This window comes from Bradyrhizobium sp. 2TAF24 (assembly GCF_052115025.1).
GTDB lineage: Bacteria > Pseudomonadota > Alphaproteobacteria > Rhizobiales > Xanthobacteraceae > Bradyrhizobium_A.
In genome coordinates this window covers 623,594-712,272 of the sequence record NZ_JBFRFW010000001.1, presented here as the reverse complement: position 1 = coordinate 712,272, position 88,679 = coordinate 623,594, and the positions used below count along the sequence as shown (strand labels likewise).

General features: G+C 66.8%; 89 protein-coding genes and 2 pseudogenes (1 of these 91 cut by a window edge). 53 read left to right on the top strand and 38 right to left on the bottom strand.

Annotated features, from left to right (window positions below; translation table 11 throughout):
- Nucleotides 1–149, top strand: a pseudogene (locus AB4Z37_RS03230) (autotransporter outer membrane beta-barrel domain-containing protein); the annotation flags it as partial.
- 171 nt (nucleotides 150–320) lie between these two features.
- On the opposite strand, the gene AB4Z37_RS03225 reads toward AB4Z37_RS03230, so the two are convergent.
- On the bottom strand, nucleotides 321–812 hold the full coding sequence (locus AB4Z37_RS03225) for a hypothetical protein (protein WP_441515218.1): 492 nt from the start codon (nucleotides 810–812) through the stop codon (nucleotides 321–323).
- A gap of 455 nt (nucleotides 813–1,267) precedes the next feature.
- Between AB4Z37_RS03225 and AB4Z37_RS03220 the strand changes: the two genes are divergently transcribed.
- A complete protein-coding gene (locus tag AB4Z37_RS03220) occupies nucleotides 1,268–2,236 on the top strand; it encodes a LysR family transcriptional regulator (protein WP_441515217.1) in 969 nt (322 codons plus the stop codon).
- 136 nt (nucleotides 2,237–2,372) lie between these two features.
- Nucleotides 2,373–3,101 carry an SDR family oxidoreductase gene (locus AB4Z37_RS03215; protein ID WP_441515216.1) on the top strand — a complete coding sequence of 243 codons (729 nt, stop codon included), beginning with the start codon at nucleotides 2,373–2,375 and terminating at the stop codon, nucleotides 3,099–3,101.
- On the opposite strand, the gene AB4Z37_RS03210 is transcribed toward AB4Z37_RS03215, so the two are convergent.
- The gene (locus AB4Z37_RS03210) at nucleotides 3,052–3,987 is read right to left on the bottom strand and encodes a LysR family transcriptional regulator (RefSeq protein WP_441515215.1); all 936 of its coding nucleotides are present in this window, start codon (nucleotides 3,985–3,987) and stop codon (nucleotides 3,052–3,054) included. The two genes, AB4Z37_RS03215 and AB4Z37_RS03210, sit on opposite strands and share 50 nt — an antisense overlap.
- 269 nt (nucleotides 3,988–4,256) lie before the next feature.
- Between AB4Z37_RS03210 and AB4Z37_RS03205 the strand changes: the two genes are divergently transcribed.
- From AB4Z37_RS03205 to AB4Z37_RS03195, 3 genes are all read left to right on the top strand, one after another.
- Nucleotides 4,257–4,967: an SDR family NAD(P)-dependent oxidoreductase gene (locus AB4Z37_RS03205; RefSeq protein WP_441515214.1), complete on the top strand. Its 711-nt coding sequence runs from the start codon at nucleotides 4,257–4,259 to the stop codon at nucleotides 4,965–4,967.
- A 30-nt stretch (nucleotides 4,968–4,997) separates the two neighbouring features.
- A complete protein-coding gene (locus AB4Z37_RS03200; RefSeq protein ID WP_441515213.1) occupies nucleotides 4,998–5,234 on the top strand; it encodes a tautomerase family protein in 237 nt (78 codons plus the stop codon).
- Between the two features lie 115 nt (nucleotides 5,235–5,349).
- A complete protein-coding gene (locus AB4Z37_RS03195; protein ID WP_441515212.1) occupies nucleotides 5,350–6,570 on the top strand; it encodes a YbfB/YjiJ family MFS transporter in 1,221 nt (406 codons plus the stop codon).
- Between the two features lie 58 nt (nucleotides 6,571–6,628).
- Here the strand turns inward: AB4Z37_RS03195 and AB4Z37_RS03190 are convergent, their stop codons facing one another.
- Nucleotides 6,629–7,357 (bottom strand): hypothetical protein, encoded by a 729-nt coding sequence (locus AB4Z37_RS03190; protein ID WP_441515211.1) that lies wholly within the window; start codon nucleotides 7,355–7,357, stop codon nucleotides 6,629–6,631.
- Between the two features lie 70 nt (nucleotides 7,358–7,427).
- Nucleotides 7,428–7,931: a MarR family winged helix-turn-helix transcriptional regulator gene (locus AB4Z37_RS03185; protein ID WP_441515210.1), complete on the bottom strand. Its 504-nt coding sequence runs from the start codon at nucleotides 7,929–7,931 to the stop codon at nucleotides 7,428–7,430.
- 121 nt (nucleotides 7,932–8,052) lie between these two features.
- Between AB4Z37_RS03185 and AB4Z37_RS03180 the strand changes: the two genes are divergently transcribed.
- Nucleotides 8,053–8,763, top strand: a complete 711-nt coding sequence (locus tag AB4Z37_RS03180; RefSeq protein ID WP_441515209.1) for a hydrolase — start codon at nucleotides 8,053–8,055, stop codon at nucleotides 8,761–8,763.
- 82 nt (nucleotides 8,764–8,845) lie between these two features.
- Here the strand turns inward: AB4Z37_RS03180 and AB4Z37_RS03175 are convergent, their stop codons facing one another.
- Nucleotides 8,846–9,580: a transporter gene (locus AB4Z37_RS03175; RefSeq protein ID WP_441515208.1), complete on the bottom strand. Its 735-nt coding sequence runs from the start codon at nucleotides 9,578–9,580 to the stop codon at nucleotides 8,846–8,848.
- 46 nt (nucleotides 9,581–9,626) lie between these two features.
- Complete coding sequence (locus AB4Z37_RS03170; protein WP_441515207.1) at nucleotides 9,627–10,115, bottom strand: lysozyme inhibitor LprI family protein; 489 nt, start codon at nucleotides 10,113–10,115, stop codon at nucleotides 9,627–9,629.
- Nucleotides 10,116–10,329: 214 nt separating this feature from the next.
- Between AB4Z37_RS03170 and blh the strand changes: the two are divergent.
- The 5 genes and pseudogenes from blh to AB4Z37_RS03145 all read left to right on the top strand — a co-directional run bounded on the left by blh (nucleotide 10,330) and on the right by AB4Z37_RS03145 (nucleotide 13,720).
- A pseudogene (gene blh / locus AB4Z37_RS03165) lies at nucleotides 10,330–11,684 on the top strand (bifunctional sulfur transferase/dioxygenase Blh).
- 11 nt (nucleotides 11,685–11,695) lie between these two features.
- A complete protein-coding gene (gene bigR / locus AB4Z37_RS03160) occupies nucleotides 11,696–12,073 on the top strand; it encodes a sulfite-sensing transcriptional repressor BigR (protein WP_249123069.1) in 378 nt (125 codons plus the stop codon).
- Nucleotides 12,070–12,480 carry a YeeE/YedE family protein gene (locus tag AB4Z37_RS03155; RefSeq protein ID WP_441515206.1) on the top strand — a complete coding sequence of 137 codons (411 nt, stop codon included), beginning with the start codon at nucleotides 12,070–12,072 and terminating at the stop codon, nucleotides 12,478–12,480. Before bigR ends, AB4Z37_RS03155 begins: the two co-directional genes overlap by 4 nt.
- Entirely contained in the window at nucleotides 12,477–12,938 is a 462-nt protein-coding gene (locus AB4Z37_RS03150; RefSeq protein ID WP_441515205.1) for a DUF6691 family protein, read from the top strand. Before AB4Z37_RS03155 ends, AB4Z37_RS03150 begins: the two co-directional genes overlap by 4 nt.
- The gene (locus AB4Z37_RS03145) at nucleotides 12,935–13,720 is read left to right on the top strand and encodes a sulfite exporter TauE/SafE family protein (protein ID WP_441515204.1); all 786 of its coding nucleotides are present in this window, start codon (nucleotides 12,935–12,937) and stop codon (nucleotides 13,718–13,720) included. The genes AB4Z37_RS03150 and AB4Z37_RS03145 overlap by 4 nt, the downstream gene beginning before the upstream one ends.
- Nucleotides 13,721–13,741: 21 nt before the next feature.
- Here the strand turns inward: AB4Z37_RS03145 and AB4Z37_RS03140 are convergent, their stop codons facing one another.
- The 3 genes from AB4Z37_RS03140 to mbfA form a co-directional block, all read right to left on the bottom strand.
- Nucleotides 13,742–14,311, bottom strand: coding sequence for a helix-turn-helix domain-containing protein (locus tag AB4Z37_RS03140; RefSeq protein ID WP_441515203.1), 570 nt, complete (start codon nucleotides 14,309–14,311; stop codon nucleotides 13,742–13,744).
- Nucleotides 14,312–14,316: 5 nt separating this feature from the next.
- The gene (locus AB4Z37_RS03135; RefSeq protein ID WP_441515202.1) at nucleotides 14,317–15,174 is read right to left on the bottom strand and encodes a S1C family serine protease; all 858 of its coding nucleotides are present in this window, start codon (nucleotides 15,172–15,174) and stop codon (nucleotides 14,317–14,319) included.
- A 105-nt stretch (nucleotides 15,175–15,279) separates the two neighbouring features.
- Nucleotides 15,280–16,251: an iron exporter MbfA gene (gene mbfA, locus AB4Z37_RS03130; protein ID WP_441515201.1), complete on the bottom strand. Its 972-nt coding sequence runs from the start codon at nucleotides 16,249–16,251 to the stop codon at nucleotides 15,280–15,282.
- Between the two features lie 152 nt (nucleotides 16,252–16,403).
- Here mbfA and AB4Z37_RS03125 point away from each other — a divergent pair, with 152 nt between their 5' ends.
- The 5 genes from AB4Z37_RS03125 (at nucleotide 16,404) to AB4Z37_RS03105 (ending at nucleotide 23,585) form a co-directional block, all read left to right on the top strand.
- Nucleotides 16,404–17,330 (top strand): LysR family transcriptional regulator, encoded by a 927-nt coding sequence (locus AB4Z37_RS03125; protein ID WP_441515200.1) that lies wholly within the window; start codon nucleotides 16,404–16,406, stop codon nucleotides 17,328–17,330.
- 69 nt (nucleotides 17,331–17,399) lie between these two features.
- A complete protein-coding gene (locus tag AB4Z37_RS03120) occupies nucleotides 17,400–18,686 on the top strand; it encodes an adenylate/guanylate cyclase domain-containing protein (protein WP_441515199.1) in 1,287 nt (428 codons plus the stop codon).
- Between the two features lie 239 nt (nucleotides 18,687–18,925).
- Nucleotides 18,926–20,707 (top strand): FAD-dependent oxidoreductase, encoded by a 1,782-nt coding sequence (locus tag AB4Z37_RS03115; RefSeq protein WP_441515198.1) that lies wholly within the window; start codon nucleotides 18,926–18,928, stop codon nucleotides 20,705–20,707.
- The gene (locus AB4Z37_RS03110; RefSeq protein WP_441515197.1) at nucleotides 20,698–22,533 is read left to right on the top strand and encodes a 2-oxoacid:acceptor oxidoreductase subunit alpha; all 1,836 of its coding nucleotides are present in this window, start codon (nucleotides 20,698–20,700) and stop codon (nucleotides 22,531–22,533) included. Before AB4Z37_RS03115 ends, AB4Z37_RS03110 begins: the two co-directional genes overlap by 10 nt.
- Entirely contained in the window at nucleotides 22,530–23,585 is a 1,056-nt protein-coding gene (locus tag AB4Z37_RS03105; RefSeq protein ID WP_441515196.1) for a 2-oxoacid:ferredoxin oxidoreductase subunit beta, read from the top strand. Before AB4Z37_RS03110 ends, AB4Z37_RS03105 begins: the two co-directional genes overlap by 4 nt.
- 80 nt (nucleotides 23,586–23,665) lie before the next feature.
- On the opposite strand, the gene AB4Z37_RS03100 is transcribed toward AB4Z37_RS03105, so the two are convergent.
- Nucleotides 23,666–24,133: a DUF2147 domain-containing protein gene (locus AB4Z37_RS03100; protein ID WP_441515195.1), complete on the bottom strand. Its 468-nt coding sequence runs from the start codon at nucleotides 24,131–24,133 to the stop codon at nucleotides 23,666–23,668.
- A gap of 424 nt (nucleotides 24,134–24,557) precedes the next feature.
- Here AB4Z37_RS03100 and AB4Z37_RS03095 point away from each other — a divergent pair, with 424 nt between their 5' ends.
- A complete protein-coding gene (locus tag AB4Z37_RS03095) occupies nucleotides 24,558–25,697 on the top strand; it encodes a DUF3095 domain-containing protein (RefSeq protein WP_441515194.1) in 1,140 nt (379 codons plus the stop codon).
- A 75-nt stretch (nucleotides 25,698–25,772) separates the two neighbouring features.
- Here the strand turns inward: AB4Z37_RS03095 and AB4Z37_RS03090 are convergent, their stop codons facing one another.
- From AB4Z37_RS03090 to AB4Z37_RS03080, 3 genes are all read right to left on the bottom strand, one after another.
- Complete coding sequence (locus tag AB4Z37_RS03090) at nucleotides 25,773–27,191, bottom strand: MATE family efflux transporter (protein ID WP_441515193.1); 1,419 nt, start codon at nucleotides 27,189–27,191, stop codon at nucleotides 25,773–25,775.
- A 177-nt stretch (nucleotides 27,192–27,368) separates the two neighbouring features.
- Nucleotides 27,369–27,896 (bottom strand): GNAT family N-acetyltransferase, encoded by a 528-nt coding sequence (locus AB4Z37_RS03085; RefSeq protein ID WP_441515192.1) that lies wholly within the window; start codon nucleotides 27,894–27,896, stop codon nucleotides 27,369–27,371.
- 184 nt (nucleotides 27,897–28,080) lie between these two features.
- Nucleotides 28,081–28,983 (bottom strand): LysR family transcriptional regulator, encoded by a 903-nt coding sequence (locus tag AB4Z37_RS03080; RefSeq protein WP_441515191.1) that lies wholly within the window; start codon nucleotides 28,981–28,983, stop codon nucleotides 28,081–28,083.
- 292 nt (nucleotides 28,984–29,275) lie between these two features.
- On the opposite strand from AB4Z37_RS03080, the gene AB4Z37_RS03075 reads away from it, so the two are divergent.
- From AB4Z37_RS03075 to AB4Z37_RS03025, 11 genes are all read left to right on the top strand, one after another.
- Nucleotides 29,276–30,073, top strand: a complete 798-nt coding sequence (locus tag AB4Z37_RS03075; protein ID WP_441515254.1) for an alpha/beta fold hydrolase — start codon at nucleotides 29,276–29,278, stop codon at nucleotides 30,071–30,073.
- A 298-nt stretch (nucleotides 30,074–30,371) separates the two neighbouring features.
- Nucleotides 30,372–30,971: a superoxide dismutase gene (locus AB4Z37_RS03070; RefSeq protein ID WP_441515190.1), complete on the top strand. Its 600-nt coding sequence runs from the start codon at nucleotides 30,372–30,374 to the stop codon at nucleotides 30,969–30,971.
- A gap of 245 nt (nucleotides 30,972–31,216) precedes the next feature.
- Entirely contained in the window at nucleotides 31,217–31,420 is a 204-nt protein-coding gene (locus tag AB4Z37_RS03065; protein ID WP_441515189.1) for a hypothetical protein, read from the top strand.
- A gap of 2 nt (nucleotides 31,421–31,422) precedes the next feature.
- Nucleotides 31,423–32,175, top strand: coding sequence for a zinc ABC transporter ATP-binding protein AztA (gene aztA, locus AB4Z37_RS03060; RefSeq protein WP_441515188.1), 753 nt, complete (start codon nucleotides 31,423–31,425; stop codon nucleotides 32,173–32,175).
- Nucleotides 32,175–33,047, top strand: coding sequence for a metal ABC transporter permease (locus AB4Z37_RS03055; RefSeq protein ID WP_441515187.1), 873 nt, complete (start codon nucleotides 32,175–32,177; stop codon nucleotides 33,045–33,047). The genes aztA and AB4Z37_RS03055 overlap by 1 nt, the downstream gene beginning before the upstream one ends.
- Before the next feature lie 2 nt (nucleotides 33,048–33,049).
- On the top strand, nucleotides 33,050–33,970 hold the full coding sequence (locus AB4Z37_RS03050; protein WP_441515186.1) for a metal ABC transporter substrate-binding protein: 921 nt from the start codon (nucleotides 33,050–33,052) through the stop codon (nucleotides 33,968–33,970).
- 101 nt (nucleotides 33,971–34,071) lie between these two features.
- The gene (locus AB4Z37_RS03045; protein WP_441515185.1) at nucleotides 34,072–35,145 is read left to right on the top strand and encodes a CobW family GTP-binding protein; all 1,074 of its coding nucleotides are present in this window, start codon (nucleotides 34,072–34,074) and stop codon (nucleotides 35,143–35,145) included.
- Complete coding sequence (locus AB4Z37_RS03040) at nucleotides 35,145–36,164, top strand: WD40 repeat domain-containing protein (RefSeq protein WP_441515253.1); 1,020 nt, start codon at nucleotides 35,145–35,147, stop codon at nucleotides 36,162–36,164. The genes AB4Z37_RS03045 and AB4Z37_RS03040 overlap by 1 nt, the downstream gene beginning before the upstream one ends.
- An 83-nt stretch (nucleotides 36,165–36,247) precedes the next feature.
- Nucleotides 36,248–36,964, top strand: a complete 717-nt coding sequence (locus AB4Z37_RS03035) for an MgtC/SapB family protein (protein ID WP_441515184.1) — start codon at nucleotides 36,248–36,250, stop codon at nucleotides 36,962–36,964.
- A gap of 56 nt (nucleotides 36,965–37,020) precedes the next feature.
- Nucleotides 37,021–37,248: a hypothetical protein gene (locus AB4Z37_RS03030; RefSeq protein ID WP_441515183.1), complete on the top strand. Its 228-nt coding sequence runs from the start codon at nucleotides 37,021–37,023 to the stop codon at nucleotides 37,246–37,248.
- Nucleotides 37,249–37,399: 151 nt separating this feature from the next.
- Complete coding sequence (locus AB4Z37_RS03025; RefSeq protein ID WP_441515182.1) at nucleotides 37,400–38,140, top strand: acetoacetate decarboxylase; 741 nt, start codon at nucleotides 37,400–37,402, stop codon at nucleotides 38,138–38,140.
- A gap of 110 nt (nucleotides 38,141–38,250) precedes the next feature.
- On the opposite strand, the gene AB4Z37_RS03020 is transcribed toward AB4Z37_RS03025, so the two are convergent.
- The 6 genes from AB4Z37_RS03020 to AB4Z37_RS02995 all read right to left on the bottom strand — a co-directional run bounded on the left by AB4Z37_RS03020 (nucleotide 38,251) and on the right by AB4Z37_RS02995 (nucleotide 44,521).
- On the bottom strand, nucleotides 38,251–39,678 hold the full coding sequence (locus AB4Z37_RS03020) for a homospermidine synthase (protein WP_441515181.1): 1,428 nt from the start codon (nucleotides 39,676–39,678) through the stop codon (nucleotides 38,251–38,253).
- A gap of 177 nt (nucleotides 39,679–39,855) precedes the next feature.
- Complete coding sequence (locus AB4Z37_RS03015; protein ID WP_441515180.1) at nucleotides 39,856–40,809, bottom strand: cation diffusion facilitator family transporter; 954 nt, start codon at nucleotides 40,807–40,809, stop codon at nucleotides 39,856–39,858.
- Nucleotides 40,810–40,995: 186 nt separating this feature from the next.
- Entirely contained in the window at nucleotides 40,996–41,400 is a 405-nt protein-coding gene (gene rnk / locus AB4Z37_RS03010) for a nucleoside diphosphate kinase regulator (RefSeq protein ID WP_441515179.1), read from the bottom strand.
- 348 nt (nucleotides 41,401–41,748) lie between these two features.
- Nucleotides 41,749–42,345: a GNAT family N-acetyltransferase gene (locus tag AB4Z37_RS03005; RefSeq protein ID WP_441515178.1), complete on the bottom strand. Its 597-nt coding sequence runs from the start codon at nucleotides 42,343–42,345 to the stop codon at nucleotides 41,749–41,751.
- A gap of 114 nt (nucleotides 42,346–42,459) precedes the next feature.
- Nucleotides 42,460–43,602, bottom strand: a complete 1,143-nt coding sequence (locus AB4Z37_RS03000) for a type III PLP-dependent enzyme (RefSeq protein ID WP_441515177.1) — start codon at nucleotides 43,600–43,602, stop codon at nucleotides 42,460–42,462.
- Nucleotides 43,603–44,260: 658 nt separating this feature from the next.
- Complete coding sequence (locus AB4Z37_RS02995; RefSeq protein ID WP_441515176.1) at nucleotides 44,261–44,521, bottom strand: hypothetical protein; 261 nt, start codon at nucleotides 44,519–44,521, stop codon at nucleotides 44,261–44,263.
- 129 nt (nucleotides 44,522–44,650) lie between these two features.
- Between AB4Z37_RS02995 and AB4Z37_RS02990 the strand changes: the two genes are divergently transcribed.
- From AB4Z37_RS02990 to AB4Z37_RS02960, 7 genes are all read left to right on the top strand, one after another.
- Nucleotides 44,651–46,723 (top strand): M3 family metallopeptidase, encoded by a 2,073-nt coding sequence (locus AB4Z37_RS02990; RefSeq protein WP_441515175.1) that lies wholly within the window; start codon nucleotides 44,651–44,653, stop codon nucleotides 46,721–46,723.
- A gap of 229 nt (nucleotides 46,724–46,952) precedes the next feature.
- A complete protein-coding gene (locus AB4Z37_RS02985; RefSeq protein WP_441515174.1) occupies nucleotides 46,953–48,548 on the top strand; it encodes a gamma-glutamyltransferase family protein in 1,596 nt (531 codons plus the stop codon).
- A gap of 104 nt (nucleotides 48,549–48,652) precedes the next feature.
- Complete coding sequence (locus tag AB4Z37_RS02980) at nucleotides 48,653–49,315, top strand: DUF1007 family protein (protein WP_441515173.1); 663 nt, start codon at nucleotides 48,653–48,655, stop codon at nucleotides 49,313–49,315.
- Nucleotides 49,312–50,475, top strand: a complete 1,164-nt coding sequence (locus AB4Z37_RS02975) for a nickel/cobalt transporter (protein WP_441515172.1) — start codon at nucleotides 49,312–49,314, stop codon at nucleotides 50,473–50,475. Before AB4Z37_RS02980 ends, AB4Z37_RS02975 begins: the two co-directional genes overlap by 4 nt.
- A gap of 82 nt (nucleotides 50,476–50,557) precedes the next feature.
- A complete protein-coding gene (gene hemH, locus AB4Z37_RS02970; protein ID WP_441515171.1) occupies nucleotides 50,558–51,592 on the top strand; it encodes a ferrochelatase in 1,035 nt (344 codons plus the stop codon).
- A gap of 239 nt (nucleotides 51,593–51,831) precedes the next feature.
- Nucleotides 51,832–52,824: an SPFH domain-containing protein gene (locus AB4Z37_RS02965; RefSeq protein WP_441515170.1), complete on the top strand. Its 993-nt coding sequence runs from the start codon at nucleotides 51,832–51,834 to the stop codon at nucleotides 52,822–52,824.
- Nucleotides 52,825–52,840: 16 nt separating this feature from the next.
- The gene (locus AB4Z37_RS02960) at nucleotides 52,841–53,284 is read left to right on the top strand and encodes an NfeD family protein (RefSeq protein WP_441515169.1); all 444 of its coding nucleotides are present in this window, start codon (nucleotides 52,841–52,843) and stop codon (nucleotides 53,282–53,284) included.
- Between the two features lie 15 nt (nucleotides 53,285–53,299).
- Here AB4Z37_RS02960 and AB4Z37_RS02955 read toward each other — a convergent pair whose 3' ends face one another.
- Nucleotides 53,300–53,629 (bottom strand): winged helix-turn-helix transcriptional regulator, encoded by a 330-nt coding sequence (locus AB4Z37_RS02955; protein WP_441515168.1) that lies wholly within the window; start codon nucleotides 53,627–53,629, stop codon nucleotides 53,300–53,302.
- A 72-nt stretch (nucleotides 53,630–53,701) separates the two neighbouring features.
- Here AB4Z37_RS02955 and AB4Z37_RS02950 point away from each other — a divergent pair, with 72 nt between their 5' ends.
- A complete protein-coding gene (locus tag AB4Z37_RS02950) occupies nucleotides 53,702–54,250 on the top strand; it encodes a carboxymuconolactone decarboxylase family protein (RefSeq protein ID WP_441515167.1) in 549 nt (182 codons plus the stop codon).
- Nucleotides 54,251–54,263: 13 nt separating this feature from the next.
- Here AB4Z37_RS02950 and AB4Z37_RS02945 read toward each other — a convergent pair whose 3' ends face one another.
- Entirely contained in the window at nucleotides 54,264–54,791 is a 528-nt protein-coding gene (locus AB4Z37_RS02945; protein WP_441515252.1) for a DUF6101 family protein, read from the bottom strand.
- A gap of 268 nt (nucleotides 54,792–55,059) precedes the next feature.
- Here AB4Z37_RS02945 and AB4Z37_RS02940 point away from each other — a divergent pair, with 268 nt between their 5' ends.
- The 6 genes from AB4Z37_RS02940 to lpxK are packed head-to-tail and all read left to right on the top strand — an operon-like array spanning nucleotide 55,060 to nucleotide 60,574.
- The gene (locus tag AB4Z37_RS02940; RefSeq protein ID WP_441515166.1) at nucleotides 55,060–56,457 is read left to right on the top strand and encodes a TldD/PmbA family protein; all 1,398 of its coding nucleotides are present in this window, start codon (nucleotides 55,060–55,062) and stop codon (nucleotides 56,455–56,457) included.
- Nucleotides 56,444–57,256 (top strand): 3'(2'),5'-bisphosphate nucleotidase CysQ, encoded by an 813-nt coding sequence (locus AB4Z37_RS02935; RefSeq protein WP_441515165.1) that lies wholly within the window; start codon nucleotides 56,444–56,446, stop codon nucleotides 57,254–57,256. Before AB4Z37_RS02940 ends, AB4Z37_RS02935 begins: the two co-directional genes overlap by 14 nt.
- A 56-nt stretch (nucleotides 57,257–57,312) precedes the next feature.
- Complete coding sequence (locus tag AB4Z37_RS02930; protein ID WP_441515164.1) at nucleotides 57,313–57,552, top strand: DUF4170 domain-containing protein; 240 nt, start codon at nucleotides 57,313–57,315, stop codon at nucleotides 57,550–57,552.
- A gap of 23 nt (nucleotides 57,553–57,575) precedes the next feature.
- Nucleotides 57,576–58,286, top strand: coding sequence for a lysophospholipid acyltransferase family protein (locus AB4Z37_RS02925; protein WP_441515163.1), 711 nt, complete (start codon nucleotides 57,576–57,578; stop codon nucleotides 58,284–58,286).
- Nucleotides 58,243–59,580 carry a 3-deoxy-D-manno-octulosonic acid transferase gene (locus AB4Z37_RS02920; RefSeq protein WP_441515162.1) on the top strand — a complete coding sequence of 446 codons (1,338 nt, stop codon included), beginning with the start codon at nucleotides 58,243–58,245 and terminating at the stop codon, nucleotides 59,578–59,580. Before AB4Z37_RS02925 ends, AB4Z37_RS02920 begins: the two co-directional genes overlap by 44 nt.
- The gene (gene lpxK, locus AB4Z37_RS02915; RefSeq protein ID WP_441515161.1) at nucleotides 59,573–60,574 is read left to right on the top strand and encodes a tetraacyldisaccharide 4'-kinase; all 1,002 of its coding nucleotides are present in this window, start codon (nucleotides 59,573–59,575) and stop codon (nucleotides 60,572–60,574) included. The genes AB4Z37_RS02920 and lpxK overlap by 8 nt, the downstream gene beginning before the upstream one ends.
- Here the strand turns inward: lpxK and AB4Z37_RS02910 are convergent.
- The 3 genes from AB4Z37_RS02910 to xseA all read right to left on the bottom strand — a co-directional run bounded on the left by AB4Z37_RS02910 (nucleotide 60,561) and on the right by xseA (nucleotide 63,325).
- The gene (locus AB4Z37_RS02910) at nucleotides 60,561–61,304 is read right to left on the bottom strand and encodes an SDR family NAD(P)-dependent oxidoreductase (RefSeq protein ID WP_441515160.1); all 744 of its coding nucleotides are present in this window, start codon (nucleotides 61,302–61,304) and stop codon (nucleotides 60,561–60,563) included. The two genes, lpxK and AB4Z37_RS02910, sit on opposite strands and share 14 nt — an antisense overlap.
- A gap of 45 nt (nucleotides 61,305–61,349) precedes the next feature.
- Nucleotides 61,350–61,574, bottom strand: a complete 225-nt coding sequence (locus AB4Z37_RS02905; protein WP_441515159.1) for a DUF2093 domain-containing protein — start codon at nucleotides 61,572–61,574, stop codon at nucleotides 61,350–61,352.
- A 122-nt stretch (nucleotides 61,575–61,696) separates the two neighbouring features.
- The gene (gene xseA, locus AB4Z37_RS02900; protein ID WP_441515158.1) at nucleotides 61,697–63,325 is read right to left on the bottom strand and encodes an exodeoxyribonuclease VII large subunit; all 1,629 of its coding nucleotides are present in this window, start codon (nucleotides 63,323–63,325) and stop codon (nucleotides 61,697–61,699) included.
- A gap of 139 nt (nucleotides 63,326–63,464) precedes the next feature.
- Between xseA and AB4Z37_RS02895 the strand changes: the two genes are divergently transcribed.
- The 6 genes from AB4Z37_RS02895 to AB4Z37_RS02870 all read left to right on the top strand — a co-directional run bounded on the left by AB4Z37_RS02895 (nucleotide 63,465) and on the right by AB4Z37_RS02870 (nucleotide 68,214).
- Complete coding sequence (locus AB4Z37_RS02895) at nucleotides 63,465–64,454, top strand: alpha/beta hydrolase (protein ID WP_441515157.1); 990 nt, start codon at nucleotides 63,465–63,467, stop codon at nucleotides 64,452–64,454.
- Between the two features lie 97 nt (nucleotides 64,455–64,551).
- The gene (locus tag AB4Z37_RS02890) at nucleotides 64,552–65,106 is read left to right on the top strand and encodes a hypothetical protein (RefSeq protein ID WP_441515156.1); all 555 of its coding nucleotides are present in this window, start codon (nucleotides 64,552–64,554) and stop codon (nucleotides 65,104–65,106) included.
- 4 nt (nucleotides 65,107–65,110) lie between these two features.
- Complete coding sequence (locus tag AB4Z37_RS02885) at nucleotides 65,111–65,413, top strand: winged helix-turn-helix domain-containing protein (protein WP_441515155.1); 303 nt, start codon at nucleotides 65,111–65,113, stop codon at nucleotides 65,411–65,413.
- 57 nt (nucleotides 65,414–65,470) lie between these two features.
- Nucleotides 65,471–66,745 (top strand): phosphoribosylamine--glycine ligase, encoded by a 1,275-nt coding sequence (gene purD, locus AB4Z37_RS02880; RefSeq protein ID WP_441515154.1) that lies wholly within the window; start codon nucleotides 65,471–65,473, stop codon nucleotides 66,743–66,745.
- Between the two features lie 113 nt (nucleotides 66,746–66,858).
- Nucleotides 66,859–67,761 (top strand): alpha/beta fold hydrolase, encoded by a 903-nt coding sequence (locus tag AB4Z37_RS02875; RefSeq protein WP_441515153.1) that lies wholly within the window; start codon nucleotides 66,859–66,861, stop codon nucleotides 67,759–67,761.
- A gap of 3 nt (nucleotides 67,762–67,764) precedes the next feature.
- Nucleotides 67,765–68,214, top strand: coding sequence for a GNAT family N-acetyltransferase (locus AB4Z37_RS02870; RefSeq protein WP_441515152.1), 450 nt, complete (start codon nucleotides 67,765–67,767; stop codon nucleotides 68,212–68,214).
- A gap of 16 nt (nucleotides 68,215–68,230) precedes the next feature.
- On the opposite strand, the gene AB4Z37_RS02865 is transcribed toward AB4Z37_RS02870, so the two are convergent.
- On the bottom strand, nucleotides 68,231–68,677 hold the full coding sequence (locus tag AB4Z37_RS02865) for a nucleoside deaminase (RefSeq protein WP_441515151.1): 447 nt from the start codon (nucleotides 68,675–68,677) through the stop codon (nucleotides 68,231–68,233).
- 150 nt (nucleotides 68,678–68,827) lie between these two features.
- On the opposite strand from AB4Z37_RS02865, the gene AB4Z37_RS02860 reads away from it, so the two are divergent.
- Both AB4Z37_RS02860 and rsmD read left to right on the top strand, forming a co-directional pair.
- On the top strand, nucleotides 68,828–70,924 hold the full coding sequence (locus tag AB4Z37_RS02860) for a pseudouridine synthase (RefSeq protein WP_441515150.1): 2,097 nt from the start codon (nucleotides 68,828–68,830) through the stop codon (nucleotides 70,922–70,924).
- A 3-nt stretch (nucleotides 70,925–70,927) separates the two neighbouring features.
- Nucleotides 70,928–71,485, top strand: coding sequence for a 16S rRNA (guanine(966)-N(2))-methyltransferase RsmD (gene rsmD, locus AB4Z37_RS02855; protein ID WP_441515149.1), 558 nt, complete (start codon nucleotides 70,928–70,930; stop codon nucleotides 71,483–71,485).
- 19 nt (nucleotides 71,486–71,504) lie between these two features.
- Here the strand turns inward: rsmD and mutL are convergent, their stop codons facing one another.
- Nucleotides 71,505–73,331: a DNA mismatch repair endonuclease MutL gene (mutL, locus tag AB4Z37_RS02850; protein ID WP_441515148.1), complete on the bottom strand. Its 1,827-nt coding sequence runs from the start codon at nucleotides 73,329–73,331 to the stop codon at nucleotides 71,505–71,507.
- Between the two features lie 78 nt (nucleotides 73,332–73,409).
- Nucleotides 73,410–74,315, bottom strand: coding sequence for a 4-hydroxy-tetrahydrodipicolinate synthase (gene dapA, locus AB4Z37_RS02845; RefSeq protein ID WP_441515147.1), 906 nt, complete (start codon nucleotides 74,313–74,315; stop codon nucleotides 73,410–73,412).
- Nucleotides 74,316–74,412: 97 nt separating this feature from the next.
- Here dapA and AB4Z37_RS02840 point away from each other — a divergent pair, with 97 nt between their 5' ends.
- Nucleotides 74,413–75,273 carry a LysR family transcriptional regulator gene (locus tag AB4Z37_RS02840; RefSeq protein ID WP_441515146.1) on the top strand — a complete coding sequence of 287 codons (861 nt, stop codon included), beginning with the start codon at nucleotides 74,413–74,415 and terminating at the stop codon, nucleotides 75,271–75,273.
- A 21-nt stretch (nucleotides 75,274–75,294) separates the two neighbouring features.
- On the opposite strand, the gene AB4Z37_RS02835 is transcribed toward AB4Z37_RS02840, so the two are convergent.
- The 8 genes from AB4Z37_RS02835 to AB4Z37_RS02800 form a co-directional block, all read right to left on the bottom strand.
- The gene (locus AB4Z37_RS02835) at nucleotides 75,295–76,059 is read right to left on the bottom strand and encodes an SDR family oxidoreductase (protein WP_441515145.1); all 765 of its coding nucleotides are present in this window, start codon (nucleotides 76,057–76,059) and stop codon (nucleotides 75,295–75,297) included.
- A gap of 101 nt (nucleotides 76,060–76,160) precedes the next feature.
- Complete coding sequence (gene arfB / locus AB4Z37_RS02830; RefSeq protein ID WP_441515144.1) at nucleotides 76,161–76,577, bottom strand: alternative ribosome rescue aminoacyl-tRNA hydrolase ArfB; 417 nt, start codon at nucleotides 76,575–76,577, stop codon at nucleotides 76,161–76,163.
- A 76-nt stretch (nucleotides 76,578–76,653) separates the two neighbouring features.
- Entirely contained in the window at nucleotides 76,654–78,030 is a 1,377-nt protein-coding gene (locus AB4Z37_RS02825; protein ID WP_441515251.1) for a M16 family metallopeptidase, read from the bottom strand.
- A 2-nt stretch (nucleotides 78,031–78,032) separates the two neighbouring features.
- Nucleotides 78,033–79,325 (bottom strand): M16 family metallopeptidase, encoded by a 1,293-nt coding sequence (locus AB4Z37_RS02820; protein ID WP_441515250.1) that lies wholly within the window; start codon nucleotides 79,323–79,325, stop codon nucleotides 78,033–78,035.
- A gap of 269 nt (nucleotides 79,326–79,594) precedes the next feature.
- On the bottom strand, nucleotides 79,595–80,332 hold the full coding sequence (locus AB4Z37_RS02815; RefSeq protein ID WP_441515143.1) for a hypothetical protein: 738 nt from the start codon (nucleotides 80,330–80,332) through the stop codon (nucleotides 79,595–79,597).
- A 138-nt stretch (nucleotides 80,333–80,470) separates the two neighbouring features.
- The gene (gene lspA / locus AB4Z37_RS02810; RefSeq protein ID WP_441515142.1) at nucleotides 80,471–80,998 is read right to left on the bottom strand and encodes a signal peptidase II; all 528 of its coding nucleotides are present in this window, start codon (nucleotides 80,996–80,998) and stop codon (nucleotides 80,471–80,473) included.
- Nucleotides 80,999–81,007: 9 nt separating this feature from the next.
- Nucleotides 81,008–84,055 (bottom strand): isoleucine--tRNA ligase, encoded by a 3,048-nt coding sequence (ileS, locus tag AB4Z37_RS02805; protein ID WP_441515141.1) that lies wholly within the window; start codon nucleotides 84,053–84,055, stop codon nucleotides 81,008–81,010.
- A 197-nt stretch (nucleotides 84,056–84,252) separates the two neighbouring features.
- Nucleotides 84,253–85,227: a bifunctional riboflavin kinase/FAD synthetase gene (locus AB4Z37_RS02800; RefSeq protein ID WP_441515140.1), complete on the bottom strand. Its 975-nt coding sequence runs from the start codon at nucleotides 85,225–85,227 to the stop codon at nucleotides 84,253–84,255.
- Nucleotides 85,228–85,481: 254 nt separating this feature from the next.
- On the opposite strand from AB4Z37_RS02800, the gene AB4Z37_RS02795 reads away from it, so the two are divergent.
- On the top strand, nucleotides 85,482–85,874 hold the full coding sequence (locus AB4Z37_RS02795; protein WP_441515139.1) for a response regulator: 393 nt from the start codon (nucleotides 85,482–85,484) through the stop codon (nucleotides 85,872–85,874).
- 69 nt (nucleotides 85,875–85,943) lie between these two features.
- Here the strand turns inward: AB4Z37_RS02795 and AB4Z37_RS02790 are convergent, their stop codons facing one another.
- The 3 genes from AB4Z37_RS02790 to AB4Z37_RS02780 form a co-directional block, all read right to left on the bottom strand.
- On the bottom strand, nucleotides 85,944–86,798 hold the full coding sequence (locus AB4Z37_RS02790) for a TIGR01459 family HAD-type hydrolase (RefSeq protein WP_441515138.1): 855 nt from the start codon (nucleotides 86,796–86,798) through the stop codon (nucleotides 85,944–85,946).
- Nucleotides 86,799–86,936: 138 nt separating this feature from the next.
- Entirely contained in the window at nucleotides 86,937–88,364 is a 1,428-nt protein-coding gene (locus tag AB4Z37_RS02785) for an EAL domain-containing protein (RefSeq protein ID WP_441515137.1), read from the bottom strand.
- Nucleotides 88,365–88,530: 166 nt separating this feature from the next.
- Nucleotides 88,531–88,679: the end of an aspartate aminotransferase family protein gene (locus tag AB4Z37_RS02780; protein ID WP_441515136.1), read on the bottom strand. It continues 1,201 nt past the right edge of the window; 149 of the gene's 1,350 nt are visible here — the last part of the coding sequence; the start codon falls outside the window, past its right edge — the gene reads right to left on this strand; it ends in the stop codon at nucleotides 88,531–88,533.

Here is an 88,679-nt window from a genome sequence, read left to right as displayed (position 1 = left end):
CGGCGCAGGCCGCCGATGCCGCACTGACGACCGCGTCGGCTGAAATGAAGTGGCGCAACGGCTGGTCGGCTGCCGCGACCTTCGAGGGCGAGTTCTCCAATGTCTCGCGCTCATATGGTGGCCGGGGCGTCGTTCGCTACAGCTGGTAAGCGCGGGCGACAGCCCGCGGGACTGTTCCGTACGCGTCTGAGATTCAAAAAAGCCGCCCGACCCGGGCGGCTTTCTTTTTTTGGGCGATAGCCGCCAAGCATGCATGATCACGAGGCCCGCAGGGCCGGCCTGTCCGGTGTCCGGACGGGCAGGAGCCGTGATGCTCGCCGCTACTGCTTCTTCCGCGTCGCATCGACATTGAGGCCGAGCAGCTTCCAGACACGGTTGTTCTGGACGAAGCGCAGCCGGTACTTCACTTCCATGTCGTCGGTCTTGAACACGCCGGCGAGCACGAGGGCACCTTCGTTGTCGAGCGTGGCCTTCTCGAACGAATCGTAGTCGGCAGTGACCACTTCCTCGAAGAACAGCTCGTTCTTGCGGAACGGCTCGAACGCGGCCTGCAGCTTCTCGACGGCGAGCTGCGACTGGAATTCCTTCGATGCCTTGGCGAACAGGACCGAGTAGTCGTTGGTCATGTTGGCGTCGTTGAAGGTCATGAGGGTGGTGCGGATCAGCACGTCCTGGTCGTCGTCGCCGGGAAGCTCGGCGGCGGCATGAAGCGGCGCGACGGAGACCGCAGCGAAGGCGAACAACGCGATCACAGCCGCGAGGATGCGGCCGGAGCGGAACAAGGTCGCAAGGTGGTTGGAAAGCGTCGTCATGAAAGCCCCTGTCGATAGAGAATCTGCAAATCTCAGCCTGGTTATTCCCGCGCCGAACCTAACCGCAATGCGGGGGGATTGACCAGCGGCTCGCTTGCGTCCGGTTCGATCCCTACACCCCCATGAAGCCGGCGTGCCTGGCGGCGCACGCTGCGCCCGCGCCAGCAATTCATAGAAACAAATCCGGCCTGCAGGGGGGCTCCGCCGTCTCTGCCTCTCGAGGCCCGCGCCGAGGTCGGCGTGGTCCGGGATGTCGTCGGGCGGCGGTGAAAGGCTCGCCCGGCCTCGCCTTGCCGCCCCGTCGGCGGGTTTCTAGAGCGTTTTCGAGCGAAGTGGGCACGGTTCGCGTGAAGAAAACGCGTCAAAACAAATAACTAGAGCGCGTTCGTGATTCCATCAAAAGCGAACGCGCTCTAGTGTCCCGCGCAGATGCCGTTGATTGGCCTGGAGCTGCCATGGATCGCTTTGACGCGATGAAAGTGTTCGTGTCTGCCGTCGACGAGGGCAGCCTGGCCGGTGCTGCACGGCGGCTGCGCCGGTCGCCGGCGGCGGTCAGCCGGGCGATCGCGTTCCTGGAGGCGCATGTCGGCGCGGAGCTGCTGCATCGCACGACACGGTCGCTGAAGCTCAGCGAGGCGGGCGAACGCTATGCCGCGGCCTGCCGCCGTGTCCTGACCGAGCTCGAGGAGGCGGACCTGCTCGCCGGCGGTGAGAAGGCCGCGCCGCGCGGCACGCTGACGCTGACGGCGCCGGTGATCACCGGCGAGGACGTGCTGCGGCCGGTGCTCGACGCCTTCATAGACGAATACCCGACGGTGTCCGTCCGCTTGCTGCTGCTCGACCGGCCGGTGAACCTGATCGACGAGGGCATCGACGTCGCCCTGCGCATCGCCCACCTGCCAGATTCCAGCTTTGTCGCCACGAAGCTCGGGGAGGTTCGCCGCGTCGTCGCTGCGGCGCCAGGCTATCTCGCGCAGCACCCCGTGATCGGCGAGCCGGCCGACCTTGCCAAGCAGCGCATCATCGCCATGACCCATTTCGGCATCGATTCCTGGAGTTTTCCGCCGCGCAAGGGCTCGTCGGTCCCGCGCACGGTGCAGTTCGCGCCGCGGCTCGTTGTCAACACGGTGCGGGCGGCGGTGGCGTCCGCAGCGGAGGGCCATGGTGTCACGCGGCTGTTCTCCTATCATATCGCCGAGGAGATCCGGGACGGGCGGCTGCAGATCCTGCTCGCCGCCGACGAGCACCCGCCGCTGCCCGTCCATCTGCTGGCGCCGCAGGGGCGCTTCGGGGTGCCCAAAGTGCGGGCTTTCGTCGATTTCGCCGTGCCGCGCCTGAAACGCTATTTTGAGCGGCTGTCGCGCGAGGCCAGCCACAACGCCGGCGCCATGCGTGCGCGGCGTACACGTCGCAGCGCCCGATAGGGGGGCGATCGCCGTCACGCTCTGGCTTCCGGCCATCGGATCGACCGATCGCACCATCGGTTTTGTCCGTTTCCGAATGTCGCGCAAGTCTGGGAAACCTGCCCGCAGCGTTGGACATCAAGGAAAGATGGTGGATATGACGGTCGCAGATGCCAGAGTTCTCATCGCGGGTGGCAGTTCGGGTATGGGGCTTGCCCTGGCGCAGCGCTGTCTCGCCGATGGCGCGCATGTCGTCATCGTCGGGCGAAATCAGGAGAGGCTGAACCGCGCCGGCAAGCACCTCGGCGTTAGCTCTCGTCTGGAAGCCATCGTGGCGGACGTTACCCGCGAGAGTGACGTCGCCGGCCTGTTCGCGCGGGTCGGGGAGCTCGATCACATCGTGTGCACTGCCGCCGATATCCGCGGTGCCTACGAACTGCTGCCCGCGCTGGATCTCGACGCTGCGCGGCGAGCCGTGGAAAGCAAGGTCTTCGGTCCGCTGCTGCTCGCCAAACATGGGGTAGGGCGGCTCGCGCCGTCCGGCTCGATCACGCTGACGTCCGGCATTGCCGCCTATCGCCCCCTGCCGCGCGGAACGGTCGTCGCGGCCGTCAATGCCGCCCTCGAGGGGCTCGTTCGAGCTCTTGCGGTCGAGTTGGCGCCGCAGCGGGTCAACGCGGTCTCGCCGGGATGGGTCGACACGCCGATCTGGGCCTTCGTGGCGGGTGACAGGAAGGACGAGATGTTCGACACCATGGCGAGGCGCCTGCCGGTCGGCCGGGTCGGGCGCGCCGCCGATATCGCCGAGGCCATCACCTTTCTCATGAACAGCACGTTCACGACGGGGACGGTGCTGCATGTCGAGGGTGGTCACCGTCTGATCTGACGATCGTCACCCATTGGTCCGCAGCCGCCAGAAACAGCTTCAACGCAGGCGGTTGAACACGGCGGCGGCGCCAGATCAGGATGAGCCGCGCCGCAGTCGCGATGCTCGGCCAAGCGCGTTCGACCACCTCGCCGCGATCGAGCAGGTCGCTGACGGCGAGGCGGGGGACAAGCGCACTGCCGGCGCCGGCAGCGACGAGCCGGCCGATCGCGGCGATGCTGCCGACCTCAGAGGCAATGACCGGCGCAACGCCGGCCTCGGACAATGCCTTGTCGAACAGGTGGCGGTAGACGCATCCACGTTCCGTGGCAATGAAACGAGATGGTGCACTTGCGGCGATGTCCGCCGCAGCCGCCTTTTCAGTCCCGTTGGCAGGTCCGATCAGAACGAGCGGTTCGGAAGAGATGACGCGCTTGGCCAGCCGTTCGTCGATCGGGCCCTTGTCGAAGCAGAACGCGGCATCGATGGCGCCGTCGGCAACGCCTTGTTGCAGCTCGCCACTCCCCGCGATTTTCAGGTGTACGGCGATCTCCGGCTGTTGCTGCTGGAAGGAGCTGAGCCATTGCGGCAGCCTCGCGGCGCCAATCGTTTCCAGCGCACCGAGCGTCAGGGTCCCGCCGTCCAGGGCCGATGCGGAGGCTACCGCAGCCCGGGCCTCGTCTGAGAGAGCGAGGATGTCTTCGGCATAGACCTTGAGCGCGTCGCCCGCTGGCGTGAGGTCGAGGCCTTGCCGAGTCCGCACGAAAAGCTGCGCGCCGAGGTCTGCCTCCAGGGCCTGGATCTGGTCGCTGACGCTGGACTGGGCGAGGTGAAGCTCGTCAGCGGCTCGCGTGACATTGCGGGTGCGGACGACGGCGAGGAAAGTCTTGAGAAATCTGGGGTGCATCGATGTCATTGTGAGTGGCGGTTGCCGCATGCTACTTCGGTACGGGCCGCCTGGGTATGACTGATCGCCCGCCGGCCTCCTTCTATTCCGACGTGGGCGCGCGGTCGCCGTTCGCGCGAGGCCAGCGGCAATGCCGGCGCCATTCGTTCGCCGCGCGGAAGAGTGACTGCCGCATGACGGGCATTCGCGCGCCCCGAGGAAGACCCTAGCCTCTCTTCATCGTCAACGCGAGGCGGCAAGGCCGCTTCGGCAACCGATGGAGAGCTATCATGGGTGCAGAGCAGAAGGTCGTCGTCATCACCGGCGCATCGCAGGGCATCGGCGCGGGGCTGGTCGAAGGCTTCCGTAACCGCAACTACCGCGTCGTCGCCAACTCCCGCGCGATCAAGCCGTCGTCGGACGCGGGCGTGCTGGCCGTCGCTGGCGACGCCGGCGATCCGGCCACCGCCGAACGCATCGTGTCGCAGGCGCTGGATCGGTTCGGCCGCATCGATACGCTCATCAACAACGCCGGCGTCTTCATCGCCAAGCCGTTCACTGACTACACCGACGAGGACTATGCGGCGGTTCTCGCGGTCAATCTCAACGGCTTCTTCCATCTCACCCAGCGCGTGGTCCGGGAGATGGTGAAGCAGGGCTCCGGCCATATCGTGCAGATCACCACGAGCCTCGTCGATCACGCCAGCAGCAGCGTTCCGTCGGTGCTGGCCTCGCTGACCAAGGGCGGGCTGAACGCGGCGACGAAGTCGCTGGCGATCGAGTATGCGGGCAAGGGCATCCGCGTGAACGCGGTGGCGCCGGGCGTGATCAAGACGCCGATGCACGCGCCGGCAACGCACGATTTCCTGGCCAAGCTGCACCCGGTCGGTCGCATGGGCGATATCAAGGACATCGTCGACGCCGTGCTGTTCCTGGAGAGCTCGGGCTTCGTCACCGGCGAGATCCTGCATGTCGACGGCGGCCAGAGCGCCGGCCACTGATCTGCACAGCTTGCACAGGAGATCATCACCATGCCGATCGTCACCATTCAGGTCACGCGCGAGGGCACTGCCCCGGGGACGACATCCGTGACCGCGGCCGAAAAGGCCGCACTCATCAAGGGCACGAGCGAACTGCTGCGCGACGTGCTCGGCAAGCCGCTCGAAGCGACCTTCGTCGTCATCGAGGAGGTCGATGTCGAGAACTGGGGCTGGGGCGGATTGCCCGTCCTCGATTATCGCAAGGCGCGCGCGGCGCGCTCGTCCTGAGCGAGGTGACCGGATGGCGGCGCATCTCCGCCGCCATCCGTCATCGCTGGCAGCGATGGCTGCTATCGCAACTCTTCGTTTTTCAGCCCGTCATCACAGGCTTAAAGCTATGTCCATGTCGCGCACGAATGCCGGTCATCATCACAACGCCATGGCGGCTCGCCAGCACGATGCTGGTGGCCCGGTCTGGCTGTCCGCCACCGCGGGCCTGTGCGCCTCGCTGGTCGGCCTCGGCCTTGCGCGCTTCGCCTATACGCCGCTGATTCCGGCGCTGATTGCAGCGAAGTGGTTCACGCCGTCGCAGGCGGTGTATCTCGGCGCGGTCAATCTCGCCGGCTATCTCGCCGGCACGCTGGTCGCGCGCAGCCTTGGCGAGCGGCTGGGGGCGGTGGGCACCCTGCGCGGGGTCATGGTGCTGGCATCGCTCTGCTGCTTCGCTTGCGCCGTGCCGTTGTCATTCCTGTGGTTCTTTGCCTTCCGCTTCCTGGCCGGCCTGACCGGGGGCGTGATCATGGTGCTCGCCGCCTCGACGATCCTGCCGCACACCGCGGCGAACAAGCGTGGTGTCGTCGGCGGCGTGATCTTCGCCGGCGTCGGCCTCGGCGTCGCCGCATCCGGCACGCTCGTGCCGCTGCTGCTCCAGCAGGGACTGATGCAGGCGTGGATCGGCCTCGGTGCGTTGTCGGCGATGTTGACGCTGGCGAGCTGGAAGGCATGGCCGAGCGATGTGGCGGTGAAGGCCGAGGCGCCGGCCGCGCGCACCGCGCGCTCGCCCCTCGTCGTGCTGTTGTGCGGGCAATACGGCCTCAACGCGCTCGCGCTGGTGCCGCACATGGTGTTTCGCGTCGACTTCGTGGCGCGTGGACTGGGGCAGGGCATCACGGCCGGTGCACATTATTGGGTGCTCTATGGTCTTGGCGCCGTGGTCGGGCCGCTCCTCGCCGGGCATCTCGCTGACCGTTCGGGCTTCGCACCGGCGTTGCGCGTGGCGCTGCTGATGCAGGCGATCGCGGTTGTGCTCCCCGTGATCAGCACGGCACCAGCGGCGATGATCGTATCGAGCCTCATCGTCGGCGGCTTCACGCCGGGCATCGTCCCGCTCGTGATCGGGCGCATTCACGAACTCGTGCCGCACAGCGCGGCCGGCCAGCGTGCGGCATGGGCCCAGGCGACCACGACCTTCGCAGTGTTTCAGGCCGCAGGCGCCTATGGCCTGTCGTTCGTCTTCGAGCGCACCGGCGGCGACTATGCGCTGCTGTTCATGATCGGCGCAGCAGCGGTCGCCGCCGCACTGGTCATCGATCTGCTCGGCGCGGTGGTGGTTGGGCGGAACTGAGCGAGGCGCCCCTTGCGTTCGATCGGAGCACTCGCCTGTCGCGAGTCCGGGCGCCGGCTCAGCGGGTGACGAACGTCCACAGCGTATCGCGAATCGCATTGGCGTCGATCAGCCGGGCCGCCGCATCGTCGCGTCCTTCGATCCAACTGAAACTGGCGCGGGGGCGGTAAACCAGCTCGACGATCTCGCCGCGGTGATTGTACAGCTCGATGAAGCCATCTTGGACGCCGGCGAGGTTCGCGATCTCGCGCAGCACCTGGTCGAAGGTGGCGAAGACGGTGCGCTCGCCGGTGCCGCCGCCGGTTCTCGGGTTGTCGAAGCGCAGCGATATTCTCGGGCAGGGTGGCCGGTTCCAGCGCGAGGTCGGCACCAGCCGTCCGCGCAAGGCGTGAAAGTCTTCAGGCGTCTCGTCGCCGGAAAATTCACAGCCAAAGATCGGGATGCAGAGCGTTGTCCGCATCCGCTCGGCGTCAAGACGCCCTTTCAGCTCGGCATGATAGTGCGGCGGGACTTCGAGCAGATGGGTGAAGCCGTAGCGGTTCGGCTGCAGGTCGCGCTTGCTCGGGCGCACGACGCCTGTACATCCCGCCTGATGCAGCACCTGTGCGGCAAAGGCGTCGTCGACCAGATCCTCCGAGACGAGCAGCGGCGCGCAGCCATCCGCGCCGCACAGTCTGACATAGGTGTGGATCGTGCGCCCCGGCAGCTCGTCGCCGCAGCGAACGAGATCCGTGCCGATCGTTTCGACGGGGTAGAACTGGTTCCGCAGTTTTTCGAGCGTGAGCATGATCCGTCCCAGCGTTGCGATCAGGCCGTACGGTGACGATGGGCGGAAAGCACGGCGGCGTCACCCGTCGTCAGTCGCAAGATGGGAAGGCCGGCAGCGTTGCGATCAGCTTGCCCAGCAGGTTGGCCAGCGTTTCCTGTTCCTTGCGCGACAGCCCGGCGAGCAGGCGGCGCTCGTTCTCGACATGGCGGGTGATGATGTCGTCGATCAGCGTGAAGCCTTTCCTGGTCAGAGCGACGATCGTCCCGCGCCGGTCGGCGGGGTCGTCCTTGCGCTGCACCAGCCCGGCCTTTTCCAGGCGGTCGATCCGTCCGGTCATGGCGCCGGATGTCACCATCGTCGCATCGTAGAGCGCGGTCGGAGTCAGCGCGTGGGGCGGTTCGGCACGGCGCAGCGTGGCCAGCACGTCGAATTCGCCGGCTGGCAGGCCGCTTGCCTGCAGGAATGGACGCAGATGGTCATGGGCCACGGCATGAGCGGCCTCGGCGAGCCTGCCGAAGACCATCATCGGCAGGCCATCGAGGTCGGGACGTTGCGCCTTCCACTCATCGATCGCGCGGGCGGCTCGGTCCATTGGAATCTCACATTCGGTTGATCGCAGCATTCGTCTCATTGAAAAGAATCTTAGATATAAGATATGTCGCCGGCATGAGCGGAGCGGATGGGCGCTCCCGCCCACATTCGGAGAAACCATGATGTTGTCCAGCCTTCGCCGGCAGGCTCGCGCAGCCGTGTTCGGATTTGCGCTGACCTGCGGCCTTGCCGGCGCCGCCCAGGCGCAGTCGGTCAAGCCCGTCTACGACCAGCTCACCCCCGACAACAGCGTCCTGCTGCTCGTCGATTTTCAACCCCAGTACGTCTTCTCCACCCGTTCGCAGCCCATCGACGCCATAGTGAACAATGCGCAGGCGCTTGCAAAGGCGGCGCGTGTCTTCAAGGTCCCGACGATCGTCAGCACCATCGTCGCCAAGGGCTTCGCCGGACCGCTGCTTGCCGATCTTCAGGCGGTCAATCCCGACCAGCAGCCAATCGACCGCACGGTCATCAACGCGTGGGCGGATGCGCGGGTGCGCGACGCGGTGCGCGCGACCGGGCGCAAGAAGCTGATTATCGCGGGGCTGTGGACCGACAACTGCGTCATGCTGCCGGCGCTTGCCGCCCTCAAGGACGGCTATGACGTCTATGTGGTCGCTGATGCCAGCGGCGACTATGACGAACTGTCGCATCAGCAGGCCATGGCTCGTCTCGTCCAGGCCGGGGCCGTGCCCATGACGTGGCTGCCGGTCATGCTGGAATGGCAGGCCGACTGGGCGAACAGCGCGACCGCCGGCCCGGTCAACCAGATCATGCGTGAGCATGCCAAGGCGATTGCGGCAGGATCCCAGTATCTGCGAGCGATGAAATAGACGGGGCGTGGCAAGATCGAACATGCGCGGTATGCCGGCGTGTTCGATCCCGCGATCACCGCGGCGCCGGCGTGCGGCCGAACTACCGCCGCACGGTCAGGCCGAGGCCCGCCAGCAGATGGCTCGAGTGGCTGTTGAGGCCGGCGCCGGCGCGCGCGTCGAGTGCGATGTCGGGTGTGAGAAAGTAGACCACGCCCCCGACCGCGTAGTGCTGGGGGCTGGTGGACGCGAGGCCGCCGCGCGGATAGTAGGCGTCCCACTCCGCGAACACTTCCAGCGATTTCGACAGCTGGAAGACGCCGGTCAGGCCTGTCGCGATCAGATGCTGGTAGCCGCCGAGCTCGTCACGCACCTGATTGTTGGCGACCAGCAGCTCGATGCCGAACCTGTCCTTGAGCACTTCCCAGCCGAAGTCGGCATTGAGGCCGGGGAGCACCCGCCCGGCGGTGGTGGCGCTGGCGCCGGTCGGGACCGTCATCTGCGGAATCAGCGCGGTCGCGGGCAACAGGCCGTCCTGGGCGGTCAGGGCGACCTTGGCGCCGAGGTAAAGGTCCTGCGCGCCGATCGCGGTGCGCGTCACGCCGTTGACCGTCCGTCGCTCGCTCAGCACATTTTGTCCGACGCGCATCTCGAACCAATCGGCGAACATGCCGACGCGCAGCAGGGACTCAGGCATGGAGTGCGACTGGAGCTGGCTGCCGTTCCGCGTGAAGGTGTATCCGCCCTCCAGCACCGCGCGGCCCAGCCCGGCGGTTGTGCTGGCCTCGGGGAAATGCGGCCGGTCCGGATCGACGTGATCGTCCCTGGAGTCGTCCACGGCCGATGCGTCGGCAGGGAAAGGGCCCAGCAGTGTCTTGCGCACCTCAGGGCTTTGCGGTGCCTGCAGCGGCTGCTGCGCTCGGGCGCCGCCCGCCACGACAAGCGTCAGAACGCAGACGAGCGCAATGATCCCTTGCACGATTGTTCTCCCGGCGCCCAAGGTCGGCCATCGGGACCAGCGCGTCAAGCGCGAGCGGTCGGTCAATAGACGCTCGCGCCGTGCACTGCGTGTCGCTGCCGCAGCTTTCGCGGTCCTTCAGCCATGCGGTCTGATCGGTCGTCAGCTTGGTCTTGTCCGCCGGCGCGGCCTTGCGCGCCTTCGCCTTGAAGGCCGATGCGGCAACCACGTCGAGATTGGCGAGGCCCGCGTTTTGGCAGATGGTCTTTTCATCGACCTTCTTCGCAGCGTCACAGGCGAAACTCTGGGCATGACTATCGGTCCCCTGCGCCATGCTCAGCCACAGCATTGCGGGGATCAGCAGGCTCCAGCGGCCGAGCGACGGCCGGCCGCCTTGTCGAATTGAAGCGTTCATTCCCTGCCGATCTCCTTTTTCCAGCCTCGCTGGCGGATGCCACCCTAAGGCGAAGATGAGGGAACTCAATCCTTCCCGTTGAGGGCCGGCAAGACGGCAGCGTGGACAAGGCCAGGAGTCCAAGCGGTCGACGGAAGTCAGAATCGGCCCTTGTCATTTATCAATATACATTATATTTAATCGTATAATAAAATCTCAGACGGAGACCAGGTTCATGCGGACGGTGCGCATCACGGAGAAGCTTTCGGTCGCGGCCCAGCCGCCATTGACCACGTTCGCGGCGTTGCCGCAGGCCGGATTTGCGGCCGTCATCAACAATCGTCCCGACGGCGAGGACGCCGAGCAGCCGGGAACAGCGGCGGAAGCGGCAGCTGCGCAGGCTGCGGGTCTTGGCTACACGCACATTCCCGTGACCGGCCCGACGATCACCGAGGCCGATGTGCGCCGCTTCCAGGAGGCGGTTGCCGCCTGCGACGGCGCGGTGCTGGCGCACTGCAAGGGCGGCACGCGGGCCCTGACGCTGCATGTGATCGGCGAGGTGCTGGACGGCCGCATGGCGATCGACGAGGTGCGCGGTTTCGGCGAAGCACATGGGTTCGATCTTGCCGGCGCGGAAGCGTGGCTGCGCCGTCGGCAACAATCGGAGGCGTCATCATGACCATGACCGCATCCACGGCCCGGCCCGTCACGACCGCGCAACGCCCCGACGTGCAGGGCTTCTTCGACCCGCGCACCTGGAGCATCCAGTATGTGGTGTCGGATCCGGCGACGGGCGCCTGCGCCATTATCGATCCGGTGCTCGACTTCGACGAGAAGTCCGGCGCTGTTGCGACCACCAATGCCGATGCGCTGCTGGCCCATGTCGCCGCGCGCGGCCTGAAGGTCGAGTGGATTCTCGACACCCATCCGCATGCCGACCACTTTTCCGCGGCTCAGTACCTGAAGGGCAAGACCGGCGCGCCGACGGCCATCGGCGAGCAGGTGGTCGCTGTCCAGAAGCTGTGGAAGGCCATCTACAACCTGCCGCAGCTTGCGACCGACGGCTCGCAGTGGGACCGCCTGTTCGCCCATGGCGACCGCTTCACGGTGGGAACGATCGAGGGCCGGGTGCTGTTCTCGCCCGGACATACGCTCGCCTCGATCTCCTATCTGATCGGGGATGCGGTGTTCGTGCACGACACGCTGTTCATGCCCGACAGCGGCACCGCCCGCGCCGATTTCCCCGGCGGCAGTGCGGAGGCGCTGTGGGCCTCGATCCAGGAGATTCTGGCGTTGCCGGATGCGACGCGCGTATTCACTGGGCACGACTACCAGCCCGGCGGCCGGCCGCCGCGCTGGGAAAGCACGGTCGGCGAGCAGAAGCGCGCGAACCCGCATGTCGTGGGCCAGGACGCGGCGAGCTTTGTGGCGTTGCGCCGTCTGCGCGACGCCACGCTGCCGATGCCAAAGCTCATTCTGCACGCCCTTCAGGTCAATATCCGTGGCGGCCGCCTGCCCGAGCCGGAAGGCAATGGCCGCCGCTACCTCAAGTTTCCGCTGGACGCGCTTGCGGGCGCGGCATGGGGATGAGCATGACGATAATGGACAAGATCGACAGAGCCGGCGCCGGAATGACGGCTGCCGGCGCGGAGATGGCAAGCCGTGCGGACGAGGTCGCCGATCTCCTGCGCACGCTCGCCAACCGCAACCGCCTGATGATCGTGTGCACGCTGGTCGGTGGGGAATATGCGGTGGGCCAGCTCGAGGACGAGCTCGACATCCATCAGCCGACGCTGTCGCAGCAGCTCACCGTGCTGCGCGCCGCCGGCATCGTCGAGACGCGTCGCGAGGCGAAGCAGATCTTTTATCGGCTCACCGACGAGAAGGCGGCGCGGCTGATCGAGGCGCTGCATGACATCTTCTGCGCCGATGCCGGGCAGCCGGCGAAACGGTCGCGCTCCACGGGGGTGAAATCATGACGGCCTATGGCGCTTCGCTCGCCGGCGGGCTGCTGATCGGCCTGTCCGCCGCGCTGCTGCTGGTGCTCAACGGCCGTGTCGCGGGGATCAGCGGCATCGTCGGCCGCCTCTCGCAGGGCATCCAGGTGCCCGTCAATGCCGCGTTCGTCGCCGGCCTGTTGTGCGGGCCGGTGGTCTATCGCGCCGTGTTCGGTCAATGGCCGGAGGCGACGATCACCACCTCACCGGCGCTGTTGATCGCTGGCGGGCTGCTCGTCGGCTTCGGCTCCCGCATGGGCTCGGGCTGCACCAGCGGCCATGGCGTGGTCGGTCTCGCGCGGCTGTCACCCCGCTCGATGGTCGCGGTGGCGACGTTCCTTGGCGCCGCCATCGTCACCGTCGGCATCATGAGGGCGATCGGATCATGACACGTTATCTCTCGCAGACAGTGGCCGGGCTGGCGTCGGGCGTGGTGTTCGGCTTCGGCCTGGCGTTGTCCGGCATGCTGGATCCCGCGCGCGTGCGCGGCTTTCTCGACATTGCGGGCGCATGGAATCCAGCGCTCGCCTTCGTGCTCGGCGGCGCCGTGATCATCGCGATGCTCGGCGTCGCGCTGGCGCGGCGGATGCGCCGGCCGCTGCTCGATACCGCCTTTCATCTCCCGCCGACAACGGCGAAGCCTGACCGCAAACTCGTCGTCGGCTCGGCGCTGTTCGGGGTCGGCTGGGGGCTCGTCGGACTTTGCCCCGGACCCGCGGTCGCCTCTCTCGTGACCGGCCGCACCTCCGTGCTGATCTTCGTCGCGGCGATGCTCGCAGGCATGGTGCTGCACGACCGCCTGACGGCCGCCATCGAAACGGCCTCGCTGGCCCGGGAGGATGCATGATTGCCCAAGCCATGACGGCCGTCGGCTCCGGCGGCCTGGTCGGCTTCACGCTCGGCCTGATCGGCGGCGGAGGTTCGATCCTGGCGACGCCGCTGCTGCTCTATGCGGTGGGCGTCGCGCAGCCGCACATCGCGATTGGCACCGGGGCCCTCGCGGTGTCGGTCAATGCCTATGCAGGGCTCGTCGGCCATGCCCGCAAGGGCCATGTGTGGTGGCGCTGCGCGCTCGTGTTCGCGATGATCGGCGCACTCGGGGCGCTCGCGGGCGCGGCGCTCGGCAAGGCGATGGACGGCCAGCGCCTGTTGTTCCTGTTCGGGCTCGTGATGCTCGCCGTCGGCGGGGTGATGCTGCGGCCGCGCGCCGTCGCGGGCGCCGCGCCGGCACAGGCCGATCGCCGGATGTGCCTACTGACCGCGCTGATCGCGGCGGGCGCCGGCGCGGCATCCGGCTTCTTCGGCATTGGCGGCGGCTTCCTGATCGTGCCCGGCCTCATCCTCGCCACCGGCATGCCCACCATCAACGCGGTGGGATCGTCGCTGCTCGCGGTCGGCACGTTCGGACTTGCGACCAGCCTCAGCTATGCCTCGTCGGGGCTGATCGATTGGCCGGTCGCAGCCGAGTTCATCGGCGGCGGCATCGGGGGCGGTGTCTTCGGCACGGTCATGGCGTCCCGCCTGGCGGCGCACCACAGCGGTCTCAACCGCATTTTCGCGGCGCTGATCTTCGTGGTGGCGGCAGTCATCCTGGTGCGCAGCGGCCTTGCGATCGCGCATCAGGGATGAGTGGTCGGGGCCGCGGCGGCTCTACATCAGCAGCAGGCCGCGCCTGATGCCGATCGCGACGGCGTCGGTGCGATTGCGCGCGCCGAGCTTGGCGAGCAGCGTGCCGACATGAAACTTGGTGGTGGCGATCGAGATGTCGAGATCGCGCGCGATCATCTTGTTGGACGCGCCGGCGGCGAGCCGCTCCAGCACCTGCCGCTCCCGAGCGGTCAGAAGCTCCCCTGGCGCGGTGTCGTGGTGGTCTGGCGCGAGGGTGCGTCGTCCGGTCGGGGCCGTGATCCGGTAGCCATGGGCCGTCAGGCGGATCGCGGCCTGCAGCACGGCAGCGTCCGCATCGCGCGCGACATGGTTGGCTGCGACACCGGCCATGGCGCTGTCACAGAGAACGAGGAAAGGCCCGGCCAGGTCGTCGGACCTATCGGTGAGGACGACGTCCGCCTCGTCGGGATCACCGATCTCGATGTCGGCCAGTTGCCGCAGCAGCAATCGCACGCGCCGTTCCAGCTGGCGATCGGCAATGGCGAGGCCGATCAGCACCACGGCCTCTTCCGCCGCCGGTTCCGTGCTGTTGGGGTCGCCCGCGGTCCACATGCCAGCTATTTAAGTGGCCGCTGTCCGACCACAATGTCGATGGTGGCGGGCTGGTGGGCGCGCAGCAGGCCGAGCTTGACGGTGGTGCCGACGCTGTCCGGCCCCAGGCGCCGGAAGATGTCGCGCACGCCGCTGATGGCCTCGCCGTTCCAGCTGATGATGCTGTCGCCGACAACAAGGCCGGCGGTCGCGGCGGGACCGCCGTCGTCGAGCCTGACAATGATCGCGCCCACGCCGCGGTGGCCATCACTGAGCGGATGCAATTGAACCCCGATATAGCCGCGCGCGATCGATCCAGCCGAGACCAGCCGGTCGACGATCCGCTCGACGGTCTCGGTGGGAATGACGATCGCAGTGCGCCGCGGCCCGAATGCGGCGAGGCCGATCAGCTTCCCGGCGGCATCCACGATCGCGCCACCATGAGCGCGCCGGGCGAGCCGCAGGTCGAGGCGAATCCTGCGGTCGATCGTACCGCCGAGCGAGCTGCGCCACGCGTCGCCGGTTTCCGCGACAACGCCTGCGGCCACGCACTCGGACGTCGCGCCGCGCCCGATCGCCAGCGCGAAGTCGCCGGGTGCGACCGCCGGGGCCGGCTCCACAGGCGGGGGATCGACGTCGGCTCTGTACAAGGCGACATCGGTCGTCGGATCGCGGCCGGCGAATTCGGCGCCGACCTGCCGGCCATCCCCAGCAAAGAGCTTGATCTGATCGCCGGCCGCCTCGTCGGCGCTGACCACGAGGCCCTTGCGCCAGGCGATGGCGCTCGCGCGGGAACCGTCCTCGTTGTCGAGCGCGAGCACGCGGTCGGCCCATGCCGTCACGAGGTGTCGCACGCCGTTCGTCGTGTTGCCGTTCATCGCCATCTCCCGCCGTTGTCTGCTGGCGAGAGAATGGTGCGCCTTGCGCAGGCACATTCCCACTGGCCCGATGGCCAGGTGAGTAACGGCCTGATGGTCAGGTGACGGCGGTCAGGCGCCGCCGATCAGGATGCCGACGGCAAGCACGATGGCGCCACCGAGCACGATCTGGAACACCGCCTGCAGGAACGGCGTGTCCATGTAGCGGGCGCGGATATAGGCGATCACCCACAGTTCGACGAACACCACGAGGCCGGCGATCGCGGTCGCGATCCAGAATGCATTGGCCCAGCTGTCGGGCACGAGGTAAGGCACGGTGTGGCCGAGGCCGCCGAGCGTGGTCATCAGGCCGCAGATGCCGCCGCGCAGCCAGGGCGAGCCGCGGCCGGTCATCGAGCCGTCGTCGGACAACGCCTCGGCAAAGCCCATGCTGATGCCGGCGCCGATCGAGGCGGCAAGGCCGACCAGGAAAGTCTGCCAGTTGTGATGGGTGGCGAAGGCGGCGGCGAACAGCGGCGCCAGCGTCGACACCGAGCCGTCCATCAGGCCGGCGAGACCCGGCTGGACGTATTGCAGCACGAACATGCGGTGGCTGGTGCGGTCCTCCTCGGCCCGCACGTCCGGGCTGAGGATGGTGTCGGTGAGCTTGACCGCGCGGTTCTCGTGGCCGCGCTCCATCTCGGCGAGATCGCCGAGCAGCTTGCGTACGTGCACGTCCTGGGCCTGCGCTGCGGCCTTGTCATAGAAACGCGCCGCTTCGAACTCCATCGTCTCCGCTTCCTTGCGGACGGCGTCGAGCGGCAGATTCTTGGTCAGCCAGATCGGGCGGCGGCGCAGAAAGCCCTTGACGTCCTCGCGCCGGATCGGCGGCAGGTTGGTGCCGAAGCGCTGTTCGTACATTTCCAGCAGCAAGTGCCGGTGGTGCTTTTCCTCCTCGGCCATCTCCTCGAAGATCTTGGCCGATTCCGGATAGCGCTCGGTCAGGTCCTCCGCGAAGGTCATATAGATGCGGCTGTCTTCCTCCTCGGAGGCAATCGCGACAGCCAGGATCTCGCGCTCGGTCAGGTCAGCGAAATTCTTCATGAGATTGAACTTTTTAGGAGTTTAGAATTATTCTAAAATAGCGGAGTTGTCTCGCAAGGTCAACGCGCACCGCGGCCGGTGATCTCGCCCCTTTTCGCCCGTCGCCGTTCGTAATATGGCTCAGCTCTTATCCATATCGCCAGGATATGACGATGGAGCTTCGGCATCTTCGCTATTTCATCGCGGTCGCGGAGGAAGGGCACATCACCCGAGCCGCCGAGCGACTCGGAATGCAGCAGCCACCGCTTAGCCAGCAGATCCGGGCGCTCGAGCGCGAGCTCGACGTGCAGCTGCTGCGCCGCAAGCCGCGCGGCGTCGAGCTCACCGACGCCGGGCGGGCCCTGCTTGCGGATGCGCAGGCGATCCTCGCCCATGTCGATCACGCCTTCGCCACCACCCGCCGCACCGCGCGGGGCGAGGAGGGGCGAATCTCGGTCGGCTTCACCAGTTCCGCGCCCTTCCACCCGTTCGTGCCGCGGGTCATCCGTGCCTTTCGTGACAGCTATCCGCTGGTGGCGCTGACGCTGGAGGAGAGCGGCACCAACGAACTGATCGACAACCTGCGCCACGAGCGGGTCGATGCGGTGTTCATCCGCACCCCCGTGGCGGATCCGGAGGGCCTGGTCATCACCTCGTTGCTGGAGGAAGCGATGCTGGTGGCTCTGCCTGATGGCCATCCGCTCGCGCACGGCGATGGTGCGTTGACGCTCGCCGCGCTGGCCGGGGAAACTTTTGTGGTGTATCGGCGGCCGAACGGAGCGGGATTCTATGACGCGATTCTTTCGGCATGCCATGCCGCCGGTTTCAGCCCGCGTGTCGGTCAGGAAGCACCGCGCATCGTTGCGACGCTGAATCTCGTGGCCGCGGGCCTCGGCATCTCCGTGGTGCCGGCGTCGCTCCAGCGCATGCATCTCGACGGCGTGGTGTATCGTCGTCTCAAGGGAACTGCCCAGCCGACCGCCCCGTTGCGGCTGGCGACGCGCCGCGGCGACAGCTCCGCCGCCGTCCGCCGTTTCGTCGAGCTCGTTGGGCAGACAGCGAAGAGTTTCGAGGTTGGTGGGGAGGAGGTTGGTCCCTGACGGTGCTAACATGGCCGTGCAACGCGACGAACGTGGCGCGGCGAACCTGAACGAAGCAAGAGAGTGGCAATGGACCGAGCGGCCCGGACCGACATCATGAACTGGCTGACCAGCGCGGGGCTGACCGGTCTCGCCGAGACCGAGCTGCTGCGCGGCTTCTGTGAGCGCTGCCGCGCCGCCGGCTTCGACCTGTCGCGCGCCCTGGTCTTCATCGACACCTTGCATCCGATCTTCGAGGGGCGCGGCTTCCGCTGGACCGACATCGAGATCAACGAGAGCGATACCTTCGAATACGGCTCGTCCAGCAGCGGCGAAGGCGCGGCCAACTGGCAACGCTCGCCGTTCTTCGCGATGCTCGAGCGCGGGCACGGGGAGATGCGCATCGATCTGGAGCGGCCCCGGTCCTCCGATTTTTCAATGGTGGGTGATCTCGCCGGCAAGGGGCACAAGGATTGCGTGCTGTTCATCCATCGCTTCGGCGACACCGAAATCATCGGTGACATGGACTGCGTCTATTCCTACTGGCTGATGCGCGATTCCTGCGGCTTCGATGCGGCCGAGCGGCTGGAGGCGCTGCGCGAGCTGGTGCCGCTGCTCGGGCTTGCGGTGAAGGCCTGCGCGCTGACGCGCGTCGCGCGCACCCTTGGCCATGTCTACCTCGGGCGCGATGCCGCCGAACGCGTGCTGCACGGCCGCATCTCGCGCGGCGTCGCCGACCGGATCAATGCCGTGCTGTGGTATTCCGACCTGCGCGGCTTCACCGCGATCAGCGAGGCGATGCCGCCGGCCGAACTGATTCCGTTCCTCAACGATTACGCCGACGCGGCCATCGGGGCGATCCATGACGCCGGCGGCGACGTGCTGAAGCTGATCGGCGATGGCGTGCTGGCGATCTTCAATCCCGACGACATGGTGCTGGCGCGCCAGGAGGCGTTGCGCGCCGAGCACGAGTTTCGCAAGGCGATCCGCGACATCAACCAGCGCCGCTCGGGCGCCAACAGGCTGATCACCACCGCTTATGTCAGCCTGCATGTCGGCGAAGTATTCTATGGCAATATCGGCAGCGACGAGCGCCTCGACTTCACGGTGGTCGGCCCGGCGGTCAACGAGGTCAGCCGCATCGCGGCGATGTGCAATTCGGTCGATCGTGAACTGTTGGTGTCGTCGACCTTCCTCGCCGGTCTTGATCCCGCCGGCCGCGATCACTTTGTCTCGACCGGGCGCTTCGCGCTGCGCGGCATCGGTCGCGCGCAGGACCTGTTCACGCTCGATCCCGAGATCAGGACGACGCCGCCGCGTGCCGAGCGGTACGATCGCTATCTGAGCCGGGCGTTCGCCTCCGACACCGGCGTGTGACGCGGCACGGGCCGCACCGCGACAATATTGCGTCGCCGCATATCTGTTCGGCGCTGCCGCATATTTTAAGCTGCGACCAACGGGCGTGGGCAAATCAAACAAAATTGGCTTCCCTCGCTGACAGAGATCATATTGAATACTTCTAATTATCCGGCTGGATAACAAAGAAGAGCGCCGCATGAGCGTTCGCAGGAAACGGTAAGGGCCGCGTGGTCTTTCACCCGCGCGGACGGGGAAGAATGAGAGCAACCGATATTGCGGCACCCGACTACTTTCACAAGGTGGTCGACTGCCAATGGGCCTGTCCCGCGCACACGCCAGTTCCCGAATACATTCGATTGATCGCCGCGGGTCGTTATAGCGACGCGTACATGATCAATTGGCGGTCGAACGTGTTTCCCGGGATTCTCGGACGCACCTGCGATCGTCCCTGCGAGCCGGCCTGCCGCCGCGGTCGCGTTGAGGATGAGCCGGTGGCGATCTGCCGCCTCAAGCGTGTCGCGGCCGATTTCAAGGACGATATCAAGGCACGCCTGCCGCAGCCGCCCGCGGCGAGGAATGGCAAGCGTATTGCGCTGGTTGGCGCGGGGCCTGCGTCGCTCACCGTTGCGCGCGATCTCGCGCCGCTCGGCTATGACTGCACGGTGTTCGATGGTGATACCCGCGCGGGCGGCATGATGCGCTCGCAGATTCCGAAATTCCGGTTGCCGGACAGCGTCATCGACGAAGAGACCGGGTTCGTGCTCGGCCTCGGTGTCGAATTCCGTGGCGGCACGCGGATCGACAGCCTCTCCGCGCTGCTCGCGCAAGGCTATGATGCGGTGGTGGTCGGTTCGGGCGCGCCGCGCGGTCGTGATCTCGACATTCCCGGCCGCAAGGAAGCCGCCGCCAACATCCATATCGGCATCGACTGGCTGTCCAGCGTGTCGTTCGATCACATTCACTCGATCGGCAGGCGCGTCATCGTGCTCGGTGGCGGCAACACGGCGATGGACTGCTGCCGCTCCGCGCGCCGGCTCGGCGGCGTGGACGTCAAGGTGGTGGTGCGCTCCGGTTTCGACGAGATGAAGGCTTCGCCCTGGGAGAAGGAGGACGCCGCGCGGGAAGGCATCCCGATCCATAATTTCCTCGTTCCCAAGGAGTTCAGGCACGCCGATGGCAAGCTGACCGGTGTGGTGTTCGAGAAGGTCAAGGCCGAGTATGACGCCAGGGGGCGGCGCAGGCTGGTTCCGGCCGGTGAGCCGGATGTGCTGTTCGAATGTGACGACGTGCTGGTCGCGGTAGGGCAGGAGAACGCGTTCCCCTGGATCGAGCGCGACATTGGCATCGCGTTCGACGATCACGGCATGCCGGTGGTCGATCCCGTGACCTTCCGCGCCACCCATCAGAAGGTGTTCTTCGCTGGCGATGCAGCGTTCGGTCCGAAGAATATCATCTGGGCTGTCGCTCACGGCCACGAGGTCGCGGTCTCGATCGACAAGATGCTGCATGGCGAGGATCCGGCGCATCGCCCGGCGCCGGCCGTGACCGTGATCAATCAGAAGATGGGCATCCACGAGTGGAGCTACAACAATGAGGTGATGCCCGACGAGCGCTATGCGGTGCCGCATCGCGACAACGCCAGTGCACTCGCCAATATCAAGGTCGAGGTCGAACTCGGCTATGACGTCAAGCTCGCGCTGTCGGAAGCCGGGCGCTGTCTCAACTGTGACGTCCAGACCGTGTTCAGCGCGCCGTTGTGCATCGAATGCGACGCTTGCGTCGACGTCTGTCCGATGGACAGCATCACCTTCACCGACAATGGCGAGGAGGATGATCTGCGGCATCGGCTGCGGGCGCCGGCGCTGAACAGCTCGCAGGACATCTATGTCGCCGACGGCCTCAAGACCGGCCGCATCATGGCCAAGGACGAAGATGTCTGCCTGCATTGCGGGTTGTGCGCCGAGCGGTGCCCCACCGGTGCGTGGGACATGAACAAGTATCTCATTGACGTCACTCACGCAGGTCCAGCATGCCGTTAACTGCCGTCAACGACTTCGTCATCCGCTTCGCCAACGTCAACGGCTCAGGCTCGGCCAGCGCCAACGAGATGTTCGCCCGCGCCATCATGCGCATGGGCATTCCGATCTCGCCGCGCAACGTCTTCCCCTCCAACATCCAGGGTCTGCCGACCTGGTTCGAGATTCGGGTCACGGAAGCCGGCCATCTCGGCGCCCGCGGCGGCACCGACGTCATGGTGGCGATGAATCCGCAGACCTTCAACGCGGACGTGATCTCGATCGAGCCGGATGGCTATCTCGTCTACGATTCGACACGGCCGCTGCCGCCGGGGCAGTTGCGCTCCGACATCACGGTGATCGGCCTGCCGCTGACGCAGATCTGCAATGCCGAGTACAGCGATCCGCGCCAGCGTCAGCTGTTCAAGAACATCATCTGCATCGGCGCGCTGTCCGCGCTGTTCGACATGGACTTCACCGAGTTGGAGAAGCTGGTTGGCGAGCAGTACAAGGGCAAGGACAAGCTGATTGCGCCCAACATTCATGCGCTGTACCTCGGGCGAGACTACGCCACAACCCACTTCAACTGCCCGCTCGGGCTGCGTCTCAAACGCACCGACAAGGTCGGCAACCGCATCCTGATCGAGGGCAATACGGCAGCGGCGCTCGGTGCTGTCTATGGTGGCGCGACGGTCTGCGCCTGGTACCCGATTACGCCGTCTTCCTCGTTGGCCGAAAACTTCAGCCGCTACTGCTCCAAATTCCGGCGCGATCCGGAAACCAAGCAGGCGCGCTATGCCATCGTGCAGGCCGAGGACGAGATCGCGTCGATCGGCATGGTGATCGGCGCGTCGTGGAACGGTGCCCGCGCCTTCACCGCAACCTCCGGCCCCGGCATCTCGCTGATGCAGGAGTTCCTGGGCATGGCGTATTTCGCTGAAATCCCGACGGTGGTGTTCGATGTCCAGCGCGCCGGTCCCTCGACCGGCATGCCGACCCGTACCCAGCAGTGCGACCTGATCAACTGTGCCTATGCCTCCCATGGCGATACCAAGCACGTGCTGCTGCTGCCGGAGGACGCCACCGAGGCCTTCGAGTTCGGCGCCAGCGCCTTCGATTTCGCCGACCGGCTGCAGACGCCGGTGTTCGTGATGCTCGACCTCGATATCGGCATGAACCATCGCCTGTGCCGGCCGCTGACCTGGGACGACAGCCGCAAATACGACCGCGGCAAGGTGCTGTCGGCGACAGAGCTCGACAAGGCCAGGGATTTCGGACGTTACATGGACGTCGATGGCGACGGCATCGGCTATCGCACCTATCCCGGCACCCATCCGACCAAGGGTACCTTCTTCACCCGCGGCACTTCGCATGACGCCCGCGCCCGCTACTCGGAGAACGGGGCGACCTATGTCGAGGGCATGCAGCGGCTGCTGCGCAAGCTCGAGACCGCCAAGGCCATCCTGCCGCGACCGCTGCGCATCAACGCCGAGAAGAGCACGCGCTTCGGCGTGATCTATTACGGCTCCACGGCGCCGGCGATGAGTGAAGCCGCCGAGATCCTCGCCCGTCGCGGCCACGCCCTCGACCTGATGCGAATCCGCGCCTTCCCGTTTCACCAGGACGTCGCGAGCTTTGTCGCCGATCACGACTTCGTATTCGTGGTCGAGCAGAACCGCGACGCCCAGCTGCGCTCGCTGATCGTCAACGAGTTCGGCATCGATCCCGTGCGGCTGGTGCCGGTGCTGCATTTCGACGGCACCTCGATCACGGCCCGCTTCATCGCCGGCGCCATCAGCGATCGGCTCGATACCCTGAACGTCACGCCGTTGCGAAAGGCGCTGTCATGACCTATCTGGCGAAGCCCAGGTTCCACCATCCGTCCCTGCCGAAAAACGACATCGGCTTCACCCGGCGCGACTATGAGGCCTCGACCTCGACGCTGTGCGCGGGCTGTGGCCACGATTCGATTTCGGCTGCGATCATCGAGGCCTGCTTCGAGCTGTCGATCGAGCCGCACCGTGTGGCGAAGATTTCCGGTATCGGCTGCTCGTCGAAAACGCCGGACTATTTTCTCGGCGCCTCCCACGGCTTCAACTCCGCTCACGGCCGCATGCCGTCGGTGCTCACCGGCGCCAACCTCGCCAACCGCGACCTGATCTATCTCGGCGTCTCCGGCGACGGCGATTCCGCCTCGATCGGCTTCGGTCAGTTCGCGCACGCCATGCGGCGCGCGGTCAACATGGTCTATATCGTCGAGAACAACGGCGTGTATGGATTGACCAAGGGGCAGTTCTCGGCAACGGCCGACCGCGGCTCGAAGTCCAAGAAGGGCGCCGTCAACAGCGACAGCTCGATTGATCTCGTGGCGATGGCGCTGCAGCTCGGGGCGACGTTCGTCGCCCGCAGCTTCTCCGGCGACAAGAGCCAGCTGGTGCCGCTGATCAAGGCGGCGATCCAGCACAAAGGCGCAGCTTTCATCGACGTCATTTCGCCGTGCATCGCGTTCAACAATCACGCAGGCTCGACCAAAAGCCTCGACTATGTCCGCGAGCACAATGAAGCGGTGAACGCGCTCGACATCATGGTCGGCCGCGATCCGATTACCGTGGATTATGCTCCCGGTCGCGTCGCCGCGGTGACCCAGCACGACGGCACCGTGCTGTCGTTGCGCAAGCTGAACGACGACTACGATCCGCACGACCGTCTGGCGGCGATGAACTTCCTGCAGCGCCATGCTGCGGAGGGGGTGATCGTCACCGGGCTGCTGTATGTGGAGGCGGAGGCCGACGATCTGCACACCAACCTCGACACGGTGGCGACGCCGCTCAATCAGCTCGATGAACGCGCGCTATGCCCAGGCTCCACCATTCTGGAGCAGATCAACGCCAGCCTGCGCTGAAACGGACAAGGCCGGCGCAGAGGCCGGCCTTGCACAAACGAGACGAAATGCGGTGCGATGATTGCCCGCCGCAGCGCGGATCAGCGCGTGGTTCGCGTCCAGATCTCGGAGCCGCACAGCGCTCCGACGCAGCCGCGCACCTCCAGCCGTCCCTGATCGAGCGCCGTGACCGTGCTGGCGTAGCTCTGGCCGTCATCGGCGTTGTAGATGCGACCGCTCCAGCTGTTGGCGGCGGATTGCTGCATATCGAGAAACAGCTGGAGGCCGATGATTGGCCGGTTGCGCAGCGAGGGATCGGGATTCTTGTTGTCTGCCTGGGGCTGACCGGTGGCGCTGTCGATCGGCTCACGCAGCCAGACCACCTTGCCGCAGAGGCCGCCGCCGCAACGGCTCACCTGCACCTTGGCGTCACCGGCCTGGGTCAGCCAGTAGCCGACAGGGCCACTGTCCGGTGCGGCACGAACCGAGGCAGGGGTGCCGACCAGGAGCACAGCGAGCACGAACAACGAGAAGGCGGAGTTGACAGCAGAGCGGACGTCGATTCGCATAAGGGGAGCCGTTCAATGGAGGAAGCAGGGATCGAGGAGCCCTCGGTGAAGCTCGATGGGGCAGACCGCAGACAAGACTCCGGATCCGAGATGGGACAGATGATGTTCAGGCAACGGAACGCGAGACCGAACCTCGGTCAGATAGCTTGCAAGAGCATGACGTGGAAGGCCTCGATGGCGACAATTGAATGACGTAGCGACAATTGCAGGTTGCGCCCGGCTCGATCGGGAGTGTCAAAAAAACAGACTCGACCGGCAGGTGCTGACATAACAAGAAACATATCGGCCATGGTCTTTTCAAGGCGATAAAACCAGCAATGGTGATGATGCGCACCACTTCCGGCGACCGCGGCCGTCCCTGGCCTCCCACGATGCGCCTCGTCGGCAAAAGATCGATTGCAAACAAGGGGTTCTGGAGCTGGGCATGAAACGAGACGCTTTCTATCCCGGCGTGCCGGTCTTCCACGGCTTTCGTAACCTGATGGACCCGGCGCTCTATGTTCCACTGCCCGATGACTGGATCATCGGCTCTGCCGATATCGTCGATTCGACCCGGGCGATCGCCGAGCAGCGTTACAAGGCCGTCAACATGGCCGGTGCGGCGGTGATCGCGGCGGTGACCAATGCCCTGGGCGAGCAGGAGTTTCCGTTCGTCTTTGGTGGCGATGGCGCCAGCTTCGCGGTCGCTCCGGCACAGGCTGAGGAGGCCTGTGCCGCGCTCGCCGCGACGGCGGCCTGGGTCAAGGCGGACCTCGACCTCGTGATGCGCACGGCCGCCGTCCCCATGCGGGCGGTGCGGGCGCAGGGGCTGGACGTCCGGGTGGCGCGCTATGCGCCATCGCCGGATGTGTCCTATGCGATGTTTTCCGGGGGCGGGCTCGGTTGGGTCGACGCCGCGATGAAACGCGGCGAGTTCGCCATCCCGCCGGTGCCGTCTGGTGCCGTACCGGACCTGACCGGCCTGTCGTGCCGCTTCGCCGAGATTCCAGCCTCGCGCGGCCTGATTCTCTCTGTCCTGGTGTTGCCGGGCCGGCAGGCGACGGCCGCAGCGTTTCGGGGGGTCATCGAGGATGTGGTCGCCCTGATCGATCACAGTCCTGATGCCGGCCGGCCGGTGCCGCAAGGCGGTCCGCCGCTGACCTGGCCGCCGGACGGGCTCGACTACGAGGCGCGGGCCGCGCATCGCGGGCCGTTGCTGCTGCGCCGCGCCTCGCTGCTCGGCTTTTCACTGTTTGCCTTCCTGATCATGCGTTTCGGCATCAGCGTCGGCGGCTTCAAGCCCAGGACCTATGTGGAGCAGGTGGTCGCCAACTCGGATTTCCGCAAATTCGACGACGCCCTGCGCATGGTTGTCGATTGCACGCCCGAGCTTGAGCAGGAGCTCGAGCGTCGCCTCGCCGAGGCCGCAGCGGCGGGGGCGGTACGCTACGGGCTGCATCGGCAGGATGCGGCGATGATGACCTGCTTCACGCTGTCGCCGACGCGCAGCAACCACGTTCATTTCATCGATGGCGCGCGCGGTGGCTACGCCTCCGCGGCCACCGCGCTGAAGGCGGCGGGCTAGGGTCCCGGTTCGCAAGTTCGCTGCATTTGCAGCAACCGCCGCGGCGATGCTGAAGCGAATGTCAGATTCACCACACTAGGTGCGACGGCTCCGGGAGCTGTCTGGGTACCATGACGTCAGCTTGACCGCGACCGCGCACGACAGCCCCAGCAGCACCATCGAGCAGGCTGCGAGGACGAAAAACCCCGTCACGGTGGCGCCGGTCGAGACCAGCCACATGCTGCCGACCGCGATGAAGATCAGGCGTGCCGTCTGCGACAGCACCGGGCCGAGAATCTTCGCTGCTCCTTGCGAGGAGAAATACAGCGAGATGTTGAGGCCGATAAACGCGTACAGCGGAGCGGCGATCGTGAGATAATGGTAGCTCGCCGCGCGCACGCCGGGATCGTCGGTGAAAAGGCTGACCCACAGCCAGGGAAAGGCGGCAATGATCATGCCGGCGACGGCAACTGCCGCGAAGGCGATGGTGCCGCCGGTCCATGCGACCTGCCGCGCCCGCGCGATGCGTCCGGCGCCGATCGCCATGCCGACCATCGGCACGGAGGCAACGCCGACGGCGAACGCGATCGAGGTGAGCATGAACTCAAGCCGCGCGCCAATGCCATAGCCGGCGAGCACCTCGGTGCCGAAGCGGGCGAGCATGTGGGTGAAGATCGTGATCGCCAGCACCGACTGCAGCGGCGAGAAGCAGGCGATCGCGCCGACCTTGAGAATGTCGACGAACATTTCGGCGCGAAAGCGCAACGGCGCATGGCGCAGGTTGAGCCGGCCGCGACCGCTGAGCAGATACCAGAAACTGATGGACAGGCCGGTGGCGAAGGCGATCAGCGTGCCGCAGGCGACGCCGCGCATGCCGAACCGCGGGATCGGGCCGAGACCGAGACCGAGCGCGCCGCCGAGCGTGATCTGGATCGCCGCAGACAACAGGATCAGCGTCGACGGCAGTCGCATGTTGCCGGTGCCGCGCAGGATCGAGGTCATCGTGTTCATCAGCCATGGCACGATGGCGCCGCCGAAGAAGATCTCGATGTAGCCGATCGCCTCTGTCAGGACCCGCCCGCGGCCGCCGAGCAATGCGAGCAGGCGCGGGCCGAAGCTCAGCATGCCGACGGTGAAGGTCAGGCCGAAACAGGCGCCGATCAGGATGGCGTGGAGCGCCAGCACATTGGCGCGTTCCGTATCTCCTGCGCCGAGCGCTCGGGCGATCGCGGAGGCAACGCCGCCGCCCATCGCGCCGCCGGACATCGTCATGGTGAGAATGACGAACGGAAACACCAGCGCCATCGCAGCCAACGGTTCGATGCCGAGCCGGCCGACATATGACGTCTCAGCGATCGCGACGCAGACGCCGACCGACAGCGCGACCACATTGGGCGCAGTCAATCTCAGCAGCGTCGACAGGATCGGGCCGTCGAGCAATGGATCGGAGATGCGGACAGTTGCGAGCGAAGGCGCCTCGATCGCCTGCAGCTCGGCCGCCCCCAGATCCGTCATGACGTCTCCCTGATAGGTCGTTGGCGCCGGCCGCGATCGTACCAGCGCACCGGCATTTGACAGGCTGTCCGGGAGCTTCGCAAGGCGCGGTGGGCCATCAACATGCCTGCGGGCATGCGGCAGGGTATATGAGCCATGCGATCAGGCGTCGCGTAACGGAAGGGCGCGGGCGCGCCGTCACCACGGCAGGCCGCAGAGGTCGATCACGCCCTTACGTGGTTTCTGCACGAGATCGAACACCATCGGCGTCAGTAGGTCGAAGCGGCCATGCCCCGCCGGCTGTTCGGCGAGAATCTCGCCTTCGAACGCGTGCCAGCCGCGTGCCTGGAAGAACGCGACCGTCGTGGGTTCGGAGAACAGCAACGCAAAGCCGAGCGAACCTTCGTGCCTGAGCGTCTGGGTCGCCGCATTGAGCGCGATGTTCGCAAGGCCACGGCGGCGGTGATCAGCGCGGGTGACCACGCCGCCGACGCCGCCGATATGGGCGGCGCGGCCGTTCAGCGTCGCGTTGCGACGATAGAGCCCGACATGACAGACGAGGCCGGCATCGTCCGCTTCTACCAGCACGCGGAAATCCGCGCGTGCGAACGTCACCTGCCCCCAGGGCAGCGCCGCCTTCACCGCGGCAGGCCAGACCGCGGTCAGCAGCGGTTCGGCCACGGGCCATGCGGCGTCGCCGTTCAGAATCTCGATGTCGATGCTCATGAAGCCATTCTTGCGCGTGCCGCAGCTTTCACTGTGAACTGTGTGGAGGTTGTCCATGACAATGCGCCTCTGGCACGTAAAGGTCGAGAGGCCATGGCGTGAGGCGGTGTTGAAGGAAGGGCTGGCGTCATCACACGAGACACGATGGCGTACAGTGCGTGGGTCGTCATGACGCTTGAGGTCTTTACCATTCGTCGCCGGACGTCGCTTCTGCCTGGAGATGATGCCAAAGCGCCTCGGCGACGGGCCCGTGAGGCCGGTCACGCCGGCGTATCACAGCCGCGGCCTCCGTCCGGCCAGGCAAATGGGCGTTGGCGATCGAGATCAGCCTTCCGTCCTCCAGCTCGTCCTTGATGAGCCACGCCGGCAGATGGCCCCAGGCCAGTCCGTGGAGAATCAGTTCTTTCTTCATCAGATGGTCCGGTGCGGAGCACAGATGCGCACCGTCGATGAGGAAATAACCCTCCGAGGACGGACGCCGTGCGGTGTCGCGAATCACGCCCTGGGTGAAGGGGCGCATCTGCTCCGGGGTGATGTCGTGCTGATGCTCGAATGTCAGGAATCCGGGAGCCGCCACCGGTACAAAGACCACCTCGCACAGATCGATCCGCTCGAGGTGCGGGTCGGAAGGATCCGCGTGATGGAAGACGAGGTCCGCATCGCCTTCCATCAGCCGTTCGAGCGGGCCGCTGACCGCCTCGTAGGCCAGGTGCAGGCGTGTGCGGTGGTGTTCGGCAAAGAACCGGCTTAGCAGGCCGAGGAGCCGCGGGCGCGGGCAGAGATCGCCGATGACGATGCGCAGCACCGTCTCCTCGCCGCTCGCCAGCTGGTCGGCATAGGTTCGCAGATGGTCGAACTCGCGGAGCGCCAGTTGTGCGCGTGCGAGGAACATGCGGCCTGCGTCCGTGAGGCCCGCCCGATAGGCGCTGCGGTCGAGCAGGGTCAGGCCCAGGATCTGCTCGAGGCGTGCAACGGCAGCGAAGACGGATGGGTGGGATCGGTTCAAGGCAATGGCTGCGGCCTGGAAGCTGCCCTCGGTCGCGACGGCGGCAAAGCACCGGAGGTCGTGAAGCTTGAGCCCTTGCATTGTTTTAAAATCCTACAATGATTGCTCAATCATAGTAATTTTATCTGACGTTGACGAGGTCTAGTTGTGCCAGACCAAGCGGAGCGGGGGACGGGGCTCCTCGTCGCTGGATGGAATCTCCTCAACGCCTCCCCGAAAGAGACCAAGCATGGCCAGTTTCGTGACGCGCCGCGCCGCCTTGGCGCTCGGTGCCGCCGCCCTTGTGCTGCCGCCCGCGGCGATGGCCGGGGGTGGCGACCGGCCCTCGACCCAAACGATCACGCCGCCCAACCAGATCAAACATGAGGATCAGATGACTGACGTCCGCCATTTCACCACCGGCGATGGTTGCCGCATTGCCTACACGCTGGAGGGCGCAGAGGGCCGGCCAGTGCTCGTGCTGGCGAACTCCATCGCGACGTCGCTGCACATGTGGGATGGGCAGGTGGCAAAACTGTCCGAGACGTTTCGCGTGCTGCGCTATGACTATCGCGGTCATGGCGGATCCAGCGTTCCGGTAGGGGCCTATTCGGTCGACCGGCTGGGGCGTGATGTCATCGAGCTGCTCGATTCCCTTCAGTTCGCTCGCGTTCATTTTTGCGGTCTGTCGCTGGGCGGTTGGGTCGGGCAGTGGCTGGGCATCCACGCGCCTGATCGGATCGAGCGCCTCATCCTCTCCAACACCGCGCCCCATCTTGGACCGGCATCCTATTTCGACGAGCAGATTCGCGCGGTTCTCGCGGCCAAGGACATGTCGGCCGCTGCAGACATGTTCATGCACAACTGGTTTCCCGAAGCGATGCTCACAGGGCCGAACGAGATCGTCGATAGGTTTCGCGCCATGGTCCTGGCAACTCCGCCACAAGGCCTTGCGGGATGTTACGCGGCTGTCCGCGACAGCGATCTGCGTCGCACCATTGCCCTCATCACCGCGCCCACACTGGTGATCGGCGGGAAGGACGACAAGGTGACCCTGGCGAGCCACAGTGAAGCGATCGCAGCAACCATCCCCGGCGCCACGCTGACGCTGCTGCCTGGCGTCCACCTGCTGAACGTCGAACGGCCGGCAGAATTCACGAGCGCGGTGACGCGGTTTCTCACTGCGGCTTAGGCCGGCATGTGGTGCGAGAGGGGTGATCCGCGCAGCGTCCGTGCGGATCCGCCCCCCTCGGACTTTCATGCCCACCGCGATGCAAGGGGAGCATATTCTCCGATCCGGCGCCGAGGGAGGACAGGCCGTGCGTCTTGGACACCTTGGTGGTCGCGGGCACCGTTACCGTGCCCCGCCCGGCGCAGGACTGGCGGGGCGGGTGGCGACCGGTCGTCGCGCCCCCATATTCACTTTCGGCGGAAACTTCTATATCGGTTCCGTGTTGAAAGACTGTCTCCCCTGATCAGCGGACATTCCCATGACCTTCAAACTCCCCGACCTGCCTTACGCCTATGATGCGCTCCAGCCCTACATGTCCAAGGAAACGCTGGAATATCATCACGACAAGCATCACCAGGCCTATGTCACCAACGGCAACAACCTGCTGAAGGGCACCGACCTCGAGAACAAGTCGCTCGAAGAGATCGTGAAGGGATCGTTCGGCAAGAACGCGCCGCTCTTCAACAATGCCGGCCAGCACTACAACCACCTGCACTTCTGGAATTGGCTGAAGCCGAACGGCGGCGGCGACAAGCTGCCGGGCAAGCTGCAGAAGCAGATCGATTCCGATCTCGGTGGCTATGCCAAGTTCAAGGACGACTTCATCGCGGCGGGCGTCGGCCAGTTCGGCTCCGGCTGGGCCTGGCTCTCGGTCAAGAACGGCAAGCTCGAAATCTCCAAGACCGCGAACGGCGAAAGCCCGCTGGTTCACGGCGCGACGCCGATCCTCGGCGTCGACGTGTGGGAGCACTCCTACTACATCGACTACCGCAATCGCCGCCCGGACTACCTCAAGGCGTTCGTCGAGAATCTCGTCAACTGGGAGTATGTCGAGGAGCTGTTCAGCAAGGCGAGCTGAGCCCGACATCATCTGATCTGCGAAAGGCGGCCTGCAGGCCGCCTTTTTGCTTGAGTGGGGTTAGTCAGGCGAGAGCGCGGGCCGGACGGAAAGGCCGGTCCCGTGTGGGCCGCGGAGAGCGGCGGGCTCGGCGCAACCCCGCGGGGCGCGGCGGCGAGTGGCCAGCCCTGCGTCTGGAGGGGGTTGTTCCCTGCGAATGTTACATTATAACATTCGGTACTGAATCCAGACCCGTCGAGTTGCCCGTGGCTGCGCCCCTGACCCATCCCGATGAGAGCTCCCATGACCATTCCCATGACCACTCCCATGGGCATCGCCATGCCTTGCACGCCCATCCCCCTCAGGAGGCCCCATGGTCGCTGTTGCGGATGGGGGTGGTTGCCCGGCTCGGCATCGCCGGCGCTGCCAGTGCGGCGCTGTGGGCCGCCGTGTGGCTGGCAATGAGGTGACCATGGCCCCGCAACTCGAATTTCGTGACCTGACGCTTGGCTATGACCGGCACCCGGCCATCCATCATCTCAACGGCGAGGTGGCGCCCGGTACGCTGCTGGCGGTGGTCGGGCCCAACGGCGCCGGCAAATCCACCCTGTTTCGGGGCATCACCGGGCTGCTGAAGCCGCTGTCCGGGACGGTCGCGCGCGGCGGACTGCGGCCGCGCGAGATCGCCTATCTGCCCCAGATCGCGGAGATCGACCGCAGCTTCCCGATTTCGGTGTTCGATCTGGTCGGTATGGGGCTTTGGCGCGCCCGTGGGCCGTTCGGCGGCTTCGGCCGGAGCGACCGGACCCGCATCAGCGCGGCCCTTGCGGCCGTCGGCCTCAACGGCTTCGAGAACCGGCCGATCGGGACACTGTCCGGCGGCCAGACCCAGCGCATGCTGTTCGCGCGGGTGCTGCTGCAGGACGCTCGCCTGATCGTGCTCGACGAGCCGTTCAACGCTGTCGACGCGCGCACCGCCGCTGACCTGCTCGAGGTCGTCAGGCAGTGGCACCGCGAGCATCGCACCGTGCTGGCCGCGTTGCACGACCTCGAGCTCGTGAAGGCGAGCTTCCCCGAGACGCTGCTGCTGGCGCGCTCCGCGGTGGCCTGGGGCGCGACGGCCCAGGTACTCAGCGCAGACAACCTGCGCCAGGCGCGGCGCATGTGCGAGGCCTTCGACGAGCGGGCCGGCGCCTGCATGGAGACGCCGCCGCAGGCGGCTTGATGCCAATGTATGATCTGCTGATTGCTCCGTTCAGTGAGTTCGAGTTCATGCGCCGTGCGCTGGCTGGTGTCGTGGCGCTGGCGTTCGGCGGCGCGCCGATCGGCGTGTTCCTGATGCTGCGGCGGATGAGCCTTGTCGGTGACGCCATGGCCCATGCCATCCTGCCGGGCGCGGCAGTGGGGTTTCTGCTGTCGGGCCTCAACCTGTTCGCCATGACCTTCGGCGGGCTGATCGCCGGCTTTGCGGTGGCAATCCTCGCCGGCGTCGTGAGCCGCGTGACCGAATTGAAGGAGGACGCGTCGCTCGCGGCGTTCTACCTGGTGTCGCTGGCGCTCGGCGTCACCATCGTCTCGATCCGCGGCACCAATATCGACCTGCTGCACGTGCTATTTGGCAACGTGCTGGCGATGGACGACCAGACGTTGCTGGTGATCGCATTCAACGCCACGGTGACGCTGCTGGTGCTGGCGGTGATCTGGCGGCCGCTGGTGATCGAGTGCGTCGATCCGCTGTTCCTGCGCACCGTCAGCCGCACCGGCGCACCGGCGCATCTGGCTTTCATGGCCCTCGTCGTCGTTAACCTGGTCAACGGCTTCCAGGCGCTCGGCACGCTACTGGCGGTGGGATTGATGGTGCTGCCGGCGGGCATCGCCCGGTTCTGGTCGCGCGACATCACGGGTATGATGGTGATCGCGGTCGGCGCCGCCATGCTGTCGGGCTATGCCGGACTGGTGCTGTCGTTCCACAGCAAGGTGCCGTCCGGTCCGGCCATCATCCTGGTCGCGGCCGTGCTCTATCTGGTGTCGCTGCTGCTCGGGCGTGCCGGCGGCGTGATGCGCCAGCTGTTTCCCGCGCCCCATCTCGAGGCCTGATCATGCGTCGTCGTTCCGTTCTTCTCGCCCTGGCGCTCGCTGCGTTGGCGACACCGCGCGCCGGCGCGGAGGAGGCGCCGCGGCTGAACGTGGTGGCGACCTTCTCGATCCTGGCGGACTTCGCCCGCAATGTCGGCGGCGACCGCGTCAATGTCACCGCCTTGGTTGGGCCGGACAGCGACACCCATGTCTACACGCCGACGCCAGAGGATGCGAAGCGCGTGTCGGAGGCGAAGCTCGTCATCGTCAACGGGCTCGGCCTCGAAGGCTGGCTGCCGCGGCTGGTGAAGTCGTCGGGCGATCGCGCCATTATCGTCACCGTCACCAAGGGCATTATCGCCCGCAAACTGCCGGAGGGCCGCGATCATGGCCACGCCGTCGATCCCCACGCCTGGCAGGCGGTGCCGAACGCCAGGATCTATGTCGCCAACATCCGCGACGCGCTGATCGCGGCTGATCCGCCCTCGGCCGAGATCTATCGCGGCAATGCGCAGGCCTATCTGGCCGAGCTCGACAAGCTCGACCGCGAGGTGCGGGCCGCGGTCGACAACATTCCCGCCAATCGACGCCGGGTGATTTCGACGCATGATGCGTTCGGTTATTTCGCCGATGCCTACGGCATCGCCTTCATCGCGCCGCAGGGTGTCTCCACCGAGGCGGAGGTGAGCGCGCGGGATCTCGCCGCCATCGTCCGGCAGATCAAGGCCGAGGCCATTCCGGCGGTGTTCCTGGAAAACGTCACCGATCCGCGGCTGATGCGCCAGATCGCCAGCGAGACCGGGGCGCGGATCGGCGGTACGCTCTATTCGGATTCCCTCACCGGCGAAAAGGGCGAAGCCCCCACTTACATTGCCATGGTCAGGCACAATATAAAGGCCCTGACCAGCGCACTGTCGGGCCAGGGGCCGCCCCGGGGTCGGTGAAGGAAAATCTTTTCCGAACAATCAGATAGCTGCCGCAGGTTGGGTTTGGCGTGGAGCCCGGCTCCCGCCGCCCGCAGGGCCCACGTCCATCCGGAGTTTCCATGTCCACCGCTTCGCCTTCCGCTTCCGACAAAATCCCCGTCACGGTGCTGACCGGCTATCTCGGGGCCGGCAAGACCACGCTGCTCAATCGCATCCTCTCGGAGAACCACGGCAAGAAGTACGCCGTGATCGTCAACGAGTTCGGCGAGATCGGCATCGACAACGACCTCGTCATCGGCGCCGACGAGGAAGTCTTCGAGATGAACAACGGCTGCGTCTGCTGCACCGTGCGTGGCGATCTCGTGCGCATCATGGAAGGCCTGATGAAGCGCAAGGGCAAGTTCGACGCCATCATCCTGGAGACCACCGGGCTCGCCGATCCGGCGCCGGTGGCGCAGACCTTTTTCGTCGACGAGGACGTGCAGACCAAGGCGCGCCTCGATGCGGTGGTCACGGTGGCCGACGCCAAGTGGCTGAGCGATCGCCTCAAGGATGCGCCGGAAGCGAAGAACCAGATCGCGTTCGCCGATGTCATCGTGCTGAACAAGACCGACCTCGTATCGAAGCCGGAACTCGCCGAGGTCGAGGCGCGCATCCGCGGCATCAACCCCTACGCCAAGCTGCATCGCACCGAGCGCTGCCAGGTGCCGCTCGCCGCCGTGCTGGAGCGCAACGCGTTCGATCTCGACCGCATCCTGGAGATCGAGCCGGATTTCCTCGAGGCCGACGACGGCCACGATCATCACCATCATGATCACGACCATGGTCATGATCACCATCATCACCACGACCATGACCATCATCACGGTCACGGCCTGAAGCACTATCACGACGAGGACATGCAGTCGTTGTCGCTGCGCTCGGCGAAACCCCTCGATCCCAACAAGTTCATGCCCTGGCTGCAGGCCCTGGTCGCCCGCGACGGCGCCCGCATCCTGCGTTCCAAGGGCATCCTGGCGTTCAAGGACGACGACGATCGCTACGTGTTCCAGGGCGTGCACATGATGCTGGAAGGCGATCACCAGCGCGCCTGGAAGGACGGTGAGCCGCGCGAGAGCCGCGTCGTGTTCATCGGCCGCGACCTGCCGGAGCAGGAGATCCGCGACGGCTTCGAAAAGTGCATCGCAGCGTGATGGCCGGGCTCAATCCACCAGAGGCGGCGGAGTCCATCGTCTCGATCACCGATCGCGTGAGCAAGGTCACGCTGGCCCAGCCGGCGACCTCGGTGCACTTCCTCGGCGACACCGCGGTCTTCGTCGGTGCCGAGGAGGCCGTGTCGCTGGTTGATGCGGCGGGAGCGGTGACGGCCGTGGACGTCCATGGCGGCGGCATTCTGTGCGCGGTGTCGGACGGCAAGCGGGTGGTCACCGGCGGTGACGACGGCAAGGTCATGGCGATCGACGCGGCCGGTGCGACCGAGCTGATCGTGACCGAGGCGAAGCGGCGCTGGATCGACAATGTGGCACTGCATCCGGAAGGGGCGGTAGCCTGGTCGGCGGGCAAGACCGCGTTCGTCCGCGCGCCGCGCCATGACGACAAGTCGTTCGAGGTGCCGACGACGGTCGGGGGGCTTGCCTTCGCGCCGAAAGGGCTGCGTCTCGCCATCGCCCACTACAATGGCGTGACACTGTGGTTTCCCAACATGGCGGCGAAGCCCGACGTGCTGGAATGGAAAGGCTCGCATCTCGGCGTCACCTTCAGCGCCGACAACCGCTTCCTGGTCACCACGATGCATGAGCCGGCGCTGCACGGCTGGCGGTTGGCCGACAGCAAGCATATGCGGATGACCGGCTATCCGAGCCGCGTGCGCTCCATGGCCTGGACCGCGGGCGGCAGGTTCCTGGCGACCTCCGGCGCCGACACGGTGATCCTGTGGCCGTTCGCCAGCAAGGACGGGCCGATGGGCAAGGAGCCGGCGATGCTCGCGCCGATGAAGTCCAGGGTTGCCGTCGTGGCCTGCCATCCCCGGCAGGACGTGCTGGCTGCGGGGTATGCCGACGGGACCATCCTGATGGTCCGGCTCGCGGATGGCGCCGAGATCCTGATTCGGCGCAATGACGGCGCCGCCGTCTCGGCTCTGGCCTGGGATGGCAAGGGCGGGCGTCTTGCCTTCGCCAGCGAGAACGGTGACGCCGGGGTGCTGGATCTCTGACGTAGCGGGGACGTCTGGCCGGGGTGGACGGCCCCGGTCGGACGTGTAGTTATGTCGCATGAAATCGCTATAACGAGCGGACCATGCGATTCCTGACGACCTTCCATACCGGAGACTTCCTAGACACCCTCGCCAGCCTGACGGTGGCGTTCGTGCTGGGCACGCTGATCGGCGCGGAGCGCCAGTATCGGTTGCGCACGGCAGGCCTGCGCACCAACGTGCTGGTGGCGGTTGCCGCTGCGGCGTTCGTCGACCTTGCGATGCATCTCGACGGTGCCGACGGCGCGGTCCGGGTGATCGCCTATGTGGTGTCCGGCATCGGCTTTCTCGGTGCCGGCGTCATCATGAAGGAAGGCACCAATGTGCGCGGCCTCAACACTGCGGCGACGCTGTGGAGCTGTGCTGCGGTCGGCTGCTGCGCCGGCGCTGACCTCGCCGCCCAGGCCGCGGCCCTCACTGCCTTCGTGCTCGCCGGTAACACCTTGCTGCGGCCGCTGGTCAACGCCATCAACCGCATCCCGCTCGACGAGCGGTCGTCGGAAGTGGATTATGACTTCAAGGTGACGGTTGATACGCCGGCGCTCGGCGATCTGCGGGAAGTCATGGTCGAGAAACTGGAGACGGCGAACTATCCGGTCGGCGACATCGAGGTGGTGGATCGCGCCAGCGGGGCGTCGGAGATCGTCGCGCGACTGATCCGGACCACGGTCGATCCGAAGGAACTCGATGCGGTCGCCGAGACGATGGAGCGAGAGGCTGGTGTCCGCCATGCCACTTGGGAAGCCAGCACCCGCGACTGACGGGAACATTGTCTTCGCCGCCGCGTTGTCGCTCCGGTCCAGTTCCGGAGGCGGCCATGGGTGCGCGCGGCGATCTTGAGCAACGTCAACAGCATGATCTGCGGCTGCAGATGGCGCTGGCGGCGGTGCTGTTCGTGGCCGGCATTGCTTTGTCCGGCATTTCGCTCTTCCACATCGCATCGCAAGGCCCGCACGTAGCGGAGCTCGCGGCGCCCGCCGGCGCTGCGTTGTCTGCCGCGCCGGTTCCCGCCGACAGGACCACGCCATCGATATCCGTCAAGTGAGCGTGGGGGATCGCGGCGGCCTTCCTCGTCCGCACCGTGGTGACCATCTTTTGACAGCTCCTGCCGATGATCGCGTCTCGCGAGACGTGCCGCGCTGCGTCATAGTGGTCGTCGATCGTGCGCCGGGCGCGCGGCAGCCAACGGAGTGGTCATGAAAATCGAGGATGTGAAACGAACCGCCTATTCGATGCCGTTGACGAATCCGTCATTCCCGCCGGGACCCTATCGCTTCTTCAACCGCGAATATTTCATCATCACCTACCGCACCGATCCGGAGGCGCTGGCCGCGGTGGTGCCCGAGCCGCTGCAGGTCACCGATCCGGTGGTGAAGTACGAATTCATCCGCATGCCGGACTCCACCGGCTTTGGTGACTACACCGAAACCGGCCAGGCCATTCCGGTGCGCTTCAATGGCGAAGAGGGCGTCTACATCCACTCGATGTATCTCGACGACGATGCGCCGATCGCCGGTGGCCGCGAACTGTGGGGCTTTCCCAAGAAGCTGGCCGCCCCGAAGATCGTCACCGAGAGCGACGTGCTGGTCGGCACGCTGCATTATGGCTCGGTGCTGTGTGCGAGCGGCACCATGGGCTACAAGCACCGCCCGGCCGATCCCGCGGCGGTGATGCATGCGCTGCAGGTGCCGAACTTCATCCTCAAGATTATTCCGCATGTCGACGGCTCGCCGCGCATCTGCGAGCTCGTGCGCTATCACCTGCAGGATATCGTGCTGAAGGAGGCCTGGACCGGGCCGGCAGCGCTGGGGCTGTTTCCGCACGCGCTTGCCGACGTGGCGCGGCTCCCGGTGCGCGAGGTGGTCTCCGCGCTGCACTTCAAGGTCGACCTCACGCTTGGGCTCGGCGACGTCGCGTACGACTATCTGGCGAAGTAGCGCGAGAATATTCCGGCGGATGCCGTGCGGCTGCATTCCACGACCGTCTTGTCGTGGCGCAAAAGAGTTCGGGGGCAGCCTGCGCATGCCCCCGAAACAACAACATGGCGTCAGCGCACCAGGACGTTACGGAACTGCCAGGGATCGCTGGTGTCGATATCCTCGGCGAACAGGCCCGGCCGGTCGGCGAGCGGCGTCCAGTCGGTGTAGTAACCGTTCACCGGACCGAGATAGGGCCGCTGGATCTCGAGGCAGCGGCGGAAGTCCATCTCATCGGCCTCGACGATGCCGGCCTCCGGATTCTCCAGCGCCCACACCATGCCGGCGAGCACCGCCGACGATACCTGCATGCCGGTGGCGTTCTGGTACGGTGCGATCTTGCGGGTCTCCTCGACCGACAGCTGCGAGCCGTACCAGTAGGCGTTCTTGCCATGGCCGTAGAGCAGCACGCCGAGCTCGTCGATGCCGTCCTCGATCTCGTTCTCGTCGAGGATGTGCCACGACGGCTGCATCTTGCCGGCGGCGCCGAACATCTCGTGCAGCGACAGCACCGCGTCGTTCGCGGGATGGTAGGCGTAGTGACAGGTCGGGCGGTACACCACCTTGTCGCCGTCACGCACGGTATAGTAGTCGGCGATCGAGATCGCCTCGTTGTGGGTGACGAGGAAGCCGTATTGTGGGCCGGGCGTCGGGCACCAGGTGCGCACGCGGGTGTTGGCGCCGGGCTGCAGCAGGTAGATCGCGGCCTGGCAGCCGAAATTGTGGGTGCGGCCGTTGTCGGGCATCCACTTCTCATGGCTGCCCCAGCCGAGCTCGGCCGGCTGCAGGCCTTCGGAGACGAAGCCTTCGACCGACCAGGTGTTGACGAACACGTTGCGCGGCTTCGGCTTCTTCGAGCGCTGGGTGTCGCGCTCGGCGATGTGGACGCCCTTGACGCCGAGCTTGTGGGCGAGTTCGGCCCAGCCTTCGCGGCTCGCCGGTTCGTTGAACGACAGGCCGGTGTCGGTGGCGAGGTTGAGCAGCGCCTGCTTGACGAACCACGACACCATGCCGGGGTTGGCGCCACAGGTCGACACTGCGGTGGTGCCGCCCGGATTCTTGCGCTTGGCGGCGAGCAGCGTCTCGCGCAATGCATAGTTGGAGCGCGCCTCGGGGCCGGCACTCTTGTCGAAGTAGAAGCCGAGCCACGGCTCAACCACGGTATCGATATAGAGCGCGCCGATCTCGCGGCACATGGTCATGATGTCGACCGAGCAGGTGTCCACCGAAAGGTTGACGCAGAAGCCCTGGCCGCCGCCGGCGGTGAGCAGCGGGATCAGCAGCTCGCGATAGTTGTCCTTGGTGACAGCCTTCTCGATGAAGCGCACGCCGTGCTCGTCGGCGATGTGATGGTCGGTATGCGGGTCGATGATGACGAAGCGCGATTTGTCATAGTCGAAGTGCTTCTCGATCAGCGGCAGGGTGCCCTTGCCGATCGAACCGAAGCCGATCATGACGATTGGGCCTGTGATGCGCGCATGCACGGATGAGGTCGACATCCAAAATCTCCAGCTGGCAGCAGTGATGGCTTGAAACGCGGGTCGCCGTGGCGGCGGATTCAAAGGCGTTCAAACGCAAATGACGGATGAAATCAAGGCTTCTGACGCGCCGGCCAGCGGGATCCTGCCGGCATTGCGCCCAAAGAAGCAGCAGTTTCAGCGGCTGTCACGCCGCCGTCACACCACGTGGTCCGGCTCGAGCGCGCAGCGGGTGGTGGTCGCCAGCTCGATCTGCAGCGTGGCATGGCCGATGCCGAACCGCTCGTTGAGCTGGCCGCAGGCCTCGACCAGGAAGGCATCGCCGGGGTGGCCGGCGGGTGTCACGAGATGGGCCGTGAGCGCGGTTTCGGTCGTGCTCATCGGCCAGATGTGCAGGTCGTGGAGCGAGGCTACGCCCGGCAGGCCGGCGAGATAGTCGCGCACCGCCGCGGGATTGATACGTGCGGGAACCGCAGCGAGCGACATGGCCGTGCTCTCCCGCAGCAGGCCCCAGGTTCCCCACACGATCACGACGACGATCGCGAGGCTGGTCAGCGGATCGATCCACAGCCAGCCCGTGCCCATGATGACAAAGCCCGCGATCACCACGCCGGCCGACACCGCCGCATCCGCCGCCATGTGCAGGTAGGCGCCGCGAATGTTGAGGTCGCCCTTGCGACCGGACGCGAACAGCAGCGCGGTGCCGCCGTTGATGGCGATGCCCATCGCCGCGACGATGATCACGGTCATGCTCGCCACGGGTTCCGGATTCAGCAGGCGCTGCACGGCTTCCAGGATGATGGCACCGCACGCGATCAGCAGCAGTACGGCATTGGTCAGCGCGGCGAGGATCGAGGAGTTGCGCAGGCCATAGGTGAGACGAGGCGTCGGCGGGCGCTTCGACAGCACCGCCGCGATCCACGCCACCACGAGACCGAGCACGTCCGAGAGATTGTGCCCGGCGTCGGCGAGCAGCGCGGTCGAGTTCGCGACATAGCCATAGCCCGCCTCGACTGCGATGAAGAGCGTATTCAGCACGATTCCGATCGCGAAGGCGCGGCCGAAATCCGCCGGCGCATGCGAATGGCCATGCGCGTGGCTGTGGCCTGCATGATCGTGGCCGGCGTGATCGTGGGAGTGGCTGTGGCTCATGGCGAGAGCCTAGCATCGATCGCCGAAGGGGGCGACAGCCGAAGCGATGTCGAACAATATTCGCTATTTTATAACGTAGCGCGCGAGCATATGCCGCCAGCCGACGCCGTATCGGCGTCATCTGGCGAGCGGGGCCCGTCGACAAGGACGGCGTGTCATGAGCGCTGCCGGCGAACGTCGTGTACGTCATGACGGCGGCACGACAGTGATCACCGTGAGCGAGCGCCAGCCGCCGGCGGGTGTCTGAAAGGCGATGGTCTGTCCGGGCGACAGGCCGATCAGCGCAGCACCGATCGGCGTCAGGATCGAGATGCGTCCGGCATCGACGTCGGCTTCGTCCGGATACACCAGCGTGACGCTGCGCGTCTGGCCCGTGACGTCGTCGCGGAATGTGACGCCTGACTGCATGGTCACGACATCGTCGGCCGGATGATCCTGCGGCAGCACGGCGGCGCGGTCGATCTCGCGCGCCAGGAATTCGGCCGTGGCCGGATAGGTCTCGGCCGCGGCGTCGGCGAGCTGGCGCAGCCGCAGGAGATCGCGGGCGTGAATGGAGATGGCGGGCAGTCGGGTCTGCAGCTGTTCGATCATGGTTGTCACCGTCGGGCGGCAGGCGCGCCCGCGTTTGCCTCGGATTGAAATGAAGGAGGAACGACGCGCTGCGAGCTGCGCGACCAGATCAATGCGACCCGGACGGCGGGCATGGCGATGGCCATGCCAGGGAGCTCATGAAACGAAGGGGCGTCTGAACATCATGTCCCGGAACGGCGCGCGCACGCGTCCGCCCGGGTCATCTTCCTGCGATGAGATGACCGGCGCGAAGCATCAGGCGATGGATGCGCGTCTGCAACATGATGGAGCCAAGTTAGGAGGAGGGGGTGGAAAGTCAACGCGCGGGCTGCGGCATGTTGGCCCGCCTGCGGCGCTCCGCCGCAGCGATCAGGCGGCGCGCCGGGCGGTCTTGCCGGCTCCGCGGGGGCGGCTGACGCTCGCGCCGGCGGCCACGATCAGCCCGGCCGCGCCATCGAGCGCCCCAGGCTGAAGCTCGAGGCCGAGCAGGCGATCACGCTCGAACGGTCCGGGCAGCGACAGCTGGGCGGTCTTTTCCTGTGAGAAGCCGAAGCGTGTGTAATAGGGCGCGTCGCCGAGCAGGATCACCGCGCCATGGCCACGGACGGTGGCGGCGAGCAGCGCGTGGCGCATCAGCGCGGCACCGAGGCCGAGATCGCGGCAGGACGGATCGACCGCCAGCGGCCCGAGCATCAGCGCCGGGCAGCCCCCGGCGCTGACGTGCCACAACCGCACGGTGCCGACGAGCTTGCCACCGCGCACCGCCGAGAAGGCGAGACCTTCCGCGGGCAGGCGTCCGTCGCGAAGGCGCTGGCAGGTGCGCGCGGACCGACCAGGGCCGAAGCACGCATCCAGCAACGCCTCGCGCGCAGCGACGTCTGAGGTCCGTTCCGCACGGATCGCGAACGGAGCGGCCTCGGAAATCGGGGCAGGGCTGGTCAGGGCAGTCGTTTTCAGAGCGGTCATGGCACGTCAGTCCCCACGCACCCGCGCGATGGCGGCCGCGTGTTGTCATCCAGGCGGAAGGTGACGGGAGGAGGCCGGCCAGCCGGCCTCCGCGGTCTCGGAGCTTCGAAAAGCTCAGATGTGGTAGGTCCGCAGCGGCGGAATGCCGTTGAAGGCCACCGAGGAGTAGGTCGAGGTGTACGCCCCGGTGCCCTCGATCAGCAGCTTGTCGCCGATCTCGAGCGTGACCGGCAGCGGATAGGGCTGCTTCTCGTAGAGCACATCGGCGGAGTCGCAGGTCGGGCCCGCGAGCACGCACGGCGTCATGTCCGCCCCGTCGTGCGGGGTGCGGATGGCGTAGCGGATCGACTCGTCCATCGTCTCGGCGAGACCGCCGAACTTGCCGATGTCGAGGTAGACCCAGCGCACCTCGTCCTCGTCGCTCTTCTTCGAGATCAGCACCACCTCGGTCTCGATGATGCCGGCATTGCCGACCATGCCGCGGCCCGGCTCGATGATCGTTTCCGGGATCTGGTTGCCGAAGTGCTTGCGCAGCGCCCTGAAGATCGAGCGGCCGTACTGCAGCACGGGCGGCACGTCCTTGAGGTACTTGGTCGGGAAACCGCCGCCCATGTTGACCATGGTCAGGGTGATGCCGCGCTCGGCGCAGTCACGGAACACGGTCGAGGCCATCGCCAGCGCCCGGTCCCACGCCTTCACCTTGCGCTGCTGCGAGCCGACATGGAACGAGATGCCGCAGGGCTCGAGGCCGAGGCGCTTGGCGAGGTCGAGGACCTCGACCGCCATCTCGGGATCGCAGCCGAACTTGCGCGACAGCGGCCACTCGGCGCCGGCGCAATCATAGAGGATGCGGCAGAACACCCGCGCGCCCGGGGCGGCGCGGGCGACCTTCTCGACCTCGGCGGAGCAGTCGACCGCGAACAGGCGGATGCCGAGCGCGTAGGCGCGCGCGATGTCGCGCTCCTTCTTGATGGTGTTGCCGAACGAGATGCGGTCCGCGGTCGCGCCGGCGGCCAGCGCCATCTCGATTTCCGCGACGGTCGCGGTGTCGAAGCACGAGCCGAGCGACGCCAGCAGGGACAGCACTTCCGGCGCCGGATTGGCCTTCACCGCATAGAACACGCGACTGTCCGGCAGCGCCTTGGCGAAAGTCTGGTAGTTGTCGCGCACGACATCGAGGTCGACGACGAGGCAGGGCTCGGTGTCGAGGCCGTCACGACGGCGGTTGCGCAGGAATTCCTGAATGCGCTCGGTCATAGCACCCTCCAAACGGCCCAACGGGGACCGTCCAAACGTGAATTCCGGCTGCGAGCTTGGGGCCCTGTCACGCGATGGAGGCGCGACGAAGCCTGACACTCGAACCGAACTGTGCTGCCGTGGATTGGAGGGGAAATCCCATCCGCACACCTGGCAATGAAGGACAAGCCTCTTCGGTATTCGCGCCAGCTGGTGGAAAGCTGGCAGAGACCAAAAAAGCCCGCTCCGTCGTTGCTTTAAGTCGCGTCCCCCGTTGAGCGCGGGGTGCGCCGGTTCGCCTCCGGCTGCCGATCACGGTTGCAAGAAAGAAGGACCCTTGAGTGTCGCGCCTCTGGAGAGAGGTGCTGGGCTTACTCGCTTCCTTGGCGGCTGTCCGGCCTCTTGTCCGGATACCTACCGACCGACACACGACCACAGGCACGTGCGAAATTGGGCAAAACGGGAAATAGGTCTTTTGACTCTGCTCCGCAACATTTTTTTCAGCAACGCGCAGATTTTCTGCACAGCGCGCGAGCGTGTGTTGCCGAGAGAGCGCGCTTGTTGCGTCAGACGTGCGCGCGAGATGAACAGCTGTTCAAGGTCTTTAATGAAAGATGAGCGCGGCGGTATCGCTGTCGTGGCGCTAAGCGCGCGAGGTGTGGCGCGACGTCGCGGCGTCTCAGGCGCGGCGCGTGAACGGCTCGATGCGCTGTGCGTTGCGGACGAACGACGCCATGATGGCGACGCCGAGCAAGAACAGCACGGCCTGGAGGATGTGGGCGCCGGTGTCCTCGAGGCCGAACAGCAGCGACAGCGCCCAGCCGCCGGCGAAAGCCGCGCCGAACACCTCGGCGCCGATCAGGATCGCGGCCGAGATCACGGTGATGACGCTGGGCCAGGCGATCTGGCGGGGCGCGGAGGAGGTGGTGGGCGAGCTCATGCGAAAAGGTCCTGTTAGCGGGCCGCAATCTCCCCGAAAACGGCCCCCCGATCAAGCGTGGAGGGCCCAAAAAAGCCGCCGCGGTGCTATTATCTGGCTGATCGAATTTGGCCGTAAGCAGGTTTTTTCATGTCCGATTCCTCCGATTCCGCCGTCAATCCGCTGCTGCAGGCGTGGCAGACCCCGCTCGAGACCCCGCCGTTCGCGGCGATCCGGCCCGAGCATTTCATGCCGGCCTTCGAGCAGGCCTTCGCCGACCATGCCATGGAGGTCGCCGCCATCGTCAACGACCCGACGGAGCCGGACTTCGACAACACCGTCACCGCCTGGGAGCGCGCCGGGCGGCTGCTCAACCGCGTCTCGGCCGTGTTCTACGACCTCGTTTCGGCGCACTCCAACCCGGAGCTTCTGGCGATCGAGAGCGAGGTGGCGCTGCGGATGGCGCGGCACTGGAATCCGATCATGATGAACGCGGTGCTGTTCGGCCGCGTCGCCAAGCTTCACCATGACCGCCAGTCCCTCGGGCTGACCGAGGAGCAGCAGCGGCTGCTGGAGCGGCTCTACACCCGGATGCACCGGGCCGGCGCCGGCCTCGACGAGGCGGCCAAGGCGCGGATGAGCGAAATCAACGAGCGGCTTGCCGCGCTCAGCACCACCTTCAGCCATCATCTGCTCGGGGATGAGCAGGACTGGACGCTGGAGCTCGGCGCTGACGACCTCGGCGGGCTCAGCCCGGCCTTTGTCGCCGCGGCCCGGGCGGCTGCGGCCGAGCGCGGCCTCGACGGCAAGGCCGTGGTGACGCTGTCGCGCTCCTCGGTCGAGCCGTTCCTGCAGAGCTCGACCCGCCGTGACCTTCGGGAGAAGGTCTACAAGGCTTTCACCGCACGGGGCGACAACGGCAACACCAACGACAACAGCGTGACCATCCGGGAGATCCTGGCGCTGCGCGAGGAGTCCGCCAAAATCCTCGGCTATCCGAACTTTGCGGCCTATCGCCTGGAGGATTCGATGGCGAAGACCCCGGAGGCGGTGCGCAGCCTGCTGGAGCGGGTGTGGGAGCCGGCGAGGGCCAAGGCGCTCGCCGACCGCGACGCCCTGCAGGAGCTGATCCGTGAGGACGGCGGCAACTTCGCGCTCGCTCCCTGGGACTGGCGCTTCTATGCCGAGAAGCTGCGCCAGCGCCGCGCCAATTTCGACGACGCGGCGATCAAGCCCTATCTCGAGCTCGATCAGATGATCGCGGCGGCGTTCGACGTCGCCCACCGCCTGTTCGGGCTGTCTTTCCAGGAGCGCAAGGACATCCCGGTCTGGCATCCCGACGTGCGGGTGTGGGAGGTGACCGATGCCGCCGGTGCCCATAAGGCGCTGTTCTATGGCGACTACTTCGCCCGCGCCTCCAAGCGCTCCGGCGCCTGGATGACGTCGCTGCGTGACCAGCAGAAGCTCGACGGCGCCGTGTCGCCGCTGATCATCAATGTCATGAACTTCGCCAAGGGGGCGGACGGTCACCCGGCGCTGCTGTCGCCGGATGACGCCCGCACCCTGTTCCACGAGTTCGGCCATGGCCTGCACGGCATGCTGTCTGATGTCGTCTACCCCTCGCTGTCAGGCACCAGCGTGTTCACCGACTTCGTCGAACTGCCGTCGCAGCTCTACGAGCATTGGCAGCAGCGCCCCGAGGTGCTGCGCCAGTTCGCCCGCCACTACGAGACCGGCGAGCCGCTGCCCGACGACCTGCTGCAGCGCTTCCTCGCTGCCCGCAAGTTCAACCAGGGTTTCGCCACGGTGGAATTCCTGGCATCGGCGCTGATGGACATGGAATTCCATTCCCATCCGGCCGCGTCGATCACCGACGTCCGGGCATTCGAGCGCCAGGAGCTCGACAAGATCGGCATGCCGGCGGAGATCGCCATGCGCCATCGGCCGCAGCAGTTCGGCCATATCTTCTCGGGCGACCACTATGCCGCGGGCTACTACAGCTACATGTGGTCCGAGGTGATGGACGCCGATGCCTTCGGCGCCTTCGAGGAAGCCGGCGACATCTTCGATCCGGCGGTCGCCAGGCGGCTGCATGACAACATCTACTCGACCGGCGGCTCGCGCGACCCGGAGGAGGCCTACGTCGCCTTCCGCGGCCGGGAGCCGGAGGTCGACGCGCTGCTGCGCGGGCGAGGGTTGCTGGATACGCCTGAGGCGGCCTAAAAAGGCAGCATCAGGCATTCCCCTAGTGCCGCCGATCTGAAGTTCCTGCACCGCTAGCCGCAAGCTTGTCTCAGGAACTTCAGATCGATAAGCGGCACTAGAATTATAGATTTGCAAGTGCCCTCTTGCATCCGAAGTTCGTGTAGGATTGTGCCGCAATATCTCACGAACTTCGGATGCGGGGCACTTGGCTCGGAATGTCGCGCACGACTCATCTGATGGACAGGTCATGACACGACATTCTTCTGGTCACCGCCGCGGCGTCGTCGCGGCTCCTCATTCCGCAACCGTCGAGGCGGGGCGCCATGTGCTCGCCGAGGGCGGCAACGCCCTCGAGGCCATGGTGGCCATGGCCGCCTCGATCGCGGCGGTCTACCCCCACATGAACCATATCGGCGGCGACGGCTTCTGGCTGGTCCGCGAGCCGTCAGGCCGCGTCCGTGCCCTGATGGGCGCCGGCGCAGCGGGCAGCCGGGCGACGCCGGCCTTCTACCGCGAGCACGGCCACGACATGATCCCGCCGCGCGGGCCGCTGGCAGCGCTGACGGTGCCGGCGGCGATCGGCGGCTGGCAGCTCGCGCTGGAGGCGGCCAGGGCGCTCGGCGGCCGGCTGCCGCTCGACGTGCTGCTCGGGCCGGCGATCCGCAGCGCCAAGGACGGCTATGTCGCGACCCGCAGCCAGGTCGAACTGACGCGCGGCAAGCTTGACGAGCTCAAGGATGTGCCCGGCTTCGCCCAAACCTTCCTGGTCGACGGCAAGGTGCCCGAGCTCGGCGCAACCTTGAAGCAAACGGCGATGGCCGCGACGCTGGAGCATCTCGTCCAGGCCGGCCTCGACGACTTCTACCGCGGCGACGTCGGCCGCGAGATCGCCGCCGACCTCGAGCGTATCGGCAGCCCGGTGACCCGCGCCGACCTCGCGGCGGCGAAGCCCTGGGTCGCCGAGGCGCTGTCCACGGCGATCGGTGCCGGCACGCTGTACAACGCCCCGCCGCCGACCCAGGGGCTGGCCTCGCTGATCATTCTCGGACTGTTCGATCGCCTGCGCGTCCAGGAGGCCGAGGGCTTCGACTATATCCACGGCCTCGTCGAGGCGACCAAGCGCGCGTTCCGTGTGCGCGACCGCTTCGTCACCGATCCGCGCCGGCTCACGGCCGAGCTCGACCGTTTCCTGGCGCCGGCTTTTCTCGATGCCGAGGTCGGCAAGATCGACCGTCAAAAGGCCGCGCCGTGGCCGTCAGCCTGGAGCGAGGGCGACACCATCTGGATGGGCGCCGCCGACGCCTCGGGCCTCGTCGTCTCCTACATCCAGTCGATCTTCTGGGAGTTCGGCTCGGGCTGCGTGCTGCCGGCGACCGGCGTGCTGATGCAGAACCGCGGCGCCAGCTTCTCGCTGGACCCGAAGGCGGCCAACCCGCTCAGCCCGGGACGGCTGCCGTTCCATACCCTCAACCCGGCGCTCGCCGTGCTCAAGGACGGCCGGATCATGGCCTACGGCACCATGGGCGGTGACGGCCAGCCCCAGACCCAGGCCATGGTGTTCTCCCGCCATGTCCTGTTCCGCCAGCCGCTGGAGCTGGCGCTCGACCAGCCGCGCTGGCTCTTGGGGCGCACCTGGGGCTCGAGCCACACCAATTTGCGGCTGGAATCCCGCTTCGACGGCAACCTGATCGACCGCCTGCTGTCGGCGCGGCACGATGTCGAGGTGCTGCCCGAGGCCTATTCCGACACCATGGGCCACGCCGGCGCGGTGGTGCTGCATCCCGGTGGCCTCCTCGAGGGTGGCCACGATCCGCGCGCGGACGGCGGGGCAGCGGGCGTGTAGCACGTGATGACCTTGTCTCCGGTCTGCCGGCCTGTCCGCCGTCTCGTTTCAGCCTCACTTCCCGGTAGCATGGAGTGCTGCCGGGGCATCGCCGCGAAGGTTTCATGACGCGTCGCATTATCACGGGTTTTTTCGCTGCCGTTTTCGCTTTCTGCCTGACCTGCGCCGCCGCATGGGCGCACCCCCATGTCTGGGTCACGGCGACCAGCGAATTGGTCTATGCACCCGACGGCTCGCTCACGGCGGTGCGGCATGCCTGGACCTTCGACGACATGTTCTCGACCTATGCGCTGCAGGGCATCGAGACCAAGACCAAGGGGGTCTACACCCGCGAGGAGCTGGCGTCGCTGGCGCAGACCAATGTCGAGTCGCTCAAGGAGTTCGGCTTCTTCACCTTCGCGCGCGCGGGCGACGCCGGCACACGCAACCGCAAGCAGAAGTTCGAGGATCCCACCGATTATTATCTCGAGCACAAGGACGGCGCGCTGACGCTGCATTTCACGCTGCCGCTGAAGACGCCGGTGAAGAGCCGGCAGTTGGTGGTCGACATCTACGATCCGACCTACTTCGTCGACTTCTCGCTGGCGAAGGCCGACCCGATCAAGCTGGTCGGCGCGCCCGACGGCTGCAAGATGAGCATCGAACGGCCGAACGACGGATCGGCGCAGGCCCAGGCGCAGTCGATCGGCGAGCAGAACTTCCTCGACGGCAGCAACGCCAATTTCGGCGCCATGTTCGCCAACAAGGTGACAGTCGATTGTCCATGATCGCTGCAGGGCCGCGCGGGCCGCTCGTTGAAACGCGTCTCGCCGTGGCGCTGCTCGCGGTCGTGGCCGCGGTGCTGTGGGGCGACGGGCTTCTCCATGCCGCGCTGGCGCAGTCGCCGTTCGGCGTCGGCCGTCCCGGCAGCTCCGATCCGCAGGTCGGTGGCTTGGTCGGCTGGCTGCTCGACAAGCAGTCGCAGTTCTACCGCCAGATGTCGGCGACCATCCGTGCGGCGAAAAGTGACGGCAGTGCGGTCTGGACCCTGCTCGGGATTTCGTTCGCCTACGGCATCTTCCATGCCGCCGGCCCCGGCCACGGCAAGGCGGTGATCTCGTCTTACCTCGTCGCCAACGAGGAGACCGCACGGCGCGGTATCGTGCTGGCGTTCGCCGCGGCGCTGCTGCAGGCGCTGGTCGCCATCATCGTGGTCGGCATTGGCGCCTGGCTGCTCAATGCCACTGCCAGGACCATGTGCGGGGCGGAGCGGGTCATCGAGATCGCGAGTTACGCCCTCATCGCCGTCTTCGGGGCGCGGCTGGTCTGGACCAAGGGAGGCGGCTTGCTGCGCGCGCTGCGTGGCGCGCGGCGTCCGTTGACGGCTGCCGTGCCGCTGGTGCCTGCGTTAGCCGGGGCATCCGATGCGGCCGCGGCGTCGTCACACGCCCATGCGCGCGTCCAGGATCAGGGGAATGACCATCCCGGCCACGGTCACCACCGTCATGATCATGGCCATGCCGGTCCGGCGCATGGCGAGCCCGGCCATGTCCACGACGAGCACTGCGGCCATAACCACGGGCCGACGCCCGACCAGCTGGCCGGCCCCGGCGGCTGGCGGCGCGGCCTGAGCGCGATCTTCGCGGTCGGCCTGCGGCCCTGTTCCGGTGCGATCCTGGTGCTGGTGTTTGCGCTGGCGCAGGGCATGCTGTGGGCCGGCGTCGCCGCGACGCTGCTGATGGGGCTGGGCACCGCGATTACGGTGGCTGCCATCGCTATCCTTGCGGTCTCCGCCAAGGGATTGGCGCGGCGCCTCAGCGCCGGTCGTGTCGGCGGCGGCGCGCTGATCCTGCGCGGCGTGGAATTCGGCGCCGCCGCGCTGGTGCTGCTGCTCGGTGTCGGCCTGCTGCTGGGCTATGTCGTGGCCGAGCGGGTGACATGTTTCTGACGCAGCCGCAGCGCGACGATCGGCCGCCTGGACGCGAGACTCTGTTGACAATGCCGGGCGTCCGGGCGAAGCCAACGGCGCCATGACGACGCCCGCATCTCCGCAATCGGTCTCCCCCTCCGCCGCGACGCGCGAGCGTGTCGGCGTGCTGCTGGTCAACCTCGGCACGCCGGACACCGCGGACGCCGCCGGCGTCCGCGTCTACCTCAAGGAATTCCTGTCCGATCCGCGGGTGATCGAGGACCAGGGGCTGCTGTGGAAGCTGATCCTCAACGGCATCATCCTGCGGGTGCGGCCGGGACGGAAGGCGCGCGACTACCAGAAGATCTGGAACACGGCGCGGAACGAGTCGCCGCTCAAGACCATCACGCGGTCGCAGTCGGACAAGCTCGCGGCAGCGATCGCCGATCATGATCATGTCGTGGTCGACTGGGCAATGCGCTACGGTAATCCCTCGATCCGTGCGCGCATCGAGGCGCTGCTGGCGCAGGGCTGCGACCGCCTGCTGGTGGTGCCGCTGTATCCGCAGTATTCGGCCGCGACCACGGCGACGGTCTGCGACGAGGTGTTCCGGGTGCTCGCGGATCTGCGGGCGCAGCCGACGCTGCGCGTGACGCCGCCCTATTTTGTCGACAGCGATTATATCGAGGCGCTCGGCGTCTCGATCGAGCGCCATCTCGCGGCGCTGCCGTTCGTGCCGGAGGTGATCGTCGCCTCCTTCCATGGCATGCCGAAGGAATATGTCGACAAGGGCGATCCCTACCAGGTGCAATGCGTCGCCACCACGGACGCGCTGCGCAAGCGGCTGGGGCTCGACGACACCAGGTTGCTGCTGACCTTCCAGTCCCGCTTCGGCAACGCCGAGTGGCTGCAGCCCTATACCGACAAGACCATGGAGCGCCTCGCCGGCGAAGGCGTGCGGCGCATCGCGGTGGTAACGCCCGGCTTCTCGGCCGACTGCCTGGAGACTCTGGAAGAGATTGCCCAGGAGAATGCCGAGATCTTCAAGCATGCCGGTGGCGAGCAGTTCACCGCCATCCCCTGCCTGAACGACAGTGACGAGGGCATGGACGTGATCCGCCAGCTTGTCCTGCGCGAGCTGCAAGGCTGGATATAACGGCCGGATCTACAACGCTGGTTCTGAACGACAGGGCTGGACCCGAACGGCGGGCGGTTGCGGCGCCGGCGTGCCGGTCCCCCGCGCGCTTTTACCCCCTCGACGGGATACACCGAACCATCCATTCTCTGTGAGCGACTAAGACGTCACAGTTTTCGCGTAAGGAAAGCGCCCATTGATCTGGCGCCCGTCAGCCGCCGCATGTCGCGGGCAGGGCGTGAGCGCCACAGGAGTTGTTCATGTCCGGATTTGATGTTTTTGCGATTGTCGTGGTTCTGCTAGTGATCGTGACGCTGTTTGCCGGCGTCAAGACCGTGCCGCAGGGGTTTGACTGGACCATCGAGCGGTTCGGCAAGTACACCCGCACGCTGCGGCCGGGACTGAACCTTATCATTCCGTATTTCGATCGTGTCGGCCGCAAGATCAACATGATGGAGCAGGTGATCGACATTCCCGAGCAGGAGGTCATCACCAAGGACAACGCCACCGTCACTGTCGACGGGGTCGCATTCTTCCAGGTGTTCGACGCCGCCAAGGCGAGTTACGAGGTTGCCAATCTCACCCAGGCGATCGTCACGCTGACCATGACCAACATCCGCTCGGTGATGGGCTCGATGGACCTCGACCAGGTGCTGTCGCATCGTGACGAGATCAACGAGCGGCTGCTGCGTGTGGTCGACGCCGCGGTGTCACCGTGGGGCCTCAAGGTCAACCGCATCGAGATCAAGGATATCGTGCCGCCGGCGGACCTCGTCGAGGCGATGGGCCGCCAGATGAAGGCCGAGCGCGTCAAGCGCGCCGACATCCTGCAGGCGGAAGGCCAGCGCCAGTCGGAGATCCTGCGCGCCGAGGGCGCCAAGCAGGCGCAGATCCTGCAGGCGGAGGGGCGCCGCGAAGCTGCGTTCCGTGATGCCGAGGCGCGTGAACGGTCCGCGGAAGCCGAAGCCAAGGCGACCCAGATGGTGTCCCAGGCGATCGCCAGCGGCGATGTCGCGTCGCTGAACTACTTCATCGCCGACAAGTACATCAAGGCGTTCGGCGAGATCGCGCAGTCGCCGAACCAGAAGATCGTGATGCTGCCGATCGAGGCCACGGGCATTCTCGCGTCGCTCGGCGGCATCGGCGAAATCGCCAAGGCGGCATTCGGCGAGAGCGCCGCGTCGGCGACGTCGGCAGCGCGCCGGCCGACCGTCCCCAACACCGGGCCGGGCTCGAGCGGCGGGCAGGGGTGAGTCGCGGGAGAAGGCCATGGTCGAGACGTTGAACGCGCTGGGCACGTGGAACTGGCTGATCGCTGGGCTCATCCTGGTCGGAGTGGAGTTGCTGGCGCCCGGCGTCTTCATGCTGTGGCTCGGGCTCGCGGCGCTGTTGGTCGGGGTGCTGTCGTTCGTGGTGCCGTGGTCGTGGCAGGCGCAACTGCTGGCCTTTTCGGTGTTCGCGCTGGCGGCAGTGCCGCTGTGGCGGCGCGTCGGATCGCGGCGCGCGGCGGATACCGATCAGCCGTTTCTCAACCGCCGGGCGGAAGCGCTGGTGGGGCGGGTGTTCACGCTGGAGCGGCCGATCGTCGACGGCAGCGGCACGGTGCGGGTGGACGACACGGTGTGGCGCGTGGCGGGCCACGATGCGCCCGCAGGCAGCCAGGTGCGTGTGGTGGCGGCCGATGGCGGCCGCCTGCGCGTCGAGCCGGCCTGAGGTGAAGGCCGGCGCCTATTTCCGCCGGCCCCAGCGTTCGGCGAAGTCGCTCAGCGGCAGGAATGCCGTCATCAGGTCGCGGCCGCGCGCGGTCAGCTGATAGCCTTCGGTCGGTACGTTCTCGACAAGACCGGCGTCCTTGAGGTCCTTGAGCCGTGCCTGCAGGACCGTCGGCGAGGCGTTGTCGCAGGCCTCGCGCAGCGCGCGCGAGGTCAGCGCGCGGTCGCGCAACTCCCAGACAATCCGCAGTGTCCAGCGCCGGCCGAGCAGGTCGAGCAGCGCCATGATCGGGCGTCCGGAGCGTGATCCGCGCACGGCAGTCGTCGTCTTGCGGGCCGCTTTCATCGTCATCCTTCTTGCAGATCGCTACAAAAAATGTAGCATTGATACGTTTTTAATAGCAGAGGAGCGCGCCCCATGCCGCGCATCGCCCCACTGGAACCGCCTTACGCGCCTGAGCTGCAGGCTCACTTCGACCGCATCATGCCGCCCGGCGTGCCGCCGCTGAGGTTGTTCCGCACGCTGGCCACCAGCGAGCGGGCCTGGACGAAATTTCGGGCGGGCAGCCTGCTCGACCGCGGGCCGCTGCCGCTGCGCGAGCGGGAAATCGTGATCGACCGCACCTGCGCGCTGACACGTTGCGCCTACGAGTGGGGCGTGCATGTGGCGTATTTCGCCGATCGAGCCGGACTGACTGGGGAACAGGTGCGGGCGACAGTGCTGGAACCGGCAACTGCGGCGTGCTGGTCGGAGGCCGAACAGGCACTGATTGCAGCGATTGACGCGCTGCATCACCGCGCGACCTGGAACGAGGAAGAGTTCACCGCCATCAAGCGGCACTATGACGACGCGCAGATCCTGGAGGTGATCCTGCTCTGCGGCTTCTACCGGACGGTGGCGTATCTGGCGAATGGCCTCGCCCTGCCGCTGGAAGCGGGAACGGCCCGCTTTCCCGATGCGGCATGACAAGAGGGAGCGTTCAGTTCCGCGCGATGATTTCGCGTTCATCGCGGTGAACGGCCATGTCCGCCAGATCGTTGCCGCAGCGTCGTCGCAGCACGATCTTTGATCGGCGGGTTTTGATGACATTGTGCCGGCGCCGCCGGGCGGCGGGCGGACGTGCGAGCCGTGCATCCTCGTCGATCAGCGGCAGCGCGAAGATTTCGCTCCACCGCGTCGCGGCTTCCGCGATCTCCGGGGCGTCGGTGGACTGCAGCAGCGGGATGGACAGTGACGGGTCACGATGGGCGAGCACCAGCATCTGCCCGTCGTCGGTCGCGCGGGTCGCGATCCCTAGAAATTCCTGAACATCGACGTTGATCGCCATCCGCATGCCGCGAACGGCTCGCCGCAGCACCACGCGGTCGCGGTTGATCTCGACCTGCCGCACGCCGCCGTCGGCGCGTGTATCGCGCGTATCGAACCGCACAGGCAGGGAAAGAGGGTCGAGCCGCAACATGCAGCTCGACCCGGCGGATGGTCCGCCAGCTCCGAATTGACGCCTCACGACTTTGATCTCCCCGCCGGGATTATTCTCCCGGTCGATGGAGGCACTTTGCCATGCGCCTGTCCCAAAGCGCTTAAGAAGGCTGGTTAATCGATCCTGACCCCTTGACATGCTTGACGAGACCTTGCCAAACGGCCGAAATTTGTTGGTTTTCCAACGAGCGATGTGCTTGAAATCCACATGGAATCGGCACATTTGAGAAGCGTGCACGCGCCCCTGCCGGGGCCCTGTTTTCCTGCCTTTTCACTCTCGGATCTGGGATTGGCCCGTGACCTCTTCAGCTAGCGCATCACCGTCTGCCGCGACCAGGGCCGGTTCTGATCTGCTCGACCAGTCTGCTCTGAGCGATCTCGCCGGGCGTCTCGTCGACGCCGCGAAACGCGCCGGTGCCGACGCGGCCGATGCGGTCGCGGTGCGAGGCATGTCGCAGGGCGTCGAGGTGCGGGACGGCCGCGTCGAGGAGTCGGAGCGTTCGGAAGGCGACGATGTCGGTTTGCGGGTGATCGTCGGCAAGCGGCAGGCCGTGGTCTCGACCAACGATGTCGCCGGCGATGCCGTCACCAGGCTCGCGGAGCGTGCCGTGGCGATGGCACGCGTCGCACCCGACGACGCCTATGTTGGTCTCGCCGATCCGGCGCTGCTCGCGCGCAGCTTCCCGAACCTCGATCTTCTCGACCCCGATATGCCCTCCACGGTGGAGCTCGAGCAGCGCGCGCTCGCGGCCGAGGCCGCTGGTCTCGCCGTCGCGGGCGTCACCAAGTCCGGCGGGGCGTCCGCGTCCTGCGGCATCGGCGGTATGGTGCTCGTCACCAGCTCCGGTTTCCATGGTGCCTATCTGCGCTCCTGCCAGGGCATCTCGATGACGGCGATCGCCGGTGAGGGCACCGGCATGGAGCGCGATTACGATTACTCGTCGGCGATCCACGGTGCGGATCTGCTCGCGCCGGCGGACATCGGCGCCCGTGCCGGCGCGCGTGCGGTGGCGCGGGTCAATCCGCGCAAGGTCGCGACCTGCAAGGTGCCGGTGGTGTATGATCCGCGCGTTTCCAACTCGCTGGTCGGCCATGTCGTTGGCGCTGCCAACGGTGCGTCGATCGCGCGCAAGACCAGCTTTCTCAAGGATAGCCTCGGCAAGCAGCTGTTTGGCAGCGGCATCCGCATTATCGACGATCCGCTGCGCGTGCGCGGCTTGCGCTCGCAACCGTTCGACGCCGAGGGCGTCGCGGTGAAGCCGCTGGCGATCATCGATGGCGGTGTGCTGACCTCCTGGCTGCTGGATTCGGCGACCGCCCGCGAACTCGGTCTTGCCACCACGGGCCACGCCCATCGCGGTGTGTCGTCGTCGCCGTCACCGGGCGCCTATAATCTGCATATGGAGCCGGGCCGGCTCACGCCCGCGGAGTTGATGGCCGATATCAAGGAAGGCTTCTACATCACCGACCTGATCGGTTCCGGCGTCAATGGCGTCACCGGCGACTACAGCCGCGGTGCTGCCGGCTTCTGGATCGAGAACGGCAAGCCGACCTATGCGGTCAGCGAGGTCACCATCGCCGGCCATCTGCTGGAGATGTTCAAATCGCTGACACCGGCCAACGATCTCGAATTCCGCTACGGCGTCAACGCGCCGACCGTCCGCATCGAGGGATTGACGATTGCCGGACGCTGAGATCGTTCATGACGACGCCCTGGCGCGCGACGCCGCGCTGCTGACCGAAAGCGTTCGTGAGGCCGGTGCGCTGGCGCTCAGCTTGTTCCGCACTGATCTGCGCAACTGGATCAAGGGCAAGTCCTCGCCCGTCACCGAAGCCGATATTGCCGCCAACGATCTGCTGGAGCGGCGGCTCCGGGCGGCGACGCCGGACTATGGCTGGCTGTCGGAGGAGAGCGCCGACGATCCGTCGCGGCTCGGCAAGCGCCTGGTGTGGATCGTGGATCCTATCGATGGCACGCGCTCTTATCTCGCCGGTCAGGATGACTGGTGCGTCAGCGTGGCGCTGGTGGCCGATGGCGTGCCGCTGCTGGGCGCGGTGTTCGTGCCGGTGTCTGATGAAATGTTCATTGCCGCGCGCAGCCGCGGCGCCACGCTGAACGGCCGGACGATTCGCGTCAGCCCCGGCGACCGCCTCGACCCTGCGCGGATCGTAGGCCCCAAACCTCTGGTCGATCGATTGGGCAGTGCCCTGGAACCAGGCAATATCCATCCCCGAATTGGCTCTCTGGCACTCAAGATCTGTCGGGCGGCCGAGGGGCGGCTGGATGCTGCTTTTGCGGGCGGGCAAAGCCGGGATTGGGACCTTGCGGCGGCCGACTTAATCGTGCACGAAGCGGCCGGGACGATGACCACGTTGACGGGCGAGCTCATCCGCTATAACCGCCCGGAAGTGAGGCACGACACCCTGGTGGCGGCGGGAACAGCCCGTCACGCCCGTATCGTTGAGCACTTCAGACACCAGCCGCTGTTCTAGAATTGTTCTCGTCGTCGCCGTCCGACCGGAAGCTGTTTGTTTCAGGAAAAAGATCCATGTCCGATACGCCGCAGCAGTTGCTCCATCTCGTGATCGGAGGCGAACTGGTCGATCTCGATCACGTCACGTTCAAGGATCTCGACAAGGTCGAAGTCGTCGGCCTGTACCCGAATTACGCCTCGGCTTATGCGGCCTGGAAGGCGAAGGCGCAGCAGACCGTCGACAATGCGCACATGCGCTATTTCATCGTTCACCTGCACCGCCTGCTCGACCCGGCGACCGACAAGACGCACTGAGCCCCGGCGCGCCGCTTCGCTCCATGTCCTTTCGCAAGATATCGCGTTCGAGCTGGTTTCAGCAGGTGGCGGGATTCCTCGCCGCTGAATTCCTGCGTTTCGTCTGGCTGACGAACCGCTTCAGCTATGATCCGCCCGACCTGCATGAACAGATCAGCTCGCGGCTGCCGGTCATCGGGGTGTTCTGGCACGGCCAGCATTTCATGATGCCGTTCGTTGTGCGCAAGCGGTATCGCTTCAAGGTCCTGATTTCGCGCCATCGTGATGGCGAGATCAACGCGATCGCGTGCGAGCGGCTCGGCATCGGTGTGTTGCGTGGCTCCGGCGACCATGGGTCGTCGTTTCATCGCAAAGGGGGGGTTGCAGCGTTCAAGAATATGCTGCGCACCCTGCAGGACGGCTGCAATATCGCGGTGACGGCTGACGTTCCCAAAGTCTCCCGGGTGGCTGGTCTTGGCGTGATTATGCTTGCACGGGACTCCGGGCGGCCCATTATACCGACCGCGATCGCGACCAGCCGGTTCAAGCGGCTGAACAACTGGGATCGTTCGGTGATTCACCTGCCGTTCGGCCGTGGCGTGATCGCGATCGGCGAGGCCGTGTCGGTCCCTGCCGATGCCGACGCCGACACCATGGAGGCGCTTCGCGTGCAGCTCGAGGCCAACCTGAATGAGGTCAACCGCCGGGCCTATGCGATCGTCGGCCGTTCCGATGGGGCGCTGCATGGCGCATGATGTGCCGCTGACGCTGCGGGCTTATCGCAGGTTGTCCGCGATGGCGGTGCCGGTGTCGGGCCTGCTGCTCGGACACCGGCTGCGGCAGGGCAAGGAGGAGGCGGCGCGGGTCGGGGAGCGGCGCGGCGTCGCCAGCGTCGAGCGGCCCGCCGGTCCGCTGATCTGGATTCACGGCGCGAGCGTCGGTGAGGTGCTGGCCGCGGCCGAGCTGATCGAGCGGCTGCGCGCGCTCAACGTTCGCATCCTGCTGACCTCCGGCACGGTGACGTCGGCATCGATCGTCGCCAAGCGCTTTCCGGCCGATGTCATCCATCAGTACATTCCGCTGGATGCGCCGCGTTATGTGGCGCGGTTCATCGAGCACTGGCAGCCATCGCTCGCACTGTTCATCGAGTCCGACCTGTGGCCCAACCTCATCATGGCCAATGCCGCGCGCCGGGTGCCGATGGTGTTGATCAACGGGCGGATGTCGCATCGCTCGTTCCCGCGCTGGCAGCGCGCCTACGCCACCATCTCCGCGCTGCTCGGCCGCTTCGATCTGTGCCTCGCCCAGTCGCAGACCGATGCGGAGCGGTTCGCCGCGCTTGGCGCGCGCGACGTCATCGCCACCGGCAACCTCAAGCTCGACGTGCAGGCGCCGCCGGCGGATCAGGGCAAGCTCGATCGCCTGATCGCGGTCACGCGCGGCCGGCCGGTGATCGTCGCGGCCTCGACCCATGCGGGCGAGGAGGAGATGATCACCGAGGTGCATCGGCGGCTCGCGACGGCGTTCCCGTCGCTGCTGACCGTGATCGTGCCGCGCCATCCGGCGCGGGGCGAGGCGATCGCGCGGATGGCCTATGCCGCCGGCTTGCATGTCGCGCAGCGTTCGCAGGAAGAGCTGCCGCTCGCCCAGACCGAGATCTATGTCGCCGACACCCTCGGCGAGCTCGGGCTGTTCTATCGCCTGTCGCCGATCGTCTTCATGGGCGGATCGTTGATCGAGCATGGCGGACAGAATCCGATCGAGGCGATCAAGCTCGGCGCCGCCGTGCTTCATGGCCCGCATGTCTTCAACTTTACCGATGTCTATGGCGCGCTCGACAGCGCGCGCGGCGCGCGGCAGGTCGACACCGTCGACAGCCTGTCGGCCCAGATCGCCGCATGGCTGACCGACGAGGTGACGCGGCAGCGCGCGATCGATGCCGGCCGTCAGGTGGTCGAGCAGCTCGGCGGCGCGCTGGAGCGCACGCTCGCGGCGCTCGAGCCCTATCTCATGCAACTGCGCATCGAGCGCGGAGTGCAGCGTGCGTGAGCCGGCCTTCTGGCACCGCGGCTCGTCCTGGCAATCGCGTCTGCTGTCGCCGCTCGGCGCCGTCTATGGCGGCCTGACGGCGCGCCGAATGGCGCGTCCGGGCACGCGGGTCGGCATCCCCGTCATCTGTGTCGGCAACTATCATCTTGGCGGCGCGGGCAAGACGCCGACCGTGCTGGCGCTGGCCGATCTGCTGCGCGGCATGGGTGAGCGGCCGTGGGTGGTCAGCCGTGGCTATGGCGGCCGTCTCGCCGGTCCCGTCATCGTCGATCCGGCACGGCATGGTGCCGCCGATGTCGGTGACGAGCCGCTGATGATGGCGGACCGCTTGCCGGTGGTGGTCGCGCGCCGGCGTGATCAGGGCGCGCAGCTGGCACGGGCGCAGGGCGCCAGCGTGATCCTGCTCGACGACGGCTTCCAGAATCCGTCGCTTGAGAAAGATGCGGCGCTGATCGTGATCGACAGCCGCCGCGGTCTCGGCAATGGCTGTGTCTTCCCGGCGGGGCCGCTGCGCGCGCCGCTGCCGCCGCAGCTCGCGCGGACCGACGCATTGCTCGTGGTCGGCGATGGCGATGCGGCTCAGCCGGTCGTGGATCTGGTGGCGGCGCGTGGCAAGCCGGTGTTGCAGGGCCATCTGCGGCCCGATCCTGCGTCGCTCGCGGCGCTGGTCGGCCGCCGCGTGCTCGCCTTCGCCGGCATCGGCGATCCCCAGCGCTTTTTTGCGACATTGCGTGCTGCAGGCGTCGATGTCGTCGAGACCGAAGCTTTCCCGGACCATCATCCGTTCGTTGGGCCGGAGCTCGCGGCGCTGGCGGGGCGTGCGGCACGCGGCGACCTCACCCTGGTCACGACCGACAAGGACCTGGCGCGGCTGCGCGGCGACGAGGCACTGGCGGCATATGCCGACGCGATCAAGCCATTCAAGGTCACGCTGGAGATCGGCCCGGGCGCCACGCTCGAAGCGTTGCTGGCGCGAGTGGTCAAGTCAGGTTGAGGCCGCCGTCGGACAGCAGGATCTCGCCGGTCAGATAGTCCGAGGTCACGAGCAGGGCGACCGCCTGTGCGATATCCTCCGGGCGCGCCGCGCGGCGCATCGGGGCGCGGTCGCGCCAGAGCTGCTGCGCTTCGGTCCAGTCCGCGGTCATGGGTGTATCGACAAGGCCCGGCGCGACGGCGTTGACCCGGATATCCGGCGCGAGCGATACGGCGAGCAGGCGCGTCACATGGTTGAGTGCGGCTTTGGTCGCGGCATATGGAATCGAGGCGCCCTTGGCGCGGACGCCGGCATGTGAGCTGATATTGACGACACAGCCAGCGCGGCCACGGCGGGCCGCCGCGCGCAGCGCCGGCTCGGCTTCGGCGATCAGCCGGAATGGCGCCACCACATTGACCTCATGCAACTCCTGCCAGACGTCGGGTGTCGCCCGAGCAAGGTCGGCATGGGGAATGACGCGGCTGATGCCGGCATTGTTGACGAGAACGTCGAGCCGCCCCCACACGGCGATCGCCTCCCGGATCAGCCGGCACCTGTCGTCATCACGCGCGAGGTCGGCCTGCACATAGGTCGCGGTGCCGAGTTCCGCCGCGAACCGGCGCCCGTCCTCGGTCGAGGAACGAGAGTGCAGTACGACCGCAAACCCATCAGCCGCCAATCGGCGTGCGATGGCCGCGCCGATGCCCGAAGTGGAACCGGTGACGAGCGCGACGGGGCGCGAATGTGGCATGGAAGGAGCCGGGGCAGGATTGCCAGGAGCCGTGATCAGAGCGCGTCAGTTCGATTTCAGGGCGCCGGGATAGTGACGGCTGAGCACCGCGTCTGGCGTGGCGTAAGCCTCCTGGCGATCCACGCTCCAGTACTTCAGTTCCTCGAGCGGGATATGCGTGCCGGACACCGCGCAGACCACGTAGCTCCCCGGGGCAATGACGCGAAAATCTCCATCGAGATACTGCACCTTGGCTTCGCCATGGCCGGAAGAACTGAACTTGTTGAGCACGCCGGGTTCCCTTAGCTGGTCGCGGATGATGAACCGGTACTGTAGCACAGATGGGCCGGGGCGAGCCGCTTTTCCAGAGGATCAGACGGGAGCACGGGGCCGCCGTGTGGCGCGGGTTGGGGTCAGAACAGGTCGCCCTGGCTGTCGGCCTTCGCCGGCCGCCGCGGCGCTGTCGGCTTCGCGGCCGGACGCGCCGTCTGGGGCTCCGATGGCTCGCGGGCAGTGTCCTGCGGCGCTGCGCCGTCGGCGGTGACGGCCACACGGCCATCGGTGAATTCGAGTGTCAGGTGGGCGCCGGCCGTGATGCCGGCGGCCGCGTGCAGGGGAGCACCGCTGCCGTCACGCACCAGCGCAAAGCCGCGGGCCAGGACGCTGCGGTAGGACAGGGCTGTGAGCAGCTGTCCGGCGTGGGCGACACGCGCCTGGTGGCGCTGGATCAGGGTCGCCAGCGCCCGCGCGGCGCGCTCGGCGAGGCGGAGGCTGCGCTCACGGTCGCGCGCGATCGCGTTGCGCTGCGCCTGTGCGTTGGCGAGGCGCGACGCCTTGAGGCGGATCTCGAGGCCGGCGAAGCGCTCGCGTCGTCCACGCACCAGGGTGCGTGCGCTGTGGGACAGGCGGTCGCCGGTCACCGTCAACCGCTGTGCGGCATGATCGACCTGGGTGCGCAGCACCCGCAGTGTCAGCCGGGCGCCCGCCTGGGCGAAGCGACGGAAATGGGCGTGGGTGTTGCCCTTCAGCGCGCGCGGCAGGGCAGTGCTTGCGCTGTCGAGTCGCTGCCGCGGGATCGCCAGCAATTCGGTCGCGGCGGGCAGCGCCCGCGCGGCGCTGCGCAGTTCGCTGCGGCGATGCTCCTGGGCGCGCTGCCAGCTCGCGAAGCTGCGCCGGGCGAGGCTCGCGACTTCGACCGCCAGCTCCGCACGCACCGGCACCGCCATCTCGGCGGCGGCGGTCGGCGTTGGCGCGCGGCGGTCGGAGGCGAAGTCGATCAGGGTGATGTCGGTCTCGTGCCCGACCGCGGAGATCAGCGGGATGAGGCTATCGGCGGCCGCGCGCACCACGATCTCTTCGTTGAACGACCACAGGTCTTCGAGCGAGCCGCCGCCGCGCGCGACGATCAGCAGGTCGGGACGGGGAATGCGGCCGTGCTCCGGCAGGGCGTTGAAGCCGCGGATGGCGGCCGCGATCTGCTCGGCTGAGCCTTCGCCCTGCACGCGCACTGGCCATACCAGCACACGGCGTGGAAAGCGGTCTTCGAGGCGATGCAGGATGTCGCGGATCACCGCGCCGGTCGGCGAGGTGACGACGCCGATTACGTTCGGCAGCCAGGGCAGCAGCTGCTTGCGCGCCTCGTCGAACAGCCCTTCGGCGGCGAGCTTGCGCTTGCGCTCCTCCATCAGCGCCATCAGTGCGCCGACGCCGGCGGGCTCCAGCGCCTCGATGACGATCTGGTATTTCGACGAGCCGGGATAGGTGGTCAGCTTGCCGGTGGCGATGACCTCGAGGCCCTCCTGCGGCTTGAACCGCATCCGGCCGTGCACGCCCTTCCAGATCACCGCCTCGATCTTGGCGTTGACGTCCTTGAGGGCAAAATAGCAGTGCCCCGAGGAATGCGGTCCGCGGAAGCCGGAGATCTCGCCGCGCACGCGGACATGGCTGTAGGCGTCCTCCACCGTCCGCTTCAGCGCGGAGGACAGCTCCGAGACGGTGAATTCCGGGGCATTGAGCAGCGGCGCGTAGGACGCATCAGACATACGAATCGGGCCTTCCAGCAGTTGGACGCGAAGGTAAGCCTTCCACTCCGGCCAGCCAATCCGATGTTGATTGACAGATAATTCTATATTATAGAGTTATCTGCAGTGATCTATTTTGTTGCCAGGTTGGAGATTTCAGATGCCCATCTCGTTGATCTTCAAAGTATTTGTCTGGATTTCGGCGCTGCTGGGCCTCTTGACCTGTCTTGTGGTCCTGATGTTGGCCGCGCCGCTGAAACGGCCCCCCGAACTGGCGTCGATCTCCGCAGCGCGCAAGACGCTCGACCTCAGCCGCCTGCCGCCGCTGTCACGCGTCCAGGCGCGGGACGGCACCGAGCTCGCCTACCGCCACTACGCCGCCACCCTGCCGGCCGCGGCCGGCATTGCCGTGGTTGTCCACGGCTCGTCCGGATCAAGCCGGGGGGCGGTTCATGTGCTGTCCGGGGCGCTGGCGGCGCGTGGCGTGGAGACCTATGCGGTCGATATCCGTGGCCATGGCGCTTCGGGCACCCGCGGCGACATCGGCTATGCCGGCCAGCTGCAGGACGATCTCGCGGATGTCGTCGCCGAGATTCGCACCGCGCATCCGACTGAACCGCTGACCCTGATCGGTCATTCCTCAGGCGGTGGTTTTGCGTTGCGCATGGCGGGATCGCCGATCCAGGACCTGTTCGCCCGCACCGTGCTGCTCGCGCCCTATCTCGGCTACGATGCGCCGACCACCCGGCCGAACTCGGGCGGCTGGGCGCAGGCCGATATCCCACGCGTGCTCGCGCTGCTGGTGCTGCGCAAGCTCGGCGTGACCTGGGCGGAAGCGCTGCCGACGCTCGCCTTCGCGGTGCCGCCGAACGCCGAGCAGCGGCTGACCACCGTCTACTCGTTTCGCCTGATGCGCGACTTCGCCACCTCCGGCGACTTCCGCCGCGACGTCGCGGCAGCGATGAAGCCGATCACGCTGTTCTCCGGCGCCGCGGACGAGTTGATGTTCGCCGACAAATACCAGGAGGCGCTCGGCCCGCGCGTCGACGTCCATCTCATCGACGGCATCGATCACATGGGAATCCTCGGCAATCCCGTGGCCGCCGCCGCGATCGCCGACCATGTCGCCCGCGCGGACCTGCGCTCCTGAGGTGACCGACGCTGCTTCGCCGGTTCCGGTTGAGGATCGGCGCACATTGCGCCACAACGGGCGCGGCAACATCCGAAAGGCCGACGGCAGGCAGGGCATGAGCATCGATCGGAAACAGGCGGCGGAAGCGCTGAGTGACATCGAGGCGATCGCCCACCGGGTGCGCCAGTCGCAGTTCTACCGCACCTCCAGCCTGCTGCTGGTGATGTGGGGCGTGCTGGTGGCCGCCGGCTATGTGGTGTCGCAATTCCTGCCGCACCGCGCCGGCTATGCCTGGGTCACGGTGTATGTGGCGGGGATCGTCGGCAGTTTCGTGCTCAGCGCGTTCGAGTATGCGCGCTCGCGCGTGCGGGCGTTCGACAGCAGGATGTTCGCGGCATTCGTGCTGTTCGTCGCCTTCGGCCTGCTGTGGACGCTGGGCATGGCCCATTTTACGCCACGGCAGCTGAGCGCGTTCTGGCCGACCTACTTCATGCTGGCCTACGGCATCGCCGGGCTGTGGATCGGTCCCGCCTTCGTCGCCATCGCGCTGTCGATCTCGGCCCTGACCTTTGCTGGCTATGTCTGGAGCGGTCCCTGGTTCGACCTGTGGATGGCATTGGTCGACGGCGGCGGGCTGATCCTCGGCGGGCTGTGGATGCGGCGGGACTGACGCCATGGCGGAACTCGACGACATCATCCACCAGCCGCTGCGGCTGCGCATCATGGCCGCGCTGAACGCCCTGCCGGTGGGGGAGGGGCTGGAGTTCGTGCGGCTGAAGAAGCTGACCGGGGCGACCGACGGCAATCTCGGCGCCCATATCGAGACCCTGGCCAGGGCGGCCTATGTCGACGTCGACAAGTCCTTTGTCGGCAAGAAGCCGCAGACCCGGGTCACCGCAACGGCCGCGGGCCGGGGCGCCTTTGCTCGCCATGTGGCGCAGCTGCGGCAGATCATCGACAGCGGTGGCGAGGGCTGAATCCGCCTCTTGTGTCGCCCGCCCTGACCCGCTAACCGGGCGGGTCAGGAGATCGCCATGAACATTCTGCTTCTCGGGTCGGGCGGGCGCGAACATGCGCTGGCCTGGAAAATCGCCAGTTCGCCCCTCGTCAGCAAGCTGTGGTGCGCGCCAGGCAACGCCGGTATCGCGCGGGAGGCGGAATGCGTCGCCCTCGACGTCACCGACCATGCTGCGGTGATCGCGTTCTGTCGGACCAACAAGGTCGCCCTGGTGATTGTCGGGCCCGAGGCACCCCTTGCGGTGGGCATTGTCGACGATCTCGCCGCCGCGGGAATCAAGGCGTTCGGGCCGAGCAAGGCGGCCTCGCAGCTCGAGAGCTCCAAGGGCTTCACCAAGGACCTGTGCCGGGCCAACAACATCCCGACCGCGGCATACGAGCGCTTTCGCGATGCGGCTGCGGCCAAGGCCTATATCCACCAGAAGGGCGCGCCGATCGTGGTCAAGGCCGACGGCCTTGCCGCGGGCAAGGGCGTTGTCGTTGCCATGACGCTTGCCGAGGCGGAGGCGGCCATCGACATGATCCTCGGCGGCGGCTTTGGCGCCGCCGGCGCGGAAGCGGTGGTCGAGGAGTTCATGACGGGCGAGGAGGCCTCGTTCTTCGTGCTGTGCGACGGCGACAACGCGCTGCCGCTCGCCACCGCCCAGGACCACAAGCGCGCCTTCGATGGCGACAAGGGGCCGAACACCGGCGGCATGGGCGCCTACTCACCCGCGCCGGTGATGACGGATGCCATGTGCCAGCGCACCATGGACGAGATCATCCTGCCGACGCTGCGCGCGATGAAGGCCAACGGCATGCCCTACAAGGGTGTGCTGTTCGCCGGCCTGATGATCACGGCGGGCGGGCCGAAGCTGATCGAGTACAACGTCCGCTTCGGCGATCCGGAGTGCCAGGTGCTGATGGTGCGCATGATGTCGGACCTCGTGCCGGCGCTGCTCGCCGCCTGTGATGGTGCGCTCAAGCACTTCGATGTGCGCTGGTATCCGGACGCTGCGCTCACCGTGGTGATGGCGGCCAAGGGTTATCCCGGCGACTACGCCAAGGGCACGGTGATCGAGGGGCTCGATGACGCCGGCCGCATCGATGGTGTCGAGATTTTCCATGCCGGCACCAGGGCCGACGGCGATCGCATCCTCGCCAATGGCGGGCGCGTGCTCAATGTCACCGCACGCGGCGTCACCGTGCGTGCGGCGCAGACGAGCGCTTATGAGGCGGTCGATCGCGTCCGCTGGCCGGATGGCTTCTGCCGCCGCGACATCGGCTGGCAGGCCGTCGCCCGGGAGTCCTGAGGTCTCGGACAGGCTGTGGCGGCGGGGGAACAGCCCCGCGCCGCGGCGCGTTGCCAAGCGACGCTGGCGGTGGCACTCATGCCGTCCCGCCACGCATGACGTGAGGTGCCGCCATGTCCGATCTCGCCGACCTGTTTCCGGGATTTGCGTCCGAATGGATTTCGACCAGCCGCGGCCGCATCTTCGCGCGCATCGGCGGCGACGGACCGCCGCTGATGCTGCTGCACGGTTATCCGCAGACCCATGTGATGTGGCACAAGGTGGCGCCGCAGCTCGCCGGGCGCTTCAAGCTCATCGTTCCCGATCTGCCCGGCTACGGCTGGTCCGATGTGCCCAAGACCGACGCCGACCATACGCCGTTCACCAAGCGCGCGATGGCGCAGGCGATGATCGAGGTGATGGACAAACTCGGCCATGCGCAGTTCATGCTCGCCGGCCATGATCGCGGCGGCCGGGTGACCTATCGCCTCGCGCTCGACCATCCGGGCCGGCTGTCGCGGCTCGCCACCCTCGACATCCTGCCGACGTACGACTACTGGGCGAAAATGGACCGCGCGTTCGGGCTGCGCGCCTATCACTGGCTGTTCCTGGCACAACCCTATCCGCTGCCGGAAAAGCTGATCCAGTCTGATCCGGATGGCTATTTCGGGCCTATTTTTCAGGGTTGGTCGAAGAAGGATGTGCCGAACCCGTTCGATCCGCGCGCGGTGGCTCATTATCTCGCCGCGCTGCGCGATCGCCTGCGCATTCACGCCGCCTGCGAAGACTATCGCGCCGGCGCCTACGCCGATCTCGATCACGATACGGCGGATCGCGACGCGGGCAAGAAGATCACCGCGCCGCTGCTCGCGCTGTGGGGCGCGGCGGGCTTTGCCGGCGCCGCCGGCACGCCGCTCGACACCTGGCGGGCGTGGGCGACCAACGTGTCCGGCGCTCCGATCGACGCCGGGCATTTCCTGTGCGAGGAGAATCCCGATGCGACCGCATCGGCCCTGCTGACGTTCTTTTCGGAGTGAATGATGGCGCTGCGCCCGGCAACGCGAGACGACGTTTCCCGCATCATGCAACTGCTGGCCGAGGACCAGATCAGCGACCAGCGCGACGATCCCGATGGCGATATGACGCCCTACCTCGCGGCGTTCGACGCTATCGCCGCGGATCCCAACAATGGCCTCCATGTCTGGGAGGAGGACGGCGAGGTGGTCGGCTGCTTCCAGCTCACCTTCCTGCCGGGGCTGCTGCTCAAGGGGGGCTGGCGCGCGCAGATCGAGGGCGTGCGGGTGGACCGCCGTTTTCGCGGCCGCAAGATCGGCGAGCAGATGCTCGCCGAGGCGGTGCGGATGTCGCGGGCGTGGCCGGAGTGCCGGGTGCTGCAGCTCACCACCAACAAGGACCGCCGCGACGCCCATCGCTTCTATCGCCGGCTCGGCTTCACCGCCTCGCACGAGGGTATGAAAATCAAGCTGTGACCGCGCGGCATGGCTGCTAGCGGCGGGCCCTGAAAAAGTCGCGCAGCAGTGTTGCGGCCTCGGTTTCGCCGACCGCCGAATAGATCTCCGGTGCGTGGTGGCAGGTGGGGGAGGCAAAAAAGCGCACACCCGATTCCACCGCGCCGCCCTTGGGGTCGGCTGCGCCATAGTACAGTCGGCGAAGGCGGGCGAAGGAGATGGCGCCGGCGCACATGGTGCAGGGTTCCAGCGTGACGTAGAGGTCGCAGTCGACAAGCCGCTCGCTGCCGAGCGCGGTGGCGGCCTGGCGGATCGCCAGGATCTCGGCGTGGGCGGAGGGGTCACGGTCGATCAGGGTGCGGTTGCCGGCCCGGGCGATGACCTCGCCGTCGCGGACGATGACGCAGCCGATGGGCACTTCACCGCCATTTCCGGCGATTTTGGCCTGATTCAGGGCCAGATCCATGAAAGATTGTGCGCTCATGCCTCGTCTCGCGCCGATAACTCTGGTACAGCATGGCCCAGACAGCGGTTGTCCGAACCGATCCATGCCCAATAAGCCAGTCGCCAGGGTCTGGTCCGACAGTGTCGGATCGGGACTTGGCGATCGTTAGCATTTACTGTGAGAGACGTCATGCCCCGCGACCGGGATACCAGCAAACCAGCTCCGCGCGGCGCCCGCGCCCGCCCCGGCGGCAAGGGGCGCGATGGCGGCGAGCGGCCGGCCCGCCGCGGGGCTAAGGACTTCGGCGAGCGTAAATCTTTCGGCGACAAGAAACCCTTCGCCGGCAAGAAGTCGTTCGGTGACAAGAAGCCGTATGGCGACAAGGCGGCCGGCGGCAAGCGGCCGTTCGCGGCCAAGGGCGAGCGCAACCGCGACGACGGTGATCGCCCGCGTCCACGCTTCGATCGCGACGACCGGCCGGACCGCGGTCCGCGCAAGCCGTTCCGTCCGCGCGACGACCGCGGAGGCGACGACCGTCCGCGCTTCAAGCCGCGTGAGGAGCGTGGTGGCAATGATCGTCCGCGCTTCAAACCGCGTGAGGACCGTGGCGGAGAGGATCGTCCGCGTTTCAAGCCGCGTGAGGACCGCGGCGATCGTCCGTTCAAGCCGCGCGAAGATCGTGGCGAGCGTTCATTCAAGCCGCGCGATCGCGACGACCGCGCGCCGCGCGGCGAGGGCCGTGCCGCAGGACGCTCCTCGGACGCAAAGTTCGGCGACAAGCGCCCGTTCAAGGGCAAGGGCGAAGGTTTCCGCAAGGATGGCGATCGTCCGCGTGGTGGTGGATTCCGCCGCGACGACGGCGACCGGCCGTTCAGCCGTGGCCCGCGCAAGCCGCGCGAGGATTTCGCCGGGCGCGATCGCGCTGACGAGAAGCCGTGGCAGCGCCGCGAGCGGCCGCAGGGGGATCGGCCGCAGGGCGAGCGGCGCTTCGACCGGCGTGACGATGCCCGGCGCGGCGGCGATGACCGTCCGCGGTTTTCGCGCTCCCGCGACGACCGTGGCGGCGACGAGCGCGGTCCGCGCAAGTTCAACCGGCCGCGCGACGATCGTGAGGCGGGGGATCGACCGAAGTTCGATCGCGCGCGCGGCGAGCGCCGCGACTGGCAGGAGCATCCGCGCAGCGAAGGACGTGAGGAGCGCCAGCGTGGCGAGCCGGACGAGTCCCGGATTTTCGTCAAGCGCCCGGCCTTCGGCGGCCGCGGCGCCTACCGCGAGCGCAAGCCCGATACCGACCGGCGCAGCAAGCGCCCGGCGGCGGCAGAGCCCAAGAAGCCGGGCGAGCGGATCGCCAAGCGCCTCGCGCGCGCCGGCCTGTGCTCGCGTCGTGACGCCGAGGAATGGATCACGCAGGGGCGCGTGTCGGTCAATGGCCGCGTCCTGACCTCGCCGGCGCTCGACGTCACCGAACGCGACGTTATCCTGGTGGACGGCAAGCCGTTGCCGGAGCGCGAGCGCACGCGGCTGTTCCTGTATCACAAGCCGCGCGGTCTCATGACCACCCATGCCGATCCGGAAGGGCGGCCGACGGTGTTCGACAACCTGCCCGACAATCTGCCGCGGCTGATCAGCATCGGCCGTCTCGATTTCAATACCGAAGGCTTGCTGTTGCTGACCAACGACGGCGGTCTCGCTCGCGCGCTCGAACTGCCCGAGACCGGCTGGCTGCGCCGCTATCGCGTCCGTGCGCACGGTACCGTGACCCAGGCCCAGCTCGACGAGCTGCGCAACGGCGTCGAGGTCGACGGCGTCAAGTACGGTTCGATCGATGCCCAGCTCGAGCACGACCAGGGCGCCAATGTCTGGATCGTGTTCGCGATCCGCGAAGGCAAGAACCGCGAAGTTCGCAACGTGCTGGCGCATCTCGGCCTCGAGGTGAACCGCCTGATCCGCGTCTCCTATGGTCCGTTCCAACTCGCCGAACTCGGCGAGGGCGAGGTCGACGAGGTCAAGACCCGCGTGCTGCGCGAGCAGCTCGGCGACAAGGTCATCGAGCTTGCAGGTGCGGAGTTCAATGCATCGTCGCGCCCCAGCAAGGTCAGCGAGGGCGCCGAGCGCGTGCACGAAGAGGCGCCGGTCAAGCGCAAGCGCAGTGTGGTCGCTGACCGCAAGGGCCGCCGCGTGCTGGTCGAGCGTTCGGGCGAGCACGACGAGAATGCCGAGGCGCGGCCCTATCGCCGCCCCAAGCGCACCTATCACGGCAAGCGCGACCTCGAGCCGAAGGACTGAGTGATGCGTGTCGTCGGCGGACGGCTGCGCGGCCGCACTATCGCAGCGCCGACCTCGCGCGACATCCGCCCCACGGCGGACCGCCTGCGCGAGTCGCTGTTCAACATCCTCGCCCATGCCTATGACGATCCCATCGAAGGCGCGCGGGTGCTAGATCTGTTCGCCGGCACCGGCGCGCTCGGCATCGAGGCGAGTTCTCGCGGCGCAGCCTTCGTGCTGTTCGTCGACAATGGTGCTGAGGCGCGGGCGTTGCTGCGCCAGAACGTCGAGGCGCTCGGCCTTGGCGGCGTTTCCAAGGTCTACCGCCGCGACGCTACCGAGCCGGGACCGGTGCACCCGATGGAGCCGTTTTCGCTCGCCTTCCTCGATCCGCCCTACGGCAAAGGGCTTGCGGACAAGGCCGTTGCCGCGCTGCGCGACGGCGGCTGGCTCGCGCCGCAAGCGCTGGTGATCGTCGAAGAAGCGAAGGCTGCGGGGTTTGCCGCGCCCGAGGGGTTCGAAGAGCTCGAGCGCCGCGCCTACGACGACACCGAGTTCGTCATCATGCGGGCGCGGTCCTGACGATTGTCCGCAAGGCGGCCTAACGCCGCCCGAACAGGCGCTCGATGTCGCCGAGCTTCAGTTCGACATAGGTCGGCCGGCCGTGGTTGCACTGGCCGGAGTTCGGCGTCACTTCCATCTCGCGCAGCAGGGCGTTCATTTCCTCGGGCTTCAGCACCCGCCCGGCGCGCACCGAGCCGTGGCAGGCCATGGTGGCGGCGACATGCATCAGCCGTCGCTCCAGCGGAAGCGCCTCGTCCCATTCCGCCATATGGTCAGCGAGGTCGCGCAGCAGCGCGCGCGCATCGGTCTTGCCGAGCAGCGATGGCGTCTCGCGCACGGCGACCGCGCCGGGGCCGAAGGATTCGATCACGAGGCCGAACTGCTCCAGTTCCGTGGCGCGCCCCACCAGCTTCTCCACGGTCGCCTCGTCGAGCTCGACGATCTCGGGAATCAGCAGGATCTGGCGCTGCACGCCGTCGCGGGCGAGCGAGGCCTTGAGCTTCTCGTAGACGATGCGCTCATGGGCGGCGTGCTGGTCGATCACCACGAGGCCGTCGCGGGTCTGCGACACGATGTAGGTCTCGTGGATCTGGGTGCGTGCGGCGCCGAGCGGGCGGTCGAGCAGGTCGGCGGGCGCTGGCGCGACCGCGGCGCGCACGTCAGCGGACGGCGCGCCGACGTCGAAGACCGGCTGGGGCGGTGCCGCGAAGCCAGCCTCCGCGAACGGTCGCGGGGCCAGGCCATCGAATGCCGTGGCCAGCGCCGACGGCGCAGCCGGCGAGCGCTGCCAGTCCCAGTTCATTGGGCGGCTTGCGGCGGGACGGAACGCGCCGACCGCGGCCTCGCCGCCGTTGGCGGCGGTGCGCCGGCCCTCGCGCGCGAGGCCGTCTTTGAGCGCGTGGACGATCAGCGCCCGCACGAGGCCGGCGTTGCGGAAGCGCACCTCGGTCTTGGCGGGATGGACGTTGGTGTCGACCTCCTGCGGATCGAGGGTCACGAACAGTGCGACGACCGGATGGCGGTCGCGCGGCAGGTAGTCGGCATAGGCGCCGCGCACGGCACCGAGGATCAGCTTGTCGCGCACCGGGCGGCCGTTGACGAACAGGTATTGGCCAAGCGCATTGGCGCGGGTCAGCGCCGGCGCGGCAGCATAGCCCTCCACGAGCGTGCCCTCGCGCTCGGAGCGGACCGCGATGGCGCTGGCGCGGAAGTCGGCGCCGAGAATATCGCCGAGGCGTGTCAGCTGTCCGGGGGCGCCGGGCAGCGCCGCAGCCCAGGTCACGGGCGCGCGCTCCTCGCCGGCGAGGCTGAAGGCGATGTCGGGCCGTGCCATCGCGAGACGCCGCACGGTCTCGCGGATCGCCTCCGCCTCGGTGCGGTCGGTCTTGAGAAATTTGAGCCGGGCCGGGGTCGCGAAGAACAGGTCGTTGACCTCGACACGGGTGCCGTGGGCGAGCGCCGCGGGCGCGATCTCGGATTTGACACCGCCCTCGACATTCAGCGCCCAGGCGTGGGGCTCGCTGGCATGCCGCGTGGTGATGGCGAGGCGGGCGACCGCACCGATCGACGGCAGCGCCTCGCCGCGGAAGCCGAGGGTGCGGATGCGCAGCAGGTCCTCGTCGTCGAGCTTGGAGGTGGCGTGGCGATCGACCGCGAGTGCGAGGTCAGCCCGCGTCATGCCATGACCGTCGTCGGTGATGGTGATGCGGCGCCGGCCGCCGCCCTCGGTGAAGACATCGACTCGGCTGGCGCCGGCGTCGATGGCATTCTCGACCAGCTCCTTGACCGCGCTCGCCGGCCGCTCGACCACCTCGCCGGCGGCGATGCGGTTGACGATGGCTTCAGGCAACTGACGGACGGGCATGGACGACCAGGCGACTCGCAGGGAATGGAACGCCTAATCTAGGGGCTTTGAGCCGCCTGCGGGAGGCCGGCGCGCGGCTTATCCCGCGCGTCTAAACCCCTCGACCGCATGCGGCAACTGCGCCAGTTCCTGGTCAATCTCACGGGCGAGGGCCGACGAGATCGGCGTCAGGGGCAGGCGGCATTCGGGGGAACTGATCAGGCCCTGTCGCCACAGCGCATACTTGATCGGCACCGGGTTGGGTTCCCCGAACAGCTTGGGGATCAGCCGTGCCAGCGGCGTCCAGCGCGCCAGTGCGCCGTGCTGGTCGTTCGCGGCCATGCGGTCGGCGACCGCCACGAAGGCATCGGTGGCCAGATGGCAGGACGCCAGGATGCCGCCATCGGCGCCGTTGGCGAGCATGGTCAGGAACAGCGCGTCCTCGCCGGTGAGCACCGAAAAGCCCTTCGGCCGCAGCGCCAGCAATTCCAGCGACTGGGCAAGGTTGCCGGAGCTGTCCTTGATGCCGACGATGTTGGGGAGTTCCGCCATCCGCAGCACGGTGTCGTTGGTGAGGTTGACCGAGGTCCGGTAGGGGATGTTGTAGATCAGGATCTGGCGGTCGGTCTCGCTGGCGATGGCCGTGAAATGCGCCCGCAGTCCCTCCTGGGTCGGGCGGTTGTAGTACGGGCAGACCGACAGGATGCCCTGGAACGGATGGGCGGACAGCCGCCGCACGGCGCGGATCACCTTGTGGGTGGCGTTGCCGCCAATGCCGACGAATACCGGCACCCGGCCGGCGACGACGGCGACCGTCTCGGCCACCATGGTCTCGATCTCGTCGTCGTCGAGGGTCGGCGATTCCCCGGTGGTGCCGAGCGGGATGAAGCCGGCGACGCCCTGTGCGAGCAGGTGCTCGATCAGGCGGCGGGTGCTGGCGAGGTCGAGCCGGCCATCCTTGAAGGGCGTCACCAGTGGCGCCCAAACCCCGGTCAATGTGGTCATGATCATGATTCCGTGTTGAGGGGCGGAATCCTAGGCCTGCTTTTGAAATTATGATATCTAATGTATTTAATCGATATCTTTAGAGATCGTAATAAATATGGCCCACGACATCGACGTCACCATCGTGCGTGCGTTTCTCGCGGTGGTGGACAGCGGCAGCGTCACCCGGGCGGCGGAGCTGCTCAACCTGTCGCAGGGCGCGATCAGCCAGCAGATCAAGCGGCTGGAGGAGATCGCAGGCCATCCGCTGTTCGTGCGCGCGGGACGCCGCCTTGTGCTGGCGCCCGAGGGGCGCAGCCTCGTCGCACCGGCCACGCAGATGATTACCGCGAACGATAATCTGTGGGCGGCGCTGCGCGAGCCGCCGTTCGAAGGCGAGGTTCGCTTTGGCGCGCCCTATGACATCATCGGCAGCTACACGCCGCCGATCCTGCGCCGCTTTAGCAAGGCGTTTCCATCGATCCGGGTGACGCTGGTGTGCCAGGACACGGTGGTGCTGATGTCGGAATTGAAAGCCGGCAACCTCGATCTCGCGCTCACGACCGAAATGACCTGCAGCAAGGGCGGCGAGACGCTGCGCATGGACCGCCTGGTATGGGTCGGCGCCCGTGGCGGCGAGGCGCATCGCCGCATGCCGCTGCCGGTGTCGTTCGGGGCGGAGGCCTGCATCTTCCGGCCGATCGCGATCGCCGCGCTGCGCAAGGCGCGGCGGGAATGGATCGCGGTCTGCGAGGTCAGCAACATGGAGCCGGTGCGGGCGACGCTCGAGGCCGACCTCGCGGTGGCGCCGCTGCTCAGCCATTCGCTGCCGGATAGCCTCGAAATCCTTTCCGATCGCTCCCTGCCGAAGCTGCCGGAGTTCAGGATCAACCTCTACCAGGCACCGCACGCCAAGCCGGCGGTGCAGGCTTTCGCCGACCACGCCCGGCGCTGCATCTCTGCGAGCCTCGCCGGGTAGGTCGGCTGGCGTGGGCCCGGTTCAGGTCCGGCTGATCGAGACGCCGCCGTCGACCAGCAGGGCCGTGCCGGTCATGAAGCTCGACGCATCCGACGCGAGATAGAGCGCGGCGCGGGCGATCTCTTCCGGGGCGGCCAGGCGTTTCAGGGCATGCAGTCCCTCGACGAAGGCGCGCATCTCCGGAGTGTTCGACACGCTGCGCCCCATCGGCGTGTCGGTGCCGCCGGGCAGCAGCGCATTGGCACGGATGCCCTGCGCGCCGAACTCGGCGGCGATCACCTTGGTCAGGCCGATCACGCCGGCCTTGCTCGCCGCATAGGCGCCCATGCCGGGAAAGCCGACGGTGTGCCCGACGAAGGTGGAGGTGAAGATCAGCGCGCCGCCGCCACGGGCGAGCATCGCCGGGATCTGATGCCGTGCGCCGAGAAAGGCGCTGGTGAGGTTGGTGTCGAGGGTGTCGCGCCAGGTCTCGACCGAGAGTTCGGGCACCGGCGCCGCATGCCCGGTCGCACCAGCATTGTTGAAGGCAATGTCGAGCCCGCCGAAGCGGCTCTGCGCCGCCGCGACCAGCGCTACTGCGTGCGCCTCATCCTTCACGTCGCCGGGGACAGCGAGCGCGCGGCCGCCCGCGGCCGTGATTTCGGCGACGAGGCCGTCGAGCTCGATCGCGCGGCGGCCGGACGCAACGACAGCAGCGCCTTCCCTGGCGAACAGCAGCGCAGCCGCGCGGCCGATGCCGGAGCTCGCGCCAGTGACAATGGCAACCTTGTCGGTGAGTGTCGTCATCAAGAGCCTCCAGTAAGTGAGGCGGCTCTTGTTTCAGGAGCGGTCGGGCGCAGCCACCCGATTTCCGCAACGGCGTCGTGGTCCGGTGACGACGATTCGGGTCAGTCGTCGATGCGTCCGCCGCGCATCGCCTTGATCGAGCCGCGGTGCTTCTTGCCCTCGAGACGTCGCTTCTTGGAGCCGAGGGTGGGGCGGGTGGCACGGCGCGGAGTCGGGCGCACCGACGCCTCGCGGATCATGTCCACCAGCCGCTCGATCGCGTCCTCGCGGTTGCGTTCCTGGGTGCGGTAGCGCTGGGCATGGATGACGATGACGCCATCCTTGGTCATGCGCTGACCGGCGATGCGCTGCAGCCGCGCGTCGATATCCGGCGCCAGCATCGCGCGGCGGCTGTCGTAGCGCAGCTGTGCCGCGGTCGACAGCTTGTTGACGTTCTGGCCGCCGGGGCCGGAGGCGCGAACGAAGCTGATCTCGATATCGTTCTCGTCGATTGCGATCGAATGGGTGATCCGCAGCATGGCACAACCGGTTGTCCGCGCTCCCCACGGGAATCGCTCGCGGCCACCATAGCGTGTTACGCCGCCGTGGACCGGCTCAATTTTTGTCGGTTGGTGGTGCGGCGTCGGTCGGCGCGGGCTTGGCGGAGGCCTCGGTGGAGCGTCCGGCCGCCGCCATCAGCAGGCCCTGGCCCCACAGCCGCTTGGCGGCGCGGCGGGCGTCGTCGAGGCTCACCGTATCGATCAGCGCGCCGCGCTTGTCGAGATAATCGATGCCGAGGTTGTCGAGCTGGTACTGCACCATGACGCTGGCGATCTTCGACGATGTGTCGAGCGCGAGCGCCTGTGAACCCTTGAGATAGGATTTCGCCTCGTCGAGCTCCTGCTGGGTCGGACCTTGCTCCGCCATGCGGCGGATCTCGCTGTCGACCGTGGCGGCGGTTTCCGCGGCACGGTCGGCGCGGGTCGCGGTCGATCCGACGAACACGCCGGACTGGTTCATCCACACCAGCGACTGGTAGACCGAGTACACGAGGCCGCGCTTCTCGCGGACCTCCTTGTAGAGCCGCGACGACAGCGCGCCGCCGCCCAGGATGTGGTTGACGACGTAGGCTGGCATGAAATCGGGGTCGCTGCGCAGCAGGCCCGGGCCGCCGAACACGATCACGGTCTGCGGCACGTCGAGCGGCACCTGCACGCGTTTCGGGGGCATGGCCGCGGTGACGGCCGGCACCGGCGTGAGGTCGGATTTCGCCGGCAGCGCGCCGAAGGTGCGGTCGAGCAGCTTGCCCAGCGTGGCCCCATCGATGTCGCCGACGACTGCGATCTTCAGCTTGTCGCGGGCCAGCACCTTGCGCTGGTAGGTGCGGAGGTCATCGACCTGGATGGTTGCCAGGCTGTCCAGCGTGCCGTTGCTGGGGCGTCCATAGGGGTGATCGCCGTAGGCGAGCTGCCAGAACGCATTGCCCGCGAGCGTCGTCGGCGTGGTGCTGTCGCGGCGCAGCTCGGAGCCGATCTGGGAGCGGATGCGCTCCACCGGCTCGCTGTCGAAGCGTGGCGCGGAGAGCGCAAGCTGCAGCAGCTCGAACGCCTGGTCGTGATCCTCCTTCAGCATCCGCAGCGAGCCGCGCAGGTAGTCGCGCGACGTGCTGAAGTTCATCTGGATGGCGCGACGCTCGAGGCGGTCGTGGAACGTGGTGCTGTCGAGATCGCCGGCGCCCTCGTCGAGCAGGTTGGCCAGCACGTTGCTGACGCCGGGCTTGCCGGGTGGGTCCTGGGCGGCGCCGCCGGCGAAGGCATATTCAATGGACACCAGCGGCACGGTGGCATCCTGCACGAACCAGGCCTCGATGCCGCCGGGTGACACCACGCGCTGGATCCGGGTGGCCGCGTGCGCTGGCGACAGGCCGAACGGCCGCAGGGCGACGACAGCGGCGCCGGCAGCAGCACCACGGAGGAATTGCTGACGGGTCAGCTTCACGAGCGCTTCTCCTCGCGCCGCGGCGCGGCGTCCTTTATCAGATAGCCGGTGACCGAGCGCTTCTTGTCGAGCCAGGTGCGGGCGGCGTCGCGAACCTGTTCGGCGGTGATGGCGCGAATGCGTTGCGGCCAGTCGATCACCTGGTCGATGCTGAGGCCGACGGTCAGCGCCGCGCCATACCAGCGCGCAAGCGTGCTCTGGCTGTCCTGGGCGTAGACGGCTTCAGCGATGAGCTGGGTCTTGGCCCGCTCCAGCGTTTCGGCGGAGACGCCGTTCTGCGCGACCTCGGCCAGGACGGCGTCGATGGTCTGCTCGATCTGCGGGAAGGTGATGCCGGGCTTCGGCGACACCGAAATGGCGAACTGCGTCGCGTCGACCGCCGTGCCCTGGTACCAGGCGGCGGCCGAGACGGCGAGCGGCTTGTCCACCACCAGCGCGCGGTAGAGCAGCGAGTTGCTGCCGCTGCCGAGCACCTGGGCGAGCACATCGAGCGCGGGGCTGTCGTTGCCGGCCGCGGTCGCCGCCGGCACCAGGTAATAGCGCCGCACGCCGGTCTGCTCGACACGGGGGTCGGCGAGCGTCACGGTGCGTGGCCCGGCGGGCGTCGGCTCCTGGGGGCGGATGCGTTTTGGCGCGATGTCCGCCTGCGCCGGGATCGGGCCAAAGGAGCGTTCGACCAGCGGGCGGATCTCGTCCGCGGTGACGTCTCCGGCGATCACCAGGGTCGCGTTGTTCGGCGCGTAGAAGCGCTTGTAGAAGGCGAGCGCGTCCTCGCGGTTGAGCTTCTCGATCTCCTGGTGCCAGCCGATCACCGGCCGCCCGTAGGGATGGTTGAGATAGAGCGCGGCCATGATCTGCTCGGTGAGCCGCGCATCCGGGCTGTTGGCGACGCGCATGTTGTACTCTTCCAGCACCACGTCGCGCTCGGACAGCACCTCCTCGTTCTTCAGCGTCAGGCCGGTCATGCGGTCGGCCTCGAAGCCCAGCATGGTGGCAAGCTGGTCGCGCGGCACGCGCTGGAAGTAACCGGTGTAGTCGGCCGCCGTGAAGGCGTTCTCGGTGCCGCCGACGCGCACCACGGTCTTGGAGAACTCGCCGGCCGGATGGTGCTCCGTCCCCTTGAACATCAGATGTTCGAGGAAGTGGGCGAGCCCCGACTTGCCGGCTGTCTCGTCGGCCGAGCCGACCTTGAACCAGATCATCTGGGTCACGACCGGGGTGCGGTGGTCGGGAATGACCACCACCTGCAGCCCGTTGGCGAGGGTGAAGCTCGCCGGGCGCTGCGCCATGGCGCTGTCCTGCGACGTCGCGGCGGGCTTCTCGGCGGGGGCCGGAGCCTGGGCGGAGGAGACGGCGGGGAGAAGCGACAGGCCGAGGGCGGCCAGCAGCATCGCAGGGCGGTTCGAACGGGATGAGGGTGTCATGTTCTCGTCAGCGGCTCGCAGAGGTTTGACCCAGCAAAGCCTGATCCCGGCCGGTTCGGGATCACGGTCTTGCGAACCGACGACAATGTGATCGGGCCGCCACTTTTTTGCGACGGACCCGACGTGCGTCAGGCTCAGTTATCCTTCTTGACCCCGCTGTTGGGATCGAACGGATTGGCCGACTGCTGATCGATCGGCTTGCTCGGCAGGCCGGTGCCGTAGCCATAGCTCGGCGACGGGGTCTGATAGCCGACGGGCGGTTGGGTCAGATTCTCGCGGGTCGGCTCGCCCTTGAACTGGCCGACTTCCGCTGAATTGCCCTTGAAGACGTTGGAGAACATTGAATTGCTGAATCCGAGCTGGCCCGGGCTCAGCATCGGGCCGGTGCCGGTGCCGCCATAGGCGTCCGGTGTGCTGCCCGGCTGCTGCACGGTCGACGACGAGCGCGCGGTCCTGGTGCGCTTCGGCGCAAGCTCTGCCGGTGTCAGCGTCCGGCTCATCTCGAACATGTCCGGCTTGGATTTCTTGGCGGCTTCGGCCGAGGCCTTTTCCGCCGCGATGGTCGGGTCCTTCGGCCAGTTCGGCGGATTTACCTCAGCCTTGGCGTCGGCCGGCGGCGGCAGGTCGAGTTTGCGCGGCACGACCAGCGGCGACCGCTCGCGGTAGTTGATGCCGCGGTTGTCCATGTTGGTGCCGCCGAGGCCGGTGACGATGTTCTTGATGATGCGGTCCTCGATCGGTCCGCTGTCTTCCTCGTCGTCGTCGCCGGCGCGTGCGGCGGTTGCCGCGAGGCAGAGGCCGATGCCGAGCGCACAGGCCGCGAGGCGGAGGCCGCGCGGCAGCAGGGTTGGCAGCGTGGCGTCAGACGACATGAGCGAAGGCCGACCGGCTTCGGTTTTGCGCATCGTGCAGTATCCCGATCAAATCTGTGCCGCGGTCGCAGAATAGCGCTCTGCTTCAAACGGTTAGCAGGCTCCCTGACGACCGCCCCATGGCCGTATCGGCCGTGATCAGGGCGCTTTTACGGCGGGTTTTCCGAGGAAGGAGTCATACAGGAGCCCCGCCACACCGGCAACAATGGCTGCGTCGGCAAGGTTAAACACATACCAGTTGTAGGTTTTTCCGCCGATTTCGATGTGGAACAGGGCAAAATCGACCACTGCCCCATAGGCAAAACGGTCGATGGCGTTGCCGATCGCCCCGCCGATGATCAAGCCCAGACCGATTGTCGCAACCAGGGTCTGGGCCCGCGCCATCCACACCGCCATCACCACCACGGCGACGGCCTTCACCAGCAGCAGGACGATCTGGCCGACGGTGCCCTGATTCTGGAACATGCCGTAGCTGATGCCGGTGTTCCAGGCGAGCACCAGGTCGAAGAACGGGGTGACGGCGACGATGCCGCGGTGGGCGAGATCATAGCCGAACAGCAGCCAGAGCTTGACGGCCTGGTCGATCACAAGGGTCACGACGGCAGCCGCGATGCCCGCCCGGAGCGGCGGCGTCGCTGTCGTCGGCGTGGTCCCGGTCCCGGTCATGACAGCGCGCTACACCACATGTCCCAGGGCCTTCAATTCGCGCAGCGCCTTGGCGTCGCGCGGCGAGACGTCGGGGTACTCCGGATCGCTGCCGACGGTCGGCAGGATCTTCCAGGAGCGCGCGCATTTGGTGCCGACAGCCCGCTCGATCACCACGGCGACGCCCGGCACGTCGGCGAGACGGAAGGCATCGGCCGGTGCGTCCGCGTCGCTCAGCATCGCATTGGAGGTGATGCCGATCTCCGCGAGGTCAGCGTCGGCAAGGATCGCAAACACCGTCTTGTCGGCGACGTAGACCAGCGGCGAGGCCTCCAGCGACGCGCCGATGCGCTTGGCCTTGCGCTCGATTTCCAGCGCGCCAGTGATGACGCGGCGCACCGCGCGGATGGTCTCCCACTTCTGTGCCAGCGCGTCGTCGCGGAAGCCGGCGAGATCGTCCGGGAAGGTGGTGAGATGCACCGACGCCTCGCCGTTCGGGCGATACATCACCCAGGCCTCGTCGCAGGTGAACGACAGGATCGGCGCCAGCCATTTCAGCAGCGCGTCGCACAGCCGGTCGATGGTGGTGAGCGCCGCCCTGCGCGCCACCGACGACGGCGGGTCGCAGTACAGCGTGTCCTTGCGGATATCGAAATAGAACGCCGACAGCTCAGTGTTCATGAACGCCGCGAGGCTCGCGATCACGGTCTTGTAGTCGAAATCGGCATAGGCCTGGCGGATCACGCCATCGAGCTCGGCGAGGCGGTGAAGCATCAGCCGTTCGAGCTCGGGCATCTCACCGGCGGCGACGGTTTCTTCCGCCTTGAAGTGGCGGAGCGTGCCGAGCATCCAGCGGATCGAGTTGCGCAGCTTGCGGTAGGTCTCGATGGTGTTCTTGAGGATCTCCGGGCCGATGCGCTGGTCGTCGGCGGTGTCGGAGCTCGCCACCCACAGCCGCAGGATGTCGGCGCCGGACTGTTCCATCACCTGCTGCGGCTCCACCGTGTTGCCGACCGACTTCGACATCTTGCGGCCCTGCTCGTCGAGCGTGAAGCCGTGGGTCAGCACGACGTCATAGGGCGCGCGGCCGCGCGTGCCGCTGCTTTCCAGCAGCGACGAGTGGAACCAGCCGCGGTGCTGGTCCGAGCCCTCGAGATACATCACGGTGTCCGTGCCGCCATCGATCTTGCGATGGATGCCGGCGAGGCTCGGGAAGTTCTGGGCGTCCTCCAGCACGAAGGCGTGGGTCGAGCCGGAATCGAACCAGACGTCGAGGATGTCGTCGACCTTCTGCCACGGCTCGGTGGCGAGCGCTCCGAGGAAACGTTCGCGTGCGCCCTCGGCGTACCAGGCGTCGGCGCCTTCCTGCATGAAGGCCTCGGCGATGCGCAGGTTGACTGCCTCGTCCTGCAGGATGTCGACGGAGCCGTCCCCCTTGTCGCGGATGAATACCGCGATCGGCACGCCCCAGGCGCGCTGGCGCGACACCACCCAGTCCGGGCGGCCGGAGATCATGCCGTTGATGCGGTTCTGGCCCTGTTGCGGCACCCAGCGGGTTACCGAGATCGCGTGCAGCGCGCGGGCGCGCAAGGTGTCGCCGGGCTTCGCCGTGCCGTTGTCGGCAATCGGCTTGTCCATGGCGATGAACCACTGTGGCGTGTTGCGGAAGATCACCGGCTTCTTCGAGCGCCACGAATGCGGGTACTGGTGCTTCAGCCGCGACCGCGCCAGCAGCAGGCCGCGCTCGCTCAGCGCCTTGATCACGGCCTCGTTGGCGTCGCCCTTCTCGCCCTCGTCGGTGATGACGCGGCGGCCGGTGAAGCCCGGCGCCTGGGTGGTGAGGGCGCCGTTTTCGTCGACGGTATAGGGGATGGCCGAGCTGATGCCGCGCGCCTCGAGCGCGCGGGCGTTGGACATCCAGATCTCGAAGTCCTCGCGGCCGTGGCCGGGAGCGGTATGCACGAAGCCGGTGCCGGTGTCGTCGGAGACATGGTCGCCATCGAGCAGCGGCACGCGGAACTTGTAGCCGTCTTCGAGGCCGGCGAACGGATGGGTGCACTCCATGTGTGCCAGCACTGGTGCCGGGACGTCGCCGACCTTTTCATAGGCCGTGACGCGGGCCTGCTTGAACACCGCTTCCGCAAGGGCGTCGGCAAGGATCAGAAGATCGCCGGTCTTCGTCCAGTTGTCGGCCGGCGCGTCGGTAACACGGTAGAGACCATAGGCGATCTTCGAGGAGAAGCTGATGGCGCGGTTGCCGGGCAGCGTCCACGGCGTGGTGGTCCAGATCACCACCGACGCGTCGGCCACCGCCTGCACGATCGCCGCAGATGCATCCTTGCCCGATGCGAGCTCGACCTGAGCGACCGGGAATTTCACCCACACCGCGTCGGAAGTGTAGTCCTCGTACTCGACCTCGGCTTCGGCGAGCGCGGTCTTCTCCACCACCGACCACATCACGGGCTTGGAGCCGCGATACAGCGTGCCGTTGGCGGCGAACTTCATGATCTCGCGCGCGATCTGGGCTTCCGCCGGATAGCTCATGGTGGTGTAGGGGTGATCCCAGTCACCGACGACGCCGAGCCGCTTGAACTCCTCGCGCTGCACGCCGAGCCAGTGCGATGCGTAGGCGCGGCATTCGCGCCGGAACGCGATCATCGCGGCGGGATCCTTGAGATCGGGCTTGCTCTTGCCCTGGGAGCGGTAGTTCTCTTCCTCGATCTTCCATTCGATCGGCAGGCCGTGGCAGTCCCAGCCCGGGACGTAGTTGGAATCGAAGCCGAGCATCTGCTGGCTGCGCGTCACCAGGTCCTTCAGGATCTTGTTGAGCGCATGGCCGATATGGATGTGGCCGTTGGCATAGGGCGGGCCGTCGTGGAGCACGAATTTGGGCCGCCCGCGGGCGGTGTCCCTCAGCTTGCGGTAGAGCTCGATGTCGTTCCAGCGCTTGAGGATTTCGGGCTCGCGCTGCGGCAGTCCCGCGCGCATCGGAAACCCGGTTTCCGGCAGGTAGAGCGTCTTGGCGTAGTCGTGGCCCTCGGAGGCGGGGGCGGCGGCTTTGGTCGGCTTGTCGGTCATGGGATGGGGCTCGGCGGTACGGCGCGCGAAAATCAATTCAGCGCAAGGATTTAGGGCATGTCAGGCTGATCCCGGTCTTGCGCTGGAGCGTGGACGCTCAGGCGGAAGCCGGGCCGCTAATGATGCTGATGATGCGCCGTGCGGTCATGGCTGCTCATTAGCAAAGTGAGGCGGGATCGGAAAGACCCGTAACAGCCTCAATCTATGACATTTCCGAGGTTCGGGAACGCGCCGGGTGCCGCCGCCAGGGCGGCGCGGGCCTGCCGGCTGTCGTCGTCCATCTGCCGGATCAGCGGCGCGATGCCCTCGAACTTCAGCTCATCACGCAGATGGGCGATGAAGGCGATGTCGAGCCGCTGGCCGTAAAGGTCGTCGTTGAAGTCGAACAGGAAGATTTCCAGCAGCGGGGCGCCATTGTCGAAGGTGGGGCGGCGGCCGAAGCTCGCCACGCCTTCGAAACGCTCGGCGCCGCGGCCGATCCGCACCGCATAGATGCCGTGCTTCAGCCCGCAGGCGGGATCGAGCCGGATGTTGGCGGTCGGGTAGCCGAGATCGCGGCCGCGCTTCTCGCCATGGATGACCTCACCCGAGATGAACCAGGGATATCCGAGCAGGGCGCTCGCCTCGTCCACCAGCCCCTGTCCCAGCGCGTTGCGGATCGCGGTCGAGGACACTGCGCGTCCTTCGACGTCGATATGCGACTGGATATGGACCTCGATGCCGAGCTTGGGCGCCTCGGCGGCGAGCAGCGCCGGCGACCCCGAGCGGCCCTTGCCGAAGTGGAAGTCGAAGCCGATCGAGATACCGCTGACGCCGAGCCGTCCGATCAGATCGTGGTTAATGAAATCCATGGCCGAGGTGCGCGCGCGGGCGGCGTCGAAGGTCATCACCACGGCGCCGGCAAGCCCGGTGGTCGCCAGCAGCCGCAGCTTGTCGTTGAGTTCGGTGAGCTTGAATTGCGGTGTGTTGGGGCTGAAGAAGCTGCGGGGATGCGGCTCGAAGGTGACAGCAAGGGCCGGGTGGCCGTGCGCCCGCGCCATGTCGAGGGCTGCCGAGATCACGGCCCGGTGTCCGAGATGAACCCCGTCGAAATTGCCCAGGGCCACCACGGCGCCGCGCGGGATGGCGGCAGGCGGGGTGGTATCGCGAATAACGGTAAAGCCGGTCGTCATGGCACCTTGCGACGGATCGTTGACGGATCAGGATAGACCGTGATGCCTCCCCGTTCCGGAAGTCAAGCCGGCGGTTTGGCAAACCCTGAAGTCGCCGATTAACGTGCTGTTTAAGGGCTGGTGCTAGTTGTTGAGGCGCGGCGGGGGCGGACAATCACACAGTCTGTGTCATGTCGTGGTGCCATGCCGGCGGGGCCATCTCGCCACGGCATCAAGGGGGGATGCGCCAGGACGGCGCGAGGGAGCACAGTGCGATGGCGATGGATTTGTCGATGTCGGTCCTGGTGGTGGACGATTACAGCACCATGATCCGCATCATCCGCAATTTGTTGAAGCAGCTCGGCTTCGAGAATATCGACGATGCCAGCGACGGCTCGGCGGCGCTCGATAAGATGCGCGGCAAGAAATATGGTCTCGTGATCTCCGACTGGAACATGGAGCCGATGACCGGTTACGACCTGCTCAAGGAGGTCCGCGCCGATCCCAATCTGGCGATGACACCCTTCATCATGATCACGGCGGAATCCAAGACCGAGAACGTGATCGCGGCCAAGAAGGCCGGTGTAAACAACTACATCGTGAAGCCGTTCAACGCCGCAACCTTGAAGACCAAGATCGAGGCGGTGTTCCCGGATCCGGCTGGCTGATCACGGCCTGCCGAGTTTGTGATGCGATGGCCGGGCTTGTCCCGGCCATTTGTTTTTGTGGGGTCGCGCTTACCAGCGCAGCTCGTGCATCAGCGCCAGCGGCGGCCTGGTTTCGCCGAAGAACTCGCGCACGGCGGCATCGTCCATCCTGTCCATGCCCTTGAACGCATCGGCATGGATGCCGCGCGTCAGGAACACGCAGTCGAGCCCCATGGCGTTGGCGCCGGTGAGGTCGGTGCGCACGGAGTCGCCGATGGCCAGTACCTTGCCGGCGGTGCTCTGCCGCACCGCGTGGGCGATGCCGAGCGCGCGGTCGTAGATCGGCCGGTGCGGCTTGCCATAGAAGATGACCTCGCCGCCGAGCGAGCGATAGAGTTCGGCGATCGCGCCGGCGCAGTAGATCAGCCGGTCGCCGCGCTCGACCACGATGTCGGGGTTGGCGCAGATCAGCGTCAGCTTGCGCGCCAGTGCCTGGTTCAGAAGCGCGCGATAATCCTCAGGGGTCTCGGTCTCGTCGTCGAACGGTCCGGTGCAGACGATGTAACCGGCTTCATCGAGTGGCGTGAAGCGCACATCGAGGTCGCGGAAGATCGAGTTGTCGCGCTCCGGGCCGATCTTGTGCACCGCCTGGCCGGGGTGCCCGGTGATGAACTGGCGGGTCAGGTCGCCCGACGACACGATGGCGTCATAGGTGGTGTCGGCGACGCCGAGCTTGCGCAGCTGGCGCTGCACCGAATCTGCCGGGCGCGGCGCATTGGTGATCATCACCACCGTGCCGCCGCCGTCGCGAAAGGCCTGCAACGCCGCGCAGGCTTCGGGAAAGGCGACGAGGCCGTCATGAATCACGCCCCAGATGTCGCTGAGGATGATGTCCACGCCATGCGTGAGGTCGCTCAGGTGATCGGCAAATCGGATTGTTGTCATCGGGGATGTCGCCTGATGGTGGCTCGGTTTCGGCGCGCGGCGCGGCGGGCCATGGGGGATTTAAGTCCCTCTGTCGTCCATCAGGGCAGGTTGTTCAAGGGTTTTGTGGCCGCACCGGCCGGGCGAAAACGCGCCGGCTCAGCGGGTGCGTGAGCGGGGCACCAGTGCCGCACTGCCAGTGAGGCGCGCGGGCTCATTGCGCATCGCGTCCGGCCGGATGTCGGCCCGGACCTCGGTTTTCGGCGTTGCCGGCTTCGGCTCGGCTGCCCCATTGGCCGTCTGTGAGCCTTCCGGGCGCAGCGGGCGCGGCGGCGCGAACAGGAAGCCCTGACCGAAACGGACATCATAGTCGAGCAGGTCGATCACAGTGCGTTCGCCTTCGATCCGCTCGGCGACCAGATCGATGCCGAACCGGCCGAGCAGGTCGGCGAGATCGGCGGGATGGATGTCAGCCGCGGACATCTGCTTCTGGTCGAGCAGGAGATGGGCGGGCACCTTGATGAAGCGGACGCCGCGATCGGCAAGCTCGCGCGGCTCGATCCGCAGGTCGCTGACATGGTCGACCGAGAAGCGGTAGCCGCGCTGGGCGAGCGCCGCGAGATTTTCGCCTTCGGTCGGGCCGAGCCGGCGCAGCGCGGCCTGCTTGAACTCGAGCACCAGGGACGGAGCGATCGCGCGGTTGGCTTCGAGCATGTCGAGGCATTGGGCAAAGGCGTCCGGATTGCCGAGCGTCGCCGTCGACAGGTTGCAGAACACGCCGACATCCTTGTTGCGCACCATCAGGCGCCGCAGCACCTGGATACCTCGCAGCAGCACCATGTGGTCGATCTGGCCCATCAGGCCGGAGGTTTCCGCCGCCGCGATGAAATCGCTTGCGGCGATCAACTGGTCGTTGTCGTCGCGAATGCGCGAGACCGCCTCGTAGAAGCGCACCTTGCGCTGAGGCAGCGTCACCAGCGGCTGCAGGTACAGCTCGATCTGGTTGGTCTCGATCGCCTTGTGAATCGCGGTGAGCACCTGTTGATGGGAGGGCGGCAGCGCCGCCGGACGCGGCGAGGCCGCAGGCTGCTGCGGCCGGGAAGCCGGCGTATCCACCCACTCGAGATCACCGGTCTGGCGCGGGGGCTGGGGGCGCTCGGGTTGCTGCATGAGAGGCGCGCGGGCCGCCAGCTGTTCGTCGTGGGCCGCCACTGAAATGGCGAGCTGCTTCATCAGCGTGCCGAGTTCGTTGATCTCACCGAGCGCGGTCTGCACCCGTTCCTGGGACGTGGCGTCGAGCGCGGTGGTGCGCTGTTCGACAGCCGCGAGGCGGCGGCCGAACTCCGCCACCTGGCGGGCGAGGTCGGCGGTGCCGCGCGACAGGTCGGCAATCTGCGTCGCTGCGTTGCTGCGGTCGCGCAACCGCATCGAGATCGCGTTGTAGAGAATCAGGAAGGTCAGCGTGGCCAGAGCAATGATCGCGGATTCCGACAGGTTGAAGCCAGCCATGGCGTACAGCGCGAGGCCAAGCGACGCCGAAATCAGCACCATGCAGATGGCGATGAAGATCGTCGAAATGCGGACCATGCCTGACCTGAAACCCCGTCGCCTGCCGCCAGCAAGCGCCCCTCGGTAGAAATACTCAACAACCACAGTAGCATGATTGCTGATTCGACGCGGGATTGTTGGCGCCAAAAAAAGCCTCCCGCGGGGGTTGTCCCCGGGGGAGGCGTGTCACATGGCCCGCGGCCGGTCAGGCGACGGCGCGGATCACCTTGCCGAGCTTGTCGATGATCTCGCCGATCTGGCTTTCGCTGATGATCAGCGGCGGGGTCAGCGCGAGGGTATCGCCGACCGCCCGCACCATCAGGTCGTGATCATGGAACGAGCTGTTGAGCGCGT

Coding starts and splice junctions, on each gene's coding strand:
- AB4Z37_RS03020 (WP_441515181.1), bottom strand. CDS start 39,678: ATGTCGACCTCATCCGTGCATGCGCGCATCACAGGCCCAATCGTCATG.
- AB4Z37_RS03015 (WP_441515180.1), bottom strand. CDS start 40,809: ATGAGCCACAGCCACTCCCACGATCACGCCGGCCACGATCATGCAGGC.
- AB4Z37_RS03025 (WP_441515182.1), top strand. CDS start 37,400: ATGAAAATCGAGGATGTGAAACGAACCGCCTATTCGATGCCGTTGACG.
- AB4Z37_RS02980 (WP_441515173.1), top strand. CDS start 48,653: ATGACGCGTCGCATTATCACGGGTTTTTTCGCTGCCGTTTTCGCTTTC.
- rnk (WP_441515179.1), bottom strand. CDS start 41,400: ATGATCGAACAGCTGCAGACCCGACTGCCCGCCATCTCCATTCACGCC.
- AB4Z37_RS03040 (WP_441515253.1), top strand. CDS start 35,145: ATGGCCGGGCTCAATCCACCAGAGGCGGCGGAGTCCATCGTCTCGATC.
- AB4Z37_RS03145 (WP_441515204.1), top strand. CDS start 12,935: ATGATTGCCCAAGCCATGACGGCCGTCGGCTCCGGCGGCCTGGTCGGC.
- bigR (WP_249123069.1), top strand. CDS start 11,696: ATGGACAAGATCGACAGAGCCGGCGCCGGAATGACGGCTGCCGGCGCG.
- AB4Z37_RS03185 (WP_441515210.1), bottom strand. CDS start 7,931: ATGGACCGAGCCGCCCGCGCGATCGATGAGTGGAAGGCGCAACGTCCC.
- AB4Z37_RS03170 (WP_441515207.1), bottom strand. CDS start 10,115: ATGAACGCTTCAATTCGACAAGGCGGCCGGCCGTCGCTCGGCCGCTGG.
- xseA (WP_441515158.1), bottom strand. CDS start 63,325: ATGTCTGATGCGTCCTACGCGCCGCTGCTCAATGCCCCGGAATTCACC.
- AB4Z37_RS03095 (WP_441515194.1), top strand. CDS start 24,558: ATGAAACGAGACGCTTTCTATCCCGGCGTGCCGGTCTTCCACGGCTTT.
- aztA (WP_441515188.1), top strand. CDS start 31,423: ATGGCCCCGCAACTCGAATTTCGTGACCTGACGCTTGGCTATGACCGG.
- AB4Z37_RS02835 (WP_441515145.1), bottom strand. CDS start 76,059: ATGACGACACTCACCGACAAGGTTGCCATTGTCACTGGCGCGAGCTCC.
- AB4Z37_RS02815 (WP_441515143.1), bottom strand. CDS start 80,332: ATGTCGTCTGACGCCACGCTGCCAACCCTGCTGCCGCGCGGCCTCCGC.
- AB4Z37_RS02790 (WP_441515138.1), bottom strand. CDS start 86,798: ATGACAACAATCCGATTTGCCGATCACCTGAGCGACCTCACGCATGGC.
- AB4Z37_RS03100 (WP_441515195.1), bottom strand. CDS start 24,133: ATGCGAATCGACGTCCGCTCTGCTGTCAACTCCGCCTTCTCGTTGTTC.
- AB4Z37_RS03050 (WP_441515186.1), top strand. CDS start 33,050: ATGCGTCGTCGTTCCGTTCTTCTCGCCCTGGCGCTCGCTGCGTTGGCG.
- AB4Z37_RS03085 (WP_441515192.1), bottom strand. CDS start 27,896: ATGAGCATCGACATCGAGATTCTGAACGGCGACGCCGCATGGCCCGTG.
- mbfA (WP_441515201.1), bottom strand. CDS start 16,251: ATGAAGAATTTCGCTGACCTGACCGAGCGCGAGATCCTGGCTGTCGCG.
- AB4Z37_RS03035 (WP_441515184.1), top strand. CDS start 36,248: ATGCGATTCCTGACGACCTTCCATACCGGAGACTTCCTAGACACCCTC.
- AB4Z37_RS03110 (WP_441515197.1), top strand. CDS start 20,698: ATGCCGTTAACTGCCGTCAACGACTTCGTCATCCGCTTCGCCAACGTC.
- rsmD (WP_441515149.1), top strand. CDS start 70,928: ATGCGTGTCGTCGGCGGACGGCTGCGCGGCCGCACTATCGCAGCGCCG.
- dapA (WP_441515147.1), bottom strand. CDS start 74,315: ATGACCACATTGACCGGGGTTTGGGCGCCACTGGTGACGCCCTTCAAG.
- AB4Z37_RS03205 (WP_441515214.1), top strand. CDS start 4,257: ATGGGTGCAGAGCAGAAGGTCGTCGTCATCACCGGCGCATCGCAGGGC.
- AB4Z37_RS02975 (WP_441515172.1), top strand. CDS start 49,312: ATGATCGCTGCAGGGCCGCGCGGGCCGCTCGTTGAAACGCGTCTCGCC.
- ileS (WP_441515141.1), bottom strand. CDS start 84,055: ATGACCGACAAGCCGACCAAAGCCGCCGCCCCCGCCTCCGAGGGCCAC.
- AB4Z37_RS03135 (WP_441515202.1), bottom strand. CDS start 15,174: ATGGCGATGAACGGCAACACGACGAACGGCGTGCGACACCTCGTGACG.
- AB4Z37_RS03215 (WP_441515216.1), top strand. CDS start 2,373: ATGACGGTCGCAGATGCCAGAGTTCTCATCGCGGGTGGCAGTTCGGGT.
- AB4Z37_RS02960 (WP_441515169.1), top strand. CDS start 52,841: ATGGTCGAGACGTTGAACGCGCTGGGCACGTGGAACTGGCTGATCGCT.
- AB4Z37_RS02875 (WP_441515153.1), top strand. CDS start 66,859: ATGTCCGATCTCGCCGACCTGTTTCCGGGATTTGCGTCCGAATGGATT.
- AB4Z37_RS03180 (WP_441515209.1), top strand. CDS start 8,053: ATGTTGTCCAGCCTTCGCCGGCAGGCTCGCGCAGCCGTGTTCGGATTT.
- AB4Z37_RS02925 (WP_441515163.1), top strand. CDS start 57,576: ATGTCCTTTCGCAAGATATCGCGTTCGAGCTGGTTTCAGCAGGTGGCG.
- AB4Z37_RS02955 (WP_441515168.1), bottom strand. CDS start 53,629: ATGAAAGCGGCCCGCAAGACGACGACTGCCGTGCGCGGATCACGCTCC.
- AB4Z37_RS02820 (WP_441515250.1), bottom strand. CDS start 79,325: ATGGCGCAGCGCCCGGCGAGCTTCACCCTCGCCAACGGGCTGCAGGTG.
- purD (WP_441515154.1), top strand. CDS start 65,471: ATGAACATTCTGCTTCTCGGGTCGGGCGGGCGCGAACATGCGCTGGCC.
- AB4Z37_RS02920 (WP_441515162.1), top strand. CDS start 58,243: ATGCGATCGTCGGCCGTTCCGATGGGGCGCTGCATGGCGCATGATGTG.
- AB4Z37_RS03070 (WP_441515190.1), top strand. CDS start 30,372: ATGACCTTCAAACTCCCCGACCTGCCTTACGCCTATGATGCGCTCCAG.
- AB4Z37_RS03210 (WP_441515215.1), bottom strand. CDS start 3,987: ATGCACCCCAGATTTCTCAAGACTTTCCTCGCCGTCGTCCGCACCCGC.
- AB4Z37_RS03045 (WP_441515185.1), top strand. CDS start 34,072: ATGTCCACCGCTTCGCCTTCCGCTTCCGACAAAATCCCCGTCACGGTG.
- AB4Z37_RS02985 (WP_441515174.1), top strand. CDS start 46,953: ATGACACGACATTCTTCTGGTCACCGCCGCGGCGTCGTCGCGGCTCCT.
- AB4Z37_RS02990 (WP_441515175.1), top strand. CDS start 44,651: ATGTCCGATTCCTCCGATTCCGCCGTCAATCCGCTGCTGCAGGCGTGG.
- AB4Z37_RS03140 (WP_441515203.1), bottom strand. CDS start 14,311: ATGTGGACCGCGGGCGACCCCAACAGCACGGAACCGGCGGCGGAAGAG.
- AB4Z37_RS03155 (WP_441515206.1), top strand. CDS start 12,070: ATGACGGCCTATGGCGCTTCGCTCGCCGGCGGGCTGCTGATCGGCCTG.
- AB4Z37_RS03195 (WP_441515212.1), top strand. CDS start 5,350: ATGTCGCGCACGAATGCCGGTCATCATCACAACGCCATGGCGGCTCGC.
- AB4Z37_RS03190 (WP_441515211.1), bottom strand. CDS start 7,357: ATGCTCACGCTCGAAAAACTGCGGAACCAGTTCTACCCCGTCGAAACG.
- AB4Z37_RS03150 (WP_441515205.1), top strand. CDS start 12,477: ATGACACGTTATCTCTCGCAGACAGTGGCCGGGCTGGCGTCGGGCGTG.
- AB4Z37_RS03005 (WP_441515178.1), bottom strand. CDS start 42,345: ATGACCGCTCTGAAAACGACTGCCCTGACCAGCCCTGCCCCGATTTCC.
- arfB (WP_441515144.1), bottom strand. CDS start 76,577: ATGCTGCGGATCACCCATTCGATCGCAATCGACGAGAACGATATCGAG.
- AB4Z37_RS02785 (WP_441515137.1), bottom strand. CDS start 88,364: ATGGTCCGCATTTCGACGATCTTCATCGCCATCTGCATGGTGCTGATT.
- AB4Z37_RS03225 (WP_441515218.1), bottom strand. CDS start 812: ATGACGACGCTTTCCAACCACCTTGCGACCTTGTTCCGCTCCGGCCGC.
- AB4Z37_RS03090 (WP_441515193.1), bottom strand. CDS start 27,191: ATGACGGATCTGGGGGCGGCCGAGCTGCAGGCGATCGAGGCGCCTTCG.
- AB4Z37_RS03000 (WP_441515177.1), bottom strand. CDS start 43,602: ATGACCGAGCGCATTCAGGAATTCCTGCGCAACCGCCGTCGTGACGGC.
- AB4Z37_RS02950 (WP_441515167.1), top strand. CDS start 53,702: ATGCCGCGCATCGCCCCACTGGAACCGCCTTACGCGCCTGAGCTGCAG.
- AB4Z37_RS02795 (WP_441515139.1), top strand. CDS start 85,482: ATGGCGATGGATTTGTCGATGTCGGTCCTGGTGGTGGACGATTACAGC.
- AB4Z37_RS02865 (WP_441515151.1), bottom strand. CDS start 68,677: ATGAGCGCACAATCTTTCATGGATCTGGCCCTGAATCAGGCCAAAATC.
- AB4Z37_RS02800 (WP_441515140.1), bottom strand. CDS start 85,227: ATGACGACCGGCTTTACCGTTATTCGCGATACCACCCCGCCTGCCGCC.
- AB4Z37_RS03120 (WP_441515199.1), top strand. CDS start 17,400: ATGGACCGAGCGGCCCGGACCGACATCATGAACTGGCTGACCAGCGCG.
- AB4Z37_RS03220 (WP_441515217.1), top strand. CDS start 1,268: ATGGATCGCTTTGACGCGATGAAAGTGTTCGTGTCTGCCGTCGACGAG.
- hemH (WP_441515171.1), top strand. CDS start 50,558: ATGACGACGCCCGCATCTCCGCAATCGGTCTCCCCCTCCGCCGCGACG.
- AB4Z37_RS03125 (WP_441515200.1), top strand. CDS start 16,404: ATGGAGCTTCGGCATCTTCGCTATTTCATCGCGGTCGCGGAGGAAGGG.
- AB4Z37_RS02965 (WP_441515170.1), top strand. CDS start 51,832: ATGTCCGGATTTGATGTTTTTGCGATTGTCGTGGTTCTGCTAGTGATC.
- AB4Z37_RS02890 (WP_441515156.1), top strand. CDS start 64,552: ATGAGCATCGATCGGAAACAGGCGGCGGAAGCGCTGAGTGACATCGAG.
- AB4Z37_RS02840 (WP_441515146.1), top strand. CDS start 74,413: ATGGCCCACGACATCGACGTCACCATCGTGCGTGCGTTTCTCGCGGTG.
- lspA (WP_441515142.1), bottom strand. CDS start 80,998: ATGACCGGGACCGGGACCACGCCGACGACAGCGACGCCGCCGCTCCGG.
- AB4Z37_RS02870 (WP_441515152.1), top strand. CDS start 67,765: ATGGCGCTGCGCCCGGCAACGCGAGACGACGTTTCCCGCATCATGCAA.
- AB4Z37_RS03200 (WP_441515213.1), top strand. CDS start 4,998: ATGCCGATCGTCACCATTCAGGTCACGCGCGAGGGCACTGCCCCGGGG.
- AB4Z37_RS02860 (WP_441515150.1), top strand. CDS start 68,828: ATGCCCCGCGACCGGGATACCAGCAAACCAGCTCCGCGCGGCGCCCGC.
- AB4Z37_RS03075 (WP_441515254.1), top strand. CDS start 29,276: ATGACTGACGTCCGCCATTTCACCACCGGCGATGGTTGCCGCATTGCC.
- AB4Z37_RS02910 (WP_441515160.1), bottom strand. CDS start 61,304: ATGCCACATTCGCGCCCCGTCGCGCTCGTCACCGGTTCCACTTCGGGC.
- AB4Z37_RS03105 (WP_441515196.1), top strand. CDS start 22,530: ATGACCTATCTGGCGAAGCCCAGGTTCCACCATCCGTCCCTGCCGAAA.
- AB4Z37_RS02930 (WP_441515164.1), top strand. CDS start 57,313: ATGTCCGATACGCCGCAGCAGTTGCTCCATCTCGTGATCGGAGGCGAA.
- AB4Z37_RS02895 (WP_441515157.1), top strand. CDS start 63,465: ATGCCCATCTCGTTGATCTTCAAAGTATTTGTCTGGATTTCGGCGCTG.
- AB4Z37_RS03030 (WP_441515183.1), top strand. CDS start 37,021: ATGGGTGCGCGCGGCGATCTTGAGCAACGTCAACAGCATGATCTGCGG.
- AB4Z37_RS02995 (WP_441515176.1), bottom strand. CDS start 44,521: ATGAGCTCGCCCACCACCTCCTCCGCGCCCCGCCAGATCGCCTGGCCC.
- mutL (WP_441515148.1), bottom strand. CDS start 73,331: ATGCCCGTCCGTCAGTTGCCTGAAGCCATCGTCAACCGCATCGCCGCC.
- AB4Z37_RS03080 (WP_441515191.1), bottom strand. CDS start 28,983: ATGCAAGGGCTCAAGCTTCACGACCTCCGGTGCTTTGCCGCCGTCGCG.
- AB4Z37_RS03115 (WP_441515198.1), top strand. CDS start 18,926: ATGAGAGCAACCGATATTGCGGCACCCGACTACTTTCACAAGGTGGTC.
- AB4Z37_RS03055 (WP_441515187.1), top strand. CDS start 32,175: ATGCCAATGTATGATCTGCTGATTGCTCCGTTCAGTGAGTTCGAGTTC.
- AB4Z37_RS02885 (WP_441515155.1), top strand. CDS start 65,111: ATGGCGGAACTCGACGACATCATCCACCAGCCGCTGCGGCTGCGCATC.